Annotated in this window: 88 protein-coding genes and 1 tRNA gene (2 of these 89 running past the window's edge); 38 read left to right on the top strand and 51 right to left on the bottom strand. The window is 53.4% G+C overall.

Annotation, left to right across the window (positions count from 1 at the left end):
• On the top strand, positions 1-1,128 hold the 3' portion of the coding sequence (locus NXT01_RS06335; protein ID WP_396124757.1) for a tetratricopeptide repeat protein. The gene continues 1,122 nt to the left of window position 1, outside the view; the window shows 1,128 of its 2,250 coding nt (coding positions 1,123-2,250); its start codon lies off the left edge, out of view; the stop codon is at positions 1,126-1,128.
• 49 nt (positions 1,129-1,177) lie between these two features.
• On the opposite strand, the gene NXT01_RS06330 is transcribed toward NXT01_RS06335, so the two are convergent.
• Entirely contained in the window at positions 1,178-2,380 is a 1,203-nt protein-coding gene (locus NXT01_RS06330) for an acetate kinase (RefSeq protein ID WP_259078759.1), read from the bottom strand.
• A 13-nt stretch (positions 2,381-2,393) separates the two neighbouring features.
• Positions 2,394-3,761 carry a phosphate acetyltransferase gene (gene pta, locus NXT01_RS06325; protein ID WP_259078758.1) on the bottom strand — a complete coding sequence of 456 codons (1,368 nt, stop codon included), beginning with the start codon at positions 3,759-3,761 and terminating at the stop codon, positions 2,394-2,396.
• Between the two features lie 565 nt (positions 3,762-4,326).
• Between pta and NXT01_RS06320 the strand changes: the two genes are divergently transcribed.
• The 4 genes from NXT01_RS06320 to NXT01_RS06305 all read left to right on the top strand — a co-directional run bounded on the left by NXT01_RS06320 (position 4,327) and on the right by NXT01_RS06305 (position 7,452).
• Entirely contained in the window at positions 4,327-5,697 is a 1,371-nt protein-coding gene (locus NXT01_RS06320) for an FAD-dependent oxidoreductase (RefSeq protein ID WP_259078757.1), read from the top strand.
• Between the two features lie 80 nt (positions 5,698-5,777).
• Entirely contained in the window at positions 5,778-6,254 is a 477-nt protein-coding gene (locus tag NXT01_RS06315; RefSeq protein ID WP_259078756.1) for a GNAT family N-acetyltransferase, read from the top strand.
• 17 nt (positions 6,255-6,271) lie between these two features.
• Positions 6,272-6,778 (top strand): phosphoribosyltransferase, encoded by a 507-nt coding sequence (locus tag NXT01_RS06310; RefSeq protein ID WP_259078755.1) that lies wholly within the window; start codon positions 6,272-6,274, stop codon positions 6,776-6,778.
• A 164-nt stretch (positions 6,779-6,942) separates the two neighbouring features.
• Positions 6,943-7,452, top strand: a complete 510-nt coding sequence (locus NXT01_RS06305) for a YceI family protein (protein WP_259078754.1) — start codon at positions 6,943-6,945, stop codon at positions 7,450-7,452.
• Positions 7,453-8,052: 600 nt separating this feature from the next.
• On the opposite strand, the gene NXT01_RS06300 is transcribed toward NXT01_RS06305, so the two are convergent.
• The gene (locus NXT01_RS06300) at positions 8,053-9,810 is read right to left on the bottom strand and encodes a pyruvate dehydrogenase (protein ID WP_259078753.1); all 1,758 of its coding nucleotides are present in this window, start codon (positions 9,808-9,810) and stop codon (positions 8,053-8,055) included.
• 188 nt (positions 9,811-9,998) lie between these two features.
• Between NXT01_RS06300 and NXT01_RS06295 the strand changes: the two genes are divergently transcribed.
• The 4 genes from NXT01_RS06295 (at position 9,999) to NXT01_RS06280 (ending at position 13,814) form a co-directional block, all read left to right on the top strand.
• Complete coding sequence (locus NXT01_RS06295) at positions 9,999-10,394, top strand: low molecular weight phosphatase family protein (RefSeq protein ID WP_259078752.1); 396 nt, start codon at positions 9,999-10,001, stop codon at positions 10,392-10,394.
• A gap of 9 nt (positions 10,395-10,403) precedes the next feature.
• Complete coding sequence (arsB, locus tag NXT01_RS06290) at positions 10,404-11,447, top strand: ACR3 family arsenite efflux transporter (RefSeq protein ID WP_259078751.1); 1,044 nt, start codon at positions 10,404-10,406, stop codon at positions 11,445-11,447.
• A 189-nt stretch (positions 11,448-11,636) separates the two neighbouring features.
• Positions 11,637-12,662, top strand: a complete 1,026-nt coding sequence (locus NXT01_RS06285) for a zinc-dependent alcohol dehydrogenase (RefSeq protein ID WP_259078750.1) — start codon at positions 11,637-11,639, stop codon at positions 12,660-12,662.
• Positions 12,663-12,755: 93 nt separating this feature from the next.
• Positions 12,756-13,814, top strand: coding sequence for a hypothetical protein (locus tag NXT01_RS06280; protein WP_259078749.1), 1,059 nt, complete (start codon positions 12,756-12,758; stop codon positions 13,812-13,814).
• Between the two features lie 43 nt (positions 13,815-13,857).
• On the opposite strand, the gene NXT01_RS06275 is transcribed toward NXT01_RS06280, so the two are convergent.
• Both NXT01_RS06275 and NXT01_RS06270 read right to left on the bottom strand, forming a co-directional pair.
• Positions 13,858-14,853, bottom strand: a complete 996-nt coding sequence (locus NXT01_RS06275) for a PHB depolymerase family esterase (RefSeq protein ID WP_259078748.1) — start codon at positions 14,851-14,853, stop codon at positions 13,858-13,860.
• Positions 14,854-14,913: 60 nt separating this feature from the next.
• Positions 14,914-15,330 (bottom strand): hypothetical protein, encoded by a 417-nt coding sequence (locus NXT01_RS06270; protein ID WP_259078747.1) that lies wholly within the window; start codon positions 15,328-15,330, stop codon positions 14,914-14,916.
• Between the two features lie 225 nt (positions 15,331-15,555).
• Between NXT01_RS06270 and NXT01_RS06265 the strand changes: the two genes are divergently transcribed.
• Positions 15,556-16,851, top strand: coding sequence for an acyltransferase (locus NXT01_RS06265; protein WP_259078746.1), 1,296 nt, complete (start codon positions 15,556-15,558; stop codon positions 16,849-16,851).
• A 268-nt stretch (positions 16,852-17,119) separates the two neighbouring features.
• Here NXT01_RS06265 and NXT01_RS06260 read toward each other — a convergent pair.
• Positions 17,120-17,193, bottom strand: a tRNA-Gly gene (locus NXT01_RS06260).
• Between the two features lie 570 nt (positions 17,194-17,763).
• On the bottom strand, positions 17,764-19,053 hold the full coding sequence (locus NXT01_RS06255) for an adenylosuccinate synthase (protein WP_259078744.1): 1,290 nt from the start codon (positions 19,051-19,053) through the stop codon (positions 17,764-17,766).
• 192 nt (positions 19,054-19,245) lie between these two features.
• Here NXT01_RS06255 and NXT01_RS06250 point away from each other — a divergent pair, with 192 nt between their 5' ends.
• Together NXT01_RS06250 and NXT01_RS06245 are read left to right on the top strand one after the other, a co-directional pair.
• Complete coding sequence (locus tag NXT01_RS06250) at positions 19,246-19,689, top strand: YbjN domain-containing protein (protein ID WP_259078736.1); 444 nt, start codon at positions 19,246-19,248, stop codon at positions 19,687-19,689.
• A 39-nt stretch (positions 19,690-19,728) separates the two neighbouring features.
• The gene (locus NXT01_RS06245) at positions 19,729-20,529 is read left to right on the top strand and encodes a hypothetical protein (RefSeq protein ID WP_259078735.1); all 801 of its coding nucleotides are present in this window, start codon (positions 19,729-19,731) and stop codon (positions 20,527-20,529) included.
• On the opposite strand, the gene NXT01_RS06240 is transcribed toward NXT01_RS06245, so the two are convergent.
• The 10 genes from NXT01_RS06240 to clpB form a co-directional block, all read right to left on the bottom strand.
• Complete coding sequence (locus NXT01_RS06240; protein WP_259078733.1) at positions 20,526-21,686, bottom strand: aromatic acid exporter family protein; 1,161 nt, start codon at positions 21,684-21,686, stop codon at positions 20,526-20,528. The two genes, NXT01_RS06245 and NXT01_RS06240, sit on opposite strands and share 4 nt — an antisense overlap.
• A 105-nt stretch (positions 21,687-21,791) precedes the next feature.
• A complete protein-coding gene (locus NXT01_RS06235; RefSeq protein WP_259078732.1) occupies positions 21,792-22,535 on the bottom strand; it encodes a VWA domain-containing protein in 744 nt (247 codons plus the stop codon).
• 159 nt (positions 22,536-22,694) lie between these two features.
• A complete protein-coding gene (gene fbaA / locus NXT01_RS06230) occupies positions 22,695-23,729 on the bottom strand; it encodes a class II fructose-bisphosphate aldolase (RefSeq protein WP_259078730.1) in 1,035 nt (344 codons plus the stop codon).
• A gap of 152 nt (positions 23,730-23,881) precedes the next feature.
• On the bottom strand, positions 23,882-25,063 hold the full coding sequence (locus NXT01_RS06225; protein ID WP_259078721.1) for a glycoside hydrolase family 76 protein: 1,182 nt from the start codon (positions 25,061-25,063) through the stop codon (positions 23,882-23,884).
• A 74-nt stretch (positions 25,064-25,137) separates the two neighbouring features.
• Complete coding sequence (locus tag NXT01_RS06220) at positions 25,138-25,809, bottom strand: TrmH family RNA methyltransferase (protein WP_259078998.1); 672 nt, start codon at positions 25,807-25,809, stop codon at positions 25,138-25,140.
• An 11-nt stretch (positions 25,810-25,820) separates the two neighbouring features.
• Entirely contained in the window at positions 25,821-26,366 is a 546-nt protein-coding gene (gene pyrE / locus NXT01_RS06215; RefSeq protein ID WP_259078719.1) for an orotate phosphoribosyltransferase, read from the bottom strand.
• Positions 26,367-26,440: 74 nt separating this feature from the next.
• On the bottom strand, positions 26,441-27,592 hold the full coding sequence (locus NXT01_RS06210; RefSeq protein ID WP_259078711.1) for a hypothetical protein: 1,152 nt from the start codon (positions 27,590-27,592) through the stop codon (positions 26,441-26,443).
• A 39-nt stretch (positions 27,593-27,631) separates the two neighbouring features.
• Positions 27,632-28,468, bottom strand: coding sequence for a sulfurtransferase (locus tag NXT01_RS06205; protein WP_259078709.1), 837 nt, complete (start codon positions 28,466-28,468; stop codon positions 27,632-27,634).
• A 116-nt stretch (positions 28,469-28,584) separates the two neighbouring features.
• Positions 28,585-29,121, bottom strand: coding sequence for a lysoplasmalogenase (locus tag NXT01_RS06200; RefSeq protein ID WP_259078706.1), 537 nt, complete (start codon positions 29,119-29,121; stop codon positions 28,585-28,587).
• Positions 29,122-29,181: 60 nt separating this feature from the next.
• Complete coding sequence (gene clpB / locus NXT01_RS06195) at positions 29,182-31,722, bottom strand: ATP-dependent chaperone ClpB (RefSeq protein WP_259078704.1); 2,541 nt, start codon at positions 31,720-31,722, stop codon at positions 29,182-29,184.
• 169 nt (positions 31,723-31,891) lie between these two features.
• Between clpB and NXT01_RS06190 the strand changes: the two genes are divergently transcribed.
• Together NXT01_RS06190 and NXT01_RS06185 are read left to right on the top strand one after the other, a co-directional pair.
• A complete protein-coding gene (locus NXT01_RS06190) occupies positions 31,892-32,917 on the top strand; it encodes an LLM class flavin-dependent oxidoreductase (RefSeq protein WP_259078697.1) in 1,026 nt (341 codons plus the stop codon).
• A gap of 62 nt (positions 32,918-32,979) precedes the next feature.
• Positions 32,980-34,140, top strand: a complete 1,161-nt coding sequence (locus tag NXT01_RS06185) for an oxidoreductase (protein WP_259078695.1) — start codon at positions 32,980-32,982, stop codon at positions 34,138-34,140.
• Here NXT01_RS06185 and NXT01_RS06180 read toward each other — a convergent pair.
• On the bottom strand, positions 34,137-34,919 hold the full coding sequence (locus NXT01_RS06180) for a carbon-nitrogen hydrolase family protein (protein ID WP_259078693.1): 783 nt from the start codon (positions 34,917-34,919) through the stop codon (positions 34,137-34,139). The genes NXT01_RS06185 and NXT01_RS06180 overlap by 4 nt on opposite strands.
• 69 nt (positions 34,920-34,988) lie before the next feature.
• Here NXT01_RS06180 and NXT01_RS06175 point away from each other — a divergent pair, with 69 nt between their 5' ends.
• Together NXT01_RS06175 and NXT01_RS06170 are read left to right on the top strand one after the other, a co-directional pair.
• A complete protein-coding gene (locus NXT01_RS06175; protein ID WP_259078691.1) occupies positions 34,989-35,270 on the top strand; it encodes a hypothetical protein in 282 nt (93 codons plus the stop codon).
• On the top strand, positions 35,263-36,504 hold the full coding sequence (locus tag NXT01_RS06170; protein WP_259078689.1) for an alpha/beta hydrolase family protein: 1,242 nt from the start codon (positions 35,263-35,265) through the stop codon (positions 36,502-36,504). Before NXT01_RS06175 ends, NXT01_RS06170 begins: the two co-directional genes overlap by 8 nt.
• 2 nt (positions 36,505-36,506) lie before the next feature.
• On the opposite strand, the gene NXT01_RS06165 is transcribed toward NXT01_RS06170, so the two are convergent.
• The 4 genes from NXT01_RS06165 to pulA form a co-directional block, all read right to left on the bottom strand.
• A complete protein-coding gene (locus NXT01_RS06165) occupies positions 36,507-36,920 on the bottom strand; it encodes a heat shock protein transcriptional repressor HspR (RefSeq protein ID WP_259078687.1) in 414 nt (137 codons plus the stop codon).
• Positions 36,921-36,953: 33 nt separating this feature from the next.
• The gene (gene dnaJ, locus NXT01_RS06160) at positions 36,954-38,123 is read right to left on the bottom strand and encodes a molecular chaperone DnaJ (protein ID WP_259078686.1); all 1,170 of its coding nucleotides are present in this window, start codon (positions 38,121-38,123) and stop codon (positions 36,954-36,956) included.
• 95 nt (positions 38,124-38,218) lie between these two features.
• On the bottom strand, positions 38,219-38,608 hold the full coding sequence (locus NXT01_RS06155; protein ID WP_259078679.1) for a hypothetical protein: 390 nt from the start codon (positions 38,606-38,608) through the stop codon (positions 38,219-38,221).
• Positions 38,609-38,769: 161 nt separating this feature from the next.
• Entirely contained in the window at positions 38,770-47,154 is an 8,385-nt protein-coding gene (pulA, locus tag NXT01_RS06150; protein ID WP_259078674.1) for a pullulanase-type alpha-1,6-glucosidase, read from the bottom strand.
• Between the two features lie 805 nt (positions 47,155-47,959).
• On the opposite strand from pulA, the gene NXT01_RS06145 reads away from it, so the two are divergent.
• The gene (locus tag NXT01_RS06145) at positions 47,960-48,109 is read left to right on the top strand and encodes a hypothetical protein (protein ID WP_259078667.1); all 150 of its coding nucleotides are present in this window, start codon (positions 47,960-47,962) and stop codon (positions 48,107-48,109) included.
• 350 nt (positions 48,110-48,459) lie between these two features.
• Here the strand turns inward: NXT01_RS06145 and NXT01_RS06140 are convergent, their stop codons facing one another.
• The 4 genes from NXT01_RS06140 to dnaK all read right to left on the bottom strand — a co-directional run bounded on the left by NXT01_RS06140 (position 48,460) and on the right by dnaK (position 52,773).
• Positions 48,460-49,260, bottom strand: coding sequence for a Rib/alpha-like domain-containing protein (locus tag NXT01_RS06140; RefSeq protein ID WP_259078666.1), 801 nt, complete (start codon positions 49,258-49,260; stop codon positions 48,460-48,462).
• 121 nt (positions 49,261-49,381) lie between these two features.
• On the bottom strand, positions 49,382-50,215 hold the full coding sequence (locus NXT01_RS06135) for a glycerophosphodiester phosphodiesterase family protein (protein WP_259078664.1): 834 nt from the start codon (positions 50,213-50,215) through the stop codon (positions 49,382-49,384).
• A gap of 114 nt (positions 50,216-50,329) precedes the next feature.
• Complete coding sequence (grpE, locus tag NXT01_RS06130) at positions 50,330-50,953, bottom strand: nucleotide exchange factor GrpE (RefSeq protein ID WP_259078662.1); 624 nt, start codon at positions 50,951-50,953, stop codon at positions 50,330-50,332.
• A complete protein-coding gene (gene dnaK / locus NXT01_RS06125; RefSeq protein WP_259078654.1) occupies positions 50,953-52,773 on the bottom strand; it encodes a molecular chaperone DnaK in 1,821 nt (606 codons plus the stop codon). The genes grpE and dnaK overlap by 1 nt, the downstream gene beginning before the upstream one ends.
• 282 nt (positions 52,774-53,055) lie before the next feature.
• Here dnaK and NXT01_RS06120 point away from each other — a divergent pair, with 282 nt between their 5' ends.
• Positions 53,056-54,465: an AI-2E family transporter gene (locus tag NXT01_RS06120; protein ID WP_259078648.1), complete on the top strand. Its 1,410-nt coding sequence runs from the start codon at positions 53,056-53,058 to the stop codon at positions 54,463-54,465.
• 66 nt (positions 54,466-54,531) lie between these two features.
• Here the strand turns inward: NXT01_RS06120 and NXT01_RS06115 are convergent, their stop codons facing one another.
• On the bottom strand, positions 54,532-56,136 hold the full coding sequence (locus NXT01_RS06115; RefSeq protein WP_259078641.1) for an inorganic phosphate transporter: 1,605 nt from the start codon (positions 56,134-56,136) through the stop codon (positions 54,532-54,534).
• Positions 56,137-56,468: 332 nt separating this feature from the next.
• Between NXT01_RS06115 and NXT01_RS06110 the strand changes: the two genes are divergently transcribed.
• The 4 genes from NXT01_RS06110 to NXT01_RS06095 all read left to right on the top strand — a co-directional run bounded on the left by NXT01_RS06110 (position 56,469) and on the right by NXT01_RS06095 (position 62,659).
• Positions 56,469-59,333 (top strand): (Fe-S)-binding protein, encoded by a 2,865-nt coding sequence (locus NXT01_RS06110; protein ID WP_259078639.1) that lies wholly within the window; start codon positions 56,469-56,471, stop codon positions 59,331-59,333.
• A 73-nt stretch (positions 59,334-59,406) separates the two neighbouring features.
• Positions 59,407-60,021 carry a DUF1707 domain-containing protein gene (locus tag NXT01_RS06105; protein ID WP_259078637.1) on the top strand — a complete coding sequence of 205 codons (615 nt, stop codon included), beginning with the start codon at positions 59,407-59,409 and terminating at the stop codon, positions 60,019-60,021.
• Between the two features lie 71 nt (positions 60,022-60,092).
• Complete coding sequence (locus tag NXT01_RS06100) at positions 60,093-61,364, top strand: pyridoxal phosphate-dependent aminotransferase (RefSeq protein ID WP_310472074.1); 1,272 nt, start codon at positions 60,093-60,095, stop codon at positions 61,362-61,364.
• 32 nt (positions 61,365-61,396) lie between these two features.
• The gene (locus NXT01_RS06095; RefSeq protein ID WP_259078635.1) at positions 61,397-62,659 is read left to right on the top strand and encodes a YibE/F family protein; all 1,263 of its coding nucleotides are present in this window, start codon (positions 61,397-61,399) and stop codon (positions 62,657-62,659) included.
• 42 nt (positions 62,660-62,701) lie between these two features.
• Here the strand turns inward: NXT01_RS06095 and dcd are convergent, their stop codons facing one another.
• Positions 62,702-63,265, bottom strand: coding sequence for a dCTP deaminase (gene dcd, locus NXT01_RS06090; protein WP_259078633.1), 564 nt, complete (start codon positions 63,263-63,265; stop codon positions 62,702-62,704).
• Between the two features lie 302 nt (positions 63,266-63,567).
• Between dcd and NXT01_RS06085 the strand changes: the two genes are divergently transcribed.
• Positions 63,568-64,161: a low molecular weight phosphatase family protein gene (locus tag NXT01_RS06085; RefSeq protein ID WP_259078631.1), complete on the top strand. Its 594-nt coding sequence runs from the start codon at positions 63,568-63,570 to the stop codon at positions 64,159-64,161.
• A gap of 48 nt (positions 64,162-64,209) precedes the next feature.
• On the opposite strand, the gene NXT01_RS06080 is transcribed toward NXT01_RS06085, so the two are convergent.
• From NXT01_RS06080 to NXT01_RS06070, 3 genes are all read right to left on the bottom strand, one after another.
• Positions 64,210-64,575, bottom strand: coding sequence for a hypothetical protein (locus NXT01_RS06080; protein ID WP_259078622.1), 366 nt, complete (start codon positions 64,573-64,575; stop codon positions 64,210-64,212).
• Between the two features lie 191 nt (positions 64,576-64,766).
• Entirely contained in the window at positions 64,767-66,455 is a 1,689-nt protein-coding gene (locus NXT01_RS06075; protein ID WP_259078620.1) for a VanW family protein, read from the bottom strand.
• A 53-nt stretch (positions 66,456-66,508) separates the two neighbouring features.
• Entirely contained in the window at positions 66,509-67,630 is a 1,122-nt protein-coding gene (locus NXT01_RS06070; protein WP_259078619.1) for a glycoside hydrolase family 3 N-terminal domain-containing protein, read from the bottom strand.
• Positions 67,631-67,749: 119 nt separating this feature from the next.
• On the opposite strand from NXT01_RS06070, the gene NXT01_RS06065 reads away from it, so the two are divergent.
• Together NXT01_RS06065 and NXT01_RS06060 are read left to right on the top strand one after the other, a co-directional pair.
• On the top strand, positions 67,750-67,947 hold the full coding sequence (locus NXT01_RS06065) for a DUF2613 domain-containing protein (protein ID WP_259078618.1): 198 nt from the start codon (positions 67,750-67,752) through the stop codon (positions 67,945-67,947).
• Positions 67,948-67,982: 35 nt separating this feature from the next.
• On the top strand, positions 67,983-71,153 hold the full coding sequence (locus NXT01_RS06060; protein ID WP_259078617.1) for a DUF3367 domain-containing protein: 3,171 nt from the start codon (positions 67,983-67,985) through the stop codon (positions 71,151-71,153).
• Here NXT01_RS06060 and NXT01_RS06055 read toward each other — a convergent pair.
• The 5 genes from NXT01_RS06055 to NXT01_RS06035 all read right to left on the bottom strand — a co-directional run bounded on the left by NXT01_RS06055 (position 71,086) and on the right by NXT01_RS06035 (position 76,164).
• A complete protein-coding gene (locus NXT01_RS06055; RefSeq protein WP_259078615.1) occupies positions 71,086-71,961 on the bottom strand; it encodes a metal ABC transporter permease in 876 nt (291 codons plus the stop codon). The genes NXT01_RS06060 and NXT01_RS06055 overlap by 68 nt on opposite strands.
• Positions 71,954-72,841, bottom strand: a complete 888-nt coding sequence (locus tag NXT01_RS06050; RefSeq protein ID WP_259078614.1) for a metal ABC transporter permease — start codon at positions 72,839-72,841, stop codon at positions 71,954-71,956. The genes NXT01_RS06055 and NXT01_RS06050 overlap by 8 nt, the downstream gene beginning before the upstream one ends.
• Positions 72,838-73,503, bottom strand: a complete 666-nt coding sequence (locus NXT01_RS06045; protein WP_259078612.1) for a metal ABC transporter ATP-binding protein — start codon at positions 73,501-73,503, stop codon at positions 72,838-72,840. The genes NXT01_RS06050 and NXT01_RS06045 overlap by 4 nt, the downstream gene beginning before the upstream one ends.
• Before the next feature lie 129 nt (positions 73,504-73,632).
• Positions 73,633-74,766 (bottom strand): metal ABC transporter substrate-binding protein, encoded by a 1,134-nt coding sequence (locus tag NXT01_RS06040; RefSeq protein WP_259078610.1) that lies wholly within the window; start codon positions 74,764-74,766, stop codon positions 73,633-73,635.
• Positions 74,767-75,063: 297 nt separating this feature from the next.
• Positions 75,064-76,164: an acyltransferase gene (locus NXT01_RS06035; RefSeq protein WP_259078608.1), complete on the bottom strand. Its 1,101-nt coding sequence runs from the start codon at positions 76,162-76,164 to the stop codon at positions 75,064-75,066.
• A 75-nt stretch (positions 76,165-76,239) separates the two neighbouring features.
• On the opposite strand from NXT01_RS06035, the gene NXT01_RS06030 reads away from it, so the two are divergent.
• On the top strand, positions 76,240-77,418 hold the full coding sequence (locus tag NXT01_RS06030) for a DUF3068 domain-containing protein (protein ID WP_259078607.1): 1,179 nt from the start codon (positions 76,240-76,242) through the stop codon (positions 77,416-77,418).
• 1,359 nt (positions 77,419-78,777) lie between these two features.
• Here the strand turns inward: NXT01_RS06030 and NXT01_RS06025 are convergent.
• Positions 78,778-79,935 (bottom strand): glycosyltransferase family 4 protein, encoded by a 1,158-nt coding sequence (locus tag NXT01_RS06025; RefSeq protein ID WP_259078606.1) that lies wholly within the window; start codon positions 79,933-79,935, stop codon positions 78,778-78,780.
• A 60-nt stretch (positions 79,936-79,995) separates the two neighbouring features.
• On the opposite strand from NXT01_RS06025, the gene NXT01_RS06020 reads away from it, so the two are divergent.
• Positions 79,996-80,784: a bifunctional 2-polyprenyl-6-hydroxyphenol methylase/3-demethylubiquinol 3-O-methyltransferase UbiG gene (locus NXT01_RS06020; RefSeq protein WP_259078604.1), complete on the top strand. Its 789-nt coding sequence runs from the start codon at positions 79,996-79,998 to the stop codon at positions 80,782-80,784.
• 33 nt (positions 80,785-80,817) lie between these two features.
• Here the strand turns inward: NXT01_RS06020 and NXT01_RS06015 are convergent, their stop codons facing one another.
• Positions 80,818-82,656 (bottom strand): phosphoenolpyruvate carboxykinase (GTP), encoded by a 1,839-nt coding sequence (locus NXT01_RS06015; RefSeq protein WP_259078602.1) that lies wholly within the window; start codon positions 82,654-82,656, stop codon positions 80,818-80,820.
• 788 nt (positions 82,657-83,444) lie between these two features.
• Here NXT01_RS06015 and trmB point away from each other — a divergent pair.
• The 9 genes from trmB to NXT01_RS05970 all read left to right on the top strand — a co-directional run bounded on the left by trmB (position 83,445) and on the right by NXT01_RS05970 (position 93,090).
• Positions 83,445-84,218, top strand: coding sequence for a tRNA (guanosine(46)-N7)-methyltransferase TrmB (trmB, locus tag NXT01_RS06010; protein WP_259078601.1), 774 nt, complete (start codon positions 83,445-83,447; stop codon positions 84,216-84,218).
• A 2-nt stretch (positions 84,219-84,220) separates the two neighbouring features.
• Positions 84,221-84,883, top strand: coding sequence for an NYN domain-containing protein (locus NXT01_RS06005; protein WP_259078599.1), 663 nt, complete (start codon positions 84,221-84,223; stop codon positions 84,881-84,883).
• Between the two features lie 9 nt (positions 84,884-84,892).
• The gene (locus NXT01_RS06000; protein WP_259078598.1) at positions 84,893-87,151 is read left to right on the top strand and encodes an MMPL family transporter; all 2,259 of its coding nucleotides are present in this window, start codon (positions 84,893-84,895) and stop codon (positions 87,149-87,151) included.
• A 43-nt stretch (positions 87,152-87,194) separates the two neighbouring features.
• Entirely contained in the window at positions 87,195-88,184 is a 990-nt protein-coding gene (locus NXT01_RS05995) for a YbhN family protein (protein ID WP_259078996.1), read from the top strand.
• A gap of 9 nt (positions 88,185-88,193) precedes the next feature.
• Entirely contained in the window at positions 88,194-88,541 is a 348-nt protein-coding gene (locus NXT01_RS05990) for a DUF3054 domain-containing protein (RefSeq protein WP_259078596.1), read from the top strand.
• Between the two features lie 720 nt (positions 88,542-89,261).
• Positions 89,262-89,441, top strand: a complete 180-nt coding sequence (locus tag NXT01_RS05985; RefSeq protein WP_259078594.1) for a hypothetical protein — start codon at positions 89,262-89,264, stop codon at positions 89,439-89,441.
• 266 nt (positions 89,442-89,707) lie between these two features.
• Complete coding sequence (pepN, locus tag NXT01_RS05980) at positions 89,708-92,203, top strand: aminopeptidase N (protein WP_259078592.1); 2,496 nt, start codon at positions 89,708-89,710, stop codon at positions 92,201-92,203.
• Positions 92,204-92,282: 79 nt separating this feature from the next.
• Positions 92,283-92,474 carry an antitoxin VbhA family protein gene (locus tag NXT01_RS05975; protein ID WP_259078590.1) on the top strand — a complete coding sequence of 64 codons (192 nt, stop codon included), beginning with the start codon at positions 92,283-92,285 and terminating at the stop codon, positions 92,472-92,474.
• The gene (locus tag NXT01_RS05970; RefSeq protein ID WP_259078588.1) at positions 92,467-93,090 is read left to right on the top strand and encodes a Fic family protein; all 624 of its coding nucleotides are present in this window, start codon (positions 92,467-92,469) and stop codon (positions 93,088-93,090) included. The genes NXT01_RS05975 and NXT01_RS05970 overlap by 8 nt, the downstream gene beginning before the upstream one ends.
• Here the strand turns inward: NXT01_RS05970 and NXT01_RS05965 are convergent.
• Positions 93,077-94,036 (bottom strand): sugar-binding transcriptional regulator, encoded by a 960-nt coding sequence (locus tag NXT01_RS05965; RefSeq protein ID WP_259078587.1) that lies wholly within the window; start codon positions 94,034-94,036, stop codon positions 93,077-93,079. The genes NXT01_RS05970 and NXT01_RS05965 overlap by 14 nt on opposite strands.
• Positions 94,037-94,141: 105 nt before the next feature.
• Between NXT01_RS05965 and NXT01_RS05960 the strand changes: the two genes are divergently transcribed.
• Positions 94,142-95,854, top strand: a complete 1,713-nt coding sequence (locus NXT01_RS05960) for a glycerol-3-phosphate dehydrogenase/oxidase (RefSeq protein WP_259078585.1) — start codon at positions 94,142-94,144, stop codon at positions 95,852-95,854.
• A 10-nt stretch (positions 95,855-95,864) separates the two neighbouring features.
• Here the strand turns inward: NXT01_RS05960 and NXT01_RS05955 are convergent, their stop codons facing one another.
• The 12 genes from NXT01_RS05955 to glf form a co-directional block, all read right to left on the bottom strand.
• On the bottom strand, positions 95,865-97,418 hold the full coding sequence (locus NXT01_RS05955) for an acyl-CoA carboxylase subunit beta (protein ID WP_259078582.1): 1,554 nt from the start codon (positions 97,416-97,418) through the stop codon (positions 95,865-95,867).
• 22 nt (positions 97,419-97,440) lie between these two features.
• Positions 97,441-102,171: a polyketide synthase Pks13 gene (gene pks13 / locus NXT01_RS05950; RefSeq protein WP_259078995.1), complete on the bottom strand. Its 4,731-nt coding sequence runs from the start codon at positions 102,169-102,171 to the stop codon at positions 97,441-97,443.
• 205 nt (positions 102,172-102,376) lie between these two features.
• On the bottom strand, positions 102,377-104,221 hold the full coding sequence (locus tag NXT01_RS05945; RefSeq protein WP_259078581.1) for a FadD32-like long-chain-fatty-acid--AMP ligase: 1,845 nt from the start codon (positions 104,219-104,221) through the stop codon (positions 102,377-102,379).
• A gap of 143 nt (positions 104,222-104,364) precedes the next feature.
• A complete protein-coding gene (locus tag NXT01_RS05940; protein WP_259078579.1) occupies positions 104,365-105,273 on the bottom strand; it encodes a cutinase family protein in 909 nt (302 codons plus the stop codon).
• Between the two features lie 18 nt (positions 105,274-105,291).
• Positions 105,292-105,777 (bottom strand): DUF732 domain-containing protein, encoded by a 486-nt coding sequence (locus NXT01_RS05935; protein ID WP_259078577.1) that lies wholly within the window; start codon positions 105,775-105,777, stop codon positions 105,292-105,294.
• Positions 105,778-105,788: 11 nt separating this feature from the next.
• Positions 105,789-107,717 carry an alpha/beta hydrolase-fold protein gene (locus NXT01_RS05930; protein WP_259078576.1) on the bottom strand — a complete coding sequence of 643 codons (1,929 nt, stop codon included), beginning with the start codon at positions 107,715-107,717 and terminating at the stop codon, positions 105,789-105,791.
• A gap of 302 nt (positions 107,718-108,019) precedes the next feature.
• Positions 108,020-109,036 carry an alpha/beta hydrolase family protein gene (locus tag NXT01_RS05925; RefSeq protein ID WP_259078575.1) on the bottom strand — a complete coding sequence of 339 codons (1,017 nt, stop codon included), beginning with the start codon at positions 109,034-109,036 and terminating at the stop codon, positions 108,020-108,022.
• Positions 109,037-109,242: 206 nt separating this feature from the next.
• Positions 109,243-110,211 carry a decaprenyl-phosphate phosphoribosyltransferase gene (locus NXT01_RS05920; protein ID WP_259078573.1) on the bottom strand — a complete coding sequence of 323 codons (969 nt, stop codon included), beginning with the start codon at positions 110,209-110,211 and terminating at the stop codon, positions 109,243-109,245.
• Positions 110,212-110,217: 6 nt separating this feature from the next.
• Entirely contained in the window at positions 110,218-110,709 is a 492-nt protein-coding gene (locus tag NXT01_RS05915; RefSeq protein WP_259078571.1) for a phosphatase PAP2 family protein, read from the bottom strand.
• The gene (locus NXT01_RS05910; RefSeq protein ID WP_259078569.1) at positions 110,702-112,645 is read right to left on the bottom strand and encodes a glycosyltransferase; all 1,944 of its coding nucleotides are present in this window, start codon (positions 112,643-112,645) and stop codon (positions 110,702-110,704) included. Before NXT01_RS05910 ends, NXT01_RS05915 begins: the two co-directional genes overlap by 8 nt.
• Positions 112,646-112,909: 264 nt before the next feature.
• Positions 112,910-113,449, bottom strand: a complete 540-nt coding sequence (locus NXT01_RS05905) for a phosphatase PAP2 family protein (RefSeq protein ID WP_259078567.1) — start codon at positions 113,447-113,449, stop codon at positions 112,910-112,912.
• Between the two features lie 100 nt (positions 113,450-113,549).
• Positions 113,550-114,716, bottom strand: a complete 1,167-nt coding sequence (gene glf / locus NXT01_RS05900) for a UDP-galactopyranose mutase (protein WP_259078565.1) — start codon at positions 114,714-114,716, stop codon at positions 113,550-113,552.
• 223 nt (positions 114,717-114,939) lie between these two features.
• Between glf and NXT01_RS05895 the strand changes: the two genes are divergently transcribed.
• Positions 114,940-115,343: the 5' portion of an N-acetylmuramoyl-L-alanine amidase gene (locus tag NXT01_RS05895; protein WP_259078564.1), read on the top strand. Its footprint extends 1,474 nt past the window's final position; 404 of the gene's 1,878 nt are visible here — the first part of the coding sequence; it begins with the start codon at positions 114,940-114,942; the stop codon falls past the right edge of the window.

Genomic DNA, 115,343 nt, shown 5'->3' with positions numbered 1-115,343 from the left:
CTCTTCTCCCCGCAGCGTTCCACGTTTGGTACCAAGCACACGGTTTTTAAAACTGATCAGCTCCTCGATGGAACAGTGCGGAATGCGTCAATAACGCCCGCTGAAGTCGTGGCAGCTCTGCATATTCCACTCCTCGATCGCGATGATCCCGGCGCGACCATGATCGCTGGATCAAATTATGCAGAACCCTCGGAGGCGCTCGAAACCATGCGCGGAGCCTTGCAATTAGAGGAATTTGGCGGGTCAAAGGAAATCCCTCTCGGCATCGTGCGCAGTCTCCTTGATCTCGGTTTTACACAGCAAGCCAAAGAATGGCTGGGGGAATTAGAGGAAGAATTGGGAACCGAATGGCGTTTCCAGTGGTATTCGGGTGTCACTCGGCTCTTACTTGAAGATTTTACTCATGCCCAAGACGCTTTTAACAGGGTGTTTAGTATTCTGCCCGGTGAGGTTGCACCTAAGCTGGCGCGCGCTGTAGTTAGCGAATTAATCCTCCAGCAAAAAGGGCTGTCCGAGTCACCCTTGTTGAGCCCAGATCTCGCGCTGGAAGCTGCAAGCCTTCAAGGGACAGCGGTGAGTGAATTTGCTGGTTTGTGGAATAAGCTTACGGCGAAACCTGAAGTATTGCGCTTTAAGGCTATTTATCTCTATGCGCTGGTATGGGCTACGAATCCCACCACGGTGAGCTCGGCCTTCGGATTGGCGCGCCAATTGCTCGCCGAAAAACAGATAGATATGGCTGTGAAGGCACTCGATGAGGTACCGCCTGCGTCAATACACCATCGTATGGCCCTATTGACAAGTATTGTGTACCTCGTCTCCTTGAAACCGAACGAGCAGCGCATTAGAAGAGCTGCTCGACGTTTGGAGGGGATTCCTACGAATGAGCCGCGTTTTTTGCAGCTGAAGATTGTGATTCTCCATGCAGCACTGAACTGGTTACGCAGCAGCAATTTAGAGGAATCCGCTGTTACCACCGATTTATTTGAGTACCCCTTTAGTCAAAAGGGGTTGCGGGTGGGCTTGGCAAAATCTCTACGTGTGCAGGCTCGAGTGGCACCGAGCGCGAAATATCGCTATCAGCTGGTCGATATGGCTAACAAAGTTCGGCCACGTACGTGGTTTTAAAAAAGCCTTAGTGGCTATTCCACTAAGGCTTGTATTGGCTTTTATTTTTTTAATCGAGACCAGCGAGCTCACTTGAGTAGCGAGCAATCGCAAGCTCCTCGTTGGTGGGAACAACGAAAACTTTGACCGCTGAATCATCGGTGGAGATCACGGTCGGCTCCTCAGCGCGCACAGCGTTTCGATCAGGATCAATCTTTATGCCATAGACCTCAAGATCTTTCAGCGCATCAGCACGCACAATAGCGTCGTTCTCTCCTACGCCGGCGGTGAAAGTGATGGCATCGACGCGGCCCAGTTGAATCATATAGCTACCGATATAACGTCGCAGTTGGTGAATATAGATCTCATAGGCCAACCAAGCTTTTTCATCACCGCGAGCGATGAGCTGGTGCAGCTCACGGAAATCATTAACCCCCGAAATACCCTTCACACCGGATTTCTTGTTCAGCAGGACATCGATCTCGTCAATGCTCATACCAGCAGTACGGTGCAGGTGGAATACGATGCCTGGATCAATGTCACCTGAGCGGGTACCCATGACCAATCCTGCGAGCGGGGTCAGCCCCATCGAGGTATCGATGGGTTGGCCGCCCTTAATAGCTGCGCAGGAGGCGCCATTACCGAGGTGCAAAGTGATCTGATTAATCTCGGCAGCGGGTTTGTCTAGCAAACCTGTAACTTGCCTGGAGATGAATTCGTGGCTGGTGCCGTGGAAACCATAGCGGCGGACGCCATATTTCTCTGCGGTCTCAAGCTCGATGGCATAGAGCGCTGCACTGGCAGGCATAGCGGCGAAGAAGCCAGTATCAAATACTGCAATATGAGGAACAGTGTCAAGCAGTTTGCGCGCCACCACGATACCGTCGATATTGGCAGGGTTATGCAGTGGCGCCAAGGGGATCAAATCGTAAACCTTCTCGAGGATCTCATCGGTGATCACTACCGGGTGGCTAAACAGCGTGCCGCCGTGGACGAGCCGGTGCCCAACCGCCTTGAGTTCCACATCCTTAGGCCCACAACCGTGCTTAGTCATCAGCGCGAAGGCCATATCGAGGCCGGTAGAATGATCGGGAACGGGGGCTTCCACAATGTGTTTTTCTCCCTGGAATTTTAGGGTAATGCGCCCTAATTCCTCACCGATTTGCTCCACTAGTCCGCTGGCAAATGGGGCCGCGGATACATCTTGGGCAGGATCGACTAGCTGGAATTTGATCGAGGACGATCCCGAATTGAGAACGAGTACGAGGGCCATGATGTAAAACTCCTTATAAAGCGGCGGCTTGGATAGCGGTGATCGCTACAGTATTGACAATATCTGCCACGGTAGCACCACGAGAAAGATCATTCACAGGTTTATTTAATCCCTGCAGGATAGGGCCAACCGCGAGGGCATGGCCGGTGCGTTGGGCGGTTTTGTAGCCAATATTTCCGGCCTCTAGATCGGGGAAGATAAAGACATTGGCTTGACCTGCAACCTTGGAATTGGGCATTTTCTTCTCAGCCACTCCGCGGTCGACGGCTGCATCAAATTGAAGGGGGCCGTCGATAAGAATATCGGGGTGGTTCTGGTGCGCGATGCGAGTTGCCTCGGTGGCACGATCAACGTCAGGGCCGGAACCTGAAGTACCGGTGGAATACGAAAGGATGGCGACCCTCGGGTCGATACCGAATTGCGCAGCGGTTCGCGCTGAGACGGCGGCAATTTCGGCGAGCTGTGCAGCGGTGGGGTTGGGGTTGACGGCGCAGTCACCAAAAGCCCACAGTCGGTTGCGCATCACCATGAGGAAGATCGATGAAACCACGGAGGTGCCTGGTTGGGTTTTGATGATCTGGAAAGAAGGTTTGATGGTGTGGGCGGTGGTATGCGCGGCACCCGATACCATGCCATCGGCAAGACCCTTGTGGATCATCATGGTGGCGTAATAGGAAATATCCTGCATGGTTTCCCGGGCCTTTTCAATCGTCATGCCCTTGGCCTTACGCAACTCATAGAACTCTTGGGCGAATTCTTCTGCGTGGGGATCGTTCGAAGGATCCGACAGGTGCGCGGCGCTGATATTCAAACCCAGCTCTGTAGCCCGAGCAGTAATAGCCGCAGGATTACCGAGAATGGTCAACTCACAGATATCCTGGGCCAGTAACTGATCGGCAGCGAGCAAAATCCGGTCATCGTCACCTTCGGGCAGGATGATATGGGCCCTAGCTTGGCGGGCGCGATCGAGCAGCCAGAACTCGAAAACCTCAGCCGACATAACCGGCTCGACCTGAGCTTCGTGCAGGGCGGGGAGGGCGGATTCTAGAGAGCTACCAGGGCCTAGGATATCGACGATATGTGCCCCCAGCACTTTGGCTTCGGCGCGTGCTAGTTCTGCACTGACGCCCAATTCAGCAGCCTGGATGATAAGTGGCACTCCGAGCGCTGCTGCCGCTCGGGCGTCGAAATCAATACTTCCCGTGCCCTGATAGACCACGGGTGATTCAGGTCGGGTGGACAAAACCCCCGTGATGGTGGGGTCGGCCACGACGAGCGGCTGGATATCGAGGCCCAATATCTGGGCGAAGTGCTCAAGATCAGCTGTGTCGATCTGGCGTCCTAGGGCGCTAATGACAACGGAGCGGGTTGTATGTGTCACCTTCAGGTGTCCCTTCTATATGGGTTTAAATACGAGAACTCGTCACACCATTTACTGCTGTGAGCCATCCCTCACAGCTTAGCGCATATACCAGCGACAACACAGAAATATTCACCGCTTCAAAAGTCCCAATTGCCCTACATATTGGCACATAAAGTGGACAAAGAGCAGAAATCCTTTCCCTTTACGCTATGGGAATTATTTTCCTACTAACCTTATTCGGGGTTAGTTCCTTCGGCACCGCTGAAATCCTTCCATTGGAGATAGCTGACACCTTAAGCGAGAAATCGCGAGGAAGCGCGAGAATGGACGTGAACGGGCAAGAGTGGGAGAGTCCGGGCAAGGCTGAGCAAAGCTGGGCAACACGTGGCTAGGCTCGCCACGATGCATTTGGGCCGTGCGGGATCCTACTGGGCTCGGCGGGATGAAGTTGGCTCGGAGGAGTGTTAGTGGCATATCTAGCTTGAAGGAATGGTTCTCTTTGGCTATTTCGATCTGTGGCCAAGACTGCTAGTATTCTTGTGCGATCGCAAAGCTAGAAATAATACAAGGATATATCGACTCTATGACTAATTCTCGCCCCCTCCGTGTTGCCGTAATTGGCGCCGGCCCCGCTGGCATCTACGCCTCTGATCTATTAATGAAATCTGGCCTTGAGGTAGCCGTCGACCTTTTCGAGCGGATGCCCACTCCCTTTGGCTTGATCCGCTATGGTGTGGCTCCTGATCACCCTCGTATTAAAGGCATCGTGAAATCTTTGCACGCGGTTATGGAGAAGCCACAGCTGCGCTTTATCGGCAATATTGACATTGGAAAAACCGTCAGCGTTGCGGAATTAAAGGAATTCTATGATGCTCTGATCTTCTCCACTGGCGCCGTAGCAGACCGCGACCTTGATATTCCAGGGCAGGATCTCGAGGGTTCCCATGGGGCGGCGGAATTCGTGGGCTTCTACGATGGCAATCCCGAATTTGCCCGCGATTGGGATCTTAGTGCTCAGCAAGTAGGCGTGATTGGGGTAGGTAACGTCGGCCTAGATGTGGCTCGTATCTTGGCTAAAACGGGCGAAGAACTTCACGTCACCGAGATTCCCGATAATGTTTACGAAGCACTGAAATCTAATAAAGCCACCGAGGTACACGTATTCGGACGTCGGGGACCCGCACAGGCGAAATTTACTCCATTGGAGCTCAAGGAGCTCGACCACTCCCCGACTATTGAAGTAGTCGTAGATCCTGAGGATATTGACTACGATGCTGCGAGCGAGAAAGCGCGTCGTGAATCGAAATCGCAAGATCTGGTGTGCCAGACCCTCGAGCAATATGCCATGCGGGAGCCCAAGAACGCCCCTCATAAGCTCTTTATTCACTTCTTTGAGTCCCCAGTCGAGATCATCGGCGACGATGGGAAGGTTGTGGGCCTAAAAACGGAGCGTACTCAGTTAGACGGCTCTGGAAATGTGGTAGGGACGGGCACTTTCAAGGTGTGGCCTATGCAGGCTGTCTACCGGGCGGTGGGTTATCGTTCTGATGCTGTTGCTGATATTCCTTTCGATCACGATAAAGCGGTGATCCCCAATGATGGTGGCCATATTCTCGACGCCCACAACCAGCCGATTCCTGGACTTTATGCCACCGGCTGGATTAAGCGTGGGCCTGTGGGCCTCATTGGCAATACCAAGTCAGACGCCAAAGAAACCACCCAGATGTTGTTGAGTGATTGGAAGGCGGGGCAGCTGGCACCGACCCAGAAACCCGAATTGCATCATATTATCGAATTCTTAGAGGCTAAGGGGCTTACCTACACCACGTGGGATGGCTGGCACCGGGTCGACGCCGCTGAGCGCGAATTGGGTGAAAAGGAAGGCCGCGAGCGTAAGAAAATCGTGGAATGGGATGATATGGTCTCCCATGCGCGTTTCGACGCTCAATCCTAATAGTTCATCCCCCGACCTCTTCAAATCAAGAAAGGTCGGGGGATTTTAGTTAGCCATCTCATGTTCTACACTCTATGGCTATGACATTCTTTTTTGCCGTTGATCCGCTGCAGCGTTTAAGCGCTCTGGAATTACACGAGATCTACCAACTCCGTGCGGATCAGCCAGCTTCCTTGGCCTTAGCCCCCATCATCGATGATCGCGACACGCTAGGCAGTACTGCCCATCTTAGGTGCTACGAACGCATTAATGACAAGACCGTACTCGCTGGCGCCGTTCGCATTAGCTCCGCCGACAACCACTTCCGCCTCGATCACGTCATAGTGGGCACGGCCTATCGTGGTGGCCACATACTTTCCGATCTTTTGGCGCATAGTTTGCGTTTTTGTTACGAGCAGGACCCCCAGCGCGAAATAGTGACCCAGACGCTCGCCGATGACGTAGACATATATGCCGAGCTAGGTTTTAAAGATTTAGATTCCAATTCTGCAGCTCTGGTGACACTCTCCTCAACCCCGCAGAGCGCTTTTGAGCATACTCGGCATTTATCCCACTGATTGATTAAGGTAAGAATATGGCATACCACGCAGACTCCCTCGATCTGGACACTAAGGAAATCTTAACTTGGGAAGGTTTTGGTACCGCTAGCCGCGAGCTAGCGCAGACCATTGCCGATTCCGATTTCGATCCCGAGATTATTATCGCAGTGGCACGTGGCGGCTTAGTACCCGCTGGTGCACTCAGCTATTCCCTGGGCGTGAAGCTTTCTGACGCTATCAATGTGGAATTTTATACCGACGTTAACACCACGTTGCCCGATCCTATTCTCTTAGAGCCCATGCTCGATACCTCCTCGATCAGCGGCAGGCGGCTTCTCGTGGTTGATGACGTGGCTGATTCAGGTCGTACTCTCAATTTGGTTATCAAACTCCTCAAGGAGCAGGGTGCTGAGGTTAAGACCGCATGTATTTATGCCAAGGACCGCACCGAAGTGATGCCAGATTATGTGTGGAAGCACACGAATGAGTGGATCGTCTTCCCGTGGTCTGATAAGCCCCCAGTTCAGAAGCGGGTATCTTAAATTTATTGAGTCGCTGAGCTGGTCATATATGCGCCATGAATAAAAATTGGTGATTCTTCACCAAAATATTGTGGACACGTCACCTTTTATGTATAGTGGTCATCAGTGGCCGCTTAGGTCATTGAAAAACTTTTAATTTCACTATATTTAAGGAGTTCACTTTCATGAGCGCATATACCTTCGACCCAGCACATACCACCATTGGTTTCGAGGTTCGCCACGCAATGGTTACTAAGGTGCCCGGCAAATTCACCGAATTCGAGGCTACCTTTGATCCTGAGGCCAAGACTGCACAAGCGACCATCAAAGCCGCTTCCTTTAATACCGGTAACGATGATCGCGATGCTCACGTTAAGGGCGAGGACTTCTTCAATGTAGAGCAGTTCCCTGAGATTACGTTCACAGCGACCTCCTTCGACCTCAACGCTGAAGGAGGCACCGTGACCGGTGACCTCACCATTAAGGGCACCACTAAGCCTGTCACTTTCGATGTCGAGCTCTCTGGCCCAGTTGAAGATCCATGGGGCGCCACCCGCCTCGGCGTCGAGGCCAAGGCCACCATCAACCGCAAGGACTTCGGTATCGATTTCCAGGCGCCGTTGAACTCTGGCGGCGTGCTTATCTCTGAGAAGGTTAAGATCAGCGTAGACGGTTCCGCTCTCCAGGACGACTAAATAACTTCAAAGAGACCAGGTTGTAGCCTCTACAACCTGGTCTCTTTCTATCTAGGGGTGCTTGCCGCGAAGGTGTGACAGTTCCCCGATGAGCGAACTCAAGTAAGCAAACCGGCAGTGACTTTCGTATTTCACCTTCCACTTTTTAAGGTTCTTCTCTCTTAGACTCCTATTTCAGGTACGATCTGTATCTTCCCAGCAATAGCCACTATATCCCGGTGACCATGTGCCGCATCTATGAACAAAAACAAAAGCCCAAAAACCAAAGGCACAGAGGGGCCGTTACTTTATACCTTAGGGCCAATATTTCGTGCTGGTTGTAGGGGATGTCGCCGGGCAACGGGACCGGGTAACTACGCTGGGCAATAATGCTGATAGCGGAGCTTTATTCTTATCCGAGCACTGCAAGAGCATAGAGTTCTGGCCGCATAATCGCCCGTAGTGGGACTAAAGATATAACCCTTGTAGTGATCGAACACATATATTCGGGAATGAGTACCTAAGAGGAGGGCACTCGTATCAATCGTGCGGTGAGTACCATGACCACATGAAAAACCCAGTTCACAGATAACTCAGTGAACTGGGTTGGATTGTGGATCTTTACAGACCCTTAAAACCACTTGGTCGCGGAATATTGCGCAGATTCGACTTCGCTAGATCGAACATTTTGCCCACGCCGCCCTCCAAGACGGTGCGAGTAGCTGCGCGAGTAAAGCCTGCCACCTGCTCGAGGGAAATCTCGGGCGGGATCGAGAGAGCGTTGGGGTCGGTGACCACATCAACAAGAACGGGTCCGTTATATGCCAGTGCCTTACGAAGGACAGGCTCAATATCTTCTGGCTTTTCCACGCGGAAAGACTTGATGCCAATAGCCTGGGCGATATCAGCATAATTGATATGCTCATGGTCGGTGGCGAAGTCTGGCAAACCTTGGACGAGCATTTCGAGTTTTACCATGCCCAAGCTGGAGTTATTGTACACAATCGTCTTAATGGGCAGATCATAATTATGTACCGTGATCAACTCGCCAAGAAGCATTGATAAGCCGCCGTCGCCACACATGGCCACAACCTGGCGGTGCATATCTGCTTTTTGGGCCCCGATTGCTTGGGAGAGTGCGTTGGCCATGGTGCCGTGCCGTAGGGAGGCAATCAGCTGACGTTTACCCGTGGGGTTGATATAGCGGGCGTGCCATACATTGCACATACCAGTATCGGCCGTGAAGATCGCATCCACATCTGCGACGGAATCCAAGATATCAGTGAGATATTCGGGGTGTATGGGCGTGGTTTGCCGAGTGCCCTGAGTATAGGCCTCGATGACGTGGCGCAGATTCTTTTCTTGGCGCACCAGCATATCGTCTAAGAAGGAACGATCGGTCTTGACGGTGATAAGTGGGAGAAGAGCCTCGATGGTTGCTGCAACGTCACCGACCACCCCGATAGATACCTCCGTACGTCGGCCAATATGGGAGCCATCAATGTCGATCTGCGCGGTCTCGGTATCGCGCGGGAGGAAGTCGGAATACGGAAAGTCCGTACCAAGAAGAATGAGTAAATCCGCGCCGTCAAATGCATCATTGCAGGCGCCGTAGCCTAGAAGGCCTGACATGCCCACGTCGAAGGGGTTATCGTAATGCAGGTATTCCTTGCCACCGTAGGCGTGACCTAATGGTGCTTTGATTTTTTCGGCAAGTGCAAGGACCTGCTCCCGAGCGTTCTTACAGCCGGCGCCACCGAATAATGTAACCTTTTCCGCCTTGTTAATGGCCTCGGCTAGGCGTGTCAGGTCCGCCGGATTGGGCATCACTACTGGGGGATTGACGGTGAGATTAGAACGCAGTTCTGGGACGTCAACAGCGTCCTCAGAGGCGATATCGCCAGGTAGAACGAGGACGGAGACTCCATTGCCAGCGAGCGTAGATTGCAGGGCGTGGTGCAAGATCTTCGCGGCTTGTTCAGCGGAATTGGCCATCTCGCAGTAGCCTGAGCATTCAGCAAAGATCTGCTCAGGGTGGGTCTCCTGGAAGAAATCGGACCCTATGAGCTGGCTGGGGATATGGCTAGCAATCGCAAGTACCTTAGCCCCGTTCCGGTGAGAATCATAAAGACCTTGGATAAGATGGGTATTACCAGGCCCGCAAGAAGCTGCGCATACAGCTAGTTTGCCTGTTGCTAATGATTCTGCTCCGGCAGCGAAAGCAGCGGCTTCCTCATTGCGTACGTGTACCCACTCTATGGAGCTCGTCTTGATGGCATCGACGACCGGGTTCAGGCTGTCGCCAACAATCCCGTATATCCGTTCGACGCCGTTTTCTTCTAGTGTTTGGACAAGTTGCTCAGCATAGTTCATAGACATGTCAACTATCCTACTCTAAGAATTCCTAAGGAAACACGGGGCACTGGGCGAGTGTGAAGGTACTCTTATCACTGAGGTTATCACCGAGGTTATCACTAAGGTTTTATTCACATCACCGGCGGCCTAGACGCCACCCTCCTCTGGTAGCTTTAGAGTGCAATTTGCATACCCTTTAGATAAGGACCTCCATGACACCCACAGTCCTCTTCGCCTGCCGCCACAACGCCGGCCGCTCCCAAATGGCCGCGGCTCTCGCCGGATATCACGCAGGCACAAAAATCCGCGTCCTGAGTGCTGGCACAACACCAGCCGATGATATTCACCCACTCGTAAGCGAGGTATTGAAGGCGCGCGGTCTGGGTGCGCACACCACCGCTCCCCGACTGCTCACCGCTGATACCATCGCTGAATCTGATTGGGTGATCACGATGGGCTGCGGTGAAAGCTGCCCAGTATATCCAGGCAAGACTTACGAAGATTGGCCAGTCGACGATCCAGCTCACCAATCCGAAGATAAAGTCAGAGAGATTATGGCCGACATAGAACGTCGCGTGATCAACCTCATCGAGCGGATTACTGCATAAATGACGACGATGACTTCTCCCCCGCGCCTATCATTTTTAGATCGCTTCTTGGCCATATGGATACTCATTGCTATGGCGCTGGGGTTGGCTATTGGACAGCTTATCCCTGGTGTGCAGACATACCTGACGGCTCTGGAAATATCCCATGTTTCGCTCCCCATAGCAGTGGGGCTGATCGTCATGATGTACCCACCCCTGGCGAAGGTGCGGTACGACAAAGCCCAAGCACTGATCAAAGACAAACGGCTGATGATTATTTCGCTGGTTCTCAACTGGATCATTGGGCCGGCGGTGATGTTTGCCTTTGCGTGGCTTTTCCTCAGCGATTTGCCCCAGTTGCGAACTGGTGTCATCATCGTGGGCTTAGCTCGGTGTATCGCCATGGTCCTGGTGTGGTCTGACTTGGCTTGTGCAGACCGCGAGGCGACGGCAATTTTAGTAGCGATTAATTCTGTTTTTCAGCTCCTTATGTTCTCAATTTTGGGATGGTTCTATCTCGAGGTGCTTCCTACCTGGCTCAACCTCGATACCAAGAGCGTAAACTTCTCTTTTACAGATATTGCGCGTTCGGTTCTGATCTTCCTAGGAATTCCTTTGATTCTGGGACTGCTCAGTCGGATTGTGGGCGAGAAGTTAAAAAGCCGAACTTGGTACGAAGAACGCTTCCTGCCACGTATTTCACCGCTAGCACTTATAGGCTTGCTTTATACCATTGTGGTGCTCTTCTCACTCCAGGGCGATGCAATCTTGGCCAACCCAAGTACCGTCGCACGTGTGGCCTTGCCCTTGCTGAGTTATTTTTTGTGCATGTTTTTCATTGGCCTGATCGTGTCATGGTCGGTGGGGATGAATTATCAGCAATCGGCCTCAGTGGCGTTTACTGCCACGGGCAATAATTTCGAACTGGCCATCGCGGTAGCGATCGGAACTTTTGGGGCCAGCTCCCCTGAAGCGCTAGCAGGAACGATTGGTCCACTTATTGAGATCCCAGTTCTCGTAGGTCTTGTCTATGTGGCGCGGTGGATCGCACCGAAACTCTTTGGGAACAAATAATAAGCATCACAGCACGTGTCGACGCATCAGACGCCCCCACCTCGGGGGCGTCTGATGCGTCAAAGGGATTCTGCTCCCTTGATTTCCTTTAGCGGCATGAGATGTGGTGATGGCCTATTCAGAGTCGGTCAGCATGCACGCGAGCTAATTCACTCATATGAGGCAGACAAATTAGGGTATCCTAAGTATATGTCTGAAAAATTCAAAGCTGCGGTGGTTGAAGAATTCGGCCCCACTCTCACCCTTAGTCATATTGACCTCCCGGAGCCTGGCCCTTTCCAGGCACTCGTCCGAAATATTGCATCTGGCATTTGCCACACTGACCTCCACGCTGCTGAGGGCGATTGGCCCGTGAAACCCACCCCACCATTTATTCCGGGCCATGAGGGTGTCGGTGAGATTATTAAGCTCGGCCCCGGCGTCCACGACCTTAACGTTGGCGATATGGTGGGCAACGCATGGTTGTGGTCTGCCTGCGGCTCCTGCGAGCATTGCATCCAAGGCAACGAAACCCGATGCGAAAATGCCGAGTACGGAGGCTACACCATTAACGGCTCCTTCGGTGAATATATGCTGGTTGACACTCGTTATTGCCCACGCATACCCGACGGCGTCGACCCCTGCGAAGTGGCGCCGATATTATGCGCCGGCGTAACCGTATACAAGGGCCTAAAAGTAACCGAGACCAAGCCGGGACAATTCGTAGTCATTTCTGGCATCGGCGGACTCGGTCATATCGCCGTGCAGTATGCCGTCGCCATGGGTATGCGCGTCATCGGCGTCGATATCGCCGATGACAAACTTGAGCTCGCCCACAAGCTTGGCGCCGAATATACCGTCAATGCAAAAGACTGCGATCCCGTCCAAGCCATCCGCGACTATACCAGCGGGGGCGCGCATGGCGTACTCGTCACCGCGGTTCATCCCCAAGCATTCGGCCAAGCGATCGGCATGACGCGCCGTGGCGGGACGATTGTCTTCAACGGGCTACCTCCAGGGGAATTTCCCGCACCGATCTTTGACATCGTTCTCAAAGAACTCACCATCCGCGGTTCCCTTGTAGGAACTCGCCACGATATGGCCGAAGCTCTGGACTTCTACGCTCGTGGGCTTATTAAACCCACATGGAAAGAAGTTGGACTCGACGAGGTCAACGACGTCTTCGCAGACCTTATCGATGGCACGGTCGATGGTCGCCGCGTGATTAGATACTAAAATTTCCGATAGGTCATTCCTCCTCATCATTATGAGGAGGAATTTTTTGTCCTGTACACTCTGTGACGTTCACGTATATTTGGAAGGACATAAATGAACCGTACTAAACTGCTGGCCGCAGCCCTGGCAGCAACCCTTATCCCCGTAAGTCCGGTACATGCAGCAGAGAATACTGTTGTGGCTGGCTATACCGTTAGCGTTGATGCTTCAGCCCAAACCTGCACAATCACCCCAACCGACGTCGCTCGAGCTCAAACGAAAAACCTTGGCGATACCATGTGGGTAGGTGCTGAAAAAGCTATTCTTTCTACGGGGCAACCGTGGGCTGCGGCTCAGGCACAGAAGATCAATGAGCAGCGCCAGCTCGGCACCGCTAAAGGTAACGTTGCTATTACCACTCCCATGGCAGCTCTCGAAGCTCTCTCGGTGCTGAAAGCTGGAAAAGACACGAAGGGGGCGGTTGACACCCTTAAGAAGCTACCGATCATAGGCTCCCTCATCGGGCTCATCCCTCTAGAGGGAACCGTCTCTTCGATTTTCGACACCATCGGCTCTTTAATCGGTGTCGCCATCGATGTGGATAAACTCATGCTGCCCGGGGAACTGGCAGCGCGCTTTGTCAACCCCAGCATCGACGCCTCAACTCCATTTGTAGCCTCGGGTGGTCAAACCTTCGCGCTCAACAAGATTGCGGCTGAAAAAAATTACTACCAAAAAGAGATAGACAATCCGAGCTATGCACGGGCACCGCTTACTGGTGCCGCCTTAAAGCAGGCTCGCGCCCTCGACCCCGAGTTCAAGAAGGCGTGGGCTGCGTATAATACAGACGCGGTCAAGGCTCTTGATGCCTGCATAAAACCCGCAGCCGATACGGCGCCGACCAATCCTCAGGACGTTCGGCCCCAGGACGTTCCCAATAGCCCAGATCTCCTCAAACCTCTCGATCCTCAGCAATCAGGCAGCGATGCTTCCTCGAGGATCGACGCCGCCGATAAACTTAGTTCGCTAGCCGGCAATGAGAATGGGTCTTCTAAAGCTATCGGCATTACCTCTGCTGTCATTGGTATTCCAGTCCTCTTGGGTATCATCGCCGCACTGATCCCTGTGATCAAGCCTCTGCTCCCGCCAGAGATCAGCCGCTTGCTTCCTTAAATAAATAAACTCCCCGGTATAACCCGGGGAGTTTATTAAAATCTTAGCGACGCTGTCTGGAGAGGAAAGACCAGATCTCGTCAGCAGTGCTGGGGGTATACCACCATAAGTGCCCACCAGGGACCCGAATATGCTCGGTGGGGGCCGCGCAGCCTTGAGCTACGACCTTGGTGGCACCACCGGGCAGTGGGTGTTCGGTGCGTCCCGCCCAGCAGCGATTACGCTGCGCATAGCGTTCCATCATCTCTCTACCACCGTAGTAGTGCAGTCCATAGCGGAAACCGCCATTATAGTTATGCTGTTGATCGCTCATCCCGTGAACGTTGATAAAAGCGATGGGATTGCCCTTGCAGTTGCTATCCACCGCATCAAAATAAGCGCCGGATACTGGAGCGACTCCTGCGAAAAGATCGGACGCGTGGCAGCCAAGTACCGCGGCCATTCCAGACCCCGTCGACATACCTGTGGCATAGATGCGGCCACGATCGATATTATAGGAGGCCTGAACACGGTCGATGACGCGCCGAATGAAGTCAATATCTTGGCCTGGTGCGGACGTGGCGGTGGGGTTACCCTCCCACGATTGATTCCAAGAATCTGGGTACACAATGATTGCGTCGCGACCTATCGACGAGTACTTGAGCCGCGAGTAGTTACGAAAATTCTCAGAGGTATCCTGATATGCGGGGATGCCCACCATCACAGGGAACGGGCGCGCCGCGTCATAACCGGCTGGCACGTCGATGAGGAACCGGCGGTTGCCATATGGGGTATTCACCCACAAGGCTCCGAAACCTCCGTTAGCTACGGGTTGTGGCTGCGATGGACGCCAACCGGCCGGAGCCGGCGGTAGTGGCAGTGGAGCGGAACTCGAGGAACCTTGAGCGAGCTGACGCTGAATATCGTTGACAGTGCGCTCAACCTGGGTGCGCGCATTGTCAATCGCTCCCTGAACCTCGGGCGGCAACGGCAACTGAGCCTGAGCGGTGGCGGGGAGTACAGAGGTCATGAAGGTTGCCGCAAAAGCTGCAACTGCCATGCGCGAAAAAGTCTTGTTCACAATAATCTTTCCACTAATTTTTCTAAAGAATAGGGGGAGCTAGTAACCAGCGACGCCTTGGGCGCCACCCGGCAGCTCAACAGGAGCTTCAACAGGGGCTGCAGGTTGTTGAGGGGGCGCTGGAGGTTGATACTGCGGAACGGGCGCGGGAGCTGGGGCAGGGACAGGTGCAGGCGCCGGAGCAGGTACGGGGGCTGGTATCTGTTCCTGCGGTGCCGGAACTTGATCGGGCACCACTGGGGCTGGATCACCTGCGGTTGTCGCTTCCCCTGGAACCGGCTCTGCGGAAGTAGACTCGACCGTAGTCGTTGGGGTGATTGTGATAGTTGACACAATCACCGTGGTCGTCGACGTCGTCGTGGGTGCTTCTTCATCATTGCCACAGGCAGTGAGCGCGAGCGAACAAACTCCAGCGCCAATAATGACACGGGCGACTTTTTGAGATAAGTAGGCCATATTGATTCCTCCCCTTAGGTATTGGTCCATTTTAGTACGTTAAAATTATCAGCTGCGAAAACTCTCACCTAATAGTGAGCCCCCTCGGGGGGAATTTCTGCGGGACTTATTATTACCGATCATTAACATATCAAGGATCGTTGATAGTTTCAGAGCTAACCCTTATGGGGTCACGTATAGTACCTTCTGATGACGAAACCGCCGAGCGAATAAAGAGAGAAAACGTTGACCGCCTTTCCCATCACTGGCAAGCGCCCCACCCTTCCTTCTTTGACGGGCGCACGCTGGTGGGCCGCCGTGGCGGTCTTCCTCCTGCATGCTTTAGTATTCCTTGCCGTTTACCCTTTCCAAAAGGGTGAGCTTTTTGCCGCCCTCCACCGCCTTGTTCCCATGCAGTTGGGGTCCGCGGGTGTGACTTTCTTTTTCGTATTGTCTGGTTTTCTCATTTACTGGTCGAATAGCGATGTCAGAGGGGCTCGCGATATCGTTTACTATCTTCGACGGCGCTTCACCAAAATTTATCCGATGCACTGGGTTGCGTTGGTGCTCTTTGTTTTAGCCTCGGCATCCATTAGCCGCGACGGTATCACCTTTGCACTCGATTTCTCTCGACTCGAACTTTGGGTACCCAATGCCCTGCTTATTCATACATGGAATCCCCATTGGGCACTTCTAGGTGGTCTCAATGTCCCCTCCTGGTCCCTAGGTGCAGAGATGCTTTTCTATATCTCTTTTCCTTTTATTATTCCCTTTGTTAACAAGCTCACTGGCTCGCGTACATGGTTTGCTTTCTGGTCGCTCTTTGCATGCGCGAGCGCGGTGGCTCTCAGCGTGCACTTTATTTTCGAAGGCGGCTGGGCCACTGCAAATGCTTTCGTACCACGTTTGTGGGATATGGATATCTCGCCAGTTGCAGAACCCCATGCCGATCCAGTGTGGTTCCAGCAACAATCCATTCCGGTGCATATGGCTTATTTCTTCTCCTATTATTTCCCTCTCTCGCGTCTCGTAGAGTTTTATATGGGAGCCTTAATAGCCAAACTAGTTGCGGAAGGGCGTTTTGATAATCGCAAATTGCTGTGGCCGCTGGTGGCTTTAGTGCTAAGCTTTGGCGCTACATGGTTTGTCCCGGTGGCCTTAAAGATGGCGGTGATGATGCTCGTCCCCATGTGCTTTGTGGTGGGAACTCTAGCCACCCGGGATTTAGCCGGCATTTCTGGGCGCATCGCTCAACCTCGCGCAGTCCTTTTGGGAAATATCTCTTTCGCCTTCTATCTCGTGCAGTTCCCAGTGATGGTATTTCTCCAGCGTTATCTCATTGCTGGTCATAGCTGGGGTTTTCTGGGATGGTTAGGATCAGCAATCTTAAGCTTCCTCATCTCACTCATTGTGGCGTGGCTGATGTTTACCCTCATCGACGATCCCCTCATGAAAGCCACTGCCAGAGGCCCGAAGCGGTCTCGGAGGCGGGAGAATATTCTTATTCGCGATGCACGGATCCTGCTCAATATAAAACACTGATACGAAAATGATATGAGCGGTACTCATGACCGCCTGACGACGGGAGTCAACTCTAATGAATGTGCAATGCGTCAATAGCGCGTTCCGCCTGTGGTGAGGCGATTTGGAAAAACCATACCTCACGGGGGAACTTTGGGTAGCCAACGAGGATGGAATCTGCTCATCAACGAAGGACAGTCAAGCAGACTTTTTAAGGTGGTTATATAACCAGCGCTCTCGACTCTGACGGTGCTAGCGCGATGGGCCCGTCAAATAGCGGATATTGTAGTGGAGCTGGCGACGGGAATCGAACCCGCGCCGTCTGCTTGGGAAGCAGAAGTTCTGCCATTGAACTACGCCAGCAATGGTCTCATAATATCACCCATTGATCTCCAAACAAGAATTCCCAGCTAAGACCAGAGCTCTCCCCCACCTCAGCCCATTAAAAAGGGGTAGGAGCGGAGTCCGTTTCGTTGCAGAGAGGATTGTTGGCTCGCGTTTGCGCAGCACTTTTGCGCGGCGCATCCATGCAGTAGCTCTAAGCAGCTCTAAACAGCGGCTCTCCCAGTCGCCGACGCAAGACCCACGAGCCCTCCAGCACACTCTCTTCCCCATACGCCAGAGGATGCGGAGATTCGACAGTGTACCCAGCTCAGTTTTCCTAGTAAGACACTGAGGCCCGTGGCCCCATACCATCCGATAATTAATGGCGGTAGTAAATTGGGGCCTCCCCATAGAAGCAGTCTGGATGCCGTTGCCCTGCAACGGAGGTGCCTGAGGGTCGAATATTTATTGTCTATCGAATCACTTAGGCCACAACGGTTTTCTACCAGTAGCACTCCACCACAAATCAAACCGCGATACAGTGGAATAAAAATAACCCACATCTGCGGAGCAATTGAAGCTCGCAGATGTGGGTTCTTTAGAAGTAGTCTAATTCTCCATAACGTCATGCAACACAATAGTCTGATCGCGCCCAGGACCTACACCGATATAAGAAATACGGCAGCCAGATAGTTCCTCTAAGCGGCGAACATACTGCTGCGCCTTATCGGGCAGTTCTTCAAATGTCGTGCAGCTAGTAATATCCTCATCCCATGCAGGCATCGTCTCGTAGATCGGGGTGGCGTGGTGGAATTCTGATTGCGTCAATGGCATCTCATCGTAGCGCTTTCCGTCCACGTCGTAGGCCACACAGATCGGGATTTCCCCGATACCAGTGAGCACGTCGAGCTTGGTGAGGAAAAGATCGGTAAAGCCGTTGACGCGAGAGGCATAGCGGGCGATCACGGAATCGTACCAGCCACAGCGCCTCTTGCGGCCGGTATTCACACCTACTTCCCCACCGGTGGTCTGCAGGAATTCGCCCCACTTATCAAATAGCTCAGTGGGGAATGGGCCCGCGCCCACACGCGTGGTATAGGCCTTAATAATGCCAAGCGAGCTAGTAATGCGCGTAGGTCCAATGCCCGCGCCCACACAGGCGCCACCAGCGGTAGGATTCGATGAGGTGACAAAGGGATAGGTGCCGTGATCAACATCGAGCATGGTCGCTTGACCACCCTCCATAAGGATATGTTTGCCGGCATCGAGGGCTTTGTTTATTTCGAGTTCCGCATCAATCACCATTGGTCGCAGGCGGTCGGCATAGGAGAGGAAATACTGGACCGTTTCCTCCACATCAATGGCTTGGCGGTTGTACATTTTAACCAGTACCTGGTTTTTGAATGCCAAGGCAGATTCGATCTTTTGCCTCAGGATCGATTCGTCGAAGATATCTTGCACGCGAATACCCACACGCGAGACTTTATCGGCATAGGTTGGGCCGATACCACGCCCGGTGGTACCGATCGCGCGTTTTCCTAAGAAACGCTCCTGAACTCGATCGAGTTTTTGATGATAGGGAGCAACGAGATGTGCATTCGCAGAAATTCGCAGGCGGGATGCCTGAGCTCCACGAGCTTCGAGGCCGTCAATTTCGGCGAAAAGCGCTTCTAAGTTGATCACAACACCATTGCCCAAAATTGGGGTGGCGTTCTCCGAAAGTACGCCCGCGGGAAGCAATTTAAGCTCGTATTTTTCGCCGCCGACAACGACGGTATGCCCAGCATTATTTCCGCCGTTTGGTTTGACGACGTAGTCGACGAGCCCGCCGAGGATATCAGTCGCTTTACCTTTGCCTTCATCGCCCCACTGGGCGCCGACGATTACGATTGCTGCCATGATCAAAATCCTTATCGGGAATGGTGTATGCTGCGCTGCGAACGCGTAGACGATTCCTCATTGTACATGCCTGGCCACCTTCTACGGCTGAGTAAAGAGATCCGCTCAGTCGCGGTCTCCTAGTACACTAGGAGACGTCAATCCGTGCGACTGTTTCGCACTTTTTCTACCTCGAATATGAAGGGCCTTTTTATGACTGCTCCTACTCCATTTACCATCGAACGCGTAGCTAAAATCTTCGACGAGAAGGGCTATAACTACAATACTGACGATGACGGCGATATCTACGCCGGCTTCGACGAGAATAAATTCATGCTGCTCGCCACTGGTCAAAAGCGCGAGGTATTTGCGGTGCGCTCCGCGTGGAAGGCCACCGGGCCCATCGAATCTCGCGCTACCTTGATGGAATTCTGCAATGAGTGGAATCGCACCAAGATGTGGCCTAAAACGTATGTCACCGTTAATGATGAGGGGATTGTCGGCGTGCAGGCTGAGGTTAATACCGACCTCGAACATGGTGTTACCGATGCCCAGCTCGAGCAGTTGCTCAACTGCGGTATCGCTACGGCCTTGCAGTTCTTCCAAGAATTAACAGAGCAATTCGCTGTGGCCCAGGCGGATGAACCCAAAGAGTAAATGAGGCAGACGCTCCTGATTAAAGCGGGGGAATGTTCCATGCAACCCCCCGCTATCGAATATCTGCGTACCTCTGATAAGCCCACTAGAGCCGAATTGCGAGCACTCGATAGTCTCGCGGCTCAGATACTTCCCAACGATCCCACGCCCAGCTTGGATGAGATAGTCAAGCGCCCCGATATTCCTCATATGGGTCAACCAACGGTGGCCCCCCAAAGGGATTATCTCCTACACCCTCTACGCATCATTGTGGCGGGAAGCGATGCGGCGCTGTCGCTCGTGGTCACCCGCTTGATGCGTAGCGATCGGCTGTGGGCAGAGGTCGCCTTTATTCCCACTCATGAAGAATCTGCTGTGGCAAGCTGTTGGGGGCTGCCGCGGGACACTCAGCAATGCCTCGATATCGCTCTGAATGCTCCCGTTGCGCCCATGCCACTCATCCGCGATGACACCGCCACAGCACTGATGGGTCGTGGAGAGGTGAGCGCGTGGGACGCAAAGGAAATGACTGCCGAGATCGTTGTCGATGATGAGGTATTGCTGCGCCATCAAGCGCGACGTTTAACCCCGCGACGGGGGATATTCGGAGCGCGACTAGCACCCATGCTTGATGCCCCCGGATTAGCAGCAGTGGTCCTTGATACCCCTGTTGTTTCGCGCTCTCGACTCCTAGGGCCATGGGGAACCGCGGATCCTGAGTCCGTGATGATCGGGCGGGCCTTGCAGGCCGGTGGAGAGCAGCTGCGAGTGACCATTGATGGTATCTCTCGGCCTCGCGCTACTGACCGTGTGACTTTCTATCGCCACCTGCGCGACCTGCAGGCCGTGCGACCAGCCTAGTTTTCATCGAGAGGCAATTCGCTGCCCCAAATCTCTGGAGGTTGTGCTGGGGTGCTGGAGGTCGGCTTGAGGGTCGCTATCGCGCTGCGACGACTCAAACCGCAGATCTGCAGGAGATCGACAATGATCGAACGGGATTGGCCCAAGATAATTTGTGCACTCAGAACGTGTTCGTTGGCGGTATCGAGCCCCGCCATACTTCCCAAGACTCGCAACCGCTTCACTTGCTCAGGAATTACTTTGTATTCCTTGTCATCACCGTGGAAGAGTCGGTGTAACTCATCGGCCACGCTCGCGAGTTCCTCAATGATATAGAGCTGGTCGTCGGAGACTTCATCGTGATCTTCCGCTAGCACGAGGGCGCGCCTAGCGAGCACGCGGGTATTGCGCATAGCGTTGTCCACGGGGTTGAGCAGACGCATGAGTGATTCAATTTTCTTGCGTTGCCGCCACAAGAGGGGCGAGACCACAATATTTTCTTTACCTGCCCGTGCGGTCGCAATCATAGAGTTGATGGCTCCCTGGGTACCCCGGGCGCTGTTTAATGCCTCTTCAATTCCAGCTACGTCACCTGTGCGCAAAGCTGCTGCTACTTGGGCCAGCACCTGCGAGGTCATTTGAAGTAACTGAGATACTTCATTACGTCCAGGTTTGAGTGGCGATTGGGGTAAAAGGGCGATCACAACCAGCCCAACAAGGCCGCCCACGAAGGCGTCCACCATGCGGTCTGGTCCTCCACTCGTAGAGGGGGGCAAAATAGTAGCCACCAATACCGCGGCGAACGCGGCTTGGTTGGCCACGAGAACACCTCTATCGATAAAAGTGCCGAGGGCGATGGCGAGAGTGACGCCCACAGCAATCTGCCATACTCCGGAGCCAAATGTCTCAATCAGCAGGTCACCGAGGCCCACGCCCAAGGACACTCCTACTACTAACTCCACAGCGCGTCGCAGCCTCTCACCACCGGCGGTGGAGAGGACGATCACGGTGGCCATAGGGGCGAAGAAAGGATGGGGGTGGTTGAAAATATGAACGCCCGCCCAATAAGATGCGCCGGCCGCAATACCTGCCTGGAGGATATAGAACCACTGATTGCGGAGACGAGTAAGCCCATCGCGAACTCTTTTTTCCACGGTGCCCGGGACTAATGGATACATGAACTAAAACCTCTTTAGAATCTAAGCGTATGCATTACCATACCCACCCCCTGAGACATGGCAAAAGCCCAGCGTAAACGCTGGGCTTTTGCTGCAGACCTTCAATTAGGCCTTATTGGCGTAAGTCACGGTACCACCCGTAGCCTCGGAGATAACCTGCAGGTAAGCAGGGTCATTCTTGAAGGTCACGGCGTCCACGCGCACATTTGGGTGCTCGTCAGTCATCTTGAGGGTTAGCTGGGCGATATCGCCGCCACAGGTATCCACACCATCAGAGAATACAACGATGCGGGCTGGGCCGTCAGCTGGCAGCAGCTTGGCGGCTTCCTCGATGGCCTTGGTTACTGGGGTATAACCGCGAGCTGGCAAAGCCTCGATGGCCGCGGTGGCAACCTCAGCATCCTCGAGGGAAGAAAGGGGACGAAGAACCTCAACGTCTTCGCAACCCTGAACTTGGCTCTCTGGAGCGTTGTCGGTGTTGTGTCCGAAGACAACCACGCCGAGCTCGCTGCTGGTGGGGAAGTTATTCACCAATTCAACAGCAGCTTCCTTAGCCTGGGTATAGCGGGTCTCATCATTGCCCTCGTCGAGCATGGTAGCCGATGCATCCATGACAATAACGGTAGGTAGGGCCTCACCGGCGTCTACAGGAGTTGTTTCCTGCTCCATAGCCTCCATAGTCATCGTCTCCTCTGCGGTTACCACAGCAACGGTGCTGGGGGCAGTGGTGGTTTCAGGCTCGGTGGAGGAGCAACCAGCTACTAGCAGGGCGCTGGTGGCAAGAACAGTGGTGAGAATCTTGGGGGTGGAAATAGCAATCACAACTTTCTTAAAATCTAAGCAAATCATTATCAACTGAGCTTCTAAGCCTTATCAAGGGCTTTAGCTGCTCGCCGGATCCACCATACCAGAGCTTTGACACCAATGTCGGATGAGGGATATGGGTGGGAATAGGAAAATCCCCTCGACCTTAGCCATATGGCCGAGGTCGAGGGGAATATTTGATATTTACTTACCCAAGGTGGTTCCTACAGAGTGGAGATCCTGACATGCCTCAACAATACGATCGGCCATGCCTTGCTCTGCCTTCTTCATATATGAGCGTGGGTCGTAGGCCTTCTTATTGCCCACTTCGCCGTCAACCTTGAGAACGCCGTCATAGTTTTGGAACATATGAGATACGACGGGGCGAGTGAAGGCGTATTGGGTGTCAGTATCAACGTTCATCTTGATAACACCATAACGTAGCGACTCTTCAATCTTCTCCTTCTCGGAGCCTGAGCCACCATGGAAGACGAAGTCGAATGGGAGAGCGTCATCGCCAAGGCCCAGCTTCTCTCGGGCAACCTTCTGGCCTTCAAGGAGAACCTCTGGACGCAACTTGACGTTGCCTGGCTTGTAGACGCCGTGCACGTTACCGAAGGTAGCAGCCAGGAGGTAGCGACCCTGCTCACCGGTGCCGATGGCATCGATGGTCTTAGCGAAGTCTTCTGGGGAGGTGTAAAGGTTAGCGCCTGCCTTAGCCTCAACGCCATCTTCTTCACCGCCGACAACACCAATCTCTACCTCGAGAACGATATGCGCCTTATTAGCTTTTTCGAGCAGTTCTTGGGCGATGACCAGGTTCTCATCAATATGGATAGCAGAACCATCCCACATATGAGATTGGAACAGAGGCTGCTCACCGCGGTCTACACGCTCCTGAGAGATAGCGATGAGGGGGCGCACATACTCATCGAGCACTTCCTTCTGGCAGTGATCGGTGTGCAGCGCGATATTCACGCCGTAGTGCTTGGCAGCCTCGTAGGCGAATGCTGCCAATGCGCAAGCACCTGCAACCTTGTTCTTCACGGACAAGCCAGAGCCGAATTCAGCGCCACCGGTAGAGAACTGAATGATGCCGTCAGATTCTGCCTCAGCGAAGCCGCGAAGTGCAGCGTTAATGGTCTCGGACGAGGTGCAGTTGATCGCAGGATATGCAAATCCGCGCTCCTTTGCACGATCAAGCATCTCTTTGTAGACCTCAGGAGTTGCGATTGGCATGTGTCATCCTCCAACTAAATAGAAGTTTTTATGTCAGAACCACAGGAAGCAGTCCATGAGCACCATTATGCCAGCAAATCCCCCATATTGCACCGTTCATATACAGTGAAAAACCACACAGTCGGGCATAAGCTCACCAATATGGGCGTGAATCAGCGGCTCCGTCTCTCTGCATTAGCCAATTGAGCCATGTCATGACGAGCAATACGCGCTGCTGCTTCCATGAGCATCCATCCAGAGAGCTGGACGGAGAGATCGCGTTCATCAACGCGGACAATATGGACAAGGTCACTCAAGGCTCCACTAGAGCCCCCGTAATTATGCGGTAGCTTTGCATCGGCAAGCCAATCGGTGCCGAAGATGGGGAGGCCATCTACCTCCAGGCGGTGTTGCCACAGGGATTCAGCGGAAGCTAATACTATGCGCTTCGCCCGCTTTTTTGCGGCAATATTGGCTTCACTATCGCCTGGCAATCGCACCGCAACGTCCGCGAGATAGCGGGCAAGTATTCCCTTAAAAAGGCCCCCGTCCCCGTCGCCGGTATTCCAGTCAATGACCCCGTAGGCATTAGTCATATGCCTGTCAATAGCCTTGATCAGGGCCCTGATATGAACGAGGTAGTTGATCGCTTCTTCTTCGGTGCCGGGGTGTTTCATCAGTGACAGGGCAATGTCAAGGCACGCCCCCACAGCCACTCCCTGGCAGTACGGGTGAATAGCTTTAACGAGTTCGGGGCCGTTCATAGTCATACGCAGCCCGTCCATAACCAAGCCGTCTTCGTTGATTAATTTATCGAATATCCAGTCGACGATAAATCGCGCTTGGCCGAGGTTTTGTTGGCGCGCCAGCATAATTGCTGCGGGCCCATTGGTGGGGGTATTGAAGAAGGTTTCGCCGACGCGCCACGGAAGAACACTGGCCACGGGGTCGAGACCTTCTAAAATATTATGTTCTAAGGCCTTGATATATTTTGGGCGCTTTTTATTATTCAGGCTCGCCGCACGATCGAGAGCTAGGGCCAACCAGAGTTTGTCGTCGTAGTAGTTATTCCGCTTAAACGATCCGAAATTCCTCAGCCTAATGCCGCGGATGGTGGTTTGGATGCGACGTTTTCGGTCTCTAGTGGGGCGCCTTTTGGCGGCGTCGACAAGGCAATCGAGGTAGTGAGCTTGCCACCAGTAGTGCCAGCGATAGAAAGTTCTTTCTTTGACGTGGGGAGGCCATGCAGCGACTGCTAGGTTGGTGTGCATCAGCCCCCAGACGCGCTGTGAATGGCGTTCATTGATGGCCGACTCGGCGAGATCCGCACGGTGTAACCATTTCTCCTCGACCACCTGAACGTCACTCCTTATTGTTAGCGTGTTTGACTGAGCGTGATTATTGTAAACGAGGTAGTGTGCCGGCTCGGCTACCATGCTTGCGAAAGATCGGCGTGCTGCCTGATCCATTGATGCATGGCAATCCCGGCGGCCACTCCCGCATTAATGCTACGAGTGGATCCAAATTGGGCGATTGAGCAGGTCATCAGAGAATTCCTGGCAGCTTCTGGAGAAATCCCTGGTCCTTCTTGACCAAAAAGGAGCAGACATTTTTGCGGCAAGGTGGCCGTTTCGATCGGCACGCTACCTGGGGTATTATCAATCGCCACCACACCCAAACCGCGGTCTTGTGCCCATGTGATAACGTCTTCGGTCCTCGGGTGGTGCATAAGATGTTGGTAGCGGTCGGTCACCATAGCCCCCCGACGGTTCCACCGTCGTCGACCAACGATATGAACCGTATCGACGGCGAAGGCATTAGCGGTGCGCACAACGGTGCCGATATTGGCGTCGTTTTCAAAATTTTCGATGGCAATATGCAAACCGTGCCGGCGCCTATCGATATCGGCCACGATTGCTTCTCGACGCCAATACCGGTAAGCGTCAACAACATTTCGATGATCCCCTCCCTCGAGCAGCTCTGGATCATAGTGGGAATCCTGCGGCAAGGGCTTGTCGGGGTATTCCTCGATCCAAGGGCCAAGACCATGGCGGCCTTGGCCCCACTCAGTCGGCCCGGGAGGGAAGGGCGAGTGTGGAATATGTGGGATACTCACGAGGAGAGTCCAAGGTCTTCCAGGCCCAGCAGGTAGCGGTATTCCAATCCCGCCTCGGCGATGACTGTGTCTGCACCTGTCTGCCGGTCAACCACGGTAGCCACGCCTACGACTTCAGCCCCGGCGGCTCGCACAGCGGCGACGGCATTAAGGGGGGAATTTCCCGTCGTGGTGGTGTCTTCTACAACCAGCACTTTCTTCCCCACAATATCTGGGCCTTCAATCTGGCGTTGCATTCCGTGTTTCTTGGCTTCTTTGCGGACCACGAACGCATCGATATCGCGGCCTTGAGCGTGCATGACGGAGGTGGCCACCGGATCGGCGCCCAGCGTGAGGCCACCGACAGCCACATAATCCCAGTCGGCAGTGAGTTCGCGTAGCAACTCCCCAATAAGCCGCGACGCGCGGTGCTCTAGCGTTGCTCGGCGCAGGTCGACATAGTAGTCAGCCTCTTTGCCCGAGGAGAGAATAACTGAGCCATGAACCACTGCTAGTTTCTTCACTAGCTCTGCGAGTTCGGCTTTCTTTGCGGAATCGATCATTTTCCATCTCCAGTGTCAGCTGTGGTGGCAGCAAAATTTTTCTTCGGTTGATGGAATTGTAGCCTAAGAGTTTTCTAGCGGTCCCCATCAGAGAAGATCGTAGATTTCTCGGTGTGGGGGCGCAAAGCCCGCGTGCCCAAAAAGTCCGAGGGCTGAGGTGGTGAGCTGGGGTTATCGGCAATTGAATCCACATTATCCTCACCCGGGGTATGGATATCAAGAGTGCCCCATTGCCGCTCATAGACACGTGTGGGTAGATCTAGTTCGATATCCTCGCGCCCTAATTCTTCTGCAATTTGAGCAGGAAGAACGAGCCGTTGTGACGTTTTTGGGGCATAGGTAGTGTGGTCAGCACGAGAGACCAAAGGACGAGTCGGAGGGTGAGATGCAAAATCAAGAGTATTCTCGTGGTGCGGTGGCAATGTGGCTGTAGCATCAGCAAGCAGCGCAAGAGGCACCACTATTTTTTCCCACAGATCAGGCTGAGATTCGAGATCACACCACGCACACACCCACTCAGACTCGATCCACAGACCAGCCACGGCATCGGGCATATTAATAAGCGCACTATATACCCGTTCGTCAAGCATTCGTTGCACAGGCCCAGGATGAGTGGTTGTCACGAAGAAGTTAGCGCACTGGCTGACAGCAATAAGTTCGTCACCGTGGGTGTGAAAGTCATCGCGGTGCATTTCCACGACGACGGGAGAGGAGGCGTTTAGGTGCATGGCCATAACCATGGATTCGCCGATGAGGCCGATATGCATCTCGTAGCCGGCCGCCATGCCACTAATACTGTGGCGGACGGTAGAACTTATGGTAGCGGGGCCTCTGGTCCACTCGTCGGCGAGGTAATCATCTGTGCTGCTGAAACTGAAACCATAGTGGTGGGCCCATGCACGTTTGAGCCGAGTGCGATAACCGGGTAGGGCTGGAAAAAGACGTTCATTGTCGGCCTCAAAGGGGGCGTGCCCGGCGCCAAACGGGGTGATGATGATGGCTGCGTGAGATTGCCATAATTCTTCTAGGTCGGCATTGTCTTCCACAACTTCGTCATCGACTTCTGCGTTTTGTGCAGCTTGGTAGGTGGTGGTGTTGATGGCAGGAATAGACTCGGGTTCGAGAAGCACAGTCGGCTTCTGGTCATGGCTTCGCTTTTGCTGGGCATCGAGCACAAGCAGCACAGCCGCAGCACAAGCGAAAAGACCTGCCAAAAGAAAAACCATAGTGTTTAGTCTATAGCGTTAAATGCCCACAAGGAGGTATTAGTCTCCTCGATCGGTGGGATTCTTCGGGTCCGCACACCACTGGCTCCAGCCACCGATGAAATGGCGAGGGGCTTTCAAGCCTGCAATGGCCATGGCCACGATGACCTGAGCTGAGTGGTTACCGGAACCGGAGTACACGATCACATCGTCGATGGTCTCTGCGGTAATACCGGCTTCGCGGAAGACCTCGCGGAGCGTATCGGCATCTTTAAAGGTGTAATCCTCGTTGAGTACGGCGCGGGTGGGAAGGTTGATAGCTCCAGGAATATGACCAGCTTTGAGATCGAGAGACTCTTTGCGTCCCGCATAGCGGTTAGGTTCACGGCAGTCTACCAAGATTCCCTTATGGGCCTTGACATCTTCGATGGTGGCAACGGGCATATTGCCTACCTCTGCCCCCTCGCCATCGTGTAAGCGGGGATTACCTGGGCCGCCAAGAACCTCATATCCAGCGGCTTCCCAGGCGCGTTGCCCGCCGTCGAGAATACGCACATTTTTTACGCCGGCATATTTCAGCATCCACCACGCGCGTGCAGCAAAAAGACCCCGTTCGCGGGAATAAACAACGACTTCGCGGTCAAGGGTGAGACCCCATTTAGCGAACCACTTATCCAAGGTTTGCTTATCAGGGAGAGGATTGCGCCCACTGGTGGAGGAGGGCATGGAGGCCAGGGAGTGGGCGGTATCGCAATAGCGGGCCGAGGAAATGTGCTCGGAGCGGAATTGGCTATATCCGCCACCTTCGGTGGGTGCCCAGTGGGAGGCGAGAATCATGGGGGCATTGCCGCCTTCAACGCGCGCATTGAGTTCTTGTGGAGTGATGAGAATATCCATATCCTCGATCTTAAAAGAGCGGGGAATAATTTGCTTATTGAAAATACATGGAAATGCCCGTCTCCTGATCACAGCCCACATGAATAGACCTCACTGCAGGCGGCGGGCTTTGGATTCTACGACGAGCGATATAAGAAATTCTGGGCGACTCCGTAGGTTGCCAGTACGCTGGCATCGAGGTACGGGCGTGGATACGCACGATTAATCGCGATAAGAGCGTCAGATAGCATGAATATTGCACCGCTACTAGGGCTCTTGAGCGATGAATATGTAGCAAGGAGTGCGGCATAGGCAATAAGTCGGGGATCTTTTACCAGTGGGGCCGCAACGCCTAAGGCCGCGAGATGCCACAACGGCTTCTTGGGCTTCTTTCCCTCTTTGATCGCGCGCGCGATATGCGCGAGGTGTCCCAGCCCAAATAGAGCCGCCCCCTCATGGAGGGAAGCGTGATCGCGCATCAATTCCAGATCGCCTAGGAAATGCCCTATGCCACCGATTGCAAAAAGCGGATCCCGTAACCGGGTAGGCTCACTAAGCATCAAAGCGGGGACAATAATCGGCTTCGAAATTTTCTCTAGAGGGCGGTTAGAGGTGAGTTTTGCGAGGGCACAGGCGCCAGTGGCGGCCAGTGAGAGAGCAGCAAGCTTATTCATACCTTAAGAGCCTAATAGATAGATAAGGCTGGTAGGAGTTCCCTACCAGCCTTCGTAGGCTTAAGCCTCAATACTTAGGCCCTCTCCGACAGCCTTGATGTGCACGGTATCTCCATCATGGATCTCCCCGGCCAAAAGCTTCTTAGCTAAGGTATCGCCGATTTCCTTCTGGATCAGTCTGCGTAACGGGCGGGCACCATAGGCAGGGTCATAGCCGAGCCGGGCGAGAAATTCCCGCGCTTCCGCATCGACGGTGAGGCTCAAACGGCGCGCCTTCAGCCGCTGAGCGAGGTCCCCAATCTGGATGTCCACAATACTGGTGAGCTGTTCTTGGCTAAGCGCATCGAAAGTGACGACGTCATCGAGTCGATTGATAAACTCCGGTTTGAAAGCACGCTTGACAGCCTCCATAATCTCCGCCTTGTCTCCTCCGGCCCCAAGGTTCGAGGTGAGAATGAGCACCGTGTTGCGGAAATCTACCGTGCGTCCCTGACCATCGGTGAGACGCCCCTCATCGAGTACCTGAAGGAGGATATCGAAAACATCAGGGTGAGCCTTTTCGACTTCGTCGAATAGGACGACGGTATAGGGGCGGCGTCGTACTGCTTCAGTCAACTGGCCGCCCTGGTCATATCCCACATATCCCGGAGGGGCTCCCACGAGGCGCGCAACGGAGTGCTTTTCACCGAATTCGGACATATCTATGCGTACCATCGCACGCTCGTCGTCGAACATGAACTCAGCAAGAGCCTTGGCCAGTTCCGTTTTACCGACACCTGTCGGGCCGAGGAAGAGGAAGGAACCGGTGGGTCGATGAGGGTCGGCCACCCCGGCGCGAGCGCGGCGAACAGCATCGGAGACCGCTTGCACAGCTTGCTGCTGCCCTACCACGCGCTTGGCGAGTTCACTTTCCATATTCAACAGCTTTTCGGTCTCACCTTGAAGCATCTTGCCAGCAGGAATTCCAGTCCACGCAGAGACTACTTCGGCGATGGTATCGGGAGTAACTTCCTCCGATAACATGGTGGGCTCTTGGGCATGGGTCTCGTGCTCTTCTAGCTGCTTTTCCAGCTTCGGTATATGCCCGTAGCGCAATTCCGCAACGCGGTCGTACCTGCCGTCGCGTTCTGCGATTTCCGATTCTTGACGTAGTTCTTCTAGTTCTTCCTTCAGCTTTCTGACCGTGTCAATGGCTGCCTTCTCGTTATTCCAGCGTGCTGTGAGTTCGCCGAGGTGCTCGCGTTCATTGGCGAGTTCACTACGCAGAGCAGCAAGGCGTTCTTGAGAGGCGGCGTCAGTCTCCTTCGTCAGTGCCATCTCTTCAATTTCTAGTCGCCGCACAATGCGTTCAATGGCGTCGATCTCCTGCGGCGACGAGTCGATCTCCATACGCAACCGTGAGGCAGCCTCGTCAACCAAATCAATGGCCTTATCAGGGAGGAATCTGGAGGTGATATAGCGATCCGATAGAGTGGCCGCCGCAACCAGAGCGGAGTCTTGGATCCGGACACCGTGGTGCACCTCGTAGCGCTCTTTTAAGCCACGCAAAATACCGACAGCATCTTCGACCGAAGGTTCAGCGGCAAATACCTGCTGGAAGCGGCGCTCTAGAGCGGCATCTTTTTCGATATATTTACGGTACTCATCTAGGGTGGTGGCACCGACGAGACGCAGCTCCCCGCGGGCGAGAAGTGGTTTGATCATATTGCCTGCGTCCATAGCGGAATCACCGGTTGCCCCCGCTCCCACAATAGTGTGTAGCTCATCAATAAAGGTGATGATCTGCCCGTTGGCTCCCTTAATCTCGTCGAGGACTGCCTTGAGGCGTTCCTCGAATTCTCCGCGATATTTTGCGCCGGCGACCATGGACCCGAGGTCCAAGGAGACTAAAGTCTTACCTTTTAAGGATTCAGGAACATCTCCAGCAACGATTCGGCGAGCTAAACCTTCGACGATTGCTGTCTTACCAACGCCCGGCTCACCGATGAGGACAGGATTATTCTTGGTTCGCCGCGATAGCACCTGGACGACACGGCGTATTTCCGCGTCGCGCCCAATGACCGGATCGATCTTGCCTTCCCGAGCACGCTGGGTGAGATCAGTGGAGTATTTCTCCAAAGCCTGAAATTGCCCTTCCGGATCCTCACTGGTGACTGTGTGGGAGCCGCGCACCGACGGAAACGCTTCCTTGATAACTTCGTAGGTAGCTCCCCGCTTTGTCATCAAATGCGCGGCATCGGTATCTCCCCGCGCAATAGCTGCAAGCAGCACTTCAGTCGAGATATATTCATCACCTAATTCGCTCATTAACTCTCGAGCATTGGTCAGAATATTAAGACTATCGCGGCTCAGATTGGGATTTGCTAGGCCTTGGCCTTGAGCCGAAGGATAGGAAGCTACTAACTGCTCAGATTCCTTTCGCACCACCTCGGGGTCCACTCCGGTGGCTCGTAGCACAGGGCTCGCGATGCCATCTTCTTGACCTAGAATGGCCGATAATATATGTGCCGGCCTAATATCAGGGTTTCCTAATGAAGCCGCTTGGTGTTGGGCCTGCTGGAGGGCCTCTTGGGTTTTTGTGGTGTACTTGAAGTCACTCATGATGCTCCTTGAGTTATCGTTTTATATTTAATGAAGTTGAGCTTGTATAACTCAACCTTTGAGATCATAATACAGCAACTCTTCGCAAAAGTTAAGCCTATTCCACTCAAGTTTCAGTATCTCTTCCTGAAACTGTTGAAACGTCACCAAATGGTGTTGGATGGGGGTCATGAAATCTTTCGGCTTTCTAAGCTTCGGCCATCACAATCGTTCCTTTCCCCCGGGACGTGCCCTTAAAGAAGGACTTGAACTAGCAATCGCGGCCGAATCCTTTGGAGTCAACGGAGCCTATTTTCGCGTCCACCACTTTTCGCCGCAATATAGCGCCCCCATCCCTCTTCTCTCGGCCATTGCCGCACGAACCTCCACCATTGAAATAGGCACCGGGGTCATTGATATGCGCTACGAGAATCCTCTCTATCTCGCTGAGGAATTGGCCGCACTTAATCATCTCGCTGATGGGCGTTTAGCTATTGGAATTAGCCGTGGCTCACCCGAACAGGTATACAAGGGGTGGGAAGCCTTTGGCTATCACAGCTCGGAACCAAAAGCTCAGGATCTTGCGCGCGAAAAATTCTTAACATTTCTTTCCGCCGCCCGTGGTGAGCCTCAAGCCGTCGCCGCCCCGAGCGACCAACAATATCCTCGGATTTATGCTCCAGGTAAGCCATTAAGTATTACTCCCGACGTGGGAAATCTTAGTTCCTTGATTTGGTGGGGTGCCGGATCTCAGGCCTCGGCGATTCAATCCGCTCGTGACGGGGTCAACCTCATGAGTTCCACCTTGGTATTTGATTCCCGGACCACCACCCTCAGCGAGGCCCAATACCAGCACATTATGGCCTACAAAGAGGCGTGGACGGAAGCGGGCTGGAGCCGTGAACCGCGAGTATCGGTAACTCGGACTATTATTCCTATCGTCAATGAGCGCGACCGCAGGGATTTTGGCACCCCTGGCTCAGGCTCTTCTGAAAGGCACAGTATGCTCGACGGTCAGCAAGCCATCCTCGGTCAGCGGCTCATCGATACCCCAGAGAATATCCTTAAAACTCTATTGGCGGATCGAGCTGTCTGTGCAGCAGATACCCTCATGCTTGCCATTCCGAATCTCGCCGGATTGGATGCAAATATTCGACTATTGAACAATTTTGCCATCCACATCGCTCCCGAACTCGTCAAAAACCACGGCCTTTAAATGGTCTAAGAAGTCTATGCGGACAATAGCGTTTAGGCTCTATATTCAGTAGACTAAGGCTCGTGAATTCCATCGAGCCTACCCCACCTCAGCGGCTCGAACTGGGATGGGCTCAAGAGATCTACCGGTATTTATCCACCCACCCGCTGGCTCTTCGGGCGGCGGCTGATTACCTTGGGCGCCATCAGTATATGCGGGCAGCCCTAGGCTCAGATTTTCCCCTCGATCGCGCCATTACGGAGCTTTTTCGTCTCGCCGATATAAACGGAGCGCTCAGCTCTCGAGGGCGTACAGTTCTTATCCGCGCAATCCATACCGCGCTTCACCAGGGTGCTAGTGATCTACCAGGTCTTATTCAAACCATAGTGCCGGAATTTCTCCACCACTGTGAGCCTTTAGGGTTTTCTGCAGGTTTTCGTTCCCAACAATTCATCGGCGAAATCATTCACCTTGTAGAGACTGAGACTGCTCGATCCTCTGCCCGCCCGATTGGTGGCGAAGTGGTTGAGGTAGCTAAACGCTCGCGCTTTATCCACTGCATCCGCATTATTACTGATGAGCCGCTGAGCTATCAGCCTGGACAATTTATTCCAGTCACCTCAAACTACACCCAAGGCCGCTGGCGCGACCTTCTTCCTTCAATACCCGCTAATGACGCATGTCAGATCGAATTTCACGTGCGCACTAGCAATGCAAGCTCCACAGCCTTGGCGCACGCGCAACCCGGTGACCGCTGGCTCTTCGGACTAGCAGGCGGCGGATTTTATATCGACGAGACCGAAGACCTTCTCCTCATCGCCCACGGAACCGGACTAGCTGGCGCTCGCGCGATCATTCTCGACCTCTTCAAAAAGACCAACCCGCCGCGCACCTACCTCTTCGTATGTGCCAATTATCCTGGCGAGTTATATGAATTGCGCTCCTTGTGGCATATAGCATCGACCGCGCCCTGGCTTTTTATTGTTCCAGTCATTAGCCACGCGGAAGATGCGTGGTGGGTAGGAGCAACTGAGCATTCGATTGCGCCACGAGGATTGCACCTGCCCCATATTGGCTGCGCGGGCGAACATATCTCCAGTTTTGGTACATGGTCGGGCCATCACATCATCATCTTTGGTGACACTGAGGACGTACGCGGCACCCGTGACAATCTCATCGCTCACGGGACTCCAGCGGAAAATATTCAAACCCTCGACTATCGGCACCGCTACTTCTGGGACTAGAGGATAGGTAATCGGCGTCGAGCTTCGGCGACCATAGCGGGATCAATATCGACGAGCCCCAGATGGCTATCGGGGCCTAAGGTCACAAGAACCCTTCCTTCTGGGCTAATCGCCTGCGAGAACCCCACACCCAGCGGCTGAGAATCTTTAGCATCCTTTGGGGGAGCCTGATCAACCGCCACAATAAAGCTCGTGGAATCAAGAGCGCGGGCACCAATTAAGGTATCTCTCTGTGCCCGTTTCCCCTCCCCACCAGCCCATGACATGGGGATTAAGATAACCTCGGCACCGGATCGCGCAAGATCCTGATAGAGGGTGGGGAAACGCACGTCATAACAGATACTCAGGCCGAAGCGTATACCATCAAAATCCACGACTTTCATATCCCCTCCGGGCTTGACCGTTTCGGATTCCTGGAAACCATAGGCGTCATAGACGTGGATCTTGTGATAGATATCTACCTGTTGGTGCGGGTGGACAAATACCAATGTATTGAAGACCCGCTGAATATCCCCCACCGTATCAGCAGGAGTGAAAATACCAGCCACGATTGCCACATCATACTGGTGAGCCCACAGCTTTAAGCTCTCGACGAATGGGCCAGAGATTTCCTCCGCTTGGAGATCAAGCCTGCCTGAGGCAAAAGCTTGCATCGTAGCTTCTGGGAAGATAACCATTCGTGCACCTTGTGCATGCGCCCTACGCACATAGGTGTGAATCTGCTGTAAATTTTCCTGCTTGTCAGTAGCGGACGTCATCTGAGCCATCGCGATTTTCATGCCTACTACCCTATATCGAGAACGCGGAGAAAGTTATCCACAGATTCCCCCAATGCGACAAGTCTCGACATGCGACGAGAACCGACGTGCGGTGTGCTTTATATTATGGATATCTCATTCAACTCCCACGCACGGCAGCTCCTGCAACCCCTGCTGATCCCCTCTCTCATCAACCCTGTGATCTCACCCAGTCGAACTGCTGATAGCCTGCGCTCCACAACCGCGTACCTTAATTTGCAGATCGGAGACTCCATTCGTGCCCATAATGACCACGTGGATGCACTCAACGCTTTTCTTCGTCGGTGCGAAAACCTAGATACAGATCTCGCTCTGGAGTTGGACCATGACTGAACTAGACCTTCCACTGCGCTCGGTAGAATTGGAGCGCAGCGCCCACGAACTGCTCCAGCAAGCCACAAAGCTCTCAGATGAGGTTGCGGCTGCTGAGCAACGATTCCAGGCTTTTGCGGACCACACTGCTGGTCTCGCCTTAGAACAAGGGCTGGTAAGAGCTAAGAAAATTACCAACGCGTACCGCCAGCACGCTGACCTGATCACCCTCATCGCCCATATTCTGCTCGCCACCGCCGAGGCTCAAGCGGAATTAGAAGACTATGCGCGCCGGATAAGGAGCCTAGCGCGCGCTCTTGGCATTATCATTGGCCCACAGCGCCATCTCATTGCCGTTGCCGACTACGCGCTCGCCCATATTCCGCTCGTGCGCACGGCACTTAACTATATCGACGCTGCCTCGAACTATTTAGATACGCAATGCAGTATAGAAATTGAATCCCTACACCCCTCCTGTAGTCACCCATTAGATCCGCGCGGCCTTTACTTCGCTGAGTCTCAGGACCTAAGCATCGATGACATCCATGTCCAAGCACGTGCGAAATTAGAGAGCTACGATTTTCCAGGCATCGCAGAGTTCCTCGATTCGAACCCCCATGCGCGGCTCATTGAAATAGACCACGACGGCATTGTGGTGGCTTTTGGAGATATCGAAAAAGCGCAGCACATTGAAACTAAAATCGCCGGCACCGGCTCCTCCGACCCACATTCTTGGGTAGGGCGCCTCGAGACTGCGGCCCAACTGCAGCGAGACTCTAAGGGTTCTGCAGCGATCATCAGCTACCTCAATTATCAGGCCCCTCCCACTCTTAGCGCTGCCATCAGTAAACGATGGGCGCGCCGGGATGCACCTGCCATCAACGAGTTCCTAAAATCTCTACGTAGCCGCGCCCCACACGCCTTTTTATACGGAGAGGGTCACTCCTACGGGGCGCTGCCCCTTGCGATGAGTGCCCAGCCCGGTGACGATAATCCCCTTGACGCACTCGTAGTATTGGGAGCTCCGGGGCTAGGCACCGCTTCCCGAGAGGATATACATCTCGATGGACCAATTATTAACGTCGAAGGGGAAACCGATATTATCCGTTTAGTCAATAGCCCCACCGGTGGCATCCACGGTCCTGACCCTCAAGAAATTGCCGATAAAACCCTCACCTGCGCGGTCTCCCACAGTGGCTACGATACTGACGAGAAGTGCCGCGCGGATATCAACGCGGCACTTGGACTTAATTGATATTATCTGCGCTTGCCTCGGCGGGGTTCCCACATCACGACCGCCGTGGAACGCGGGACATGAACGATCTCCCCCCGGGGGCGGTTGATATGGCGCTGGAGTTCAGTTAATTCACTCTGGGTTTGACGCAACTGCGCCCGAAGCCGATCGTTATCCCGTTTAAGTTCGATAATGGCCTTGATACCTGCGAGATTGACGCCATCTTCTTGGCTTAAACGTTGCACCGTGCGGAGCAGTTCTACGTCCTCATAGGAGTACCGTCGCCCCCCACCGCTGGTGCGCTGGGGGGTGACTATTCCCAGGCGATCATATGTACGCAGCGTTTGGGCGTGCATTCCGCAGAGTTCCGCAGCTACGGAGATAACAAAAACTTGCTCAGTGTCTTCAAAGTTTGGGTTGTCATTCTTTCGACCCATGACAATCAACTCTTTCAGTCTGTTTGCTGTTCATTAGTGCGTATGTCCGGCCCAGTTGGCGCGAGGATCGAAACCTGATTTCTGCTCGGCCAACGCATATTGCTGCAGAGCTGCCAGCGCTTCTGAGTCGAGTGAGGTAGGTACAACGAGATCCAGTTTCACTCGAAGATCTCCTGTGTCGCCATTACGTCGCGAAATGCCCCGCCCCCGAACACGCAAGACACGACCATTCGGGGTACCTGCAGGAATTTTAAGTGTAACGGGAGAATCAAGGGTAGGAACCGAGATGGTATCGCCAAGAGATAACTCAGCAAAGCTAACCGGAACTTTTACCTCAAGATCTAAGCCTTTGCGCTTAAAGAGTGGGTCCTGCTTGACATGGACATGAACAAACAGGTCACCCGCTGGTAAGCCATGGGGGCCCGCTTCTCCTTGCCCCGCGAGTCGGACCTTTTGGCCGTCCTCAACTCCAGCTGGAATCCTCACCGTTATCGAGCGGGAGCGTCGCACTGTGCCAGTGGAGCGGCAGGCAGAACACGGGTCATTGATTTTTTTCCCATCGCCTCCACAATCCGTGCACGGTGCAGAGAAACCGAAGGCACCTCGATTTTCGGACTTGAAGCCGGAACCGTGGCATGTTGGGCAGGTGCTAACCTCGCCTGTTTGGGAGCCGGAACCGTGGCAAGCTGCGCACGGCGCATTACCGGTTAATTGAATGGGAAACGTCGTCCCCTTCGCGGCCTCACGGAATTCAATGGTGACTTCGGTTTCGACATCGGATCCCCGCGTTTGCCGAGTTGGGTTGCGATGACCAGCGCCGCCACCGAAAGCGCTACCGAAGATATCCCCAAAGCCGCCTGTCGCGCCAGCCGCTCCACCTCGTCCAAAGAGATCGGAGAGGTCGAAGTCGTGCGCCCGAAACCCCCCACCAGTGGGGAAACCACCCCCAAAACCGCCGCCATTTTTCAACATGGTGCGGAAATCGTCGTACTCTTTACGTTTTTCCTCGTCGCCTAAGACGTCATAAGCTTGAGCCACTTTTTTAAAGCGCTCCTCGCGAACGGTATCCCCGGGGTGAGAATCCGGGTGGTTATCGCGAGCTAATTTGCGGTACGCCCGCTTAATGTCCCCCTCGGAAGCCTGTGAGGAGACTCCGAGATCGGCGTAATAATCTCTCTCCGCCCATTCGTTTTTAACGGCCATGGCATATTCTCCTTTAATAACTAAGTTGAGTCTATGACACTAAAGTTTAGCGTATTGGGCGCAGAAAATCACAAGGTGATGCCAGTGAGCTTCCCCTAGTCGCTACTACCAAACAAAGGCGTCCACCAGTCGACTGCGCCAAAGAAGGCCGCCAAAGCCAAGAAGACGGTATCAAAGAAATGCTTGACAGAATCAGTAAAGATCCGCCACTGAGGTGTTGGTTGTGAACTCTCACCCGGCTTCTCCGTGGTCGTATCCTGAGCTTCATCGGCTGAGCTATCAGCGGTTACCTGCTGCTCCTTCTGGGATACTGGGCGCGTGTCGGATAGGTGCGCAGTGGTAGACAGGGGTGCAGAGTATAAAGTCGCAGAGGCGAGCTGCTGATTCGCTGGAGTCGGCGCTGGTTGCGCGCTCAGTGGTTGGGCAACAGCAACAGAAGTTAAGGTGAGGACCACCGCGGTGGTGATCGAGAGTAGTTTCTTCACTGGAATCTCTTTCTAGCATAAGGAAATATCGAATAAAATCCCCCTCATCTTAGAGCAGCAATCACCTGAAGGACACGAGTTTAAGGAAATCCACAAAAACTCCCCGCCGCTGCGCATGGGTCACATCACGCAGCGGCGGGGAGTTTTTTATCTAGCTATTCCTAGCGCCAACCGAAGAGTTGCCGTAGTGGGCTATGGGGATCGAGGGTGACTGATACCAAGGCTGCAAGAATGCCGCCAAGGAGTGCCACAATTGGGACCCAGATCTTCCAGCCAGTTGGCCCAGCGGAGGAACCATCCTCTGCCGGTGGAGTAGGCTGTTTTGGCTCCTCGATCTTGACCGTTGCAGTCACAGGCACCGTGGTAGAGCCGTACTGCGCGAGGACCACGATATCGTGGGTACCCACTGGCGCATCTGGAGTGACGGAGAGCTCGCCGCGATCATTAATGGAATACCACGCGGGGGTAGAATCTGGCTTAGACCAGCTCACGGCTTCATCTGCATGAGCTACCCACTTGGTCTTATCCTTGATATCGGCCTTGAACTTTGGTGCCACGAGAACCTCGAGGGGAACCTCGGACGTAGAGCCGTCCTCAAAAGTCACCCGAACAAGTGGCTTGAGGATCTGACCAGCCAGATTTTCGTCATCGGCTACCGTGATCTTCATATCGCCGTTGTCCAGCAACTCCACGCTCACCGTGGAATCATTCGGCACGGTCACTTCCTGGATACGCAGCGCACTATCGCCTACCTTCGGAACTACAACGGATGTACCCGGTCGAGGAGCTGCGTTGATAGTCCATTTCGGATCGCTTGCGTGTGCCAAGGATTCCTTGAGGCTCACGCGTGCGTTGATATCCTCCTGAGATTGATCCGAGTATGTCACAGTAACGGTTACGGCAATGGAGTCGTCTCCCAGTTCGGCACCAGGACGTAGCTGCAATTCGCCGGTCTCAGTATTGATAGTGACCCACGAAGGGGCATTCTTGAGAGCAAACTGAGCGCCTTCGGGACTATCCAGAACTGCCACAGTCGTAGATTGACCTGCAATAATCTCGATATTTTCATAACGCGGCTGGAATTTCTCTGCGTGAGCAATCGGCTGCACAGTGATCCTCATATCCACAACCTTTGTCGAGCCATCAACAAAACGCACGGTGACGTTGACCTGCTCGGTACCCTCACTCGTGCCGGTAACGCGGAGGCTGTGATCCGGTTGCACGGTGATATCGCTGTGTACAGCATCTGAGACAGTTACCTGCTCAATATTCTCAGTGCTACTTGGTGCAATATCGATGCTCTGGCCGTTGACAAGGGTGCTATCAGGATAATTCAGGTCACCAGCCGCGTCTGCGTGGTTGCCGGTTACTGTCACCGTGAGGGAAACCTCATTGACGCTGGCATCCTGATAGGTAACCCTGACCTTGATAGCCACTGGGGCAATGTCCACCTGCGCACCCGGCGCGGCCTGAACTGTGCCACTGTCAGTGATACTCACCCACTCGGGAGCATCCACGAGCTCATAGCTGGTGATTTCTTCGGCGCGGTCGGCTGGATCGATGTGGACCTCAGCACTCGCTGAACCAATACCACGGCTTACCGTCACGTCTTCCCACGTGGGAGTGATCTGCTGATTGAGATAAGAACCTACATTTACTATCACTGGGACAGTCTTAGTGGATCCATCTGCAAACCGAGCGGTCACGGTAGTCTCATAACGCTCAGCTGCGGTATCGGCAGGCGGGTTGACAACGAGTACTCCCTTGTCAGCAATACTGATCCACTCAGGGTGATCAGCCGGCAGGCTGAGATCAGTATCATTCTCGTAATTCTCTGGAGATACCCGAACCTCACCGCTACCAGCCTTGATGCTGTGCTCTGGATAGGTCAGATCGGAAGCATCGGCTTGATTCTGGTTCACCTTCACCGTCACCTCAGCCTCATCAGTGCTGTTGTCGGTATAGGTGATCACCACCGTTGCGTTGACCTCACCTACTGGGATATCAGCGCCTGGTTGCGCTTCGAGCTGGCCGTGATCATTGACGCTCAACCACTGAGGAGCCCCATCTTTGAGGGCAAATCCTCGGATTGTGGCGGCCTGGTCGGAGATCACCGGATCGAAGGTGACCTCTTGTTGTACCGCTTGGGTGCCACGAGCGACACTGAGCTCTGCATAGGACGGTTGGTATAGATCCGCAACTAAAGGTTGCGGGCTGACAGTAACCGTGAACTGTATCTGGGTGGTCGTATAGTCTGCGAACTGAACGTCCACGGTAACCGGGTATTGCTCAGGGCTTACCGAGGCTGCAGGATTGACAGTGACAATTCCAGTCTTCCCGTCAATGCTGACCCACTCAGGATGACCTGCAGCAAGCGTATAGGTGGTGCCAGGTATTGTCTTGCTGATTGCAGTCGTTCCTTCGGGACCGCCAGCTGTCACACTCACATCGTTATAACTGAGATCCTGGTTTTGATCGCTATCATTCGGCAAGACATTCACCGTTATATCGACTTCATCTGTGGTGTCATCGATGTAGGTGACAGTGACCTTTGCTGTGACTTCGCCCACCTCGATATTCGCACCTGGTGCAGCGGATAGCTGCCCCTCATCATTGATGGTCAACCAGTCAGGTGCACCGGCTTGAAGCTCGTAGCCGCGCACGCTTGCGTCTGGATCAATGAAGTAGGGCTCAAATCTAACCCCTTGGATCGCTGTGGCTGTACCGCGGACAACCTCGATCTTTTCCCATAGTGGGGTGTGGCGGTCGGCCAGGCCCTGAGCCTTATGATTCATCACCACGACCGTGCGGGCAGGGATTGTGAGGTCCCCTTCAGTGGGATTCCACTGTACGTCCTTTATGCGCGGGTTGGCCTTGAGGATATCGGAGACAACAATTTCCTCACCTTTAAGATTGCCAATACGCACAGTACCGGCGTTCGGGGCAGCGTTGATGGCGACGACGACGCCAGCAAGGTTCTCGTCGATATCTTCGCCCTGACGGTCATCGATATGCATGGTGATCATGCCATGTGGTCCCTTGGGGAAACTGATCTTTTGCTTGATCAGCTCTGTATCCCCTAGGTGCATCAGCTTGGTAGCCGACCGTAGCTGTAGCAATTCCTGAGCCAATTTATTGGACAGCTCAAGATCCGCAGGTGATGCTTTCAGCGCGGGGTTATTCAGCAGTGGGCGGTACTCATTCCACTTATCACCGTTCTTCTCCTCCGATGGCAGGCCGACGCCGAAATTGTGAGTCTGACCTGAGAGATCGAGTTTGTTGAAATGATCTCCGGCGTTATAGGAATCTCGATCAAGCGACTTCGAACGCATGAATTCCGTACCAGCGTGCCAGAATGCCGGAGACTGGCCTAATGTGACCGTTGCCAACTGCACGGTATTCATCAATACTCGATCCTCCATGGTGGTATCGAGCGGCAGCTGGAGCACGCTGAGATCATAAAGGGTTTGGTTATCGTGAGCATCAACATAGTTGACAGTATCGCCTGGGGTCAGACCATAACCGACCTGTTGGCCGTCTAGGACGAGATCCCGGCCGAATTTACGGCCATCTTTAGAGTCGAATTCAAAATCAGCGAGGTTACCGGCCATGCCGACCTTGATAATATCCTGCAAGTGCTCGAGGTGGCCTTCCCCCTTTTGCGGATGGCCATTCGGGGCGGTTACTAGACCAGTGCCGAAACCTTGTTCCGTCCCTTCGTGTCCGTGGACACCATTGCGCAATTTATCGTTGAAGGTACCGATATTGGTGCCGGAAAGGTTGCCTTGGATCGCTTGCGGGAAGCGTTGACCATCTTGTACTTCACCAAAATTCCAGCCCTCACCGTAGAGATAGATCCGGCTACCGTCGATTCCATCCTTTTCCTTGGTCAGGCCCTGAAGAGCCCGCTGCACAGCCTTGAGATTCTCGGCTGAGTGGTGGCCCATGAGGTCAAAGCGGAAACCGTCAATGCGATAATTCTTCGCCCAACTCAATACTGAGTCGATCATGAGCTTTTCCATGAATTTATGCTCGGTAGCGAGGTTATCGCAGCAGGTTGAGTTAGCTATAGATCCGTTCGGGTTGAGTCGGTGGTAATAGCCTGGAACAACTTTATCTAAGACGCTGTATTCCCCAGTGCCTGCACCATAGGTGTGGTTATATACCTGATCACTAACGACGCGCAGATTCATACCAGCAAGTGCTTGCACCATGCTGCGGTATTCCTTAATGCGGCTGGGTGCTTGCGGATCGGAGGCGTAGGAGCCCTCAGGGGTCATATAGTGATACGGATCATAGCCCCAGTTGAAGCCATCGGTTTTCGCGGTAGCGGCCACAGCAGCTTGAGGTTGCTCGCTATCGGGTGCAGGATTGGCCTCAATAGCTGGCTGGTCCTGATTAACCTCAGGGATCGAGGCAATATCGTTGGTAGGAAGTAGGTGCACGGTATTTAGGCCAGCGTCGGCAAGCTGCTTGAGGTGCTTGACCGAGGCGGAATTCTTCTCGGTAAATGCTAGATATTTACCACGATGTTCCGGCGACACTGTGTTATCAGCGATAGAGAAATCGCGAACATGGAGTTCGTAAATCATCTGGTCAGCGGGATTTGCCAAGCTGGGCACTTCTAGAGCGTCCCAGCCATCAGGCTTGAGTGCCGGATCATTCAGATCGACAATTACCGACTGCTGTGAATTCGGGGTCAAACCAATGGAATAGGGATCTGTAACCAACGTATCGGTAATCTCGTTATCCGTAGGATTCCATACCCGGACCTTATATTTATAGGCCCGGTTCTTCCATGAGGGATCACCCGTAATGCTCCAGATACCCGTCGCATCGTCGTAGTCTAAATCGCGCGATTCGGTTGCCCCTACCCCTGTGCTATCGGGGTAGAGTTCCACGGACACCTGATGAGCAGTGGGAGCCCACAGCTTCAAGGTGGGGGTATCACCATTGAAGATAACGCCGAGCTGTTCCTGTAGCGCAGGTGCGAAAACAGCATCGATGACGCCAGGAATTTGGACACCCGTGACATTGAGCGCCTCGGCTTGCTGCCCCTTTGCATAGACAGCGACTCCTAATCCACCGCCGAGCATAGTTTTGATCTTATCGGTTGTGACACTAGCGGGTACTCGGTAGCTTAAGTAGTCACGGATATAGGGATTTTGTTGCGCCAATTCTAATGAGAGGGCACCGAGCGATTCCAGATTGATGCTCTCGGCTTGAGCGCCGTCCTTTGTTGAGGCACCTGTTCCGCCCTTCACAACGGCTTGGCCGTCACTAACGCTAATAAGATCAACGCTGACCTCGAGAGCATTGCGGCCCTCGAGAAGAGCTGGTGGTAGCGCTATGGTGCGCTCATCCAACCAGATCGCGCTGCGATCTTTCTGCTCCAAGGAGCCACGATCGAGCAGTTCAGTGCTGAGAGTATTCGATTCGTCATTCCAGATGAACCGTGGATATTTATCGGCTTTACCCTCAAAGTTCAGTTTATAGTTACCGCTGCCGTCGCCGAAGCTGGTGTCCCACGTGCGGTTATAGGCCACTTTGAACTCGTAGTTACCGGCAGGGATAGCCTTCGATTCAAACTCGTAGGTATGCTCACCGGTTCGAGTCATCAGTGAGTTGAGGCAAGCTGGCCCCCAGTTGCCGTATTCGTTACCGCTGAGATCTCCCTGCGAACCACGAGGGCACTCTAAGGCGCCGCCGAAAGTGCCCGGCAAAGTGATGGCTGGGTGCTCGACAGTATTAAAGAACTCATGAGTGACGTTGTTATAGAAGAAGGTTACGTCCTCTTCGCTGGTGAGAGAGAATTTAACGTCTGATCCATTCGGGGTGCTCTCGTCGGTGGTGGCGGAATTCTTGCCGTAGTTCTCCTTCCAATCTCCACCCACAGCGATCTTGTATTTGTGATCACCTTGGGCGACAGGGACGGTCAGAGTAGACCAGTCAGAGCCCGCAACGCGAATAAGCTTCATCTTTTCACAAGACGGCATCCAGTCAGATCCGCAGAGAGCGGCAGTGAAGGAGCCAGCCACCGCTGGTCCGAAAGGTTCAATCTCGGTGCCAGGAACGGCAAGATCTTGCCCCACGACACCCCACCCGGAGGAGGCCGTCTTATTACCGTCCGCATCGACAGTCACCGTGCGGTATTCCACCACAGTACCTGGCTCGAGTGCGGAAACATTGTGGTATACCATAGCGCGAGCACCAGTGGCGGTACCAAGCTTGTTCCAGTCAGTATCACCCTGGATACGCCACGCGAAGGAGGTTTCAGACCAGCTATCTCCCGAAATATCGGTTCCGATAGGTGCTAGACCCTCAAGGGCGTGGCCTTTAACCGTAAGGCCACCAGTCACGGAACCAGATACCTGCTTTTGTGCCTTATAGACACTAGCGGATAGTCCAGGAACTTCGATCTCCACTGCCCCATCGGCGCCGGTATTGAGAGTATCGGGACCGTTGCCGTAGATCTTCGTCAGCGTGGCATCTTTGCTGAGAGCCTTTGGAGACACCGTCTGGGCGCTCGCACTATTGTTCAGCGCGACGAGGTACTCAACTTTTTCATCAGTATCAATGCGGCTAAAGGCATAGACACCTGGGCCACTGCTCTTCCAACGCTCAATTTGGGCGCCTTCGCGCAGAGCTTTGTGCTCCCGACGCAGTTCAGCTAGTGCCTTGATGTGCTGGTAGAGTCCCGCGTTTTCGTCAAAATGATCGCCATCGCCAAAGGTACTGCCATCTAAGAGCTTTTCACTCTTCACGTCTACAACTTGGGTAGCGAACATATCTTGGCGGGCTTCTTTGTCACCACCGTTACCGATGAATCCTTGCTCATCGCCATAGTAGACAACAGGTTGTCCGCGGGTTAGGAACATCGTCGAGTGCGCTAACTCAGAGCGCTTGAGCGGATTATCGGTTGAGCTGAGGAAGGAACCAATACGCCCCATATCGTGATTGCCGAGGAAAGTAGGCAGCACGCTGGCATCTGAGTGCTCAGTAATATAGTGGGCATCATCTCTAAAAAGCCCCGCCAAGGATTCGGTGGAGGCACCAGATGCAAAGTCCTTAACACGGTTCTGGAAACCGAAGTCTAGGACAGCATCCATATCGCTTTCGCGCATATAGCGAGCGAGCTTGTCGGCTTCCCGATCATAGGCTTCGCCGAACATGAAGAAATCGCTGCGTCCAGTCTGAGCAGCATGCTCTTTAATACGTTTGGTCCATTCCTTCCAGAATTCGAAATTCACGTGCTTGGCGGTATCGATACGGAAACCGTCAAGGCCAGCGTCAACCCAGGCGCTGTAAATCTCGGTCATACCGTCAACCACTTTTGGATGTTCAGTGAAGAGATCATCCAGGTTAGCGAAATCACCGTAGATATCGTCTTCACCCGAGGAATTGAAATCTACGTTACCTCGGTTGTGGTAATAGGTCGGATCATTGAGCCAGTCGGGAACCAGAGTGATGGAATCATCACGGCTGAGGGTAAAAGGGAAAGAATCCTGATTAAGTTCGGGGAACGCTTTGCCCGTGCCCACGTAATCACTAAGTGTAAAGGGCTGGCCCTGAGCATCTTTATAGGGGTGATCGGCGAGGTTCATATAGGTCTTGCCCGCGGACCCATTACCCCCGGCAAGCTGGATGATATCGGCAGTGTGGTTGACCACGATATCGAAGTAGACCTTCATACCCCTATTATGAGCGGCAGCGATCAGCTGCTTCATCTCGTCGTTGGTACCTAGATGAGGGTCGATCTGGGTGAAATCGGTGATCCAATAGCCATGATATCCAGCGGTAGCCTGATCACCTTCGCCCTGCACTGCCCGGTTCTTAAAGCTGGGGCTGAGCCACAAAGCTGTTGTTCCTAGCCCTGCTATATAGTCGATCTTGTCAATGAGGCCCTTCAGGTCGCCGCCGTGGTAGAAGCCTTTGGAGGTGGGGTCAAAGCCGTGGTTGAGGCGATTATCTTCGCCGTCAATGAGGCCACGATCATTCGAGGGGTCACCATTATTGAAGCGATCCGCGAGAACAAAGTAGAAATTCTTTCCAGCATTCTCATTGCGGTACGGCTTTCCGACGATCTCACGGTCGGTGTCTCGATAATTCTGAACAGTCTCGCTATTCTCCGCGAACCCTTGAGGGGCTCGAATTCCCACATGTTTAGTTGTGGGATCAAAACTAACTTCCAGAGTGGTAGGCGCTGCCAGCTTAAGCTCTACGTTCTTATCGGTGCCACCGGAAGGAATACCGTAGCTGTTGCTCCAATTACCATCTAGTACAATCTTGAATTCACTTTTACCTGCCGGAAAGTCGATCCGTTTGGTGTAGTGATCTCCTTTGCGCTCCATTTGAGTATTGGGGCATGTTTCGGCCCAGTTCTTGGCGCAACCAGCTTGTTCTTGAAAATCTCCAGCTACTACCGCTGATGCGAGGTCCGTCGCATGAGCTGCTGGAATGAGCGATTCTTCTCCTACTACTTTGGCACCTTGGGCTATTAAGCTCACAGCAGCCACGGTAGTGAGGATGATGCGTGTTTTACTCATCAACCATCTCTCTCTAGCCATGAATACGAATGTTATATAGAACCTAAAATGAACCCTAGTGTTATGGCTCGCACCCAGCCAAATAAAGTTAACTAGATCTCATCGGAAAGAGTTTTGTCAGCATTGGATAGTCAAATTTTATGATGCGACGAAGCGTTTCAATACCGAGCTAGACGCCTGGAGCCAATGAATATATCGTACCTAGCATGTACTTTTAAGGAAGAAAGCAATACGCACAGGAAGTCTTCTGTTATGGAAAATACGCACTGGTTAAGTGTTTTCGATTGACGAGGAGATTATCAGTGCAATAGGTCTTCTTGAGGCATTCTGAGGTTGATTAAAGGCTCTTAAAAGGCAAAGGGGATAATCAAAGACCACCATCTTCCGGCGGGATATGACGGTGTCGACGGCAGGTTCAAAAGTCTAGAGACACGTATCCGTTACGGCGCCTTTTACCGTACTAGCGCTAGGGCTGGAAAAGCAGGGATCTTATTAACTGGCCTTTACTCCAGCTCCATGATTTCACATCGACTGTGTAGGTATCAATCTGGAAGTGGGACGGCCCATTGGGGTCGATATATTTTCCTCCACCATCTGAAACACCATACATATAGTTTAAGATCGAGCTTCCATATTTGGTGTGGAAAGCATGGGGATTATCCTCCTTTTCCAAAGATATATGAGCCAAAAAGTAGCGGTTTCTTGTGAAAGGACGCGGAAATTGCGTATCACAGAATCTGCGACACAGGACAAAGTGGTCAACGGTCTGAATCGTCGCACAATCGGCGGATGTGCTTAAGGGGTCATGCGGCCTTCGCCTATCTGCCAAATTTTCACCTCCATGATGACACGGCAGTCTTTGGATATAGACAGTGATCAGGAGCACCAGGGAGTGCTAGCGCTCTACTACCAGGAGTTGGACCGCTCTATCATTATGACGCTAGCCACAGATTAGGGGCTTCAATCGAGAATCAGCAATGAGAGGCCTCTGGAGTTTTTCCATCACTGTAAACCCTAAGCCTCCCTGTGTACAGTGGGTTTTGGTAATCTCTGCGTTGGAGCAGGCAAAGCTCCTTTCGAGGATCTTACGACCAGATCTCGCTTGTTTGTTTACTCAAGAGTCGAGAAAGGGTTCCGGGAGAGCTGATCTGTTAGTCCAGCTTGCTATTTAACCCTCGGAAGGTGAACTCTTGAGTCTCGGCCAACACAATCCCATTGGCCTCACCTATCAAGCACCTCAGAGCAATGAAGTCGTGGAACGCTATTGAGCAGGTTCTTCTGCTAGCGCCCACAACCACTCAGCTATCAGAACCAGCTGACAAATGAGGCGAAGGCCGCTGCGATCGCGGCAAGAGCCGCAACTATACCTCCTAGAATCGGTGCCCATAGCCCCTTTGCGCTTGGCTGCTCAGCCTCGGATACACGCATGGTCGCGACTAGGTATTGATACGAATTGTCACGGTAAGTCACAGTGACGTTCACCGGATAGGAACCAGGATTAACGTCTCTGCCAGGATTGACAATAAGCGTGCCGTCTTCTTTCATGGTTACCCAGTCAGGTGCAGAGACCATTTCGATTTTGTGCACAAACTTAGCAGGATCAAGAGGTAGTCCGCTATAGGTGATAGGTAGAGTGCGTTCTCCTCCGCCTGCTTGCATATCGAAGGACTGACTTTCCCGATAAGTCTCTGTCCAGTGCGGAGTAACAATAGTATTCAGCGGCGCATCACTTGTGTCTTCGATAGTAAAGGGTTGATCGAGTGTTGTGCCGTCACTAAAGCGAATCATCACAATAAAGCTCTGATCGCCTCGACCACGCAAAAGTTCCTTATCGACTATAAGCGCACCCGTTTCGGGATTTATATCCACCCCTTCAGGTGCCCCAACCAGTGAATAAGACACAATATCGGGAATCACGAGTGCTGGATCGAGAAAAGGTGGATTATTGACATCCTCGGCAAAACTGGGACCAGGATCACCAGGCGGATCCATTGGAGCGGTTATAGCGCTATTAGCTTCGGGCTCACTGGAAGCTGGAGCTGCTAAAACCACGGGAGTAGCGGTAAGACTAAGACTAGTGATGATAGATGGAAGGATGAGGCGCATGGGTGTTATTCTTTCTAGTTTTGTTCAGCGTGAATAAAAATTCTTACACGTTAGGCTACCATGTCTCCTCAACCCGTGGCTGCGTTTAATCTTTTCTAAGAATTTATTCAGGCACGGAACCCTAATAAGAAATTCCGCGCGCATCCAGTAGTGTTTTTAGTCGCGAGGGGTAATCGGTAATCAGCCCGTCGACGCCAAGATCCAACTGCGCTTGCAGATCTGCCTCATCGTTGACCGTCCACGGCACGACCGTCAACCCAGCGTCGTGCGCTTTTTCTATGAGTGCAGAGTCAACGAGAGAATACTGTGGGCTCAAAACGGATATCCCGTTCTTTAGAGCGGCTGCAATAATATCCTCCTCGAAGGGGCCCCACGGAGTACCTTCAAACCATGTGGTCTCATCCCAGAGAGCCACTAAAGGTATCTTCGGATCATAGGCACGAACGAGCGGGAAGGTACGCCAATCAAAGGACTGGATCATCACTTTCTCCACGAGTCCAAAGGCTTGTACCGTATCTAAGATAGCGCTCACAAATTCTTCAGGTTCAGCACTGAGATGTGGTTTGTCGGCCTCGATCTTGGTCTCGATATTGAAGTGGACATCATAACTAGCGGCGAGATCGAAAACCTCAGCGAGTGAAAGTATGCGGTTATCTCGCGCCACCTCGGCTTGAGGAAAATCTGGCAACAATTTTCCACACGGCACGCGTTTGAGCTCTTCGAAGCTAAGATCATAGACGTTCTCCCCGACCCTGGTATCGCATTTCTCTGCCAGTAGTACAGGGTCGTGCCAGCATGCAGGAACACGGTCCCGAGTGAGTACGATATCTAATTCAAGCGTGGAAACTCCGAGCTCAAGCGCGCGACTAAAAGCTAAGTACGATTCCTCGGTCCATTCGCCGCGGCCACCACGGTGGGCCTGGAAATCAAATGATGGTAGTGGGTAAGTATTCACCCTTAACACTCTAGGTAACCATGCAAAAGAATCAAGCCCCATCCGGGCAAGAAAATGCGGCGCCCGCAGTATCTCTACTACTGGGCGCCGCATGAGGTTCGTGCCGAGTTCTCACTACTCGGCGACAGGTTCCCCTTCATTCGTACCAGCCTCGGGCTGGGGATCGGTGATAATAACCATCGCGGTACGCAGTAAGCGCTCATTCATCTTGTACCCCTTGCGCAGAATCGTTCCCAGGCGTTTGTCCTCGCCCTCGGAAAGATCTTGCACGGCCTCGTGACATTCGGCGTCGAAGGGATCCCCCTCGAATCCGAACGCTTCAACCTTAAGGGTCCTGGTGATGGACACAAACTTATCGCGAAAAGCCTTGAGCGGGCCTTCTTTCAGATCACCATGCTGCTCTGCAAGATCGAAGTCATCGAGAAGTGGCAAAAGTTCCGTGAGAACTTGTGCTTTCGCCTGTTCGATGATTCCAGCACGTTCCTGAGCGGTGCGGCGCCTAAAGTTGGCATACTCCGCATTGATCCGTTGTAGGTCCTCGGTGCGCTCGCGCAACTGCTCCTCGAGACTAGGCTCCTTCGGCTCGTGCGACTCCGCCTCCTCAGAAGGTTTTGGATCTTCCTGCTCTCCGTCGGGATCCACCGACGTGATGTCCACATCGGCGAGGGCTTCAGCTAAGTCATCCTCCAAGGTGGGGTCGAGGTCATCCTCTGGCTGCTCACCGTGGGGGTGGTTCATTACTTATTCTCCTCTTCATCAACAACTTCAGCGTCAACGACGTTGTCATCGCCGGACTCTTCGGCCTGAGCCTTTGCGGCTTCTGCTTCGTATAGAGCCTTGCCCATCTCCTGCGCCTCAGTGTTGAGCTTCTCTACGGCTTCCTTAATGGCGTCAAGATCCTCTCCCTTGAGGGCCTCATCAACCTTGTCGGCTGCGTCGTTGACCTTGGTCTTAAGCTCTTCGTCAAGCTTATCGCCGTTTTCTTCCACGAATTTACGGGTCTGGTACGCAGTCGACTCGGCAGCGTTGCGGGTTTCCTGCTCTTCACGGCGCTTCTTATCTTCCTCGGCGTGCGCCTCGGCGTCCTTGACCATGCGATCGATCTCTTCTTGGGAGAGGCCGGAACCATCTTGGATCTTGATGGTATTTTCCTTGCCGGTGCCCTTATCCTTTGCGGTGACGTGCACAATGCCGTTGGCATCGATATCGAAGGTCACCTCAATTTGCGGCACACCGCGAGGAGCAGGGGCAATGCCACCAAGCTCGAAGGATCCAAGAAGCTTATTGTGAGCCGCGATTTCACGCTCGCCCTGGAAGACCTGGATTTGCACCGAAGGCTGGTTATCGTCAGCGGTGGTGAAAGTCTCTGAACGCTTGGTAGGAATAGTGGTGTTACGCTCGATCAGTTTGGTCATTACACCGCCCTTGGTTTCGATACCGAGCGAAAGTGGCGTGACATCGAGAAGCAAGACATCCTTGACTTCACCGCGGAGTACACCAGCCTGCAGAGCAGCACCGACGGCCACAACCTCGTCAGGGTTAACACCCTTATTGGGCTCACGGCCTCCGGTCATTTCCTTCACCAGTTCAGACACAGCGGGCATGCGGGTTGAGCCACCTACAAGCACAACGTGATCGATTTCGGATACCGACACACCAGCATCAGCAACCACTTGGTTAAATGGCTTCTTGGTGCGATCGAGGAGATCTTGGGTAATACGCTGGAATTCGGTGCGCGATAAGGTCTCATCGAGGAAGAGCGGATTCTTATCTGCATCGACAGTAATATAAGGCAAGTTGATATTGGCGCTCTGCGAAGAAGAAAGCTCAATCTTGGCCTTCTCAGCGGCCTCACGCAGGCGCTGAAGAGCCATCTTATCCTTGGAGAGATCCACACCTTGGGCGCTCTTAAACTTTTCAACCAACCAGTCAACGACGCGCTGATCCCAGTCATCGCCACCAAGTTCGTTGTCACCAGCAGTGGCACGAACTTCTACGACACCGTCGCCGATTTCCAACAGGGATACGTCGAAGGTGCCACCACCAAGGTCGAAGACCAAGATGGTTTGTTCTTTTTCGCCCTTCTCTAGGCCGTAGGCCAAAGCTGCAGCGGTCGGCTCGTTGACAATACGCAGCACGTTCATGCCTGCGATTTGACCAGCCTCTTTGGTGGCCTGACGCTGCGCATCGGAGAAATATGCAGGAACTGTAATAACGGCATCGGTAATATCCTCACCCAAGTACGATTCTGCATCTCGCTTTAACTTCATCAGGGTGCGTGCGGAAATTTCCTGCGGGGTGTACTTCTTATCATCAATATCAACAGTCCAGTCCGTACCCACGTGGCGCTTCACGGAACGGATAGTGCGGTCAACGTTAGTGACGGCCTGGTTCTTTGCTGACTGACCAACAAGTACTTCACCGTTCTTGGCAAAAGCGACCACTGACGGAGTGGTGCGCGAACCTTCGGAGTTGGCAATGACATTAGCTTCGCCACCTTCAAGAACTGCCACTACGGAGTTCGTGGTTCCAAGGTCGATACCTACTGCGCGTCCCATAATTTTAAGCCTCCTGCAAATAAGTTTTTTGAAGATTTTGTCATTTAAAGTTGATTGGCAATCGCTCAACTTCTGGATACGAATCTAACATACTTCATGCAAGTTGCCAACTAAATTGAGCGGAATAGACTCAAGTTACTCTATTACCGCAGTTCACGGACGGAATTACAGCTACCTCCGACTCTCGTTTTTGCGGCGAACACATTCTCTACAGGTCTTCTTCCTTTCCGCCACCCCCTGCCCAATAGACTTTTTAAAAAAAAGTGTGGCAAAGTATTTCCCATGTCCAAGAATTCCCATGGTAATGACCACCAAAAAGGCGACAAATCGCAGGCTAAAGAACATCTAGCCAACAAGGATCACGAGGCACTCGAGGAGGCCGTATTAGGCATCGTGGAATACGATGAAACGCACCCTTCTGAAAACACCACAGTGGCCCCGAGTGCTGTGGAGGATCGCGACACCCATATTGTCGAATCTGATGATCCAGCTGAGCCTATTATCGCCCATACCGACCGCGCCGAGATCTTAGGGAATGACGGACGGTGGGTTGCAGGCTGGGCCTTACGCTTTATCATCATGGTCATCGCGGGTTACCTAGCATGGCGTGGCCTAGGCGCCATATGGAAGGCTCTGCTTCCCGTTCTCCTAGCCATCTTGGTCAGTTCTGTGCTGTGGCCACCAGTGCGTTGGATGCGTAATAAAGGCATTCCCGCCGGTCTCGCCTCCGCTGGTGTTATTTTAGGCTTCTTCGTGCTGATGGGCGTGCTCGTGAGAGCTATGGCTCCGTCGGTCGCATCTCAGTCCCGGGAACTGTCCCAGCGAGCAGCCATCGGCGCTCGTCAAATCCAAGAATGGATTCAAAGCCGTCCCTTTGATCTCGATTTTTCTCGCTTCGATTCGGTTATTGATGATTTGACGGCCTTCCTCCAGACCCGTTCCGCCGATATAGCCAATGGTGTCTTCTCTGGCCTATCCACCGCGACCTCCATTTTGATCACCATCGTCTTGATGTTGGTCCTGACCTTCTTCTTCCTGAAGGACGGAGTGGGTCTACTTCCGATGCTCCGCAAGGCCGCCGGCCCTAATGCTGGGTGGCATATTACTGAGGCGCTGACCCGTGTATGGAATACCATCTCTGGATTTATCCGTACCCAAGCCATCGTCTCCCTCGTCGACGCTGTCTTTATTGGTGGGGGCCTTTTAATTCTTGGCGTCCCCCTCGCGCTAGTGCTCGCCGTGATCACCTTCTTCGCGGGCTTCATCCCTATTGTGGGCGCTTTCTCAGCTGGTGCCCTCGCGGTCATTATTGCCCTCGTCTCTAATGGTCTGACCAATGCCCTTTTGGTCTTGCTCCTCATCCTGGTTGTGCAGCAGCTCGAAGGCAATGTATTGCAGCCCCTGCTGCAATCCAAAGCTATGAATCTGCACGCTGCCGTTGTCCTACTCGCCGTTACTCTTGGCTCCTCCCTCTTCGGAGTAATCGGAGCCTTCCTTTCAGTACCAGTTGCAGCTACCATCGCGGTACTCGTTCGCTACCATCAAGAACTTGTAGCGCTTCGAGCAGGCGAAATTACTATCGACGATATCGAGCTTTCGACCAAGGTTGAAGCCACTTCTCCTAGTGGAACCCGCAAGGGTTTCCGTCTCTTTATCTCGGACCTCGCTTATCGAGGCCGACGCGATGTTTAACCCTCTCTGATGAAAAGGATCCCGCTGCATATGCAGCGGGATCCTTTTCATCAGGACAAGCAGCTATTAGCCCCAGATTGCATTGAGAACAAGAACTGCAATGGACGATACCGCCGCTGCGGATGGCAGGGTAATAATCCAGGCCAAAGCAATCGGTTTCATCAGCGACCAGTTGGCGGCGCGATTAACAATTCCCACGCCTAAGACTGCACCGATGAGAATATGAGTTGAGGAGACGGGAAGACCGAGCATTGAGGCAATCATCACCACGCTGGCTGCTGCCAGCTCCGCAGCAAAGCCCGAGGCTGGGTGCATCTTAGTCAGCCCAGAGCCCACGGTTTGAATAACGTAGCGGCCAATAAACCACAGGCCGGCGATGAGGGCAACACCACAGGTGATCATGGCAGCCGTCGGCACAGCGGCTTTGCTATTAATCTCCCCGGTCTTTAAGACATCGAGCACAGCAGAGAAGGGGCCAATAGCATTAGCGATATCATTGGAGCCGTGGGAAAAGGCAAAGGCCGACGCTGTAAATACCTGCATCCATGAGAAGAGGATAAAGGTAGCGCGTCCTAAGTTTTGGCGTTTAAGGGTACGAGAGAAAATGAAGACAGCCATCCACACAACGGCGGCAATCATGGCGAGCACCAAACCGTTACCCAAACTGGTGAGATGAATATTAGTGTGCTTGAGCCCTTTGAAGAGAATCATCGCGCCAATGAGTGCCGCTCCTAAAGCCGCGAGTAGCGGTACCCAATTCTCCAGAGCCTGGTGGGTATTGAGCTCATCGCGGCGTCGATTGAGACGGTGAAGATCGCGATAATAGTCTGATTCCAGCTCATCGGGGTCAAAATCTGGCTCCGCAATAAGCGCTGCATCGCGAGTCATGGCATTGGTATAGGCCAGCTGTTGGACCTCGTTCAGACGCTCGAAGGAGGATTTAAATTCGCGGTGCAAGCGTACGCGCTCTTCCTTGATAGCGCGCAGAGTGGTATCGGCGTCCTCGTTGAATTTCAAAATATGACGTTTAATCAAACCGAAGAGGATAAAGGCCGCTATGCCACCTAATACTGGAGAGAGCACCCAGGAGGCCGCAATGGATCCGATTTTATTCCACTGCACCATATCGGTGCCGCCAATACCTTCAGTAATGCCAAGACACAGAGACGCACCGACGATACCGCCGATTATGGAGTGAGTCGTAGACACTGGCCAGCCCATTCGGGTGGCCAATAGCAGCCAGACGGCAGCTCCAAGCAGGGAGGCCATCATAATGAAACCAAATTGATCGGCGCTCAAATTCACCGCTTCGAGATCCACGATCCCCGATTTCACGGTATCGGTTACTTCTCCACCTGCAAGAACTGCGCCCGATACCTCAAAGACCGCGGCAACAGCGAGTGCCTGTTTCATTGAGAGAGTGCCGGCACCTACAGAGGTGCCGAAAGAGTTAGCGACGTCGTTACCGCCGATATTAAAAGCCATGAATGTGCCGAAGACGATGGCTGTGATCAGCATGGCTTTATTTGCCTCAGGACCGACGTAGCCGAAGGACCAGAAACCGAAGAAGATGACGACGCCAGCCAGCAGGCCGCCGAATCCTAGATGCCACCACTTATCGGTAGCATCATTATTGGCTATGGGCGCCACTGCAATGGAGCTATTTGTCATAGGGAAAATCCAACTTTCTCAACGCCGTTTGTTTGGTGAGGGTTTCATCCGTGGATGATCGTACCGAGAAGCAGCTTTCTCGCCCTTGGTAAACAAAAGGTTAATAACCCCCTATTAAGGGGTATTAGGTCTCTACCTTGTCCCTAAAGTGATCAGCAGTGGATTGGACAGCTTGCGTGACCGCGGCCACTAGCTGACCACTAGCTATAGTACTGAACGCTAGGCGAATAAGACGTTGCGGGCGCAACCCTACTAGAGTTAGCAGCACATGGAATTGTGCCCATCTTTCAAAAATGTAATAGCTACCCTCCCCGAAGGTTTTCCTCATCTCTATGCCTGACACTTCTTTATTCATTATTGGCGTAATTGGCATTCTTGCCTCAGTGCCCGCCTGGGTTTATTTTGGGCTCGCGGTTAGACGTTTATTCAAACTCATCTCCTCAGGTCAGCCCACCCCTCATCGCTTTAATCAACCGCTCAAGCGCGTCGCACTGACATTAAAGGAAGTATTTTTTCACACCGAGATGATGCGCAAGCCAGTTGTCGCCCTCGCCCACTGGTTTGTCATGATGGGCTTTCTTATCGGCTCGGTGGTGTGGTTTGAAGCCTATATCCAGACCTTTGTACCTGCGGGCGGCTGGCCAATATTATCCTCACTCAAGCTCTACCATTTTGCCGAGGAATTCTTGGCCATTGGGACAGTTCTTGGCATTAGCGCTCTTTTTATACTGCGGCTGCGGAAAGGAACGCGAGATCGTCTGTCGCGCTTCTACGGGTCGTCGTCACGCGCAGCCTTTTTCGTTGAAGCTGTCGTCTTCGGCGAGGGACTGGGAATGCTCTTAGTCAAAGCCGGCAAGATCGCAACCTACGGTCAAGCCTCAGTATGGGCAGATTTTCTCAGCCGCTATATCGCACTTCTCTTGCCCGCTTCCCCTGTGATGGTGAGCCTCTTTGCGCTCTTTAAATTACTCACTGGCATGGTGTGGCTGATCGTTGTTGCGCACAACTTAAACTGGGGTGTGGCGTGGCACCGCTTCCTCGCCTTCTTCTCCATCTTTTTCCAGCGCCTTGACAGCACCCCAAAATCTCTGGGGGCGATGGTACCTATGTATTCAGGTGGCGAAAAACTCGATATCGCAACCCTTGACGATTCCGACTACGAGCTTGGGGTGGGCACCCTCGATCAGGCACCTTGGAAACTCCTCCTTGACTCCACAGCTTGCACTGAATGTGGGCGGTGCCAGGAGCAGTGCCCAGCCTGGCACACAGACAAGCCGCTCTCACCGAAGCTTTTTATCACCGATATTCGCGATGCAGCCGTTGCCAACTCCAGTTACCTCACCGACCCTGCCACCTTCCAGGCCGACTCCTCACACGCCAACCTCGATGTGCTCCGGCTCGCTGGTGAAGGGGCGATCATCGAACCTGATGTGCTTTGGAGTTGCACCAACTGCGGAGCCTGCGTGGAGCAGTGCCCCGTTGATATCGAACATATTGACCATATTTCCAACCTACGCCGCTACCAGGTATTGTCTGCCTCCGAATTCCCCAGCGAATTAGCTGGACTCTTCAAGGCCCTCGAAACTAAGGGAAACCCTTGGGGGCGCAACCGCAAAGAGCGCGCCAGCTGGATCGACGAGGCCCGTCGCGACGGAATCACTGTCCCCATCTTTGGCGAAGACATCACCGACTTCTCCGATACCGAGTATCTCTTCTGGGTGGGGTGCGCTGGTGCCTTTGACGAAGCCGGACGCCGAACCACTCGAGCGGTTGTGGAATTATTGCACACTGCTGGGGTGAAATTTGCGGTGCTTTCCACCGGTGAAACCTGCACTGGAGATCCCGCCCGACGAGCTGGCAATGAATTCCTCTTCCAAGAGCTTGCCCACGACAATATCGGTACCCTCAATGGTGTTTTCAATGGAGTGGTGCAGGGCCAGCGCAAGATCATCACCACCTGTCCGCACTGCTTCAATACGCTGCGCAATGAATACCCCGATTTCGACGGGCACTTCGACGTCTTCCACCATACCCAGCTGTTGAACCGTCTGGTGCGCGATCAATTACTCACGCCAATCCCTCGCTCCGCAGCGGACCGAGCTCCCATTACCTACCACGATCCTTGTTTCCTGGGTCGACATAACAAAATTTTTGATCCACCACGTGAACTCATCGAGGCCACGGGCGCCGAATTGACAGAGATGGATCGCAACCGCAATGAGGGCTTCTGCTGTGGCGCTGGCGGCGCTCGCATGTTCATGGAGGAAAAGCTCGGCAGCCGTATCAGCGATAACCGCGCCCAAGAAGCCATTGCCTCAGGTGCGGGGTCTATTGCTGTGGGCTGCCCCTTCTGCAACACCATGCTGACTGGCGGGGTAAAAGCTCAGAGCACCGAGAATGCACCTGAGGTTAAAGACGTTGCTCAGATGTTGCGCGACTCTATTCTTATTGACGGACACCTGCCTCCGCCTCACGAGAAGCGCTTCCTCGAGCAACCGATTCGTCGCAAGAAAAAGGCGGAGAGCGCTCCAGAGCCAGCCACTCCGAGGCGCCAACAGCAGAAACCAATAGATACTGCACCAAGGAGCACGCCGGTCGTGTCTGCTGCTGTGCCTCCCGTACCTGTTGTGCCCACCGTGCCCACCGCGCCCACAGTGCCCACAGTGCCCACGCCACCGCAGACAGCGAATCAATCCACTGCAGTTCCACCGGCGACCACACCAGCAGTGCCGGTACCTCCTGCGGCTGCACCACCGCTAGCGGTACCCCCAACAGCAGTTCCACCGGCTGCCACCCCTCCAACAGCTACTCCCCCTACGGCCGTGCCCCCGGCACCGGTTCCACCTACAAGCGTCCCTCCAGCAGCTACCCCTCCCACCGCCGGCGCATCTTCACCAGTTCCGCCAGCAGCTACTCCCCCCATAGCTGTGCCACCAGCACCAGTACCACCGGCTGCGGTTCCACCAGCGCCTACTCCCCCCAGCGCTGGCGCTCCTTCACCAGTTCCGCCAGCAGCTACTCCCCCCGTGGCCGTGCCCTCCGCGCCGGCTCCACCTACGAGCGTCCCACCAGCAGCTACCCCTCCCATAGCCGTGCCACCAGCACCCGTACCACCGGCTGCGGTACCGCCTACCGCTATACCCCCTCTTGTGGAGCCACCAGAGGCAACCGACACGGATGACGGCGAGGATTCCTAAGCTGAGTACATGGAAAGGAAAATCGGGGTCTTCCCCGATTTCTTTTCTCTCTACTTCTACTAAACTGGAGCTTATGAGTATGAATGGGCTTCCGGACTATCGTTTGGGTGACGCTGAGCGCAGCAAGGCTATTGACGAGTTGGGCATTCATGTAGCCCAAGGACGCCTAAACTTGGACGAGTACGAAGAGCGTGTCGATAGAATTACACACGCAACCAAACGTGCTGAGGTGATGGAGGTTTTCGCGGATCTTCCCCGACCTCAAGAACCCGTCCTTTCTCCTATGGAACCTATGTATAGTCGCAGCGAGATTATGGAGGCCCACCGCTCAGGGCGACGCATTCGCTTAGGGGTCCTCTTGCTGGGAACCCTCGTTTCCTTTATGTCCCTCGGGGCTACGGGTTTAGAATCTTTCCTATTTTTGCCCTTTATTTTGTACATCCTTTTATACCTTTTTAAGGTCGGACCAAGCTCGTGGCACGCACCAAGTGCAGCGGCGTTGGATAGGCGTCGACAATTGCAGGCAAAAAGCGCTCAGCGCGAAGAGCTCATGTGGGCTCAGTACAACCTTGAACAACAGCGATTAGCGCAGCGCGCAATCAGGCAACAAAAACAGGAAGAACTGAAAACGAATGTTCTTGATGCCACCTCACGTCTCATCGCCGAAGCGCGGAGACGTCATTCCTAAGCGGGACAGCTCTCTAAGTAACACACAGGTTTATTCACACCTGGGTGCCATCGGTGGCACAATAAGAAGCTATGAAGGCAAAGGATTCGCAACCAGCTCCCGAAAAATCACGCACGAGGCGACCACGCCGCATCTTCGATCAGGCCGACAAGATGAAGAATGTGCTCTACGAAATTCGTGGGCCAGTCGCTAAAGAAGCCGAACGCTTAGAAGCCGATGGACACCGCATTCTGAAACTGAATACAGGTAATCCAGCAGTTTTCGGATTCGAAGCACCGGATGTGATCATTCGCGATATCATCGCTTCCTTGCCCACTGCTCAGGGGTATTCCACCTCGAAGGGCATCATCTCAGCCCGCCGCGCAATTGTCACTCGCTATGAGCTAATTCCCGACTTCCCATATTTTGATGTCGATGATGTCTATCTTGGCAATGGTGTCTCCGAGCTCATCACCATGACGGCTCAAGCGCTCCTTAGCAATGGTGACGAGGTGCTTATTCCTGCGCCAGATTACCCCCTGTGGACCGCGGCGACCTCCCTCGCAGGCGGTAAGCCGGTGCACTATCTCTGCGATGAGGAGGATAACTGGAATCCCTCGATTGCTGATATTCGGGAAAAGATCACCCCGCAAACCAAAGCCATTGTGATCATTAACCCCAATAATCCCACAGGCGCGGTGTATTCTCGCGAGGTTCTGCAACAGATCGTTGATATTGCCCGCGAATACGATCTCCTTATTTTAGCGGATGAGATCTATGACAGAATTCTCTACGATGATGCCGAGCATATTTCTATTGCCACTCTCTGCCCTGATCTTTTGTGCATTACGTTTAATGGCCTGTCGAAGGCATACCGCGTTGCCGGCTACCGGGCTGGATGGATGGTCATCACAGGTCCACGACATAATGCTTCTGGTTTTATTGAAGGCATTGACCTTCTCGCTGGCACCAGATTGTGCCCCAACGTGCCAGCGCAGCACGCCATTCAAGTAGCTTTGGGTGGTCGTCAGTCCATCTATCAGCTCACTGGTAGTGGCGGGCGGCTACTCGAACAGCGCAATATCACCTTTGACAAGCTCAACCAGATCCCTGGTGTATCCTGCGTCAAACCCATGGGGGCGCTCTATGCCTTCCCGAAGCTTGATTTAGATTATTATGATATTCACGATGATGCGCAGCTTATGTTGGATTTGCTGCGCTCCGAAAAAATTCTGCTCGTCCACGGCACCGGCTTCAACTGGCCTCGACCCGATCACTTTAGGGTCGTGACACTCCCGTGGGCGAGCGAATTATCGGTTGCCATCGAGCGCTTGGGTAATTTCCTCGCCAGCTACAAGCAGTAAAATCCGCAGAATTTTTCCAGGAGGTTAGGCTGGTGGGTCGGCACGCCACGCAAACTACTGCTCCTCGGGGTCGATCCCCGCTCGCCCCATGGCGAGCAGCAGTATTAATATCGCTACTCATCTGGGCAGCACTAGCGATAGCAGGAGTGGGATATTTATGGCCCGGGGGCAAAACCCCTCAGGTCTCCCCCAGCTTTTACCAGACCTTTTCGGTAGGCACTGCCCAAGTGGATGGCACCGTCTCCCACGAGCAACGAGGTTCCTGCTCCAGCCCCGAAGCGGGACGCATCTTTACTACATCTCCCCGAGTGGTACCCGGCAGCACGAGTGATTGCCAATGGTATCTCGTCGATATCACCAGTGGCGAAAATTCTGGTCAACGCACCCTGATCATCAACTCTGGGGAGGCCAGCGATCCCACCCTCAGCGTGGGCCAAAAAATCCGACTCACCGAGACCAAGGATACGAATGGGGATTTGGCCTACGCCTTTGGTGATATCAATCGCAGTTTCGAACTGATTCTGTGGGCTCTCGCCATCGCAGGCGCCATCGTGGCCCTAGCCTTAATGCGGGGCATTCGTGCTCTCATCGGTCTTGGACTGACCCTTATTTTTATTGCAAAATTCACCATTCCAGCACTGCTGCTAGGTGAAAACCCACTAGCGATTGCTGTATTAAGCGGCTCGGTTATTCTGCCTATCGTGGTGATCTTGGTTCATGGCTTGAACTGGAAATCCGCAGCGGCCTTGGGGGGCACCATGGTGGCACTAGCGGTGGCAGCGTGGCTCGCCACTGTGGCAATAGAACACAATCAGATCCGTGGACTCGGTGAAGAGGGCAACCTTTATATCCTGTTGTATCTACCGGATGTCAACGTCGTGGGGCTGATGCTGTGCGGCTTTATTATTGGTTCCTTGGGCGTACTCAACGACGTTGCCGTGGCTCAAGCATCCACCATCAACGAGCTTGCTGAGCTCGATCCTGAGGCTAAACCCTGGCGCCTCTTTGTTTCGGCGATGCGGGTCGGCCGCGACCATATTTCCTCCATGGTGTACACGCTTGTTCTCACATATACCGGCGCGACCTTACCCATGATGCTCTTGCTGAGCGTCTCGGATAGGCCCTTAGGTCAAATTCTTAGCTCTGATCTTGTCGCTACCGAATTACTACGTTCTGGAATAGGTGCTTTTGCGCTGACCCTTTCAGTTCCTCTCACCACGCTTTTAGCAGCGTATACGGTGCCTGATTCTACGCGCGGAAGCCATGCAGTTCGACAGGTTGGACACAGCCACTAAATGCCGAAGCCCCCTTTATACGGGGGCTTTTTCATTGGGCCTCTAACGAAAGTTGAGATAGGCCTTGGACGGGGTAGGCCCTCGCTGGCCCTGGTATTTTGATCCCAGAACCCCAGACCCATAGGGAATTTCTGCTGGTGTAGTGAGCTTGAACAACGCTAGCTGCCCAACCTTCATTCCAGGCCACAAGATAATCGGCAGATTAGCCACATTAGACAACTCCAAGGTGATATAGCCGGAAAAACCTGGATCAATGAAGCCCGCCGTAGAGTGGGTCAGCAAACCGAGGCGTCCGAGCGAGGATTTGCCTTCGAGACGCCCGGCAATATGGGAGGGAAGTGTGAACCTCTCTAATGTCGAGCCAAGGACAAATTCTCCTGGGTGCAGGACGAAGGGTTCACCCTCTTCGACTTCCACCAAGCTGGTGAGGTCATCTTGCTGTAATTTTGGGTCGATATGGGTGTACTTCGAGTTATTAAACACTCGGAAATACCGATCCATACGCACGTCGATACTCGAGGGCTGAATAAGTTCGGGATCGAAGGGCTCAATAATGAGCTCGTGAGCGTCGAGGGCAGCTCGAATATCTTTGTCGGAATAAAGCACGTCTCTTAGTCTAATAGCTTCATTCTCGATTGCAATGACAAGCCCGCTCCACCTCGCAGATTTTTCCCCTAGACACGACCTACAAAATATTTCTCCTAATATTATTCCCCTCGTCAGTTTTCTTATTATTGCACATCAGAGTGCATATTTATGGCCGTTAGTGGAATTCACCCACGGGATAAGATCAATAATTGGGTTGCACCAACGATTTTTCTGGGTAGAGTAGTATAGATCATCACTAGTGGAGCAATCCTTGTGAAGTGACCATTTAAAAAGAAGAAAAGAAAAGGAGCCTCAGCGATATGTCTTTTATGAATCTCACATCAACGAAGCTCTCAAACCGCTGGGGAGAAATTTTTTCCAATTTCCTCGGCGGGGAAGAACAACCTCCTCGTCCCGTGAGCCCCGAGAGCGAGCCTCAGGAAGATCTCAGTGTCTATTTGAGTCGAAGCCACTCTGCTACGCAACCTACTGGCACGACACACAGTATTCTGTTTGTCTCCGCAGATAATGCAGCTCGGACTCAAATCGCTTCCGCCTATACCCGCTATCTCGGCGGGGAAAATGTTTTCGTCCGCTCTGTAGGAACGGACCCACAGTTTATGGTGGAGCCAATGGTTATCGAGGTGCTTCAAGAGCGCGGAATTCCCACAGTAGATTTGAAGCCCAAGACCTTCAACCCCCATACCGTCGATCACATAGAAACAATTGTATCCTTCGACGAAGAAGCGGTTACAGGCTCCCATCACTGGGTAGTGAACAAGGATGTGAGCAGCCCGAAGGCTTGTCACCAAATGTGCGATCAAATCGAAGCCAATGTGCGGAATCTCCTTGAGGAATGCGGCATCGAGCCACGCCCTCACGGTAAACTCATTCCCGAATTTATGGCAGCATAAAAAATCCTCTTACTCCCGATTGAGAGTAAGAGGATTTTTTTATTCGCTTTAGGCGTGAACCTTAGGCATACCCTTCTTCATGATGCCCTTGCCGTGGTGCATATCAGGTGCTGGAGCAGGAGCTGGTGCTGGAGCAGGAGCTGGCATCAGCTTAGCCATGACAGCCTTCACAACGGAGCCAAGATAAGCCACGAGAGCAGCGGTACCGAAAACAGCACCGAGAACAGTACCCGTGATGGCACCGATCTGAGCTGGCTCGAGCTCTTTTTGAGCAGGATCTGCAGGAGCCGCTGGAGCCGCTGGGGCCGCAGGAGCTGCAGGAGCATCTGAACCGGACTGCGCGTAGGCAGGGGTAGCAACGACGAGAGAGGAGGCTACTGCCAAGGAAGCGAGAAGAGAAACAGTCTTCTTCATTATTTCCACCTTATAAGTGTGAGACAACAAACGGATAAATTAAGCTGATACAAGCATAATGCGAGCGGTGAGATAAAGGCGAACTAACGCTACTCACCTCCCACCTCAGGCTCCACCGAGAAATAATAGCATTTTCACATTTTAACCGCTTTATATTCAACAAATGTATCCGCCCCCAAATGAGGGCAGTTCTAGCGACATCGAACGATCGGCGATGGATCGTATATTGTGACTTGTTTTTCGCGACTAAGCTCGTTACCCGCCAAATCCCTAATGATTCGGGTATCACTCGTAGTAAAACCAGGAGCACCGCCAGAAGGTGAGCAATTACTTCCTGATACATTCATCACCTGGGGCTGGGTATAGGCCCACCGTCCGCCATTAACAGATTCCACCTCAACAGTTTTTACGCCCATAAAGCTCACCGTAATAGCTCCGTCTCCGAAGGCAGTGACAATGCGAACGGGATGGGAAGAGGTATTTTTAAACTGCAGATCAATGAGACCCTCATAGACCGTTGCTTCGCGACCTGCGGGGTAGCGCGAAATATAATAGCTATGCGGAGTGTGGGTGATGTCTTGCATTCCAGCAAAATAGGAAGCGTTGTACAACGTAGTAGCGAACTGAGAAATTCCGCCGCCAACCGCAGTATCTGCTCGGCCATTCAAAATAACGCCAGATTCTACATAGCCTTGAGCTCTTCCGCGGGGCCCGGTATAACCGTTTAGGCTAAATATTTCACCTGGGGCCACGATGGCACCGGAAACCATCTCTGCCACCCGCTTGATATTGACCCCCGATGGGCCCGAATAACCGGACGTTGTAAAGCTAGAGACCTGTTGGTCAAAGGTGGCAACCTGAGCCATCTCGGTCGTGAAGGTCGCGGGGTTATCACGATAGATAGCATCAAATTCTTTCGGGCTTGTTCCCGTAATGCGCTGGGGGAGTTCCTTGAGTGTCTCTTCCCAATCGATCATGACTCCATCAGCATGGGGGGTAACAACCTTAGAGCCATTGGAGAAATCTATGCGAGCATTTCTTTTAGGAACTTCCGTTTGTGCTAGGCCTTCAGATAGGATTTCGCGAGCTAACTCTGGGTTGACCTCTGGAATGAAGGTAGAATTTTTAGCTACGAAGGTGACGACTTCACCCATGCGAGCTGGCTCGATACGCCCGTCGATACCGTCGCGGCCGTGGACAATAATTGGTGCGGAGACTGACTCGGCGGCAATACCATCGACAACGCGCTGGACCTTATCCACACCGTATTCGGGATTGACAATGCTCGCATCCACGCTGACCCCCTGGGGACTCAACCATTCAGCTGGGATACTGGTGGCGAGCCATTCTCGCTGCACAACTTGACCATTTTCGGGGCGCGGATCGACGATAACCGTTCCCCCCTCGAGGCGAATAGCTCCGTTAATAGGCTCCCGGTTTAACTCTGCGACGAGGCGGTCGAGCTCAGGATTGAGCAGACTCTCATCTACGCTCGAGACTACGGGAACCTCATAGGTACGCCAGTGTCCCATGAAGCGACGAATCGGATTAAAAGGTTGATTCTCAACCGCTAAGAGGGTTTGATCCCAATCGATACCCAACCCGGCGCGCAAAGGCTCAATGGTCGCTGTGATTTCCCCCGCCTTAATGGTGACGGGTGCGGAAAACTTCTCCCCCAATTCCAGCTCTAATTTAGCTTGCGCCTCAGCCCTGTTGAGGCCACCGACATCTACGCCACCAATTGCGGTTCCAGGTGCGATAGTGCCGCGGTTGAGTGCAAAATCAGCCCCAATGACGGCAGCAACAATGGCCAGCAGCCCGATGAGGATGCCAGCGATAATGGTTGCTCTTCGAGACTTCTTCTTTGTCTTTGTGCCCACCGCTATTAATCTACCGGTGCTGTTGATCTAGACCAACAGGATCAGTACCCCCGTTAACGTTGTAAAGCTGCCACTCGCTCGGCGCGCGTACGCAGTTCAGCTATATTTTCCGTACCATAATCAGCGGTGACCTGATCGATAACCGCGGGCAATTCAGCGGTACTAATCCACAGTGCCTGGTCCGCCCCCGCACTGAGCGCCAGGCCCACCGCCTCGGGTATCGAGAGCTGATCACTGATTGCCCGCATCCCCGAGAGGTCATCGGTGAAAATAATCCCGCTAAATGGGCTGCCCCCTGGATAATGACCTCGACGCAGTAACTCGTATGCTTGAGGGCTCAGGCTTGCAGGCAGCTCCCCCAGACCTGGCACCACCATATGTCCGACCATCACTGCGGCATCAGGAATGTCGGCGATGGCGCCATAAGGCAGCAGATCCCTGGTCATCAGCTCATCGAGCGGCGGGGTGCGCACTGTCTCATGGTGGGAATCTCCAGTAGCTCGTCCATGACCTGGGAAATGCTTAAATACGGGGATCACCCCAGCATCGCGCATTCCCAGAGCAAAGGCCGTGGCATAGAGAGACGATCGGAGCGGATCATGGCTAAAGGCCCGATCGCCCACGACCGCCAGTCCGTCACCATCTACATCAATGACGGGGGCGAAGTTGACCGTAATACCGTGCTGATTAAGAATAGTGCCCATCTCGAAAGCGAGGCCGCGTACTTGATCGGGGCTCAACGTATCTGCCATATCCCGCGGGGACGGGAAGTCACCCAATATTTCCCGATGTCTGAGAACCCTACCGCCTTCGAAATCAATTCCAACAGCGAAGGGGCGCCCGATCAACCGTCGCAGAGTAGCTAGGTCACGGCCTGGGGTGATGAGTAATTCGGGGTTGCTATCAGATCGAATGAAAATCCCACCCACACCCTGACGCAAGGCGAAAAGGGCGTCATCGAAATCATTGACGCCAACCATCATAAGTTGCCCGACGAGGGCGCGCACTAATGCCGGGTCCTCCGGCGGAAGTTCTTGTTGAGGTAGTAGAAGAGTAGGCATGGGGGACGACGTGGTCACCGGCGCTTCAACTTCGTGGCGATTATCTGTATTGATCGTGCAGCTGTGTGCGAATACGGTGAGCGTGCCAAGGAGCGTTGCGAGCTTCTTTGACACCGTTGATCACGACCTTTGATTATTTCCCTGTTGAGTCCTGTTGCTAGTTTAGCCGTCTTCATCGAGTGATGTGGTGGGCAAGATGACGGAGTCAAGCGGTGGCTGGTATCTTGGTCATTATGGCTTTTTCTTCCGATTCTCTGCGATGGCGTACCCTAGGGCCGGCTATTGCCAGCGCTGCTGTGGGCATTGCTCTCGGTGTCGCAGCTATTGTCGGAAGTAATACTGCTATCGATGATAGCCCTGCTCAGCTCGATAACGGGTTATCGGCCTCAGATGCTATTCTCGGCGATCCGGAATACGGATCGCGCAACTAGCTGCGCATATCATGCAGGCGCGAAACTTAATGAAGGTGGCCAGCGCCAACGGTAGTACTCAGCGTGCGGCGCTCATTGGCTTCGTCACGTGTTTGCTCATTGTTTCACTGCAACCGCCAGGTCTTATCAGCGCCGACACTAAGATGGACCTCCTGATCAACCCAGGACAGTTTCTCAGCCAAGCATTCAATCTCTATACTGACCGTTTCACTTTCGGGCAATTACAAAATCAGGCCTACGGATATTTTTTTCCACACGGAGCATTTTTTCTTCTTGGTTCCGTTTTGAATATCCCTCTCGTCATCGTAGAGCGTAGCTGGTGGCTCATTGTTCTCTTTACGGGCTATTTAGGATCTGTCCTATTACTAAAAAAGCTGGACATCGGTACCTTTTATATCCAGATCGTAGCCAGCTTCACATTTGTTTTAGCACCCCGAACTCTGAGCAATCTGACCACCATTTCCTCTGAAGTGTGGCCCATTATGCTCACCCCCTGGATCCTTCTGCCCATAATGGGCACCCAGCGATCAATAGCGTTATCGGTTATTGCTGCAGGTTTCTTAGGGGGTATTAATGCCACAGCCTCTTGGGCAGCCGTTCTACCTGCGGCGCTGTACTTCATCTATGAACTGAGCTGCTGTTCTTACCGCAGTAGAACTCTCAAGCACTTTCTCTGGTGGGGAGTGGGGGTCCTGGGTATAAATAGCTGGTGGATTATTCCGCTGGGTTTTTTCTCTCGCTTCAGCGCCCCCTTCGTGGATTTCATCGAAAATACGGCTATCACTACGCGCTGGCTCAATCTTGCTGAGATTCTTAGAGGGACTACGAGCTGGGTGCCCTTCGTTGATAGTGAACGCAGTGCCGGTTTCCTCCTAGTCTCCTCCCCGACTGCGGTCGTCCTTACCCTAGCGGTGGCTACCATGGGTTTATGGGGACTAGCGTCCTATTCCCATCGTTCCTTCTGGCTGCTCGTGCTCGGCGTCGGCCTCATTATTTTTGGCGGAGCGGGGCATATTCCAACCCTCCTCGATTCTGGGCCTTTTGTGGCCCTTCGCAATATTTCGAAATTCGATGCTCTCTTAAGGCTTCCGCTTATGGTGGGCATCGCCCACTTAGGAACACGGTTCTCCTCCCACCCGAAGGAAATTCCGGCCCAGGTCTTAATATCCACGCTGGCCGTAGCTTCCTTTCTTCCCGCGCTGTCGGGGGGTTTGATGCCCAAGGGCGCTTTCGAGAAGATCCCCTCTTATTGGTATCAGGCCGCCGAGTATCTAGAAACCCATGCTGCCCATACCCGCACTTTGGTTCTTCCCGCCCGTGCTTTCGCTCGGCAGGAATGGGGGTGGACAAGGGATGAACCCATCCAATTTCTCACCGATATTCCCTTTGCGGTACGCGATGCTATTCCCCTGATCAACTCCGAGGCTATTCGTGGCTTAGACGGTATGACGGTAGTTCCGACACTGGATAATTTGCGCCGTCACGGAATCGGTGCGGTGCTCGTGCGCCACGATGTGAACAGCTCCCATGGAGCTGATTCGGTTCTCGATTTCTATGGACCCACCCAGCGCTTCGGCGAGGTAGAGATAGCCCTAATCGAACCAGATTTACAGCTCCTTACGGCTCGACTCGATCAGCTACCTATAGTTTCCGCTGGCGGTGAAGGCCTCGCCCTCATGGGTGCTGGAGCCTACCAACTAGCCACTGAATCTACCTTCAATCAATCCACTATTATCAGTGATACCCCAATAAAGGTAGCCCGCAACTACGGCTCCCTCGGACACAGTTCCGCGGCGCTACGCGCAGATGCACCGCGATCTGATCACGCTGATATCACCCACCGTGTCATCGACTATCCCTCATCAGCTCCCGCAAGTACTCTGGTCTTCTCAGGCGGGGTTGTAACCAGTTCTTCTGCGGCATCCGATGCCACTAATTTTCCCGCTCCTCGTCTTGATCAAGCGGCAACGGCTGCCATCGACTCGAGAACGGTGAGTGCTTGGTACCCACGAGCCGGAGCATCTGCAGGCGAATGGATTGAATTGCGCCCTGATGCGGAAGTAACTGATCCAGTTATCTCAGTGCGGCTCAGCGCCCGCACCCATCAGGCTGTTACAACCACGGTAACTGTGCACAATGGGGACGCACATATCACTAGGGAGCTTCAAACTGGTAAAGATTACCAGCTGCGTCTACCCGGAGGATCCTCCCACGGGGTGCGGCTTGAACTAGGCCGTTCTCTAGTGCCAGTAGGGGTAGCCGATTTTGGATATATCAACCATCCCATAACATCCAGTATTCGAGTGCCCGCAGCACCTCGAGGGGTTCAAGCATGGATTTTCCAGCGCTATTTCTATCCCACAGCCGTACTGGAACGCTCTTTTGAGGTACCGGAGGTTGTGGAGGTCGAGGTTGTGGCCCAACCATGTGAAAACTCGGTACTCATTGATCAGCAGCGCTACCGGTGTGGGGATCGGCTTACCCTTAGTCCAGGCGTCCACTTCATGGAAAGTTTTGCACATATGGTGCGGCTAGGAAAGGTGGGGGCCCAGCTACAGGGCGCCCCTTTGGTGCCACTAGAAGATTCTCACCCTACAGATGCCATAGCTGGGGCTACGATCAAACCGACTGAATATGATCGTGTTCTCCTCGTCTCGCGAGCCTATCAATCAGGCCTTGAAGCCACCCTTGGAAACCAGCAACTAAGTCCGATGGTCATTAACGCCGGAATGCAAGGCTTTGTTCTCCCTGCTAACAATGGTGGGGAATTTCGTCTCCGCTTCGCCGGGGAGTCGGGTTATCGCAGCGGCCTCCTCCTCGGCGCGCTGATGTCTCTCTTTACTGCGCTTATTGCTCTGCTGAGTGCACGTGCTCGCCCCCGTTTGTATCCCTTAGGCCCGGACTCTCTCCTAGCGCATGGTGTGATCACTGCTATCACCCTAATTGGGCTCATGCTGGCCGCTGGGTGGTGGGTTGCACCCCTGGCAGTAGTGGTTAGTTTTATCAGTCGCTACAGTTACTTTAGCCGTGGCGCCCTCATGATGGGCACCGGAGTTGTCCTGGCTCTTTGGTACGCTCGTGCTCCCTGGCCAGCACCGAACTATGCCGGCGATAACCTTGCAGTCACCGTACTAAGCGCTACCTTATTGCTGCTGTTGGTCTTCGGGCCGAAGCCGGAACCAGATACTGTTGTGCGCTCAGGATAAGTCGCGACAGTAGATAGAAACATCCCGCCGTAACCGCCACAGTGCCACCGGTTGAATAATTCAAATAGACCGCCACACCTAGACCAGTTAACCCAATAGCGATACCCGCCACGGTGCCGGCAATAATCAGACCGAAGAAAGTTCGGGTGAAATCTTTCAGTGCGGCAGCAGGGGCTACAAGAAGTGCTATGGAGAGAATCGAACCCACCGCCGGGATAGCAACCACCATTGAGGCACATAAAAGCGACAGAGTCAGCAGCTCCGCGATAAAAGGGACCAGCGAACGTCCGGCACGCGCATGGGAAATCTTAAAAGCGACGGGGTCGAAATAATAGAGCGATAGGTTCCGCCCGAAAGTGACGAGAACTATCGTGGCTACCACCGCTACTCCGATGGCAGAATACACATCCATATGGTTGACCGACACCAAAGAACCAGTTAAGAAACTCTCAACTTTCAGCGGCAATGGTTGGAACCATCTCAGCAGAAAAATGCCAAGGGAATAGCCGAGTGTCAGAACAATACCCGCAGCCGCCGTCGCGGAAATGCCCTCCAAACCTGCCAGATAGCGCATCAGTAAAGCCAGAGGGATACAGCATAGCGCCGCCCCTGCGAAGAGCCAGAGACTGAGATCGCCACCGATAAACTGGCCCACCACCACGCCAAGAACGGCTCCGGGGAACGTGCCATGAGATAGGGACTCAGAGAAGAATACGCGCTTTCCTAATACTGCAAGCGCACCAACGGCGCCCATCAGTCCGCCCACGACGATGACCTCGATGATAGGAAGGAAAAGGATATCAAGCATCAGCTAAACTCCCGCGACTGTGGAAGGTACGTTTCGTCCCTGGGCTAAGCCTGCTTCGAAGAGCGGCTACCACTAAAGCCAGCACAAAAACCACGATCAATGAAAGGGATACAGCGGCCTGGGGTGATACCTGACGAGAAAGGTTCAGATTCATCACAATGACACCGATAAAGGCAGCGATAATGCCGGAGGCCATCGCTACTACCACCATTGACCTCGGGGTGCGGCATAAGAGTCGAGCGGCAGAACCCGGGATGACGAGATATCCGATTACCAACAGCACTCCCACCGCCGAGGAAGCAGCCACCACGCAGGCGGCTATGGCTGCATTTAAGCAGGCATCAATCAGGGACGTTTTGTGCTTATTTGCCTCCGCGAAGGTGCGATCAAAAGCCACAAGTACCTGCTGGCGCCAGGTGATGAGAACTAAAGTAAGAGCGATAATGGCACAAACCAAAGCTTGGTTCATCCGAGTAGGGGTGATATCGAGCAGGCGACCGAACATAAGGCTATCGAGCTGACCGGAGTAATCGCCTATCGCCAAACTCATCACTACGCCGATCCCATAGAAGCTGGTCAACACCACTGCGGTACCTGCCTCCGGAGCTTGTCTTTTCGTGGTGAGAGTGAGCATAAAAGCCGCTAAAGCCGCTACCAGCGCGGCGCCTGGAATAATGCCTTCAATGCCGCCAATAGCAAGGCCTGCTACCATTCCGGGAAAAATGGAGTGCACCAGAGCCTCCACCGAGAATTCAACCGCCCGCAGGTTGACTAAAACACCGACGATACCACCAATAATTCCCAGTATGACGAGCACAATTAGAGCGCGATAAAGGTAGGGGACGGTGAAAATATCGATGAGTTGCTCTGTGGTAATCATAGAGCCCGACCACCAAGGACATCGTGAGTATCTCTGATATTGACTTGGCCGCCACCGACCTCAGCACAGCGTTCGCACACCTGATCTGCAAGATCATAGTCATGTGTGGAGATGATAATGGCAGTACCGCTGGTCTTTAAGCGCCTAATGGTTTCCACTAAGACACGTCTCGATTCCACATCGAGACCATTAAAGGGTTCGTCGAGAAGGACAAGACTTGGTTCGGTCACCAGTGCACGTGCGATGAGTACGCGTTGCCGCTGACCACCGGAGAGATCGCCGAAGCGGGTATTCGCTTTATCAGATAACCCAACGACATCGAGTGCATATTCGACTTTCTGTGCCGATACTCTTCTCCACCATGGGGTGGATGCATAGAGTCCCATCTGCACAACCTGCTTAGCGGTGACGGGGAAGGATAAATCGACATCTTGGTACTGGGGGACATAACCCACAGTGCCATCGTATTCGATCTCGCCTTGCACCCGGCAGAGACCGATAATGCCTTTAAGGAGGGTGGATTTGCCGGAACCATTAGGCCCGATCAGACCCAAGGCATCACCATGGGCTAGACGGAAATTCACATTGGCTAAGACGGTTTCTGGCCCATAACCGCAGGACACTTTATCCATTGTGATTACGGGGGTGCGTGGAGTAGTCACAGTATTCCTTTGATGGGGGCGAGGGTGTCGATGAAATTTTTTCTGTTGAAAGTTCAAGACCCCACAGCCACCTTTTCTAGTTCTCTTAGAGGGGCTGTGGGGTACAGATATAATGCGCCTAGAAAGCGTTTAGTTCTTGGCGAACTCTTGCAACGATGCTGGCAATGGGGCTACGGTGCCATCCCATGCTTCAACCAGGGTGGTCACATTGTGGATAATGGAACCGATATAGGTTTCACCAGCGGAACCTACGGGGCCCAACGAGTCGCCGTAGAGGGCGTCTTCGTCGGTAATAGCCTTAACGCCGGCGACCCGCGCGATTGCCTCGATCGACTTCGAGTTATTGGAATTTTCGGCAAAGAGAGCGCGAGCGCCAGAGGCCTTCACTTCTTCAGCAGCCTGCTGGATATGATCAGCGGTAGCATCCTGCTGGTGGTTGAAGTCGCTGAGAGCGGCGCCGACAAATTTCACGCCATAGGACTCAGAAAAATAACCAAAGGCGTCATGGGAGGTAAACAGCGTGCGGTTCTCTTGAGGCACCGAGTTGATTGAATCCTGAACCCACTGATCGAGTTCATCCAGCTTAGCCTTGTAGGTATCCACTGCGTCTTTGAATACGTCAGCGGCGGCAGGGTCAGCTTTAGTGAGCACTGAACCGATATTGGTCACCTGAATGGCAGCCCGTTTCGGATCGGTCCAGATATGAGGATCGTGGGTGAACTCTGGGGTTTCGCCTGGTTCTATGAATGGCCACTCGCGAACCTCTACTTTTTCTACGCCGAGGTCAACATCGAAACCCTCACCTTTTTCATCGCTCACACCAGAGGTCACAGCCATGGTGCCTTTGAAGCCCGAGGAGCTAATAGCAGAATCGAGGAAGTGCTCAAGATCTACGCCGTTGACAAAGAAAAGGTCAGCATTGCCCAGTGCCTTCATCTGCTTCGGGGTCATCTCGTGCTCGTGAGCGGAGGCATTAGGAGCTAGTAAGCAGGTGAGGTCAAGAGTAACATCGCCGGAACCAGAGGTGGTCTCCTGACCTTGAGCATCTGTCTTCTCCAAGGTCATACCAGTGGCGGCGATATGGGTCAGGTAATCACAAATCTGAGTTGTGGTTGCTACCGCGTGGACCACCTGAGCGCTGTCCATCTTGGCGTTATCGGTAGTAGTCTCCATGCCTGCATCGGTGGAGCTGCAGCCGGCAAGAACGAGGGCGGCAGATCCTGCGAGTGCGCAGCAAGATAATACGGAACGAGAAATTCTCATCTCTAAAGCTCGACAATCTTCTAGCTTGTACTCCCCAGTAACATCGATAATACGAGTGTGTTCCAGGGGAGGTTGTGGTCAGTTGTGCTGGCAACCTCACTTAGGTTGCTATATTCTTCTCGGAAACGATCGTCCACCTGGACTTACGTGATTTGGGTCCATCTATATACCTGCTGGAGATGCCAGGTGCAGAAGGCTAGAGGATAACCGTTTCCATGAATATAAAGTTAAGCACACCTAAGTTACAACTTCAAGCAGATCTAGCACAACTCACCACGCAGAAAAACCAGAGCTTAATCACGATATAGGTTGATCTTTCAGACGAGAAAACAATCCTAAAATCCACCGCTGCGCAGGTTTTTCCACCAGCTCATACCCCGCATAGGCAAGTGCGAGCGACCCGAAAAAGGTCCACCCCCAAATAGTAAGAAAATGTCCAGAAAAAAGAGGTGTCTGGGTCATTGTAATGACCACGGAAAGGACGGGGAGATGGACAAGAAAAAAAGAATAGCTAATCCGGCCAAGGTACGTGACGGGTGCGGTGGTATAAATCGACCTCCCCTCCGCCCATATATAGGGGCCTATAATAAAGATACTGAATACTCCCCCAAGGAGAATTCGAACCGTAAATTCTCCAGGACTGGGATGAGTAAGCCCTAGAGGCCCTACCCACTCCTGGCCCGCGATATAGGCAATAATGAGTGCGCCAACAACACACGGGACGCGCGCCCTAAACCATGCTCGAGCCAAAGGCGATCCTGCACATCGCGGTTCCAGTTCGGCGGCTATGATTCCGAGTGCAAACCATAAAAAGAAAGCGGGTGGGTAGATCTGCCGGTTGGCGATTCCAGGCGCCGGGCTAGCTATAACCCACGGCAGCCAAGCCCATCCCAAACTGATAGCTGCCAAGGCCACGATAACTAAGATGCGCCCCCAGGGAGGGAAACGTTTCAGCACACAATATAACGGCGGAACAAGTAGATAAAAGGCTATCTCGACGACCAAACTCCACAGATGAGTCAATCCGCCGATAAGACCCTGCGGAATGTAGAGCTGTGTAAAACTTAGATGTGCAATAATAAGTGATTTACTCATTGCAAAGCTGTCAGATAAAAGTGCCCACGCTAGCAATACCATAATCCAATATGCTGGTACGATACGGGCGAACCGGCGCATATAATAACCCTGGTAACGATGCTGTCGCCACAATACAAAAGCCGAAAGCGTGAAGAAAACGGCCACGAAGAAATCGAAACGGGCAATGATAGCTCCCCCTACACTGCGCGGATCAAGACCGGTTTGGAAAGCGATATGAGTAGTCATGACTCCTAGCGCCGCAACCCCCCGCACTCCTTCGAGGGCAGGTTTAAAACGCGGAATATGAGGGTTTTCAGACATAGCTTTAGTGTCTATGAGCGCCACGGGGAAGTAAAGTATGTACGAAAATCTCTGCAGGAATCGAAGGAGTAAGCGATGATCGCAGCCACTCGGAACCGGGTTATGATCACTGTCGGACTGGTGCTTTTTATCGCAGCTCATCTCACTCCGGATGTGTTAGCTCTCACTCTGCGCCCATTGCAGCCCGGATGGGATATGCAGATGATCTCCCAGAGCACCAAGGCGGAGATCATCAAACCCACGAAAACCTGCGTAGATATTCACCCCTGTCGTCTCGATTTCCAGGACGTGACTCTCCAGCGTCGGGTGCGTAGTGCAGCTGCTCAGAATCCGCAGCACCGCGGCGATCATACCATCAGCGTGCACTCCGAGCAGCGGCTAAGCACCAACGAGGGCGTAGAGCTTTTTCATATAAGTGATGATGTCGAATTAGATGCACAGACAGCCTTTCCCGTCCTTGGTCCCCGTTCTTCCGTTGAGTTGACGGCGCCCTATTTCAATCTCCACATCGATTCTTCCCAATTCGCCCGCGGCGGACTGCAATATTTCTTTCCCTATAAGCCAGCACGAGTGAGCTATAGATTTTTCGATATATTGGCAGGTAAAGAGGCCCCCTTGGATTATGTGGAGACGATATCCCGCGGCGATTACCCACGTGCGAGCGCAGGCGACGTACTGGTGTATCAACAAGAAATACCGGCAACGGCCCTAACCAGCAGCTCTCTTATCTTAGAAAATCTGTCTCCAGAGGGAAGAGCTCATGAAAAAGATTCATCAGGCAGCGCCACGCTGGCAGATCTCTCGAATCGTGACTTATATGTTGAAGCCTCAGCCTTTTACTCTCCCGGTTCTGCGGCAGCGGCGGCGGGTACGGTGCCGCTGCGTCCTTACTACGCCGCCTACCGACGCGTTTTTGTCGAATCGCATACCGGTGTCATCCTCAATGAGGTCAATAATATTTACGTTTTCTTCGCCCAGAATCTTCGTGAAGCGACTGACACTGCGCGCGCTGCACAATTGTCGGACCCTCAGGAGATCCCAGGCGATAAGTATCGAACAATTTTCAAGGCGCGATTTGAATGGGATGAGGCAACCCAACAGGCACTGGTGCAGCTCGCTCGCCCCACGGTTCGGACGCTTTTCTTTGGCCAACTTATTCCTTATATGATCAAGGTACTTGCCCTTGTTTTGATCGTATATTCCGTGAGCCACCGTCTGAGAATCGCTAGGTGCCGAACCGCTGAAAAGAGTTGATATGACTGCTCGCATACCCAAGCGGTGGGGTTTGGATCCAGCAATTATGTGGGCGGGATTTTTGATCATGGCGATCGTGGGAGTTTTCATTCACCCTGGATCCTTATTGTGGCGGGATATGGTGGTACTCGACCATCCGATCCTGCACCTCGATGCAGTTGGCTTCGGTTTCCAGCCGGCGAGAGCTGTCCCGCAAGATGGTTTTTTAGCTCTGATCGGGATCCTTCTGCCTGCTTCATGGGTTGTGCGTGTCCTGCTCGTTGGTGCCGCCAGCATAGGGGCATGGGCAGGTTATCACATGAGTATGCGTACGCTGCCGCGAATGGCTGCGATCACGATTATCGTATGGAATCCTTTTGTTATCGAGCGCTTCCTCCAAGGGCACTGGTCATTGGCCTTCGTGGCCTGGCTGTTGCCGGCAATCGTAGTACTGCGCCGACGACCCGCTAGCCAGTTATTTTTGGTGTGGCTATGTAGTTTGACGCCATCTGGTCTCATTTTTGCAGCCATCACGGCGTGGACTGTCTCTGCTAAGCGTCTGATCGTCGCATCGTTTTCGGTCATCTGTGCGTTGCCCTGGCTCGTCCCCAGCATACTGCACCCTCCCATAGCCTCTGATACCTCGCTCTTTTTGGGTCGCGCTGAGAAAGGTCTGGGCACATTAGGAAGTTTTTTGAGCTTGGGGGGGATCTGGAATTCCGAGGCGGTACCAGTTTCGCGGACCATGGGGTTCGGAATCGCTGGCCTTATTCTTTTCGTATTACTGGCCGCTTTTATGCCCAGGCGTCTAAAACTCTTGAGTGCAGGAGCGATCCTGGTCTTTGTTATGGTGTGGGTTTATCCGACTATTCTTGGGATAATTCCTGGTGCAGCGCTGGTGCGAGATTCACAGAAGCTCGCTATCCTTCTCATCCCAGGACTAGCATGGGCGGCGGCGCGAATGCGCCCGTCGATAGCACTTGTGGTGGTGCTGCTCGCCCTTGCAAATGTCCCGGATGCTTCGTTGAGTATGCAGGCCTTAAAAGCTACCCCCCTCTCGAAGGAGTGGGAGGAGTTGGGCCAAGAATTTTCACAAGAAGAATACCGCGGCGCAGTGCTCAATCTCGATTCCTCAGGCTTGCTCACTCTCGGGGATAGAGTGGTAGTCGATCCCGCACATAAGGTGCTGCCTCTGCTGAGTTCTGGGGCGCTCAAAGTCGAGGGACAAGTGGCGGATCCTCCGCGCGAAGAATTCTTGCACGCGGTGGATGCGTATCGCACTGGACGGGTGGATGAACTTAATCGCATGGGCATTAGCCATATCAAAAAGGGTGGCATTCTCAGCCCATTACCCATCACTCATATTGAGGTTTTCGAATCTCAGCGCCGCGACTTCACACTGGGCTTGAGCATTCTTCTTATCTGGCTCATGAGTGGCGTGGGGGCTCTGTCTATGGCCACCTGGCGGTTAATCAGATCAAGAAAAGCACGGCCCGTCTCATCCCAGGAATAACCTTGCACTTTGTGCCTGGCATAGTCTCCGAGGCGGGCAATCTGGGTAGGATCTCGCAATAAGTCGCCGACCATCGTTGCCATCTGTTCCGAAGTATCGACAAGCATTCCGCTTTTCCCGTGGTCAATGGAATCGCGTAACCCCCCAGAGCTCGAGTAGCCAATCGTAGGGACGCCATGCTGGGCGGCTTCAACGACCGCGATCCCCCAGCCCTCCTTTCGCGAAGGCATCAGGTGGAGATCGGCACGCTCTAAGAGGGCGTGTTTGCGTTCTTCGCTGACGTGGCCATGAAAAACCACCCGATCGTAGACGTTGAGGGACTGAGCATAGGCTCGTAAATTATCCTCCCACCACCCAGAACCCACGATATCTAAGATGGCCGTCGGCTGCTTGCACATCACTGCGATGGCATCTTCGATGTGCTTATGCGGCACGAGCCTGGAAAGAGTAATAAGGTGAGGACGCTGGTCCTGGGGTAACGCGGGTACCGATGGCGGAAGAGGATCGATCCCATTATGGATGATTGTGATATTCTCCGGCGCATAGCCCACCTCTTCCAATTCTTCCTTGCTGGGTACTGAGACTGTAACGACGGGGTGGTCGGCGTATACCCAAGGAGCTATGCGGGATTCAATCAACCACCCAATTTTCGCAATCAACTTTCCTGCTACGGGCCATTGCAACCGGTGGCAGTGGTGCACCAGGAGGATTACAGGGGCTCTAGAGAATAGCGTGGCAAAAAACGGAATGCCGTTTTGGGTATCAATAATCGCGTCTGCGTGGCGTAACTTTCCCCATAGAAGCTGACAGGCGGTGGATATATAGGTGGTAAATTTCCCACCACTGCGAAGATACTGAACGCCGTGACGCTGCGAGCTGGATGGGGAACCCGGGTAGCGGGCGCTATGGAAGATGACCTCGTGGCCTTGGGCGGCGAGATATTCGCCCACTCGCTCAAGGTATCGCTCACTACCACCACCTTGGGGGTGTGTGGTGTCGCGCCAACACAGCAAAATTATTTTCATAGCAATCGTGCTCAACACTAGCAATTTTTTCAAGATCCATGAGATCCTGAAAGGATGCGCTTGCCCACCTTTTTGCCTACGCTTGCCAGACTCGCTACCTTGAGCCGCTCCGTGGAGTTATTGAAAGCAGTCACAAAAGAGCGTAGTGATCGGGATTTTTTCTACCAGTTCTTGGCAAAAGATAGTGCTCAACAACTCGCCGCTTTAGCCAAGGATATTAACCACTGGGATCTTCACGGCCGGGGCATTCTTGATATCGGAGGCGGCCCTGGGTACTTCGAGGAAGAATTCTTTCGTGCGGGGGCTCATTATGTGGGTCTGGAGCCGGATCTGCGGGAATTATCAGCAGCGGGACTTTCCCATCATATGATGGTTCGCGGAGACGGAATGTCCTTGCCTTTTGCCACCGATAGCTTTGATATCACCTATTCCTCGAATGTGGTTGAGCATATTCCTGATCCACAGGCGATGATGGCTGAGATGGCGCGTGTGACCACACCTGGGGGGCTCATATTTATCAGCTATACTATTTGGCTAGGACCCTTTGGCGGTCATGAGACGGGTCTGTGGCAGCACTACGTGGGTGGTCGTTTTGCCCGCTGGCATTATGAGAGAAAGCATGGTCATAGGCCTAAGAATTTTTTTGGACAGTCTCTTTTCGCAGTCTCGTGTAGCCAGGGGTTAAAGTGGGCACACGCCTTAGCGGATCTTCATCAGGTAGAAATTTGTGCCTTCTTCCCTCGCTATCATCCTTGGTGGGCGTGGTGGATCTGGCGGGTGCCTCTTGTGCGGGAATTTTTAGTGAGTAATTTGGTTATTATACTGCGCAAAAAGCACCCCAGCTTGTAGCCGGAGTGCTTTGAGGAGAGTGGTTTGTCGCTGCTACGAGCGCTGCTGCGCAGTCTTGATTCGCTCACCAAGCTTAGCTAATTCCTGATGCACCTCATCGGGAACACTCTTACCGAGGAAGTCGATATATTTTGAATTCTCGGCGAAGTCCGCAGCCCACTTATCGGGGTCAGCAGTGAGGGCCTGGGCAACGTCCTCAGGGGAGTACCCTTCTAGGCCGGTGAGGTCGATATCTTCGGCGCGTGCGGTATAGCCCACGACGGTTTCCTCGGCTCCTACGCGGCCTTCAATGCGGTCGACGATCCACTTGAGGACGCGAGAATTGTCGCCAAATCCAGGCCACAGGAAGCGTCCATCATCACCCTTGCGGAACCAGTTGACGAGGAAGATCTTTGGCATCTTATCGCCACCTTTGACTCCCATATCAACCCAATGCTGGAGGTACTTTCCGGCGTTGTATCCAATAAATGGAAGCATGGCCATAGGGTCGTGGCGCAGGGTGCCTACCTGCCCCTCAGCGGCAGCCGTTTGACCTGAGGAGAGTAGGGCACCGATTAAGGTTCCGTGGTTCCACGAATAGGTTTGGGTGACGAGAGGGACGGTATCTGGGCGGCGGCCGCCAAAGAGGATGGCATCGATGCGTACGCCTCGGGGATCATCCACCTCTGGGGCAGCAATAGGGCACTGCGAAATCGGGACCGCATACCGTGAGTTAGGGTGGGCGGCCTTGGTATCGGAGTCCGGGGTCCAGTCATTGCCATGCCAATCGATCAGATGAGCTGGAAGTTCCTCGGTGAGGCCTTCCCACCAAACGTCACCGTCATCGGTCAAAGCGACATTGGTAAATAGGGAATTTCCCGGCTCCATGGTCTTCATAGCCATGGGGTTAGAATCGTAATTGGTACCAGGGGCCACACCAAAGAATCCGTTCTCAGGATTAAAGGCGTGGAGGTAGCCATCGTCTGCGATATAGAGCCAGGCAATATCGTCACCCACAACCTCAGCCTTCCAGCCGGGAATAGTGGGGGTGATCATAGCAAGGTTGGTTTTACCGCAGGCGGATGGGAACGCGGCGGCCACATTGTAGTGCTTGCCTTCGGGGTTGGTGAGCTTAAGGATGAGCATATGCTCAGCCATCCATCCTTCTTCCTCCGCCATAACTGAAGCGATACGCAAGGCGAAGCATTTCTTGGCGAGGATAGCGTTTCCACCATAACCCGATCCGTAGGACCAGATTTCCTTAGTTTCGGGGAAGTGGGTGATGTATTTATCGTCGTTGCACGGCCACGCGACGTCTTCTTCTCCCGCAGCTAGTGGATGGCCCACGGAATGCAGACAGCGCACGAAATCTTTATTGCCTAAGCGGTCGAGGGCGGCCTGTCCCATGCGGGTCATAATACGCATGGACATCACCACATACGGGGAATCGGTAAGCTGTACGCCAATTTTAGGTTCGTCCGCCGAGAGCGGACCCATAGCGAAGGGAACCACGTACATGGTGCGGCCCTTCATCGAGCCCGTGAATTTCTCGGTAAGGAGCTCTTTCATAGCCGCTGGCTCGTACCAGTTATTAGTAGGGCCAGCGCCATCCTCGGTTGGGGAGCAGATGAAGGTCCGGGATTCGACGCGGGCGACGTCACTAGGGTTGGAGCGGGCGAGGAAGGAATTGGGGCGCTTATCCTCGTTGAGACGGATGAGGGTTCCCGCCTCAACCAGTTCTTCGCTCATGCGGTCCCACTCCTCTTGGGAACCGTCGGCGAAGACAACACGATCGGGCTGGAATATTTTCTCATGAGCCGCAATCCACTCGAGCAATTTCTCGTTTGTGGTGGGCGCCTCGCCGCTGAGCCCGCTAATGGTTACGTGTGACATTTTCTCTCCTAACGTTGTGGGTCGATGTCTCATCGGTAGCTTTTTCAGGCTTATCGCTATCGATTTTCACTATATCCCCATTATCGAAAATCACTAACCGAAATTCTAGAGACTAAGATCACAAAGGCTTGCACACTAGAGCTAAGTCTCTCCACTAAAACACCCACACACTGGGGAAACCAAACAGAGAGATACTCTTAACGCAATGACTCACACTTGCTGTGATAAAAATCTTAAACCCCAATTTACCTGATTAAGAGGGTGGTATTCTAACATTTTCGGCAAATAAAACCTTTGTTACCCCTGATGAAACTCCCCCCTCATAATCCCCCGCACTTCTCACCATTTGGAAGAAACTGCAGCAGGTTGACGTTATCTAAGGAGACTAATTGAGGAAACGGGGGTGATAATAATCATAAAAGTTATTCCTCTCGCAGCTCTTCCATGCCTAGAATTCGAGGAAGAATATGCAGCACTCCACCAGAAAATAAGACATCACCTTACCCAAAAGAAACAAGCTCCGGAGAGCCCTGATCGCACCCCCGCCCCTATATCCGCCGTCATTGCCTGCATCGCCTTTAAGCCTGAGATCTCGCATTCAACTAAGCGATTATTCCTATACCTCTAAAGAGCAGCCTGCGGGGGTGACACCTGAGGACCAACTCTTAGCCAAAGAAGGGATCGGTTATACTGACTGTCAATTTGAGTCACACCAGTAACAGGTGCGAGGGCTAAATTCCGCGCACCCAATATTGAGTTCAGCACTATACAAGGGCAAGATAGAGGCGATGAATACTCCTGATCACTCTGAAAATAGGGTGGGCGAGCTTCCCTCAGGCCGTCCACTTCAAACTGATTTCAATACCGAATTTAATAATAATCTTGATTATCCCCGCCTCGGCACCGTCAGCTTCCGTCGCGGCACCCTGACTGAGAATCAAGAAAAAATGTGGGAAGAAAAGTGGCCACACCTTGGTCGCATTCTCAGCGATGAGATTATCGATATTGACGCATGGTTTGGCCGCTCTCACCACCCCACCATCCTTGAGATTGGTTCGGGCACTGGCACATCAACTGCAGCCATGGCTCCTTTAGAGGCCGATACCAATATTATTGCCTGCGAGCTATATAAACCGGGACTCGCCAAACTCATGGGCGCTATTGTGCGTCACGATATTAATAATATCCGTATGATTCGCGGCGACGGCGTTGAGGTTTTAGCCCGTATGTTTAACCCCGAGAGTCTCGACGGTGTCCGAATCTTCTTCCCTGATCCCTGGCCCAAAGCGCGACACCACAAAAGACGCATCGTGCAATCCGGGGTCCTCAATCTCATCGCCTCACGCTTAAAGCCTGGCGGAGTGCTTCATATCGCCACCGATCACGCAGATTATACTGAGTGGATCAGCGAGCTTATCTCAGTGGAACCACACTTAATCTACCAGCCTTGGCCATGGGCTGAATGCCCTCAGCTCACCGACCGACAGGTGATTACCAAATTCGAAGGCAAAGGCCTCGACAAAGATCACACCATCACCGAATTCTTGTGGCGTAAAGGTTAATCATGGATAATTCCTTCGTTCTCGGCGGCGCCTCCCCTGCATCGGGCGACACCCTTCTTCTAGTCTGGGACGCACCCAATATGGATATGGGGCTTGGCGCCATCCTAGGTGGGCGTCCCAGCCCCAACCACCGCCCCCGCTTTGACGCCATCGGGCACTGGTTATTGGCCAAGGCAGGCGAACTCGCCCACCATACTGGCGTGAAAATCGAAGCCGAGGCCACCGTATTTACCAATGTCTCCACTGGTAGCTCCGATGCCGTTCGGCCCTGGGTGGAAGCACTGCGCAATATCGGCTTCGCTGTTTTTGCTAAACCCAAACTCACCGACGATACCGATGTGGACCCCGATATGCTCGAGCATATTGAAAAGCGCCACAAAGAGGGCGTTCTTAAAGGGGTCATCGTCGCGTCCGCCGACGGGCAAAATTTTCTCCCGCAGCTTGAAGAACTCGCCAACGATGGAGTTGTCATAACCGTCATCGGCTTTCACGAACATGCCTCGTGGGCGGTAGCAAGCGAGCATATTAACTTCGTTGACCTTGAGGAAATCCCGGGCGTCTTTCGTGAACCTTTGCCTCGAATTTCTTTGGATTCGCTGCCTGATCACGGTGCGTGGCTGCCTCCATTTAGACCACTGAGCAGCCTTTTAACAGGGCGAGGCTAGGAGAAGAATATGTTTAGCACCTGGGGTGATTTCGCTTACCGACACCGCAAAATCGTACCGCTCATCATCATTTCGGCTATCCTGCTGCTGCATTTCTTCTTCGGTGTGCGCTTAGCGGAACGCATGAGTCAAGAGGGCTGGGATGACCCGAATTCTTCATCCACCAAAGCGGCCCAGATCGAATTAGAAACCTTTGGTCGAGATAACTCTGGGGATATTATCCTTCTTTTTACCGATCCCAAGGGTATTGAGAAATCATCGCAGTTCCCAGCTATCAAGAGCTATTTAGAGCAGCTACCACAACAGCACTCCGGGGAAATCGAATCGATCATCAGCTTCTTCGACAAGCGCAATCCTAACTTAAAATCCGATGACGGAACCACCGCTTTCGCTGCCATTTCCCTAAAGGGCGATGGCGAGCAAACGCTCAAGGATTTCCGTGCGATCGCTCAAGATCTCTCCCCTGAATTTGATGGCGTAGAAGTCCAGGTAGCAGGAGCCACTGCTGTAGCCGATGCTTTGGATGCGGGCATGGCGGGCGATATTAAACGCGCTGAGGTCTATGCGCTACCCGCGGTTGGGCTACTCCTCCTCGTTGTCTTTGGCTCTCTGGCGGCTGCCTTCATGCCTCTGATCGTGGGCGGACTGTCCATTCTAGGATCCTTGGGCGTCCTCTCTGTCCTCGCTGGACTCACTGAAGTCAATGTCTTTGCCCAGTCTGTCGTCACTTTGCTCGGTTTGGGGCTTGCTATCGACTACGGCCTCTTTATGGTCTCCCGCTTCCGCGAAGAACTCTATCAAGGCCGCGACGTTCGCGAAGCGGTGCGCATCACCACCGCCACCGCGGGGCAAACAGTAGTCTTCTCCGCCGCTATGGTTGCTGTGGCGCTGTCAGGGCTCCTTCTCTTCCCCCAAGCCTTCCTCAAATCTGTTGCCTACGGGGCAATGAGCGCCGTCGGACTTGCCGCTCTACTCTCGGTAACCGTGCTGCCTGCCCTTTTCGGCATCCTAGGCACACGTATCGACGCCCTGGCGATACGGCGCAAAAAAGCGAAATCTCGGCCCATTGAAGACACGTGGTGGTACCGCATTCCCGCACTCGCGATGAAACGCGCAGGGCTTGTAACCATCGCACTCGTCGCTGGCCTCATGGCGCTCACCTTGCCGCTGACGGGAATAAGTTTCGGCGGCATCAATGAAACTTACCTCCCACCATCCCATGACGTGCGCAAGGCCCAATCGCTCTTTAACGAGGAATTTCCGGAATTTCGCACAGAACCTATCAAACTCGTCGTGGAGAATGCCACGAATGAGCAGCTCGTCCAGGTCTACCAGCAAGCCGCTGAGCTGCGTGGACTTACGTCACGGTTGAGCCCTTCCTCCCCAACCAAGGATGGCACCACTATCCTATCGGCTGGCATTATTGACCGCGAGGACAATGCCCGCGTAGTCGAAGAGCTGCGCGGCCTTACGGCACCTGAAGGCGTGAATCTCTATATCGGTGGAACTCCCGCTTTAGAAGTCGAGTCCATCGAGGCTCTTTTTGACACCTTGCCCTATATGGCCTTGTATATTGTGATTGCCACGTTCCTCCTCATGGCGCTCGTCTTCGGCTCACTCATTCTGCCGGCTAAGGCCGTCATCATGACCCTGCTCGGCATGGGTGCCACCTTAGGCATTCTCACATGGATGTTTGTCGATGGGTTGTTCGCCTCTCTGTTCCACTTTAGCCCTGGGCCGCTGATGAGCCCGGTGCTCGTTCTCATTATGGCAATTGTTTACGGGCTCAGTACCGACTACGAAGTATTCCTAGTCTCACGCATGGTTGAAGCGCGCAATAAAGGCATGAGCACCGATGAGGCGATCAAATACGGCACCGCCCATACCGGCGGCATCATCACCGCTGCAGCGCTCATTATGATCGTGGTCTGTGGAGCCTTCGGCTTCTCCGATATCATCATGATGAAATATATTGCTTTCGGCATGATCTTCGCCCTGCTTTTCGACGCCACTGTAATCCGTATGCTCCTAGTACCAGCAGTGATGCACCTGCTCAAAGAAGATAACTGGTGGGCACCGCGTTTTATCAAGCGCGCTTCTCAAGCACTCGGGCATAATGAGTCCACTACTCACTCTCATCCAACCGCCTCTCAGCACACGGCCGCGATGGCCCTTGCGCCAGCAGGTCACGGTCGACGATCTGTCGAGGCTGGCGACGATCGGATACCTTTTAGTGAATTGATGAAGCGACTCAAAGAGGAAGACTAAAACCCTGTCAAAAAATCCGTGGGTCCGCTTTTTCGTCCCTCTCATCATCCTGGGGAGCGCGGCTTTTTTGTTGCGCTCCAAAATGCCATTCTTAGCTAGTGGCTACCAAGAGATGATTCATGCCAATTCTGGCGGACTCCTTATAGCTTTCCTCTTTATCATTCTGAGTCTTATGGCCATGTCGGAAGTGATGCGCCACCTCCTTAATGCCGGTGGAAATAAGATACGCCCGCATGCAACAATGGCGCTCACCTTTATTTCCAATTCATGGTCGAGCACTTTTCCAGGTGGGGCAGCAATATCAACGGTCTACCAATTTCGAAATATGCGGGCGTGGGGAGTGTCCGTGGTCATCAGTTCATGGTTCATCATGCTCTCTGGGGCACTATCGACGGTATGGCTGATTGCTTTGGGGCTCGTATCCATTGTGTTTCTGGGTGCCAGCTTCTCCTTAGCTCCCCTCCTGGGCTCAGCGGCGGTATTTATTTCCCTAGCTGCTCTCGTGTGGTGGGCAACGAATAACCCCGAACCAACATCGCGGATCTTAAGCGCGGTTATGGCTGTTATTTCCCGAGTGCTCCGCATTGACTTAAGTGCGTACACGCGCACCATGAACGAGCATTTCTCACAGCTCGATAGCGTTCATTTGAGTGCACCTCGCTTTAGCTTTATCGCCCTGCTATCGCTAGGAAATTGGTTATTTGAAATAATCGCCGTGTGGATATGCATTTGGGCCGTCACTGGTGTACTGCCCAGCTTTGAACAGGTTCCCAATAACACCACAATCATGGGGGTAGTCCTCGCTTTTGTCACCGCAAAAATTGTGGGCACCGCGCAGTTATCCCCGGCTGGTCTGGGCCCTGTGGAAGCTGCCATGACTGCGAGCCTCGTAGCCGTCGGTATGACTGCGTCAAGTGCTTTCGGAGTGGTTTTTGTCTACCGAATTTTATCCTTTGCTGTCATAACCGCCATCGGGTGGATTATCTACTTCATCTCCGTAGCCCGAGGTGGTATCCGAGCACGAGAAAGATAAGATAAGCCCATGAAGAAATTTTTGGCCTATGACCTCCTTGCCGTCGGTGCTTTTGCCTTTTTAGCTCGCCTAGCGCACGGAGGTATCGCCCCTCTAGCTGTTCTGGGTACCTGGTGGCCCTTTGCTCTCGGCGCACTCACGGGCGGCGGTATCATCGCAGCAACGCGTGAAAATGGATTCACCCCGAAAAACGGCGTCATTGTCTGGCTGAGCACGGTTGTGGTGGGCCTAGGAATCTGGACGGCTCGGCACCACGCTCTTCCCCACTGGTCATTTATTACCGTGGCCTCCACTATGTCGGGACTTCTATTGCTGGGGTGGCGCCTCGTGGCTGCTCGGGTTTCTCGCCGCTCCTAGGATTCCTCGGGAGGGCTTTTACTAATCCAACTGGGAAAAATGTCCAGGCTGTTGGTTTAAATAATGATGTTTAACGGTTACGACATTCGGTGAAAAACTGGAATTTTTGCTGTTGGTGTACCTAAAGGTGCAACTAATGACCGAATAACTACAAAGAAGATTGCGGAGTTTTTTGCGCTGTCCCTTTTGGTAGTACCCGAACACCAGACCTATTGACGTCGGCCTCGAAGCATCACTGAGTTCTCAAGATGCTTGAAAATTGGCTAGAATTTAATAGCCTTGCTCTACACGCAGCAGCGGGTGAAATAAGTAGAGATAGATTGACACTCCTACAGACCGTAACACCAATTTCAGCACTATCATCAGCCTAGAGCCCTCGTCGGCCCACTCACTTCAGGCAGGACAGGGTGCAAGTCGCGGGCACCACCTAGCCTCGGAATATTTAACTGACTCTCGTTCTTAAGACAGGGGGTTGTATATTCGAACACTTCCTGCCACTTGTCCCCCAGGCCAGGTATATGCTATCAAGGTTGAGACCACTCACCATCCATTTGGTGGGCGAGTTGCCGAAATCGCCGAGGGTAACCCCGTCTTGGACGGATAACACAATTAATCACTACAGCACCCAGATGCACAAGGCGTCTTCCACAGCCGAATCCGTGTCGGCGGTCCTAAAGTCAGCTACTCGTGCACCGATAATCTTTTCTAAGGATGCGAAATATGATTGGACTCATGGAGATCCTCCTTATTGGCGCTACTCTCTTCGTCCCTGTTCTGATTGTTTTTCTCTTCTTTAAAGGGGCCCAAATCCTGCTGAAGATTCAAAAAGACGTTGAGAATATCTCACAGGAACTCCGAAATAAAAATATCTCATCATCCCCACCAAACACCATCGATTGATGTCTATCAGTTCGTCCTAATTCCACTAGTGCCAACGGCCTTATCTCCGCTTTCTGCGACGATGAGCTAAGTTAATGTGCGCCTTAAAAGGGATAATATCGATGTGCTTGCACATTGGCGATGGGCGCTTTTAAGAGGTGCAGAAACGAGTCTCAGAATTCTCCCCCTGAGGTGTCGCGCCGCGATTAGAACCTCCAGGGGATATACGTGCCAAGCACCGCGTACAAACTTGTACTCAATCGTAGTGATGTGCTGAACTGACCACTATGAGCACCGCAAATTTGAGTTTTACAGACGCTGAATCCCGCAGCAATGATCTCCATATTGATAGCTACCGACTTCACCTCAACGTCGAAGGCGCCCAGAGCGAAGCCACCTTTCCAGTACAGGTCGATATTGCCATGCGCTCGCAGAGCGGTGCCATTTTCCTGGATTATGTAGGACACTCTGTGGAACGCGTTTTAGTCGACGGCGACTCCGTGCCTTTTCATTTCGACGGCGCGCGGATCACGCTCACGGTTCCAGCAGATCAGGATATTGTTTTAAGCATTGCAGCTAATTCGTCATATTCTCGTACCGGCCAAGGGTTGCACCGTTTTACTGATCCCGCAGATAATCGCACCTATTTGTACTCGCATTTGGAGCCTTCTGATGCTCGCCGGATCTTTCCGTGCTTTGATCAACCTGATCTCAAAGCCCATTTTCACACTTCGCTGACGGTACCGCAGGGGTGGGTGGCGCTTAGTAACCAGCCTGAGATCAGCAGGAACGGCCAGCGCCACGATTTCGATGAAACTCCTCTGTTGTCTACGTATCTCACTGCTTTTGCGGCGGGCGAGTATATCTCCCGCCATAGAACGTGGACTTCACCTACGGGCCAACAGGTGGAACTAGGTGTGTGGGCGCGTACCTCCATGGCTGAATTCGTCGATGATGAAATCCTCACCATTACCTCTCAAGGTCTTGATTTCTTTGATGCACACTTTGGCTACCCGTACCCCTGGGGGAAATACGATTCCATCTTCGTACCGGAATATAATTTGGGTGCGATGGAAAATCCGGGGTTGGTCACGTTCACCGAGGCCTATATTTTCCGCGATCCAGCGACTTATGCGGAGCATGCTGCGCGCACGAATACCATCCTGCACGAAATGAGCCATATGTGGTTCGGTGATCTGGTAACCCCACGCTGGTGGGATGATCTCTGGCTGAAGGAATCTTTCGCGGAATTTATGGGGGCTGATGCTTCAGTCTCAGCCACCGCATATACCAGCGCGTGGGCTAATTTTGCGGGGCAGCGGAAGAATTGGGCCTATGCCCAAGATCAACTTCCCACCACACACCCGATCAAGGCGACGATCCCCGACGTAGATGCCGCCCGCCAGAATTTTGATGGTATCACCTACGCTAAGGGCGCTGCGGTACTCAAGCAGCTTGTCCACTACGTGGGCCGCGACAATTTCTATGCAGCAGCGAGGGATTATTTCCACACGTATGCCTTCGGTACCGCCACCTTCGATGACCTTATCGTTACACTCGGCCGGCACTCCGACCGCGATCTGTCCGACTGGGCCCAACGGTGGCTCCATAGTGCTGGCCCCGATACCCTCTCCCCTGTTCTCGAGACTAATCAGGGCCTCATCACTTCCTTGGCTATTGAGCAACAGGGAACCGACGTCACTCGCCCACACCGCCTGACGGTGTCGCTATTTAAGCTGCGCGAACAGGCGATTGAACGGACGAAATCATTCGACGTCATTGTCGATCAACGCTCTGGTGGCCTCACTCCCATAGACGTGGCTGTGGGCCTGGAGACTCCAGATCTCATTCTGATTAACGACGGCGATCATAGCTATGCGAAGGTCACCTTTGACCAGCGTTCTGTAAACACGATCGCACAAGCTCTCTCCACTATCTCCGATGAAATCACGCGCGCCGTAATCTGGACATCGCTGTGGAATATGACCCGTGATGCGCTCTTGGATCCGAGGATCTTTATCAAGATTGCTCTCGCTCACGCTGCCGCGGAGGAGAATCCTGCTCTGATGCGCCAGATCTTCGCTCATGCCCTCTTTGCGGCTCGCCATTATCTAGCTGATGATGAGGATCTACGTATAGCCTTAGCTACAGGACTTAAAGCACAGGCAGATCGCGCCCGCGACGGCAGCGATGCCCAGCGGGTGCTCCTACAGGCCTTCGTACAGGCTGCTCCACTGGCAGGACACGAGCGCGCCGCGGAGCTGAGCGCAATCTTGACTGGCCCACTGACGCTTGGCAATAAATTGGAGTGGGATATCATTACCGCTCTGACTGCTCTGGGGGAAGACACCGCGGAATTGAGGGCAGCGCAGCTAGAGCGTGATAATACGCTTACTGGGCGCGCTCATTTCTTGCGTGCGGAAAAATCGGTGCCTTCGTTAAAGACCAAGGATGAACTATTTGCAATGCTGGTGAATCCTCGAGAATTCTCCAATGACGAGGTTCGGGCGCTCGTGGATGCGTATAACCAGCCGCTTTCAGGGGTTGACCATACGGAGAGATTTTTTGCCGCTCTCACCACTATATGGGAGTTAAATCCCATCGAGATTGCCACTGTGATCATCCGAGGCCTTTACCCCGAGCAGCCTCATGCTCATGCGCAGGTAGATGCTTATATACGCGCTGGGATCCCTCGAGCCTTGGAACGTATTTTATTAGAGTGCCAGGACAATAATTTACGGGCGCAACGGGCTCGCGACAGTTTCACCGTTACCCCCTCATAGGGGATCAATTATCACATCATTGCCTCCTAGGGTGTGTTTTTACCGCTAGGATCAACCCCACACCCCTAAGGAGGCACAGATGTACACTCTCGACTCAGCGCCGCTGGATCCCAGTAAGCGCGCATATGCCGACAACCGTATAGCAAGCAGTATTATCGAAGGCCACCAACCAGATGCGGAGCAGGTTGATCTGCTCCTGCGCCTACTCAATGGTGAGATCACTCTCGAGATGGCGCTGCAAGAGATCGCTTCGAGGTTTGAGCATGTCTAAGCTTGAACAGGATAAATGGGATGGCTATTTTTATCCAGGCACTGAGACCCTCGTTAATCTTCCAGGTATTACAGATCTGGATACTCTCACGGCGTGGACGAGAGCCTGCACCGCCGCGCGTGCTGTGCAACTCTATCACCAACCTCCTCATGAGCTAAGTCCGAGCAAACTGCTTATGGCTGTGCATTATGAGCTTTTTCGGGATAGCTTTTCTTGGGCAGGTACGCTGCGCGATGTCAATATTATGAAGAATAATAGCTGGAATCCCAATAATCCCACCCTATTTCTCAGTTATGAGAGTATCCCGCGCTATCTGGATTATATTGATACCTTCGCCTCCTCCTACAGCTGGGAGGGCCTGAGCTTTGATGATAAAGTTCACCAGCTTGCCACGATTCATGCTCACCTCGACTATGCCCATCCGTTCCGCGAAGGCAACGGGCGTGCTTTAAGGCTCGCCATGGAATTTCTGGCTCAGCGTTATGGGGTGGAGATTAGATGGGGCAAGATTTCTAAGGAACTGCATCTACTGGCTACGTCGGCGGTCTTTTTTACTGGCGATGTCAACCCTGAGCCGGCTATCGCGCTGTACCGAGAAATCACTACCGCGCTCTAGTACCACCGCGCTCGAGCACCGCTCGCGCCGTGGCTTCGTCGACAATAAGATCGGTGATGACTCCTGCGCGTAAGGCACCTAAAAGCGCAGGGGCTTTCTTAGGCTCAGCAACAATACACAAGCGCCTCTTTACTCTTTTGAGGTCATCCGGTGTAGGCCCCGAGGCGCGCCGATTGACTGCAATATCGCGGTAGCTACCATCCTCGCGGATAAAAACGGTACAAATATCTCCCACGATTCCATCAGCGGTTAGGGAAGTGATATCCGACTCTTCGAGGTAATCCCCGGAATATACGAGCGAGGGCAGGGTGGCATTAAAAGCGCCGATACCAAAGACAGCGAGGTCGGCGTTTTTAATCAGATCGATCACCGATAATACGGCTCGCTCCCGCCACATCGCTTCCTTGGTGGCTTCATAATCAAAAAAGGCTGGCACGGGCAGTGGCACTACTTCGGCATTAAAGACGTCCCCGGCGCGTGAAAGTACGGTATCGGCGTTGAGGTAGCTTTGGCGTCTTAGTGAAGTGGCACCATTGAGTTGGACCACAGTGATATCATCGCGCGGAGTGGGTGCCATATTTCTTAAGACCTCATAGGTGGTATTTCCCCAGGCGATTCCGATGATATCACCGTGCTCGACCACGTGAGCGAGTTTATTGGCGGCCACCTGGGCTACCGCGGTCAATCTAGCAACTGGACTGAGTGAGCGACGCAGGGGCACGCACGTGGCCTTGATATCAAAGGTTTTCTCCAGGGCTTCGACCATGTCGGTTTTAATAGGAGAATCAATGCTGATCGTTACGATTCCTGATTCGCGGGCGTAGGTGATGAGCCTGGATACAGTCGAACGAGAGACGCCAAGGTTTTGGGCGATGGCGGCCATGGTGTGGTTGTTGAGATAGTACATTTCGGCGGCTTTGTGCGCGAGGTCAAGCCTTTCGTTCATGGCTCCCATTATGCCATGCACATATGTGCAACTTCAGTGCAACATCTCCCATTTTGGGTTTTTCTCAGCCATAATTAAGGTCACAACCCAAACTAAGGAGACCTCATGAGCACCACTCTCAATCGCGACGCCTCGCTGCGCGCCATGTCTAACAACGAACTCGATATCCTCGTCATCGGCGGCGGTATCACCGGCGCCGGCATTGCCCTCGACGCCGCTACCCGCGGGCTGAAAGTCGGCATTGTAGAGGCCCAAGATTTTGCCCAGGGCACGTCATCGCGCTCGTCGAAACTAGTCCACGGCGGACTACGCTATCTCTATAACTTCGACTTTCTCCTCGTCGCCGAGGCTCTACGCGAACGCGGACTCCTGCTCAGCAGCCTGGCGCCACACCTTGTCAAAGCGCAACCGTTTTTGTGGCCACTCAAAATGCCAGTCATTGAGCGTTCCTATTCCGCCATCGGCGTCGGCCTTTATGATGCCATGGCTCAAATCGCCCACAAAGGCTCCGTACCTATCCAAAAGCATTATTCCAAGTCTGGTGCGCTCTCACTCTTCCCCGATATCAAAGAAGATCAGATTACCGGAGCCATTCGCTTCTATGATGCGCGTGTCGATGACGCCCGCCTCGTGATCACCCTCATTCGTACCGCAGCTCGCTACGGGGCCTATACCGCTAACCGCACCCAGGTTGTCAATCTGGAAAAAGAAGGTTCTCGGGTCACGGGCGCTGTCGTACGCGACCTCGAGACTGGGAAAGAATACACCATTAAGGCCAAGAATATTATCAATGCCACTGGTGTGTGGACAGAGCAAACCCAAGCCCTTGCCGATACCAGCGGCGGTCTGAAAGTCCTCGCCTCTAAGGGGATCCATATCGTGATTCCAAAAGACCGTATCAAAGGAAAGACAGGTCTTTTCTTGCGCACGGAAAAATCAGTACTGTTTATTATTCCGTGGAAGCGCTACTGGGTTATTGGAACCACCGATACCAAATACCACGAAGATTTTGTCAACCCCGTGGCCAATAAAGAGGATATTGACTATATCCTCGATCACGCCAATGCGGTGCTCACATCCGATCTCACCCACGACGATATTATTGGAACGTGGGCAGGTCTGAGGCCCCTTTTGCAACCAGGTACCGCCGATGGGGATAAGACCAAGTCCACAAAGATCTCGAGGGAGCATACCGTCACCGAGGCTGCCCCTGGCCTCACCGTTATCGCTGGCGGCAAACTGACAACTTACCGCGTCATGGCAGAAGATGCCGTCGATTTTGCCCTCGGCACCAATAAGGCTAAGCAGATGCCCTCCCGCACTCAGCTCACTCCCCTGATTGGCGCAGATGGCTATCATGCGCTGTGGAACCGCCGCGAAGAATTAGCGGCGGAATACCAGCTCAGCGTGGACCATATCGAGGATCTTCTCGACCGCTACGGCTCCGATATCTTTACCCTGCTCGAATCCATCAAAGAAGAAGAAACCTTAGGCCACGAGCTCGGCGCAGCACCGGAATATTTACGCGCGGAGATCGCCTTCGCGTGCACACATGAAGGTGCGCTGCACCTAGAAGATATTATGGTTTTGCGCACCCGCCTCAACCATGAGAAGAAGGATCGCGGTCTTGCCGCAGTCCCTGAAATCGCCGATTTAGCTGCGGTCTACCTCGGCTGGGATGAGGAACGTAAACAACACGAAATTGACTCCTATCAGCAGCGCTGCGAGGCCGAAGCGCGCGCCGAAGATATTTCTGGTGAGCACGAAGCCCAAGAGATTCGCGCTCAAGTAGAATCCGTGGCACCGATGCTGAGCTAGGCCACTCCTCCTACATAGGCGCGATAGTGTGCTTCTTTGGCAAATCGAATTCGCGCTTGGTTTCTAATTGTCGCAGGGCTTTTCTGATGGCGAGGCGAGAATGGCGCGGCTCTATCAGAGCATCGATATAGCCGCGCTCTGCAGCCACATAAGGACTGGTCATATTCTCATTATAAAAGTCCATGAAAACTTGCTTCATATACTGTCGTTGAGACTGATCACTAATGGCATCAAGCTGTTTACCTTGGATCATCACAACTGCAGCAGCAGCCCCCATCACCGCAATTTGGGCAGTTGGCCAGGCGAGATTAATATCGCCGGTGAGATTCTTAGAACCCATAACCGCATAAGCTCCGCCGTAGGCTTTGCGCACAATAAGCGTAACTTTAGGAACAGTTGCCTCCACGAGCGCAAAAGCGAGCTTTGCGCCACGGTGAATCAGACCCACCTCCTCCTGCTCTACGCCAGGTAGATAGCCTGGAGTATCCACCACAAAGACCAACGGAATATTATAGGCATCGCAGATGCGGATAAATCGTGCACCCTTATCGGCAGCATCAGCATCAATACAGCCGGCAAATTCGAGCGGCTGATTGGCAATCACACCTACAGAACGTCCATCCACGCGGGCAAAAGCAGTAATGAGATTTGGGGCGAAATTAGGCTGAATTTCCTGAATGTTATCGTCGTCGAAAAGCTGGGTCAGCAAATCGTGCATATCATAGCCAGCATTGACATCGTCGGGAATAAAGGAGTCAAGCCGAATATCCTCGCTAATATCTGCATCCTGGGGGGCCTGGAATATCGGCGCCGGGTCATGGGTGGTCAGCGGCAAGCGTTCAAGAAGATCGTGCACATAACCAAAGGCATCTTCCTCATCGATGGCCACATAGGAGACATTACCGTTTAACTCCTGCTGCCTGGCACTTCCCAATTCAGCAGAGGTAATCACTTCTCCCGTGACCTCCTTGATCACTGCGGGGCCGGTGACATACATTTCGGCTTCCCCATCGACGGCGATCACAAAATCCGTGGTCACCGGTGCATAGACCGCTCCACCGGCGGATTTACCCATCATGATCGAGATCTGCGGGCTGCGCCCTGACAGCGGCAATTGCCGGCGCGCAATCTCGGAGTACATAGCCAAAGAGGTCACCGCATCTTGAATACGAGCGCCACCAGAATCCTGAATACCGATAACTGGGCAGCCAATTTTGATGGCCATATCCATAACCTCGCAGACTTTGCGGCCAAATGTTACGCCTACCGAGCCTCCGTATACGGTTTTATCGTGGGCGTACACTGCCACGGGGCGCCCATCAATGCGGCCATATCCAGTGACGACGCCATCAGAGTAGATGGCATCGTTATCATCTGGGGTGCGACCGAGCGCACCGATTTCTACGAATGAGCCCTCGTCGAGCAACCGATTAATGCGCTGCCTGGGCGTTGTTCGGTGCGCCTCATCACGCTTTAATCGTGCCCGCTCACTGCCAGGGTCTTGGGCTTGGGCTAGGCGCTCTTTCAGGTCTGCGAGTTTTCCCGCGGTGGTGTCCAGACTCATCCGTTCCTCGTTTACATTGTGGCTAGCTCTGGGAGATATGCGCAATCCGTTGCGATAGCGCTAATCCAACTTTAGCAATCTCGGGTTCATCAACAACCGCTAGGTGATCTCCCTGCAATTGCACGATTTCTAGATCGTTTACAATTGCTGACCAGCCGCCATCATAGGCAATATCTTTATACGCTGGCTCTAATTCAATAGCACCCTCGTGCATCCGCTCTGCGCGGAAGAGAATCACCGGCACCTCAACATCAGCCCACCTGGTCATATCTAGCTTGTCCAGAATGCGATTATCAACAAAGGAAGCCCGCTGGTGCTCCAAGACTCCCGCAGATAGTCCATGCTCAGAGGCATCAGTAGTGCTCAAGAATTCCGCCATCATAGCAAGGAGGGCATCTTCACCAGCGCTCTCTAAAAGGTCAAAAGGCACGGGGAAGTCCAAGCCATAGGTTTTCTTGGCAAATGCTTGGTAGCGCTGCCAACGCTTCTTGGTCTCTTCTTTGTTGTCCGGAACTGGATGTGCTGGCTGCACTGTATCTAAAAGGGCGATCGTTGCGATCTCTATATCGCTTCCCTCCAGCTGGTGTGCAACCTCATAAGCTATCGCGCCACCGAAGCTCCAACCACCGAGGATAATGGGCAGACCATCGGAGTACCGCTTAATCTCATCAAGGTAGGCAGCGGCGCGCTCCTCCAAGGACCCTTCAAGTCGCTCTACTCCGTACACGGGAATATCCTCAGGCAGGCGGCGCATTAGAGGTTGATAAACCACTGATGAGCCACCCGCTGGGTGGAACATAAAGACAGCGGGCTTGAGCGAACCTTCAGGTCGCGCCCGCAATACTCGGATATTGCCCTCGACGTCCGTTTCAAAGCTATCGCGCACCATATTGGCAATGGTTTCAAGATTATCTGCCGCCAGTATATCGGCAGCGCTCATCTTTGCCCCAGATCGTTCTCTCAGCCGCTCTGCGATCTGATTAGCTTGCTCAGAAGTAATTGTTGGCAACGCATTGGTCACACCCGTTGCAGCTTGACCGACAACACTCGCCCACGTGGCGAAGACGAGACGCTCGGACGCATCACGCGGGGCTACGCCTACGCCGCGGTCGCCACCTTGTGGTTCAGGGTTGACCTGTACGGGGGCAGATTCTCTTTCGCGTCCACTGACTAATTCTTCGACCAAGGCCACCGCATCAGCAACGGAGGCATCGCGGAGCGCCTGGACCTGCAGCTCGGGGATATTAAAATCATATTCAATGCGATTTTTAATCCGCATTCCCATCAGTGAATCGAGGCCCAAGTCTATCAGCGGTAATTCTTTGGGCAAATCTTCCACATCGTAGCCCATTGCTTCACTGACAATAACGCGCATGCGATCTTCAACGGTCTCGCCACTTGTAGGGTCCCAGCGGAGATCAGCATGGGCCATTTCAGGCAGACTCTCCCCCGAGGACGCAGCCAAGGCGGGGCCATCAAGGTGTGCTGTTTCTCCCTGCTCCGCAGCAAAGGCTTCCGCTAAGACCGTCAGAGAGTCACCAGCGACTTCATATAGAGTGATCGCCAGTCCACCCAAGGTACGGGCGGCAACCACGGTGAGTTCACCGGAGGGCGGCAGTGTTTTCTTTTCACTCGCCGCAGTCATCACTGACTGGGGTGCCAGTTCTGAGATCACTGCATCGATGACCATAGTCGGCGACGCTACTGCATCCGCTTGTACTCGATAAGCGTACTGGTTTCCAGGGAGGAAAACCATCTCGCCTAATAAACTTCCCCCAGCAGAGGAGGCAGGGCGAGCAGTGGTCCAATACCGTTGTTTCTTCCACGGCATGCCCGGAGCTGGTATCAGCGGGCCATCCCCGTACAGCGCACGGAAATCGATTGGCGCACCGGCTGCGTACAGTTTAGCCAGAAGATCGCTGAGCGTGAGCACTGGATCTTCCTTGCGCTTCAAGCAGAACAAAAGCTGTGCATCTGGCTTATTCACACTAAAGGCAGTATTCATCAGTGGGATAGCCGCAACTGGGTGCGGGGAAATCTCAACCAGCATGCGATGTCCGTGGGCAAAAGCCTGCTCGCACGCTGCTTGGAAATACACCGGTTGCCGAGTGCAGCGCACGAAATAATCAGCGTCGTGGACGATCTGACCTGCTTCAAAGACCTCTCCGCGTTCCACAGAACTGAAAAGGGGAATTGTGAGTGGACGAGGATTAATCGCTGATATTTCCGCAGCCAGTTCCCCCAGGATAGGATCGACGGCGCTGGTGTGACCTGCAGCATTAACGTTGAGTAATCGGGCGAATTTCCCTTCCTTTTGGCGCAAATCTACCAGCTTGATAACGGCATCTCGCGGCCCGCCAATAGTATTCATGCCGGGAGCGGCGTAGACGGCCGGCTCAATTGCCGCGAACTCAGGATGCTCAGCGCCAAGCTGCGCAATCTCCTCAGCACTATAATCAACAACTGCCATTGCGCCATAGTCTTCTTCGCTGAGGGATTTTTCCCCTTCACCCATGAGCCGCGAACGATGGCAGGCAATGAGCATGGCATCGTTAGCGCTCAAGCCGCCACAGGCATAGGCGGCAGCGATTTCACCCATCGACATCCCCACCACAGCGCGCGGGCGGGCACCGAGTGCGCTCAGATAGTCGGTGAGAGCGATCTGGATGGCCGTAATCGCAACCTGGGCGGTTTCGGTATCGTAGGTTTGGGAATCGTCGGCGACAATATCGAGGATCGACCAGCCTGATTCAAAACGCACCACCTCGTCTAATTCCGCTAAGCGCGCTTTAAATGAAGGTGCGATTGCCATTAGGTCTTTGGCCATCTTGCGGTGCTGGGACCCAAAGCCCGAGTAGATGAAAACGGGACCCTGGGTATCGGGGGCATCTTGAGCACACACATGCTGGGTGATCTTGCCGTCCGCAACCACACCCAGCCGCTTGATCGCCTCATCATATGTACGAGCGCTCACCACGGCGCGGGAGCGACCATGATTGCGACCTGCTAGGGAGCGTGCGAACTTTATGAGATCGGTTTTGGGATGCTGTTGCAGATAGTCCCTAACCGAGGCTGCCGCTTGCCGACGCCGCGACGGTAATAAACCCGACACCGGCAGTAGCGCTGGGGCGCCAAGGAGTTCTGGTTCCCGCGGACTCTCACTGAGTTGATAATCGCTCGCCTCAAAGGACGAGACCACGATATGAGCATTGGTTCCGCCAAAGCCGAAGCCGGAAATACCAGCGAGTTTACGGCCTGAATACTCAGGCCATTCGCGAGGGTCTTCTACCACTTCGAGATGTTCCCGCTCGAAGTCAACGTAGCGGTTCGGGGCAGAAAAATTCAGCGACGGCGGCAGGATATCATGCTCCATTGCCAGCGCCACCTTGATCACACCGGCAGCGCCCGCAGCGGCTTCGGTATGGCCAAAATTGGTTTTGGCAGACCCCAAAAGGGTCGGGTTATGCGGATCGCGCCCAGAACCTAAAACGGTGCCAATAGCGGTGGCTTCAATGGGATCACCTAAGATCGTGCCCGTCCCGTGGGCTTCAATATAGTCCACCTCCCGGGGATCAATCCCAGCATCAGCATAGGCGCGTTCTAAGACATCTATCTGAGCATCGGGATTGGGGGCGGTCAAACCATTGGAGTGTCCATCCGAATTCACGGCGGAGCCCTTAATCACGGCAACGATTTTGTCACGATCTTTGATTGCATCGGCTACTCGCTTGAGCACCACAACGCCAGCGCCATCGGCACGCACTAGGCCATCGGCATCATCAGAGAAGGCGTGAATCTTGCCTGTTGGGCTAAATACCCCGAGCTGCCCAAAGGCGGTAGAGGCAAAAGGCGCCGCCAGAATATTAACACCACCGGCAATCGCCATATCACAGGCTCCCTCACGGAGATCGCGCACAGCCTGATGGATAGCTACTAAGGACGAGGAGCAAGCAGTATCAGTACTAATAGAAGGTCCGCGGAAATCGAAGGCAAAAGATACGCGGTTCGGAATGATCGAACTCGAGGTTCCTGTAAGCGCATAGGGGTGTGCCTCTGCAGAATCGGCAGCAATGAGCATGCCGTAATCGTTGTTTGTTGAGCCCATATACACGCCCACTGGGCTGCCTTTGAGCGATGACGGCGGGATATGAGCGTTTTCCAGAGCCTCCCATGTCAGCTCTAGGATGATGCGCTGCTGCGGATCAACATTAGCGGCTTCCAGGGGGGATAGGCCGAAGAATTCAGCGTCAAACGAGGCAATATCGTCGAGGTAGCCACCAGTCATATCGATATTCTCGATGAGCTCGGTAGTATGCTTATCAGCCGCGTACTCTGACCAGCGGCCTACCGGCAGTGGACCGATTCCGTCGCGGCCTTCGAGGAAGAGATCCCACATCTGCTGCGCATTCTCAGCCCCAGGGTAACGCCCTGCTAATCCCACAATGGCAATATCGTGAGTGGCAGGCTCTTGGATAATGGCGGTGGTTCGGGACTTAGAGGAGGGGCGCTCGTCAGTGCGGGGGCCATTGATCAGACGCTGTGCTAGGGCCGAGATCGTGGGATATTCATAAGCGATGGTTGCATCAAGTGGTACATCGAGGAGATTTTCTAGCTCGCCGGAGAGAATGACCACATCGCGCGAGGACAATCCGAAGGATTGCATCGATTGGGTATCAGAGATCTCCTCTTCAGGTAACCCCGTCGTGCGCATAATCCAATCACGCAACCAAACGCTGAGTTTGTCCACGCTCATCGGTTCACTAATCGTACCGTCAGCACCATGTTGATTAGTCAAAATCTACCCTTTGTCTCGTCTTTTCGCTCACACTGGGACGCCACCTTAGGACAGCGCCCAATCGCTCTATTTTATATCGCATATTGTTTAATAGCTGTTTCACACCTCAAGACCCCACGATCACTACCCATCATCGTGGGGTCTTGAGGAAACTGCGGAGGATTTAGGAATTCTCGTAGCGCTTTTTATTCACCCGGCGGGCAATCTTACCGGCAGACGAGCGCGCAATTTCATCTGGATTCAGGATCTGAATATCCGCCGGAACTACTCCATGAGCATCGGTTACAGCTTGTCTAATAGCCGCAATAGCGTGGGCGTCATGCGCAGGATCGGCATCGAGATCTCGCTCGGCGAGAATAATGAGCTTTTCTACATCCTCACCTGTAGTGGCGAATGCGGCAACTGCGGTAGGGCGCACCTGAGAGCTGGCATGCTCAACGGTATATTCAATATCTTGAGGATAGTGATTCCTGCCTGCGACGATGATGAGATCCTTGAGTCGGCCGGTGATATAGACTTCGCCGTTGATAATGGTGGCGAGGTCCCCAGTAGCCATCCATCGATCATCATCAGGCGCCCCGACAACCCGAGATCCCTCAACAAGGCGCTGACCTAAGGTATTGCGGAAGGTCGCCATGGTTTCTTCGGGGCGATCAAGATAGCCGGCAGCCATATTATCGCCATGGCACCATAGTTCACCTATATGGGAATCTCCGAGCTCGGCACGGGTCTCAGGATCAACAATCGTGAGGTACTGCGGGCGCACCGCCTGCCCACTGGACGTGAAGGCGACGGACCGATCACTGCGCTCCACGATCTCGGCGAGACCCTGAGCCAGCTTATCGCGATCAAAGTGGCTAATCAGTGGTCGACTTTCCGTTTGCGGGGTGGTAACCAAAAGCGACGCTTCCGCCAGTCCGTATGAAGGGCGCAGCGCTGACTTTTTCAGCCCGTATTCCTCGAAAGTTTGAAGGAAGATTTCCACTGCCTTCTCAGTTACTGGCTCCGAACCCACGATTAGTCCATCAACTGTAGAAAGATCGAGCTCGTGTCCAGCTTCAGGCTTGGCAAAACGGGCCGCCAATTCAAGAGCGAAGTTGGGGACAACGGTGTAGATATGGGTACCCGACTCCCGTTTATCAAGGAGCTGGACCCAACGTGAAGGCTGCTGAATGAAATCACGCGGCGCCATTAACTCAAAATCGAGTCCTAGAATGGTGACAAAGGTTGCCAGAATGATGCCCATATCATGGTGCAACGGCAACCAAGAGACTAAGGTCAGAGGGGTTTTAAGCTGAGCCGCGGTAAAAATTTGCAACACATTGGTCAGGATCGAGCGATTGGTGAGCATAACACCAGCTGGAGTGCGTGTAGAGCCCGAGGTATATTGCAAAAAGGCGGGCAAATCGACCGGAGCTTTTTGTAGGGTGGCAAGCATGCGCGCAGCCTCAGGGGAGGTAAGCGGATTGCTAAAACTGGCCGCCAAACTATCGGGCACAGCATCAACGAGTAGAATGCGGGGGCGCTCATGGCCTGGACGATCAGCGAAGAATGCCCGCACGGAGCGAGCAGATGCCTTATTAGTTAGTACCGCAGACGGTTGTGAATCGCCGATAACGGCCGCAAGATGTTCAGCGTGACCTGGCTCATTGGGATCATAAAGCGGAATGGGAACCATTCCAGCGTACATGGCCCCTAGCATGGAAAACAAATACTCTGGAGAGTTATTAGCAAGGATCATCACGCGATCACCGATGGAGCCCACCTGCTGCAAGCGAGCGGCAACGGCCTTAATCCGAGTATTGACCTCCGCGCGACTGTATTCCTTGAGCTGCCCGTCACGACGTTCAGAGTAATCCCAAAATTTCAGCACGATGCGATCGGTAGTTCCAGCCATTTTTTCCGTCTGGAACATCATCTCGCACATCCCTGCGAGGGTAATCTCCGGCGGTAAGGTAATCTCGTGCTTCTCGTTGAAAAATTGGCCAATTACTTTATTAAGATCCATTATTCTCCTTCATATCAGTGCTGTCGCGCGAAGCTTCACCCTCTAGTGCAAGAACCCACAAGGCAGTGTCCCTTAGTTGATCGGTACTAACCAGAAGATTATTACTTTTGCGAAAAAAATTATTTTACACCCTATAGGGCCGCTTATCCGCGATTAATCAAATCACTAGCCCATTCCACAACCCAGCTCGGTGCGGTGGTGCCTGGAACGACATTCGGATTCGTGGCGTATTGAGCATGAATACCATTGGCTTCAATGAGATCAAAAGCGCGGCCGAAAGCATCGCTCACATTCTGCGGAGCATCGCAGATAGTGTCATCAGGAGCACAAATATCAAAGACCCGATCATTAAGAACTCCGAAGCCGCCGGTGCGCGGGCCACGCATGGTTGCGCCAGGAACAATGGGTTGAACTACTAGATTCAACGGTGCCAGCGAAATCTCGGCCCCTACCCCACCCACGGGTGTGCCCACAGCCTGGCCCACACCCGGCTGTCGGCGACCATCAGCGATCAGGGCGACACCCCTGACCACGTGGGAGGGAATAGGAGTTTCATGCACTCCAATTTCATTGGCAAGATCACCCATAATCACAGCGCCTTGAGAAAAGCCAGTGAGAATAAATTCTGTCAGCGGACATTCGCGGTGTGTCTCATTGATTTCTCGCTTAAGGGTGGCCATCCCCTCATTGCGAGAATCGTCGTAGCTCATTTCCTGTTGGGCGTTGATATTGCGAAACTGCGCAGTATACGGCAAGGTCCATATCTTTATATCCCCATGAGGGTAGCGCTGCTTGAGAGGATTAGTAATGGTCAGCATCAAAGAATTGGGGTTGGCCATCGGGTTAAGGGGATCATCGACGCTCGCAGATTCCCACGTCCCCGGAGCTGCGATGACCTCCACCCGTGGGCACCATTCAGGTTGCGTTGGACCCGCTTGATTCGAATCTGGTGCACCTGGAATATTATCGGTGCTACGCAGCCAACCCACGACCCCCGCGATAATAATCCCAATAACAATGAGTGCTACTACCGCGGTGAAAAACTTTTTCATACTGCCTTCAATCTAGATTTAGCAATAACTCTGGCGTGCTGCCTGCTCAATAACCGTAGTTATCTGCTCCACCGCCAGGGTGGAGCGGCCTTGCTCGATGAGCTGACCGGCCACAGCAGGGGTAGCGGCAGCAAAGTTATTGGCACAAACGACCTGCGCAACGCCGATCATTTGATTCTCTGCACCTGTGACCGTGATCCCCGCTAATTCCAAAGCTTTGAGAAATTCCCGATCTTGTTCAGTCAGGGATAGCCCTGGGGTGGGCACGTCACTGACTTCTCGGGCGGCCTGATCACCAGCCGAACGCGCGGGCGGGTTCTTCAAAGGTGGAACGCTGAGATCGATGCTCGTGCTCGGTTCTGCGCGTGCAGATGCACTAGGCGTTTTCGACATTTGGGCGGCCCGAGTGAGCGGCGCTACGGTCATCTCAGTGGGCTCCTCAGTGACACTGGAACTCGAGCACCCAGCTAAAAATCCCAGTGCCACCAGCAGTGCGCAGGGCATAGCCTTATACACTATTTCTTCTCCTCAACGATGAGACCATTGATTTGAGAAATGGTGCCACGTTCGAAGTGAACGATCTCGCCGCCCGCTGGAATTAGGGCATGATCTTGGGTTGGGAAGCCAAATTCGCCCTGCTCCCAATTTTTCTTAGCCCATGCGTCAAAGATATCACCGTAGTTAATCACGTGTGCATCAGTTGCAGGTGACCAGTAAATATTGCCCCGCTCGAAGCGTTGGAAGGCACCACCATTGATGGCGATTTCATCCGTTGTAGGGAATCCCAGATTGCTGGTCGCGGTATTGATGGCTCGGTACTTCGCAGCGATCGCTCCTCGAACATGGAAATTTTTGTTATCGGGAGTACGGACTACATAGCCACCTTCAAACTGCTGCACGAAGCCGTCGCCGATCTTCTCAGCTGCAGAAACTGGGTACCCGAGTGTGCCATTTTCCCACTGCAACTCACCCCACTTATCCACAATATCCTTAGGCACGGCCACGGCACCCAGTGCTGGAGTCCAGTAGATATTGCCATGCTCGAAAGCTACGTAGCGGCCACCCCGTACCAATTCACGCTCGGTGCTTAAGGGGAAGCCCAACCAGCTAGCGGGACCGCCCATTTCGGTATAGAGAGCACCGATACGGCCATAGAGAGCGAAGGCTCCATGCTCCGGAGACCAGTAGGCACGACCCCTAGTGAAGTCTTCAGCCTTACCACCGGGTACATCGTATTCGTTGTTGACGCAGTTACCAATTATTCCAGAGCGTGTGGCTTCAGCAATGGCGCCGATAGCGGTGCAATCAGCGCCGCGGTCTTCCTTGGAGATATTCAACGCTTTTGCCATATGCGGCCATGCTTGTCCCAGTTCGTACTGCCAGTACGGCCAAGCATGTACGCCGGTGGGGCGGAAGACGGAAATGACCTCAACCTGCGCACGCTTAGCGTAGTCGACGAAGGTCTGGGTGGTCATCCGGGAGATTACTTCCAGACCAATACCAGCGGAATTGGCCCCATGCTTGGCTACGGAATCTGGCTCACCGAAATCATCGCGACCAGAGCCGGCTGATACATATACGGTTTTGCCTTTAAGGGATTCAATACCGAGTTTCGGATCGTGATCAATCCAATCTTGAGAACCTTCAGGGCCCCACATAGCCTCCGCATCGTAGCCGCCACCGTCTTGAAGGGCAGCCTTGACGGCAGCTGGCATACCAACGCTGGTCATATCGAGGTAACCAGAGAACGAGCCAACGAATTTAAAGAGCTGAGGGTGGCGTTCAGCTAGGTTAATAGCGGCGGTGCCGCCCATAGAAAGGCCGAAGATCGCGCGCTCCTCATTGGAGCGGTAGCCATTACGCAGGATGGGTACGAGCTCTTGGGTGAGGAAGGACTCCCACATATAGTGCTTGCCGTTATTTTCACGCTGCCAGTCCGAGTAGAACGAAGACTCGCCACCGATTGGCAGAATAACGTTGACATTCTTATCGGCAAAGAGCTGTTCGATATTAGTCTCGGAGGTCCAGCCATTCTCAATATCTGTGGCGCGCAAACCGTCGAGGGCCCATACTTCAGGGAAGGTACGCGTGGGATTCGAGTGCCAATCGCGCGCTAACAGGATTTGAACTTTCACTGGCGCACCTGGCATCACGGCGGAGCGGATATACAGTTGTATACGGCGATCGCTAATCCAGTTCACGCGCTCAACTTCAACTCCGGCGGGTAGGCCCTGGATATTGGGGTTTTCATCCACGCGTATGGGGGTGCGTTCCTGGGAGTTTGGATCGAGGTAATCCGTGAGGCCGGGAAAGAAATTCGAAGATCCCGAAGATTGGGCCATGGTGGTAGCGGGGATAACTCCCACTAATCCGAGGCCGATGACTACAGGGAGCGTACTAATCCAACGGGTACGTCGAGTCGAACGGGATGCGGTGTCGCGCATAATAGGTTCCTTTTTGTGTTAGCGATTTTTTAGGTACTCCAGGTGCTCAAGCGCTGCTGCTTTTCCCACCTATCCCACGGTATAGCTATATGTGGGGTATAGCTCCACTGTGGCACAAGACTATGCTCAAGTTTAAGTTGAACTTGAGAGTTAGGGTTGAGACACACCGATTTACAGCTGTTTATTTTGTTTTCACCTTTAACATAGCTAACAACGCTCACATCGTTACATGACCAGGGCACCGCAATAAAAAACCCCGCGGCCTGTGCGGCAACGGGGTTGTTCTTACGGCGGAATGGTTCCTACCAAGCGTTCATATAATCTAGAATTCGCGGCTTCGTCTTCTCTAGCTGCGAGATCCATTGTTCCCAGCTGTGAATACCTGCCGGCGGATAATCTACCGTTACACGCAAGCCCTCAGCACGTGCCTTAACCTCCCATACCGAGGTGGAGTACAGCGAGACACCTTCGAGTACGGAGCCGACGATCCGGTCCCCAAATTTAATCCCTGGGCCGTCATAGCCTGACCAGAATCCGGTGGCCGCAGAGATATAGATATCGGTATTGCGCAGACCGCTCATATTCCACAGCGGGTCATTTGAAAAGCGTTCTGGGCTAAAGAAGAAACCGTACATGGCGTTGATATTAAAGCCACCCAATTCAACGAGTGCCAACCGCAGGAGGGAGTGCATCCCAGGCAGGGTCATGGATGGGTAGCCCGACCAACTCAAGGTCTGTCGGAATTGATTGGGGTGGCGGGCCGCGAGATTGAGCGCAGCGGTGCCGCCCATGGAGAGACCTGCAATTGCGTTATTATTGCGCGCGACGCCAAAATTTTGCTCAAGGTAAACGGGAAGCTCTTGAGTAAGGAATGTTTCCCACTTGAAGTGGTAGCCTTGTCCGTTGTAGAAGGCTGGCCCCAACCAGTCCATATAAAAAGATCCAGCGCCACCGACGGGCATGACGAGGGTGATATTATGTGGCGCATATGTGGCAGGAGCATTAGCTGAGGTCGTCCATGCACTAGCTCGTTCACTCGCACGGGCGCCATCAAGAAGGTAGAGACCAGCATTGCCCCCACGTTGTGCAGGCTGGATCTGAACAGTAATGGTTCGGTTATTAGCGGGTGACCACACATCACAGCGCTGTACCCAGTTTCCTACTTGGTCCCATTCGCAAGTCCCGGTGGCATCAGCGCGCAGCCAGTCACGATTGGCAGCCTCCGCCACTCCCTGTCCAGCGACCATAAGGGCACCAGCGGTGACCACTGCTGTCACTGTGGCTTGAGCCTTTCGTAGAGCTTGGGCGAAAACCTTCATGCTTCTCCTTGTCCAATTCCTATACCTTGGCGCGACATCATGGTACCCGCCTCATGACGGAATACAAAGGCACCTACTATATTTAGCGCTTATTATAGGCACGACACGCTACAGCAAAGACTTTATAACAGATTGGTAAAGCACGGGTAGTTTTCCTGCCCTTCACGCAGCAAAGGCCACCCCCACCTTGGTTTATGTTGGGAATTTTAAACGAGATAAACCGCTATTACTACGCTGGTCACCCACAACACGGCGAGTACTTGCAAAGTGCGATCCGTCAGTGCCAACTCATCTGGGGCGCCACCATCGCCACGGTCAACATCGGCAGCATAACGCAAGATAGCAACGGTGAAGGGTACCATCGAAATTTGGTACCAGACCCCAGCCACTGGGCTTGAAAGCCGAGCCATCTCAAAACCCCAGAGTGCATAGCTCATCACCACGGCAGTAGCCGCTAGAGTCCACACAAAACGCAGGTACGTGGGCGTATAGCCTTCAAGAGCCTTGCGGATCTTAGCCCCTGATTCTTGTGCCAGGAGGATTTCAGCATATCGCTTTCCGGAGGCCATAAAGAGAGATCCAAAAGCTGCAACCAAGAGGAACCACTGCGATAAATCAATGCCGGCCGCCACGCCACCAGCCATAGCTCGCAACATAAAACCAGAGGAGACCAAGGCAATATCGATAACCGGCTGATGTTTCCACCCAAAGCAATAACCCAACTGTAGAGCTATATACACCGTCATAACGATGGCCAAACTCCTGCCTGAGCTGGCGAAGAAATAACTCAGTACAATAGCGCCGATGATAAAGGCCACGGCCATAAAAAAGGCGAGGCCCACGGGAAGTACTCCCGCCGCAATAGGGCGATAGCGCTTAGTGGGATGCTGGCGATCAGCCTCGACGTCCTTAGCATCATTGATGAGATAAATGGCGGATGCCGCCATGCAGAAGGCTAGGAAAGCAACTGCGATATCGGTGAGGATACGCGGCTGCAGCAGGGCTTCAGCACCAGCTGCCATCGGAGCTGCTAGAACTAAAACATTTTTAACCCACTGCTTGGGCCGCAGCCCCTTAATCATGGCATCAGGAAGGTTCTTAGGCGGATGCAGCTTCCTATTATCTTCTAAGCCTCGAGTGTGTGGCTCAGATCCGATGAGGGATTCATTCGACATTACTCATTAAGCCTTCCGGGAATGACCAAGCGCTCGACTAGTTGCCCACCCCACGAGCGCACCTGTTAATACATCAGAGGGGTAGTGTACCCCTAAAAGCATCCGTGAGAACATCATCACGGGGACCCCAATCAAAGGCACACGGCTTTTCACAATAGCCGATAGGCTGGTGAAAAAGGCCGTGGTGCTGGTGGCGTGGGAACTCGGGAAACTCAAAGAGCTGGGAGTTTTTACCCCAATAGTGATGCGGGGATCATGGGGGCGTTGACGTCTGACAATCCTCTTAATGATCACCGATAATGCGTGGCTTATGAAGGATGCTGCAATAAGTCGCAGCCACTGCGGACGACGGTGTTTATCCCACAGTGCAGCCAGCGCACCAATTCCCATCCACCCCAAGGCATGCTCCCCAATGTGGGATAGGGCACGGGCTATGCGCAGCGTTATTGGATAACCGACGGTGCGTTGGATCTGCACCAAGATGTCATTTTCAGTCATGATCGAATACCTTGCTCCATGCTTCGCGGCTAATCAGGTCGGGATAGGCGGCGCGATAGGCGGCGCGCAAGTGCTCAAAACGTTCCCGAACTAGTTTATGTCGTTCCCGTGACTGCTTATATAAATGTTTGGCCATGTCGAGATCGCGCTTGCGGTATGCCACACCGCGTCCATCCGCCGTGGCAACGGTGGCGCCATCGACACGCGAGAGACTAAACCACCGTGCCTCTATGGGCGCAAAATTGGCCTGTGGAATCTCGTGATGTTGGCGATCTGCGGGACGAAGGGAATGTTTGAGCCCTTTTAGTAGCCACACCGATTTTTTCAGCGGTGCCAAGCGCCCGCCGATATCCTTAACCGGTACCCCAGGTGCTCCCGTTGGGGTGGGGAAATCCGTGGCGGAGTCTAAAATGACCGCATCGGGGTATTCCTTGCGGATTTTTGCTATGCGCGGTAGCGATGTTTCCAAAATATCGAAAAGCTGATCGGGGCCAGCAAGGAAATCATCGATAGCTTCGATTTGGATCGCTGCGGTGGAATACTCAAGGCACAGAAGGTGTTTGACCAGTGCCTTATGCATACTACGCAGGAGCCCATCGATTGGGCCATCATGGTTGAGCGCCGCCACAATCAGTCGATTTCGTAGGTGGAAATAGGCTTGCCAGTCAATGGCGTCGTCCTTATCACTCCATGCCATATGCCAGATAGCGATACCAGGCCAGGTAGCAGTAGGGAAACCATGGCGCCCGGCGCGCAGGCCGTATTCGGCGTCATCCCACTTGATAAAGAGCGGCAGCGGCTGCCCGATCTCCTCGGCTACTAGCCTCGGAATCATGCACATCCACCAGCCGTTATAGTCCACGTCGATCCGGCGGTGCAGGTCACGTGAATGCTGAGCATCGGGCTTATCATCAACGGCTCCGCGATCACTAAGCGGGTGCTCGTCGAAATTGTGGTCGTAGTGCACGTGGGGGGCTTTAGTCCACATGAAGGTGCTACGGTCGATCACCTCACCCATAGAGTGCAAGTGGCTACGTTCCTGCAAATTGAGCATTTGCCCGCCTACGAGAATAGGGCGCTTAGCATAGCGGGCTGCTTGCAGGGCACGAAGGATTGAGTCAGGTTCGATGGCGATATCATCGTCCATATAGAGGATATAGGGGGATTTTTTTGCCCCTGCCGCGCCGTCGCCGAGGGCTTCGTACATAATGCGGGAATATCCGCCTGATCCGCCGAGGTTTCCCTGGCGGAATTCGAAGAAGCGGTCACCGAAGTGCTCCACCGCATCCTGATAGCCTGGTTCATCCGCTGGGTGCTTGGTACCTTGGTCGGGCATGATGACCGCATCGATCACACCATCAACCTCTGCATCACTAGCCAAAGCCTGTAGAGCTGCGACAGCGTCGGTGGGGCGGTTAAAAGTAGGAATACCGACAGTGACGCGGGCTTCGAAGGGGCCAACAGTGGTGCCGTCGGGGAGAATTTGGGCGCGTGGCGCATGCGGAGCGTACCAGCCTGCCTCATTAATGGTGACGTCGGTATCGGTAGTGATATCCCACCATAGCCAACCGCCAACTTCGAAGGGCGCGAGAGAGAGTTCGAATTCCGCGACATCATCGGTTACGAGCTTATTGCTGATGCTCAGCCGGGTTCCGTCGGGCTTTGAGCGGTAGATATTAATTCGGGCAGTGCCGGTGATATCCACTTTCAAAATGACGGTGTCGAGCTGTGACCATCGGCGCCAGTACGAGGCGGGGAAGGCGTTGAAATAAGTGAGGAAGCTAAGTTCGCTGGCGGCTGGAATAGTCAGTGAGCTGCGATCATGCCATCGAGGCTTCTCGAGATTATCCTCGTGTTCTAAGATATAAAGCTTGCGCACATCGCTAGGCTCCCCGATGTGGGGAAGCAGGAAGCGTTGCAGCTGGTTGTCCTTCATTGCTCAAAAACCTTTCGTTTCCGCCCCAGGGTGGTGCTCTAGGGGTATAGTTCCGCCACTTAAGGGTAGTCGCTTCGCCCCAGCCTCGCGGAGATAGCCACGCTCAGTTGCGCTAATCAGCTCACGAATGCGCGGAGAAATCGCCTGAAATGGTCAGTTCGGGCTCGCGATTTAGCACCAATAAACGCTGAAGGGTCAGCGCTTTTACTTATATCTATACTGGGACACGTTATAAGCAGCTATTGGGTACATACCTTCAAAATATTATTCCTCGAAGTGTTTTTCGGGGCGCGAAGACAGACGAGAAATTCCCAGTAGGCGTGCGATCAAGGCGCTAATGATGAGCCCTAGGATAATACCGCCAATAATATCGCTCATCCAGTGCACCCCGGTATAGAGCCTTGATATATACACGGCAATCGCCACGATATAAATCCACCACGTCTTTTTCCAGCCCCATATTATTGTGGCCATACTCGCGCAGGCAGTGATTGCCGTAGCATGTCCGGAAGGGAAGGCAAAGCTAGTGACTTCCACAAGGTGGCCGGCGATATCGGGGCGGGGTCGGGCAATAATCATCTTGATACCTTCTGCACTCAGACTGGCGAGCGCGACCGAAATAGGCAACGCAAATATGACCCGAAGCGGACTTTTTAGCCTCGGCAAGCAGGACCAGAGTACCGCCATAATAAATAGAGAGATCGTGAGATATACCGGCCGCAGTGCGGTAGTAAAAGCGATAACGGCGGGGGTTAGTGGAGAATCGTTCAGCGCTAAAAAGCAGTTGTTGATGACGATATCCACACTATTTTCCTTATACAGCTATAGAGAGCTAACAGGGTGCGGATTTTCGCGCACCCTGTCGGGGATTATTTATGTACTTCTTCAGTACCTCTGTGGACTTTTATGCGCGCAGTGCCGGGCTGATCACATTATCAAATAGAGTTAGCGCCGAGGCAATAGCCATATGCATATCCAGATACTGGTAGGTTCCCAAGCGTCCCCCGAAATAGACCTTATTCTCGGCGGTCTCTCGGGCGACGTGTTCGCGGTACTTTAACAGCATCTCGCGGTCTGCAGGGGTATTGATTGGATAATAAGGCTCGTCCCCGGCTTCCGCAAAGCGTGAATACTCGCGCATAATGACGGTTTTATCCTGAGGATACTGGTTGTCGCGCTCGGGATGGAAGTGGCGGAATTCGTGGATTCGGGTAAAGGGGAACTCAGCATCGTTGTAGTTCATGACGGGAGTTCCCTGGAAATCACCAGTTTCGAGAACTTCGGTCTCGAAATCAAGCGTGCGCCACCCTAGGGCTCCTTCGCGATAATCGAAATAACGATCAACGGGACCGGTATAGACCACGAGCGCCTTCGGGGAGGCGGCGCGCACCTCATCGCGAACCTCAAACCAATCAGTATTTAGACGCACGTCGATATTGGGGTGATCGGCCATTCGTTCTAGCCATGCGGCGTATCCGTCTGTAGGGAGGCCCTCGTAGGTATCGTTGAAATAACGGTTGTTGAAGTTATAGCGCACCGGCAGCCGGGTGATATTACCGGCTGGGAGATCCTTGGGATCCGTTTGCCACTGCTTCGCGGTGTAATCGCGAATAAAAGCTTCGTAGAGGGGACGGCCGATCAGAGAGATAGCCTTTTCTTCTAGGTTTTTAGCATCTTCGCTCTTGATCTCGGCAGCCTGCTCAGCGATGAGGGCGCGAGCTTCGTCTGGAGAGAAGTACTTTCCGAAGAACTGGCTAATAAGCCCGAGCCCCATGGGAAATTGGTAGGCCTGGCCTTTGTGCATGGCGAAGACGCGGTGCTGATAATTAGTGAAACTGGTGAATTGATTGACGTATTCCCAGACTCGCTTATTGGAGGTGTGGAAGAGATGGGCTCCGTATTTGTGGATTTCAATGCCAGTCTCTGGTTCGGCCACGGAATAGGCGTTGCCGCCAATATGATCGCGGCGCTCAATAATGAGTACCTTCTTATTCAATTGGCTGGCTGCGCGCTCCGCTACGGTCAAACCGAAGAGTCCGGATCCAACAACGATTACATCAAAGTCAGTCATAGCTAAAACCCTAGCCATATAAGGTGCGTTTCGCTCTGCAGGACACACCGAGATATTCACTGATCCGACACGCCGGGAAAATAATTCTTATGCCCTTTACATGCACTTTCTTATTCACATGAGCAACATGCATCCCTTTTACCCCATAAATACACTACAGTTAAGCCCGATAGGTGGCACGACTGTGCCCATTTATCAATCACAATAAAGTTGGGAGATTAACGTGAAACAACGCCGCCGCCTTGGCATTACCTCGGCGCCCCCGATCACCGCAGCAGTGTTAGCAATGACCCTCATTGCTGGAACCGCTATTGGCGTGGGCACCACCTCAATACTGAAAACCGAATCTGATGGCATCGAACCCATCACTGCAACCACCAGCACCGAGAACTTCAACCTCGGCCAAAACGTGCTGGTCAACGATGCAGCCCTCGCCACTCAAAGTGACGAGGAGGGGCCCGTCGAACGCACGGTAAAACAATTTAACCGCGAGGAAGAATTCTCCATCTTCGCTATGACCTGGGCGGGAGAGAAAGATATCGCCGCCTTCGTCCGCAGCCAGCGCGCCGACGGTACCTGGACCGAATGGTTTGAATCCGAGGCCGTTGACGCTCGCGAAGTAGCTGA

The sequence above is a fragment of the Corynebacterium sp. ES2775-CONJ genome (assembly GCF_024814515.1).
Classification (GTDB): domain Bacteria; phylum Actinomycetota; class Actinomycetes; order Mycobacteriales; family Mycobacteriaceae; genus Corynebacterium.
This window is presented reverse-complemented; position numbering and strand designations above follow the sequence as displayed.

Excerpts from the sequence above, each read along its gene's own strand:
- NXT01_RS06120 (WP_259078648.1), top strand. The coding sequence starts at position 53,056 with ATGTCCAAGAATTCCCATGGTAATGACCACCAAAAAGGCGACAAATCG.
- NXT01_RS06320 (WP_259078757.1), top strand. The coding sequence starts at position 4,327 with ATGACTAATTCTCGCCCCCTCCGTGTTGCCGTAATTGGCGCCGGCCCC.
- NXT01_RS06305 (WP_259078754.1), top strand. The coding sequence starts at position 6,943 with ATGAGCGCATATACCTTCGACCCAGCACATACCACCATTGGTTTCGAG.
- NXT01_RS06175 (WP_259078691.1), top strand. The coding sequence starts at position 34,989 with ATGCGACGAGAACCGACGTGCGGTGTGCTTTATATTATGGATATCTCA.
- arsB (WP_259078751.1), top strand. The coding sequence starts at position 10,404 with ATGACTTCTCCCCCGCGCCTATCATTTTTAGATCGCTTCTTGGCCATA.
- NXT01_RS06315 (WP_259078756.1), top strand. The coding sequence starts at position 5,778 with ATGACATTCTTTTTTGCCGTTGATCCGCTGCAGCGTTTAAGCGCTCTG.
- NXT01_RS06270 (WP_259078747.1), bottom strand. The coding sequence starts at position 15,330 with ATGGCCTACTTATCTCAAAAAGTCGCCCGTGTCATTATTGGCGCTGGA.
- NXT01_RS06235 (WP_259078732.1), bottom strand. The coding sequence starts at position 22,535 with ATGATTTGCTTAGATTTTAAGAAAGTTGTGATTGCTATTTCCACCCCC.
- NXT01_RS05935 (WP_259078577.1), bottom strand. The coding sequence starts at position 105,777 with ATGCCCTGCGCACTGCTGGTGGCACTGGGATTTTTAGCTGGGTGCTCG.
- NXT01_RS06240 (WP_259078733.1), bottom strand. The coding sequence starts at position 21,686 with ATGTATCCATTAGTCCCGGGCACCGTGGAAAAAAGAGTTCGCGATGGG.
- NXT01_RS05945 (WP_259078581.1), bottom strand. The coding sequence starts at position 104,221 with ATGGATCTTAATAAAGTAATTGGCCAATTTTTCAACGAGAAGCACGAG.
- NXT01_RS05910 (WP_259078569.1), bottom strand. The coding sequence starts at position 112,645 with ATGAAGGACAACCAGCTGCAACGCTTCCTGCTTCCCCACATCGGGGAG.
- NXT01_RS06115 (WP_259078641.1), bottom strand. The coding sequence starts at position 56,136 with ATGACAAATAGCTCCATTGCAGTGGCGCCCATAGCCAATAATGATGCT.
- NXT01_RS06055 (WP_259078615.1), bottom strand. The coding sequence starts at position 71,961 with ATGCTTGATATCCTTTTCCTTCCTATCATCGAGGTCATCGTCGTGGGC.
- dnaJ (WP_259078686.1), bottom strand. The coding sequence starts at position 38,123 with ATGGCCGTTAAAAACGAATGGGCGGAGAGAGATTATTACGCCGATCTC.
- NXT01_RS05965 (WP_259078587.1), bottom strand. The coding sequence starts at position 94,036 with ATGAACGAAAGGCTTGACCTCGCGCACAAAGCCGCCGAAATGTACTAT.
- NXT01_RS06105 (WP_259078637.1), top strand. The coding sequence starts at position 59,407 with ATGAGTATGAATGGGCTTCCGGACTATCGTTTGGGTGACGCTGAGCGC.
- NXT01_RS06330 (WP_259078759.1), bottom strand. The coding sequence starts at position 2,380 with ATGGCCCTCGTACTCGTTCTCAATTCGGGATCGTCCTCGATCAAATTC.
- NXT01_RS05955 (WP_259078582.1), bottom strand. The coding sequence starts at position 97,418 with ATGAGTCTGGACACCACCGCGGGAAAACTCGCAGACCTGAAAGAGCGC.
- NXT01_RS06200 (WP_259078706.1), bottom strand. The coding sequence starts at position 29,121 with ATGAATAAGCTTGCTGCTCTCTCACTGGCCGCCACTGGCGCCTGTGCC.
- NXT01_RS06300 (WP_259078753.1), bottom strand. The coding sequence starts at position 9,810 with ATGTCTATGAACTATGCTGAGCAACTTGTCCAAACACTAGAAGAAAAC.
- NXT01_RS06245 (WP_259078735.1), top strand. The coding sequence starts at position 19,729 with ATGCAACCCCCCGCTATCGAATATCTGCGTACCTCTGATAAGCCCACT.
- NXT01_RS05975 (WP_259078590.1), top strand. The coding sequence starts at position 92,283 with ATGTACACTCTCGACTCAGCGCCGCTGGATCCCAGTAAGCGCGCATAT.
- NXT01_RS06030 (WP_259078607.1), top strand. The coding sequence starts at position 76,240 with ATGATCGCAGCCACTCGGAACCGGGTTATGATCACTGTCGGACTGGTG.
- NXT01_RS06250 (WP_259078736.1), top strand. The coding sequence starts at position 19,246 with ATGACTGCTCCTACTCCATTTACCATCGAACGCGTAGCTAAAATCTTC.
- grpE (WP_259078662.1), bottom strand. The coding sequence starts at position 50,953 with ATGAACCACCCCCACGGTGAGCAGCCAGAGGATGACCTCGACCCCACC.
- NXT01_RS06015 (WP_259078602.1), bottom strand. The coding sequence starts at position 82,656 with ATGTCACACGTAACCATTAGCGGGCTCAGCGGCGAGGCGCCCACCACA.
- NXT01_RS06100 (WP_310472074.1), top strand. The coding sequence starts at position 60,093 with ATGAAGGCAAAGGATTCGCAACCAGCTCCCGAAAAATCACGCACGAGG.
- NXT01_RS05920 (WP_259078573.1), bottom strand. The coding sequence starts at position 110,211 with ATGTCGAATGAATCCCTCATCGGATCTGAGCCACACACTCGAGGCTTA.
- NXT01_RS06050 (WP_259078614.1), bottom strand. The coding sequence starts at position 72,841 with ATGATTACCACAGAGCAACTCATCGATATTTTCACCGTCCCCTACCTT.
- NXT01_RS05940 (WP_259078579.1), bottom strand. The coding sequence starts at position 105,273 with ATGAAAAAGTTTTTCACCGCGGTAGTAGCACTCATTGTTATTGGGATT.
- pepN (WP_259078592.1), top strand. The coding sequence starts at position 89,708 with ATGAGCACCGCAAATTTGAGTTTTACAGACGCTGAATCCCGCAGCAAT.
- pks13 (WP_259078995.1), bottom strand. The coding sequence starts at position 102,171 with ATGAGCGTGGACAAACTCAGCGTTTGGTTGCGTGATTGGATTATGCGC.
- pulA (WP_259078674.1), bottom strand. The coding sequence starts at position 47,154 with ATGAGTAAAACACGCATCATCCTCACTACCGTGGCTGCTGTGAGCTTA.
- glf (WP_259078565.1), bottom strand. The coding sequence starts at position 114,716 with ATGACTGACTTTGATGTAATCGTTGTTGGATCCGGACTCTTCGGTTTG.
- NXT01_RS06040 (WP_259078610.1), bottom strand. The coding sequence starts at position 74,766 with ATGAGAATTTCTCGTTCCGTATTATCTTGCTGCGCACTCGCAGGATCT.
- NXT01_RS06170 (WP_259078689.1), top strand. The coding sequence starts at position 35,263 with ATGACTGAACTAGACCTTCCACTGCGCTCGGTAGAATTGGAGCGCAGC.
- NXT01_RS06005 (WP_259078599.1), top strand. The coding sequence starts at position 84,221 with ATGGATAATTCCTTCGTTCTCGGCGGCGCCTCCCCTGCATCGGGCGAC.
- NXT01_RS06210 (WP_259078711.1), bottom strand. The coding sequence starts at position 27,592 with ATGGTTTTTCTTTTGGCAGGTCTTTTCGCTTGTGCTGCGGCTGTGCTG.
- NXT01_RS06310 (WP_259078755.1), top strand. The coding sequence starts at position 6,272 with ATGGCATACCACGCAGACTCCCTCGATCTGGACACTAAGGAAATCTTA.
- NXT01_RS05915 (WP_259078571.1), bottom strand. The coding sequence starts at position 110,709 with ATGACTGAAAATGACATCTTGGTGCAGATCCAACGCACCGTCGGTTAT.
- NXT01_RS06140 (WP_259078666.1), bottom strand. The coding sequence starts at position 49,260 with ATGCGCCTCATCCTTCCATCTATCATCACTAGTCTTAGTCTTACCGCT.
- NXT01_RS05970 (WP_259078588.1), top strand. The coding sequence starts at position 92,467 with ATGTCTAAGCTTGAACAGGATAAATGGGATGGCTATTTTTATCCAGGC.
- clpB (WP_259078704.1), bottom strand. The coding sequence starts at position 31,722 with ATGAGTGACTTCAAGTACACCACAAAAACCCAAGAGGCCCTCCAGCAG.
- NXT01_RS05930 (WP_259078576.1), bottom strand. The coding sequence starts at position 107,717 with ATGCGCGACACCGCATCCCGTTCGACTCGACGTACCCGTTGGATTAGT.
- NXT01_RS05990 (WP_259078596.1), top strand. The coding sequence starts at position 88,194 with ATGAAGAAATTTTTGGCCTATGACCTCCTTGCCGTCGGTGCTTTTGCC.
- NXT01_RS06180 (WP_259078693.1), bottom strand. The coding sequence starts at position 34,919 with ATGAAAATCGCGATGGCTCAGATGACGTCCGCTACTGACAAGCAGGAA.
- NXT01_RS06035 (WP_259078608.1), bottom strand. The coding sequence starts at position 76,164 with ATGTCTGAAAACCCTCATATTCCGCGTTTTAAACCTGCCCTCGAAGGA.
- NXT01_RS05925 (WP_259078575.1), bottom strand. The coding sequence starts at position 109,036 with ATGAAGGTTTTCGCCCAAGCTCTACGAAAGGCTCAAGCCACAGTGACA.
- pyrE (WP_259078719.1), bottom strand. The coding sequence starts at position 26,366 with ATGATCGATTCCGCAAAGAAAGCCGAACTCGCAGAGCTAGTGAAGAAA.
- NXT01_RS06065 (WP_259078618.1), top strand. The coding sequence starts at position 67,750 with ATGGCTTTTTCTTCCGATTCTCTGCGATGGCGTACCCTAGGGCCGGCT.
- NXT01_RS05960 (WP_259078585.1), top strand. The coding sequence starts at position 94,142 with ATGAGCACCACTCTCAATCGCGACGCCTCGCTGCGCGCCATGTCTAAC.
- NXT01_RS06145 (WP_259078667.1), top strand. The coding sequence starts at position 47,960 with ATGCGGCCTTCGCCTATCTGCCAAATTTTCACCTCCATGATGACACGG.
- NXT01_RS06000 (WP_259078598.1), top strand. The coding sequence starts at position 84,893 with ATGTTTAGCACCTGGGGTGATTTCGCTTACCGACACCGCAAAATCGTA.
- NXT01_RS06080 (WP_259078622.1), bottom strand. The coding sequence starts at position 64,575 with ATGAAGAAGACTGTTTCTCTTCTCGCTTCCTTGGCAGTAGCCTCCTCT.
- NXT01_RS06255 (WP_259078744.1), bottom strand. The coding sequence starts at position 19,053 with ATGGCAGCAATCGTAATCGTCGGCGCCCAGTGGGGCGATGAAGGCAAA.
- NXT01_RS05985 (WP_259078594.1), top strand. The coding sequence starts at position 89,262 with ATGATTGGACTCATGGAGATCCTCCTTATTGGCGCTACTCTCTTCGTC.
- fbaA (WP_259078730.1), bottom strand. The coding sequence starts at position 23,729 with ATGCCAATCGCAACTCCTGAGGTCTACAAAGAGATGCTTGATCGTGCA.
- NXT01_RS06280 (WP_259078749.1), top strand. The coding sequence starts at position 12,756 with ATGAACCGTACTAAACTGCTGGCCGCAGCCCTGGCAGCAACCCTTATC.
- NXT01_RS06275 (WP_259078748.1), bottom strand. The coding sequence starts at position 14,853 with ATGGCAGTTGCAGCTTTTGCGGCAACCTTCATGACCTCTGTACTCCCC.
- NXT01_RS06285 (WP_259078750.1), top strand. The coding sequence starts at position 11,637 with ATGTCTGAAAAATTCAAAGCTGCGGTGGTTGAAGAATTCGGCCCCACT.
- NXT01_RS06110 (WP_259078639.1), top strand. The coding sequence starts at position 56,469 with ATGCCTGACACTTCTTTATTCATTATTGGCGTAATTGGCATTCTTGCC.
- NXT01_RS06085 (WP_259078631.1), top strand. The coding sequence starts at position 63,568 with ATGTCTTTTATGAATCTCACATCAACGAAGCTCTCAAACCGCTGGGGA.
- NXT01_RS06295 (WP_259078752.1), top strand. The coding sequence starts at position 9,999 with ATGACACCCACAGTCCTCTTCGCCTGCCGCCACAACGCCGGCCGCTCC.
- NXT01_RS06190 (WP_259078697.1), top strand. The coding sequence starts at position 31,892 with ATGAAATCTTTCGGCTTTCTAAGCTTCGGCCATCACAATCGTTCCTTT.
- NXT01_RS06165 (WP_259078687.1), bottom strand. The coding sequence starts at position 36,920 with ATGGGTCGAAAGAATGACAACCCAAACTTTGAAGACACTGAGCAAGTT.
- NXT01_RS06025 (WP_259078606.1), bottom strand. The coding sequence starts at position 79,935 with ATGAAAATAATTTTGCTGTGTTGGCGCGACACCACACACCCCCAAGGT.
- dnaK (WP_259078654.1), bottom strand. The coding sequence starts at position 52,773 with ATGGGACGCGCAGTAGGTATCGACCTTGGAACCACGAACTCCGTAGTG.
- trmB (WP_259078601.1), top strand. The coding sequence starts at position 83,445 with ATGAATACTCCTGATCACTCTGAAAATAGGGTGGGCGAGCTTCCCTCA.
- NXT01_RS06205 (WP_259078709.1), bottom strand. The coding sequence starts at position 28,468 with ATGGATATTCTCATCACTCCACAAGAACTCAATGCGCGCGTTGAAGGC.